The following is a 109,424-nucleotide window of genomic DNA, read 5'->3' as shown; positions in this document are numbered from 1 at the left end:
GGATCGGCATGGCGGGCGTCAGCTACGGCGCGGGCATCAGCCTGCTCGCGGCCGCGCACGACAAGCGGATCAAGGCCGTGGTGGCCATGAGCGGCTGGGCCGACCTCATCGACTCCATCTACAGCGGCCGTACGCAGCACCTCCAGGCCGCCGCGATGCTCGGCGGCACCGGCTACCTCACCGGGCGCCCCAGCCCCGAACTCCAGCAGATCCTCAAGGACTTCCTCGCCTCCAACCTCGACAAGGAGCAGGAGATGATCGCGTGGGGCGCCAAGCGCTCCCCCGCCTTCGCGCTGGAGAAGATCAACGCCAACGGCGCCGCCATCATGCTCGGCAACGCCTGGGGCGACACCATCTTCCCGCCCAACCAGTACGCCTCCTTCTACGAGAAGCTCACCGGCCCCAAGCGCCTGGAGTTCCGGCCCGGCGACCACGCCACCGCGGAGGCGACCGGCCTGCTCGGCCTGCCCAACGACACCTGGACCAACGCCCACCGCTGGTTCGACCACCACCTCAAGGGCGTCGACAACGGCATCGACCGCGAGCAGCCGGTCCAGCTGAAGTCCCGCTCGACCGGCGGCTACGAGGGCTACCCCGACTGGAAGTCGGTCGGCGCGAACGAGCGCAAGATCGCCCTCGCCGACGCGCAGAAGGTGTACGCGAACGTCGACTCGGGCGCCAACGGCGGCATCATCATGCTGTCCAACGCCCTTGACCAGTTCCTGAAGCTGCCCCCGATGGCCTCCATCCCCCTCCTCCCCCGCTCCTTCGCCGCCGTCTGGCAGTCCGAGCGGTACGACACCGTCCAGCGCGTCCGGGGGACGGCGAAGCTGCACACCACGGTCACCAGCACGGAGTCGAGCGGCACCCTCGTCGCGTACCTCTACGACGTGGGCCCGCTCGGCGTCGGCAAGCTGGTCAGCAACGCCCCGTACACCTTCCACGGCAAGACGCCGGGCCGGCCGTTCGCCGTGGACCTGGAGCTGTTCTCCACCGCCTACGACGTTCCGGCCGGCCACCGGCTCGCCCTGGTCGTCGACACCGTCGACCCGCTGTACATCGAGCACAACCCGTCCGGCGCGCGGCTGACCTTCTCCTCGCCGTCGTCCGACCCGTCGTACGTGTCGGTCCCGCTGCGCGAGAAGTGATCTCCGGCCGCTGCCGGGCGGGGCTGGCCCATCGGGTCCGTCGGCACCCCGACTCGCCGCCGCGTTCCCTCCGCGTCTATCTCGGCGCGGAGGGACCCCCCGGCAGCAGCGTCCCTTGTTCGGCCGGTGCGACATCCACGGCCTCGGTCTTGGGACTGCGCCGCTGCCTCCTGGCCACCCAGGTGGCGAACCAGGAGAGCAGCATGCACATCCCGATGTAGATCGGTGAGATCACCATCACCACGGGGATGAACGGCAGATCGTAGTCGAGGTTCGACGCGATCAGCTTGCCCGCGTGGAGGAACTCCTCGTAGGTGATGAGGAAGCCCAGCGACGTGTCCTTCAGGGCGACCACCAGCTGGCTGATGATCGCCGGGAGCATGGCCCGCACCCCCTGGGGCACCAGGACGTACGTCATGACCTGCGTCTTGCGCATGCCCAGCGAGTACGCCGCCTCCCGCTGCCCGCGCTCGACCGAGTTGACGCCCGCCCGGAACACCTCGGCGAGCACCGAGCCGTTGTAGAGCGTCAGCCCGGCGACCAGAGCGGGCAGCGGGTGCACCTTCAGCGCCACGAAGATGAAGAAGATCATCACCAGGACGGGCATGGCGCGGAAGAACTCGACGACCAGGGTCGCCGCCCACCGGAAGACCCGGTGCTCGGACAGGCGTCCGGTGGCGAGGACGGCGCCGAGCGCGAGCGAGAGGACCGCGGCGTAGGCGAACGCCTTGAGCGTGTTGCCGAGGCCGCGCAGCAGCAGTTCCTGGATGCCCTCGTAGGCGAAGGGGTTCCACTTGGCGTAGGTGAACTGGTCGGTGTCGAACAGGAGGTGGGGGACCCAGCCGATCAGCGCCACGATGAGGACGGTCGACAGGATGCCGTACGCGAAGTGCCGTTGCCGGGTCCGGCGGCCCGGGATGTCGTACAGAGCGGTTGCGCTTGTCATCGGGCGACTCCCCAGCGCTTCTCCATGACGTTGAAGACCGCGCTGATGGTGAGGGTGATGATCAGGTAGCCCAGGGCGATCCAGATGAAGGTCCAGATGATGCTGTAGCCGAGCTCGTTGAGGGTCTTGTAGGTGCCCAGCAGCTCGGTGACGCTGAACGCCCCGGCGATGGCCGAGTTCTTGGCGAGGGCGATCAGCGTGGAGCCGACCGGAGGGATGACGCTGCGGAACGCCTGGGGCAGGACGACGGCACCCAGGGTCTGGCTGAAGGTCATGCCGAGGCTGCGGGCCGCCTCGCCCTGCCCCTTGGGCACGGTGTTGATGCCGGAGCGCAGTGCCTCGCAGACGAACGCGGAGGTGTAGCAGCCGAGCGCGAGCACCGCGAAGAGCGTGAAGGGCAGGACGAGGCCGAAGCGCGGCAGGCCGAGCAGGACGGCGAAGAAGAGCAGGGTGAGCGGGGTGTTGCGCAGCACGGTCACCCATACGGTGCCGAAGGAGCGCAGCGAGCCGACGGGGGCGACGCGGAACGACGCCATGAGGAAGCCGAGGGCGAGGGCGAGGAGGGAGGAGTAGACGGTGAGTTCGACGGTGCCGAGGAAGCCCTTGCCGTAGAGCGACCAGTTGTCTGTCAGTACGTTCATGGGTGCCTCGCTCTTCAGCTCGCCGGGTAGCGGTCGATGGCGGGCGGCTTCGGGGCGGGTGCGCCGGACAGGCCGAGGGTCGCGTCGTACGCCTTCTTCCAGTTGCCGTTCTTCTCGTTGGCCTCGATGGCGTCGTCGATGGCGAAGCGCAGCGCGTTGTCGGGGTGGGGGACGCCGATTCCGTACGGCTCCTTGGAGAAGGGTTTGCCGACGACCTTCAGCTCGTCGGGGACCTTGGCCGCGTACCCGAGGAGGATCGTGTCGTCGGTGGTGACGGCGTCGACCTGGTAGGTGAGCAGGTTGTCCACGCAGATGGAGTAGGTGTCGTACGCGACGAGGTCGGCCCGCGGGTACTCGGCCTCGATCCGCTGGAAGGGTGTGGAGCCGGCGGCCGAGCAGACCCGCTTGCCGGCCAGGTCCTGGGGGCCCTTGATGTCCTCCTCGTCGGCGCGGACGAGGAGGGACTGGCCGGCGAGGTAGTAGGGGCCGGCGAAGCCGACGAGTTTCTTGCGGTTGTCGTTGATGGTGTAGGTGCCGACGTAGTAGTCGATCTGGCCGTTCTGCAGGGCGGTCTCGCGGTTGGCGGAGGCGATGGTGCGGAAGGCGATGGTCGCCGGGTCGAAGCCGAGGTGGGCGGCGGTCATCTTGGCGATCTCGATGTCGAAGCCGGAGTAGCGGCCGCCGGCGGGGTCCTTCTCGCCGAGGTACGGCTGGTCCTCCTTGGCGCCGACGATCAGATGGCCGCGCCGCTTGGCGCGGTTCCAGGTCGGTGAGTCCGGCAGCCGGAAGCCGGTCGCCACCCGGTACCCGGGGAGTTTCTCGGGCTGTGGGCCCTTGACGGGCGGGCTGCCGTCCTTGCCGCAGGAGCCGGCGGTGAGGGTGATGGCCAGGGCCAGGGCGAAGGCGGCCAGAGCGCGTTTCGTCCGCGTACCGTCTGTACGGTTCATCGTTCCGGGCACCCCCTGTCAGTGCTTGAGGATCTTGGAGAGGAAGTCCTTGGCGCGCTCGCTGCGCGGGTTGGTGAAGAAGTCCTCGGGGATGCGGTCCTCGATGACGCGGCCGTCGGACATGAAGACCACGCGGTTGGCGGCCGAGCGGGCGAAGCCCATCTCGTGGGTGACGACGACCATGGTCATGCCGTCCCGGGCGAGCTGCTGCATGACCTCCAGCACCTCGTTGATCATTTCGGGGTCCAGGGCCGAGGTGGGCTCGTCGAAGAGGAGGGCCTTGGGGTCCATGGCGAGGGCGCGGGCGATGGCCACGCGCTGCTGCTGGCCGCCGGAGAGCTGGGCGGGGTACTTCTCCGCCTGGTTGGCGAGGCCGACGCGGTCCAGGAGCTCACGGGAGCGCCGGTCGGCGTCCTCCTTCTTGCGCCCCCGGACCTTGACGGGGGCCAGGGAGACGTTCTCCAGCACGGTCTTGTGGGCGAAGAGGTTGAACGACTGGAAGACCATGCCGACATCGGTGCGCAGCTTGGCCAGGGCCTTCCCCTCCTCGGGGAGGTCCTGCCCGTCGATGATGATGCGCCCGGACTCGATGGTCTCCAGCCGGTTGACCGCCCGGCAGAGCGTCGATTTGCCCGATCCGGAGGGGCCGATGACGACCACGACCTCTCCGCGGCCGACGGTGAGGGTGATGTCCTGAAGGACGTGCACGTTCCCGTAGTACTTGTTGACGTCACGCAGCTCGATCAACGGATCGACGGCCATACGCTGCCCTGCCCCATTCTCAGCTGTGTCGAGGTCAGCGCAAACTATCCAGCCCGAAAAGGGACTTCACACCCTCGACACGCATAAAGGCGGCATAAGCCGTATAACCACCCCAACCGGTACGCCCCGTGCCGCTATCCCTCGGCGGCCTCCGCGTACACCTGGGAAAGCTCCGGAGAACCGCTGATCGCCCAGTCCAGACCGGCCTCGACGACATGGATCTCCCGGCCGGAGACCAGCCGCACGACGGGGTGGCCGCCCGGCGTCAGGTGCCAGTGCGCGCCAGGCACCGTCCGTACGATGACCGTACCGAGGTACAGGCCGGCGTCGTTGCCCAGCCAGGGCAGTTCCTCGGGGTCGTCGCGCCAGCGCGGCAAAAGCTGGTCGATGGCCTCCAAGGACCGGGGGGTGTCGTCCAGTTGGATCCCGAACTCCTGCACCCGGGAGCGCAGGAGATCGCACTCCGCGAGCATGTCGGCAACGCCCTCCGGGTCGCGCTCCACCGCGGAGGCGGCGTGCCCCCCGCCGTGCCGTCTACGCCAGGCGTCCAGGAAAGGGATGTTCATACCGCCCAGCGTCGCACTGAACCCGCCGGGCGCACTACAGGGCGCGCGCTACAGCGCTACACCTCGAGGTCGACGACGACCGGCGCGTGGTCGGAGGCGCCCTTGCCCTTGCGCTCCTCGCGGTCGACATAAGCGTCCTTGACCGCGTCGGCGAACGCCTTGTTGCCGTACACCAGGTCGATGCGCATGCCCCGGTTCTTGGGGAAGCACAGCTGGCGGTAGTCCCAGTACGTGAACGGGTGGTCGTACTTCAGCGGGCGCGGCACCACGTCGGTGAGCCCGGTGTCGCGCAGCCCCGCGAGCGCGGCGCGCTCGGGCTCCGTGACGTGCGTGGAGCCCTCGAAGAAGGCCCGGTCGAAGACGTCGTCGTCGGTCGGCGCGATATTGAAGTCGCCGAGCACCGCGAAGGGGCGGGGACCCGCCGCGTCCTCGGCCACCGCGCTCTTGAGCGCCTCCAGCCAGCGCAGCTTGTAGGCGTAGTGCTCGTGGGCCACCTCACGGCCGTTCGGCACGTACACCGACCAGACGCGGGCCGGGCCACAGGTCGCGGACATGGCCCGCGGCTCGGCCACGCCCTCGTACTCCGGCCCGCCCGGCAGACCGTGGACGACGTCCTCCAGGCCGACGCGGGAGACCAGGGCCACGCCGTTCCACCGGCCGGTGGCGTGCACCGACGACTCGTAGCCGAGCTCGCGCAGCTCATCGGTGGGGAACTGGTCGGCGGTGCACTTGGTCTCCTGGACGCACAGCACGTCCGTGCCGCTGCTCTCCAGCCAGGCCAGCAGCCGGGGCAGACGGGCGGTGATCGAATTGACGTTCCAGGTGGCGATGCGCATGGCCCACAGCCTAACGGGGGCCTCTGACAGCCGGCCCCGCTCGGAGGGCCGGCCGTCAGAGCTCCGTGGCGTCCCCGGGTGCCAGCCGGCCGTGGTCCGTGCCGCCCAGGCCGCCGATCTGGCGGTCGTAGATCGGCCGGGCGAGGTCGGTGAGCAGCGCGTCGTGGATGTCGATGGCGCGCCGCGGCTTCACCTCGCGTACGTAGTCGATGACCTCGGAGATCTTGTTCCAGGGGGCCATCACCGGGAGCATCAGCGTCTCGACGGGGTGGTCGGGGACGGTGAGCGCGTCGCCGGGGTGGAAGACGGACCCGTCGACCAGGAAGCCGATGTTGGTGATCCGGGGGATGTCCGGGTGGATCACGGCGTGCAGCTCGCCGTGCACCTGGACGTCGAACCCGGCCGCGGTGAAGGTGTCGCCGTGGCCCACCGTGTGGACCCGGCCGGGGAAGGCCGCCGAGATCTGCTCCGCGACGCTGCGCAGCGTCCAGATCTCGGCGGCCGGGTTGGCCTCCAGGGCTGCCCTGAGCCGGCCCTCGTCGAAGTGGTCGGGGTGCTCGTGGGTGACCAGGACGGCCTCGGCGCCGAGCGCCGCGTCCTGCTCGCTGAACCCCCCGGGATCGACGACGAGCGTCCGCCCGTCCTTCTCCAGCCGCACGCACGCGTGGGACTTCTTGGTCAGCTTCATCAGGGCATCCTCTCCCTACACCTCGGGGGTGGTCTCCTCCAGGATCACCTGCTGGGCGACCTTGAACGCCGAGTTCGCCGCAGGGACGCCGCAATAGATCGCCGTCTGGAGCAGCACCTCCTTGATCTCGGCGGGCGACAGGCCGTTGCGGAGGGCGGCGCGGGTGTGGAAGGCCAGCTCGTCCAGGTGACCGCCGGCGACCAGCGCGGTCAGGGTGACGGCGCTGCGCATCCGGCGGTCCAGGCCGTCGCGGGTCCACACCTCGCCCCAGGCGTAGCGGGTGATCAGCTCCTGGAAGTCGCCAGTGAAGTCGTCCGCGCCGTCCATGGCCCGGTCGACATGGGCGTCGCCCAGGACTTCCCGCCGTACCTTCATCCCCGCGTCGTACGGGTCGGGCCGCCCGGCCGGAACGGGTGCGGGCGCGGCGGAGGGGACCACGCCGGGCGGGACGGCACCGGGCGGTACGGGTGCGGCGGCGGCGTCGGCGGGCGGGACGGCGACCGGCGGTGCGGGGCGCGCGGCGGCGGGCGCGGCCGGGGCGGCGAGGGCCGGGATCACGGGCGGCGCCGCGAGGGCCGTCATGCCGGTCGTCGAATCGGCCACAGCCTGCCATGACGTGGAGAAGTGCCGTACCAGCAGGTCGGTGACCGCCGCCGGCTGCTCCACGGGCGCGAGGTGCGACGCGCCGGGCACCACGGCGAGACGGGCGTCGGGGATGCCGGCCACCAGGTGGCGGGCCTCGGCGGGACCGGTGACGCGGTCCTCGGAGCCGACCAGGACGAGGGTGGGGACGCCCACGCGGCCGAGGTCGGCGCGTACGTCGAAGGCGGCGAGCGCCTCGCACGCGCCGACGTAGCAGCCGGCGTCGGTCGTGCGGACCATCTGCACGGCCCACTCGACGATGGCGGGCTGGGCGGCGGCGAAGCCGGGCGTGAACCAGCGCTCCGGCGCGGTGCGGGCCATGGGGTCGAGGCCGTTGGTGCGGACGATCACGCCACGCTGGCGGAACTCGTCGGCGGTGCCGAAGCGGGGCGACGAGGCGATCAGGGCGAGCGAGGCGAGCCGGTGCGGGGCGCGCAGCGCCAGGTCGGTGCCGATGGCGCCGCCGATGGAGCAGCCGACGTAACCGAAGCGCTGGACGCCGAGTTCGTCGAGGGTGGCCAGGAGCCGGTCGGTGAGCTCGGCGACGGAGGTCGCGGGGTGGGCGGGGGCGCCGCCGTGGCCGGGCAGGTCGAAGCGGATGACCCGCCACTGCCGGACGAGCTCGGGTATCTGCCGGTCCCACATGTGCCATGTCGTACCCAGTGAGGGAGCCAAGATCAGGACTGGGGCGTCTTCTGGCCCGTCAGAGCGGTATTGCAGGATGTTCGTCGGTGTCTCACTCACGCCCTGCACGTTCTCACATCTCACAACTTCTCACGTGCTGGGGTCGGCCCCCGCGCAAGCCGTCCCAGGTTGTGGCGGTTCCGCGAAGATCCTCCACGTACGGCTTGACGTACTACCGCTTGGTGGTCTCCACGCGTCGGCGAAGCTGCTTGATCGTGAACGGCGCCCGGCGTCGCCGGCGCCCCGTGAAGCATCCGGACGTGCTGGTGGTCGGCCGTCCGTTCCGGACGGTCGCCGATGCGCTGCCGGGCCGGGCCACCCGTGCGACGCCGCGTCGAATCGTCAGCCAATGCGCTGAGCCTCGGATTCACCCGAAGGGCGGGCGGCTGGACCGGCGGATCGGGGGCAGGCGGAGGGAATGGCCGAACTTTCACAGCTGTTGCAAGAGACCATGCGACGCAGGCACCTGAACGCGCAGGCTCTCGCCGACCGTACGGGCATTCGCACCCCGCGGATCCGGGTCTTCGCCGAGGACGGCGCCCACGGTCCCGTACAGCCCACCCCATCGGAGCTCGCCGAACTCGCGGACGCTCTGGCGCTCCCCCTGTCCGCCGTCCTGGAAGCCGCCCGCACACCGGCCGCGGTACCGGCTTGACCCCGTCAAGTGCGAGCCGCACGCTTCGGCGTCGCGACCTCCGGGTGCACCACGGACGACGGTTGGAACCGTAGCCGGGAGCGGTCCGACCCTGGCAGTCAGGGGGTTCCACCAGTTCCCCCTCTGGCAGGATGATCGGCATGACGGAGCCCGGCATGCGCTCTGGCGCGTGACAGCTGACCGTCGGTGCCGTGGACGGCGGTGCCCCGAACGGCGCCGATCACCTGCGTTCCCTGCACGACTGGGCCGGTCCGTCCGCCCTGCTCGCCACCATCATCACACCGCTCATGGCGGGCTTCTGCGTCGGCGTCGCCACGACCAGCCGCCCACGCCTGACGGTGAACGCCGCGGGGCTGTCCTTCGCCATCGATCCGGTCTCCAGGAACCGGACCGACGTCCCCGCCGCTGGGTCGCGGAGAACTCGAAAAGCCGGGTTACCGGACGCTTGGCACACTCAAGGAGTTCGGCGCCGACCCGGTCCTCCTGCGTGAGGCCGCATTCCACTTCGCGCCCGGCCTCTACCGCACCAACAGCGAACTCCTCGACCTCGACCCGCGCCTTGTCCCGCCGGCCCGACCTGACCGCTGAACCGCCGAGCTCGTTGGCCACGGCAGCCACTGGCCGGGGGCACATCACAGCCATTCGGGCCGGGAGATGAAGGAGAGGAAGCGCGAGCGCACGAGCCGAGTGCGCCCCGGCGGCTCCGTCCGATTGTCGTCTCGGTCTCCCAACGAAACCGGCAGACGGTGACGACACACAGGGTGGAAACGTTTTTGCGGCTTGCCTGCACGCCGGTCGCGAGTTGTTCAATTTTCTCCGAAACTCGCCAACGATCGCACGGTGACCTGATCGTTTGCCTTCTTCATATTGTCTGATTTTTTATGGCGGCCTTGTCATACCGTCCGGTTATGCACGTAGCTAGGTGCTGCGCTCACTTCCCGCTCCGGGCTCCCCATGAGCCTTGGGCAGGCCGGCGGTGGTTCGGCACCCCGTGCGCCGGCGGCCAGGGGAGAGGTCGTGAAACCTGAACCTGAGGAGAGGTCATGAAGAAGGCTTACGAAGCGCCGACGCTGGTCCGGCTCGGTACGTTCCGCAAGAAGACCGGGCTCCTGCAGAGCTCCGGCAACGACCGGCTCGTCCTGAGCAAGAACTGACGACCGACGGTTCCTGACCTGACGTCATGACTGAACTGCACGAGAGTGCGGGGACGGGCCCCGGCGACGCGCACTTCGCGGTCTTCACCGACCGCGAGGACGCGGCCGCCGTGGCCCGCTCCTTCGCCCTCCCCGGAACGCGAACCCTTCAGCACACCTCCGGCCGGCCGTGGTTGGTCGGGCAGTGGGACGACCAGGAGCTCGTCTCCGCGCACACCGGTCGTGCGGCCCTGGCCGTCATCGGCTGCTGCCCGGTCGATGCCGCCGAGCTGGAGCGCCACGCGGGACGGCTGCGCGATCTGGCCGAACTGGACGCGCTGGCCCGGTCCCTGCCCGGGAGCTTCCACCTCGTCGCCGCCCTCGACGGCCGGCTCCGGGTGCAGGGCACCGCGTCGGGGCTCCGGCTGGTCTTCCACGCCGCCGTGGACGGCGTACAGGTGGCCGCCACCCGCGCCGACGTACTCGCCGAGGCGCTCGGCACCGCTCCCGACGAGCAGCAGCTGGCGGTACGGCTGCTGTGGCCGGTGCCCTATCCGCTGTTCGAGGCGTCCCTGTGGCGTGACGTCACGGCTGTCCCCCCGCATGACGCGCTGATCGTCGGGGCGGACGGACGCAGCGCACGTCACTCGCGGTGGTGGACGCCGCCGGAGCCGGTCCGCACGCTCGCCGACGGCGCCCCGTTGGTCCGCGAAGCCCTCTCCGAGGCCGTCGGTGCCCGCACCCGCCACGGCGGTGTGGTCAGTTGTGACCTGTCCGGAGGACTGGACTCCACCTCCATCTGCTTCCTGGCGGACCGCTCGCCCGCCCGCGTGGTGGCCAGTACGTGGCCGGGGCGCGATCCGGCCGACACCGATCTGTACTGGGCCGAGCAGGCGGCGAAGCACCTGCCGGACGTCCAGCACGTCGTGTGGGACGCCGATGCCTCGCCGCTGGTCTACGACGATCTGCTCTCCATCGACGACCTGCTGGACGAGCCCACCATCGGCGTCATGGACCGTTCGCGGGTGCTGCACCACCTGCCCGGCATGGCGGAGCGGGGCAGCCGGCTGCACCTGACGGGCATCGGGGGCGACCACGTGGCGTGGTGCTCAGAGGCGTACTACCACAGGCTGGTGCGCACGCGTCCGCTGTTCGCGCTGCGGCAGTTGCGCGGCTTCCGGGCGCTGTGGCAGTGGCCGCTCGGCGGCACCGTCCGCGCACTGGCCGACTCACGGCCGTACGGGAAGTGGCTCGCCGATCACAGCGGCCGACTGCGCGACCCCGTCCCCGCCACGGTGACCACCAGCCTCGGATGGGGCATGCCTCCCCGCCTCTTCGACTGGGTGACGCCCGACGCGGAACGGCTGGCGCAGCGAGCCCTGCGCGAGGCGGCCGCGACGGCCACGCCGCTGCACCCGGACCGTGGCCTGCACACCGACCTGGAGCAGATCCGCTCCTGCACCCGCATCATCCGCCAGTGGGACCGGATGGCGGCCCGCGCCGGCGTACCGATGGCCTCGCCGTTCCTCGACGACCGCGTCATCGAGGCGTCCCTCGCCGTACGGCCGAGCGAGCGCGTGTCGCCCTGGCAGTACAAGCCCCTCCTGACCGCCGCCATGCGCGGAGTCGTGCCCGAGGTCTGCCTGCGGCGCACCAACAAGGCCGCGGCCTCCATGGACGCCGCCGACGGACTGCGTCGGCACCGCGCCGACCTGCTGGCCATGTGGGAGGACTCACGGCTGGAGCAGCTCGGCCTGGTCGACGGGAAGGCCCTGCGCGGCCTCGCCCAGCGGCCCGCCACCCCCGCTCTGCGCGACGCCATCCTCTACTCCACGATCGCCACCGAAGTATGGCTGCGTGGTCTGTCCCGCACCCGCACCCGCTAGGCCCGCCTCCGGAGAAAGGCAGCACACACCATGGCATTGCGGTTCCGCCCCGATGTCTCCACCGCGGAGACCCAGTACGGCACGGTCCTCCTGGACGAGCGCAGCGGGAACTACTGGGAGCTCAATCCCACCGGCACCCTGGTGGTGAAGACCCTCCTCCGAGGCGGCGACGAAGCGTCGGCCGTCGAGGCGCTGCTCGCGGAGTTCGACATCGACCAGGACCGCGCGGAGCAGGACGTCACGGCTCTCGTACAGGAGCTGCGGACGTCGGGGCTGGCCTCATGACGACGCCCAGCGCGCTGGAACGGCCCACCGGCGTCCCGTTCACCCGGCGTCTGGCCGCCCGCCTCGTGCTGCTTCCCGCCGTCGCGCTGTCGCTGCTGTCCCCGCGCCGGATCCGCGCCGCGCTCGGTGTCGTACGCCGCGGCGCCGCGCCCGCCACCGCCGCACAGGCGAAGAACGCCCGGGACGCGATGTGCGCGGTCAGCCTGCTCTGCGCCGGGCCGAAAGGCTGTCTGCCCCGTTCGCTGGGCGCGGCCCTGCTGTGCCGGCTGACGGGCAGCTGGCCCACGTGGTGCACAGGGGCGAGCGTGGTGCCCCCCTTCAACGCCCACGCCTGGATCGAGGCGGAGGGCCGGCCCATCGGCGAAGGTGTGCCCGACGACTACTTCACGCGGCTGCTGGCGGTGGGGCCCGTGACGGCGAACCGGCCGCCCGGCCCATGACGGCCGCCCGGACTTCCCGGGCGGAGGTGCCGGACCGCTCGACACGGGCCGCGGTGGCCACCATGTACCGGCTGACCACCGGGCACCGGACCTCCATCGTCGTGGCCACCGTGCTCACCCTCGTGGGCTCCGTACTGGGGCTGGCCCAGCCGCTCGTCGCCAAGCAGATCGTGGACGTGAGCGGCCACGGGCGGGCGTTCTGGCCCCTGCTGCTCCTCCTGGCCGTGCTGTTCGTCACCGAAGCGGCCACCGGCGCCATCGGCCGCTTCGTCCTGGAACGCATGGGTGAAGGAGTCGTACGACAACTCCGCCACGGGCTGGTGGGACGGCTGCTCAGGCTGGAGATGAGGGAGTACGACCGGCACCGCAGCGGCGATCTGATCTCCCGCGTGACCGCCGACACCACCCTGCTCAGGGAGGTGGTGTCCCAGGCCCTCGTCGATCTGGTGACCGGGGCGCTCGTCGCGGCCGGTGCGGTCGCCCTGATGCTGTGGATCGACCCGCTGCTGCTTCTCCTGGTCGCCCTGACCGTGGCGACCGCGGCGGCGGTGGTGGCTTCGTTGCTGAAGGGCATCCGGGCCGCCTCCGAACACATGCAGAACTCCGTCGGCGCGATCGCCGCCGACCTCGAGCGCGCGCTGGGCGCACTGCCGATGGTGCGGGTGCACCGCGCCGAGGACCGTGAGGCGCGGCGCATCGGCGAACGCATCGAGTCCGCTCACGACGCGGGCGTACGGACCGCGAGACTGGCCTCCGTGATGAGCCCGGCGGTCGAGCTCGCCGTCCAGGGCTCCTTCCTGCTCGTCCTGGTCATCGGCGGCCTGCGTGTCACCGGCCACGCCAACTCCCTCGGCGACCTCGTGGCCTTCCTGCTCTATGCCTCCTACCTCGTTCTGCCCCTGTCGTCGGTCTTCCGCGCGGTCGGCCTGATCCAGCGCGGCATGGGTGCCTACCAGCGCATCGAGCACGCGCTGTCACTGCCCGTGGAGCCCTCGCTGCCCGCGGAGCCCGCACGGCCCCGGACGCCGACCGTACGCGTGCGTACGTGCGAACCGGCTCGGCAGGCCGCCGCGTACGAGGAGCCCGCCCTCGCCCTGCGGGACCTCACCTTCGGCTACGACCCGGACCGGCCGGTCCTGCGCGGCGTCACCCTCACCGTCCCGCACCGGCGCCAGACGGCCCTGGTGGGCCGGTCGGGAGCCGGAAAGAGCACGATCTTCGCCCTGGTGGCCAGGTTCCACGAACCGGACTCGGGAGCCCTCCTCTTCGACGGACGGCCCGCCGGCGAACTGACCCGTGCCGAGTGCCGCGAACGCATCGCCGTCGTCGACCAGAACACCCATGTCGTCCACGGCACCCTGCGCGACAACATCACCTACGCCGTGCCGGACGCCCCGGAGGCCGACGTACGGCGCGTCGTCGAACTCGCCCAGCTCGACGATGTCGTACGCCGGCTGCGCGGCGGCCTGTCCGGTCTGCTCGGCGAGCGCGGCAGCACCCTCTCGGGAGGTGAGCGCCAGCGCGTCGCCCTGGCCCGCGCGCTGCTCGGCCGTCCCGAACTCCTCCTGCTCGACGAGCCCACGTCCCACCTCGACGCCATCAACGAAACCGCGCTCACCAAGGTGATGAAGGACATCGCGCGGGAATGCGCCCTGCTGGTGATCGCGCACCGCCTCTCCACCGTCCAGCACGCCGACCAGATCGTCGTACTGGACAACGGCCGAACCACCGCCTGCGGACGTCACGAGGAGCTGCTCACCTGCAGCCCCACCTACCGCGAACTGGCCGCCGGACAGATGCTGCGCCCCGCCGCGGCCCCAGCGTCCCCAGTGGCGACCGCTCGGAGCCACCCGCGCGGAAAGCGGTGAACGGGGCGCGCCGGGCCGGGGATGAGCCCTCCGGTCAGGGGGTCGCGGTCGAGACGACGTAGACGCGCGGGGCCGCCGGGTCGGTGAGGTCGACGGTGATGTCCTGGGTGGGACGCGGGTCCTTCTGGCGGTGCGTGGTGGCGGACCAGTCGCGGCCGGCGGGGAACGTCCAGCCGACGGTGCGGGCGTCGCGGTCGCTGATGGTGATGTCCTTGGCGTCGAGCGCGGCGCGGCTCGTCCCGACGTCGTTCAGGAAGTCGTCCAGTCCGGTGCCGTCGGTGGTGAACTCGACGTACAGCCTGCTCGACTTCCAGTTGCTCGTCTCGAAGTAGGCGACCTCGGTGGAGCCGGCCGGGATCGGCACCTCGAAGACGCGGCGCTTCATCTTGGACGGCCAGCTGTCCCGGAGGCCGGTGACGGAGGACTCGGCCTCCTTGTCGCGGCCGCTGGCCCGGCTCTGCTGGGCGGAGATCACCAGATAGCCGGCCGGGATGCCGATGAGCAGCACGATGACGACGGCGGTCAGGATCCGGCGGCGGATCATGCGCCGCCGCTCCTCGGGGGACGCGGGCCGGCTCAGCACGGACGTCACTGACATGACTACGGTTCCTGGGTGGTGGTGGTCGTACGGCCGTTGCGGATGGCCTGGGCGTACCGCTCGTACTTCTCGTAGCGCTCCAGGCGGCGGCGGTTGGCGCGGCGGAAGCGGCGCGCGACGAGCCGGGCGAGGTCGGCGGCTCCGACCATACCGGCCTCGGGGCCGAGCTGGGCCTTGGCGATCCGGGCCTCGGGGCGGTAGCCGCGGCCGGTGAGGTGGCGGCGGAAGGCGTCCCGGGCGGGGCCGATCAGCAGGTCGTCGGCGGCGCTGACGCCACCGCCGATGACGAAGCAGGACGGGTCGAGGGCGGCGGCCAGGTTGGCGATGCCGACGCCGAGCCACTGGCCGATGTCCTGGAACAGCTCGATGCACATCGGGTCGCCCTCGCGGGCGAGCTCGGTGATCAGCGGGCCGGTGATGTCGGGGACGGAGCCCTTGACGCGCTCGATGATGTTGTACGCGACCGGCGAGTCGGCCGCCGCGAGCTCGCGGGCCTCCCGGACGAGGGCGTTGCCGGAGCTGTACTGCTCCCAGCAGCCGCGGTTGCCGCACGGGCAGCGGTGGCCGCCGGGCACCACCTGCATATGGCCGAACTCGCCGGCGACACCGTACTTGCCGCGCTTGACCTGGCCGCCCTCCAGGATCGCGCCGCCGATACCGGTACCGAGCGTGATCATGACGAGGTGGTCCTCGCCACGGCCGGCGCCGAAGCGCCACTCCGCCCAGGCCGCGGTGTTGGCGTCGTTGTCGACCATGACGGGGACGGCGAGCCGGGCCTGGAGGGAGTCGCGCAGCGGCTCGTTGCGCCAGGCCAGGTGGGGGGCGAACAGGACGCGGCTGCGGTCGGCGTCGACCCAGCCGGCGGCGCCGATGCCCACCGCGTGCACGTCGTGCCGGTCGGACAGGTCCAGGACCAGCTCGGTGATGGTGTCCTCGACGACCTTGGCGCTCTTGGACTTGTCGGGCGTCTCGGTCTTGATCTGCTCCAGGATCCGGCCGTCGGCGTCGACGACGCCCGCCATCACCTTCGTACCGCCGATGTCGATGCCGACGGTCGGCACCCGGGGCGCGGTCAGGTGCGAGCGGCGCTCACGGGCGGAGACGGTCCGCAGGACGGTGGCGCGGGCGGAGCCCCGGTGGGCGAGATCGTGGTACGTGCTCACGAGTCCTGTCGTCCTGGTGGTGGGGGGCCGGACGGTGGGGGGTCCGGCGGCGGACGGCGCCCGCCGCCCTCGATTCTGCCAGGTACGCGGCCGGGGGCGGCGGTACGCCGTGGTCAGGGCGCCGGGGCCGGGGGGACCGCGTGGCCGCCGACGTGGGCGGGTGACGGGGCGCGTTCGAGCTCGTGGCGGAGGTCTTCGAGCTCGCTGCCGCCCGCCATCTGGCGGGTGAGTTCGTCGAGGGTGACGGAGTCCTTGGTGTGGCTCGCCGACATCACGCCCCGCTTCAGCAGCACGAACCGGTCACCGACCAGATACGCGTGGTGCGGGTTGTGCGTGATCAACACCACGCCGAGTCCGGCGTCGCGGGCGGCCGCCACGTACTTGAGGACCACCCCGGACTGCTTGACGCCGAGCGCCGCCGTCGGCTCGTCGAGGACGAGGACCTTGGCGCCGAAGTACACCGCGCGGGCGATGGCCACGCACTGGCGCTCACCGCCCGACAGGGTGCCGATCGGCTGGTCGACGTCCCGCAGGTCGATACCCATGCGCAGCAGCTCGGCGCGGGTCGTCTCGCGCATCAGGTCGGCGTCGAGGCGCCTGAAGGGGCCGGCGCCCTTGGTGGGCTCGGAGCCGAGGAAGAAGTTCCGCCAGACCGGCATGAGGGGGACGACGGCCAGGTCCTGGTAGACGGTGGCGATGCCCCGGTCCAGGGCCTCGCGCGGGGAGGAGAGGGAGGTCTCCTCGCCCTCGATGCGGAAGGTGCCCCCGTCGTGGGCGTGCAGCCCCGCGATGATCTTGATGAGGGTGGACTTGCCGGCGCCGTTGTCGCCCAGGACGCAGGTGATCTCGCCCGCGTGCACTTCGAGGGAGACCCCTTCGAGGGCGCGGATGTTGCCGTAGTACTTGCTGACGTCGGCCAGCTCGACGAGTGCGGTCACTTGGTTGCCTCCGCGCGCTTGCGGACCCAGGCGTTGAGCAGGGTCGCGAGAAGGAGCATCGCTCCGAGGAAGAACTTGAACCAGTCCGGGTTCCACTCGGCGTACACGATGCCCTTGCTGGTCATGCCGAAGATGAACGCGCCGACCGCCGAGCCGATGGCGGAGCCGTATCCGCCGGTGATCAGGCAGCCGCCGATCACGGCCGCGATGATGTAGATCAGCTCGTTGCCGACGCCCTCGCCGGACTGGACGACGTCGAACGAGAACAGCAGGTGCTGTCCGGACACCCAGGCGCAGAAGGCCACGCCCATGTAGAGGCCGATCTTCGTCGTACGGACCGGAACGCCGACGGCGCGGGCGGCGTCGGCGCCGCCGCCGACCGCGAAGATCCAGTTGCCGAAGCGGGTGCGTAGCAGGATCCAGGTGGCCAGCGCCACCAGGCCGAACCACCACAGGATGGTGACCTTGATGTCGATGCCGCCGAGGGAGAACTGGAAGGCGAACAGCGCCCGGGCGGAGCTGAAGCCCTCCATGTCGGCGATGGTCCTGGTCGACACGGTGCCGCTGATCAGCTTGGTCAGGCCGAGGTTCAGGCCGGTCAGCATCAGGAACGTACCGAGCGTGATGATGAAGCTCGGCAGTTTGGTCCGGGTGAGCATGACGCCGTTGAAGACGCCGATGGCGAGGGTGACCAGGAGGGAGACGAGGACGCCGACCCAGATGTTCGCGGTCATCTGGTAGCTGAACATCGAGGAGACCAGCGCGGAGCTGGTCACCAGCACACCGGCCGACAGGTCGAACTCGCCGCCGATCATCAGCAGCGCGACGGGGACGGCCATGATGCCGATCGTCGAGGCGGCGTAGAGGACCGTGCCGAAGCTGGACGCCCTCAGGAAGCTGTCGGCGACGATCGAGAAGAAGAGGAAGACGGCGACGGCTCCGACGACGGAGCCGAGCTCGGGGCGGCCGAGGAGCCTTCGCAGCGGTGAGGTGCGCAGCAGGCGCTCGTCGACGGGAGAACGGTCTTTCACGGGTGGTGCGGTCGCGGTCATCGGGTTCCTCGCTCCGTGAATTCCGCCAGCTTGGCGGCGTCCTTCTCGGTGATGATCTGCGGGCCGGTGAGGACGGGCCTGCCGCCGCCGAGCACGTCGGCGTTGTAGCGGTAGAGCCACAGCAGGTCGACGGCCTCGTACCCCTGGAGGTAGGGCTGCTGGTCGACGGCGAAGCCGAGCTGCTTGCTCTTCAGGCCGGCGGCCACCTTGGCGTTGAGGTCGAAGGTGTCGATCTCGGCGCCGGACCCGGCGGTCCTCTTCGCCTGGACGGCGGCGTCGGCGAACGGCGCGCCGAGGGTGACGACGGCGTCGATGGACCGGTCGGTCTGGAGTTTCGCCTCGATCGAGGCCTGTACGTCGGGCATGTTGGTGCCGTCGACGTACAGGTTCTGGACGTCGCCGTCGAAGGTCTTCTTCACCCCGGCGCAGCGCTGCTCGTGGCCGACGTTGCCCTGCTCGTGCAGGACGCACAGGGCCTTCTTGCGGCCGCGCTCGTCGAGCTCGTCGCCGACCGCCTCGCCGGCGATGTTCTCGTCCTGCCCGATGTGGGTGAGGGCGCCGAACGCCTTTGACTGTTCGGAGCCGGAGTTGACGGTGATCACCGGGATGCCGGCCTTGACGGCCTTGGCGACGGACGCCTTCATGGCGTCGGGCTTGGCGAGGGTGACGATCAGGCCGTCGACCTTCTTGTCGATGTAGGAGTCGACGAGCTGGGCCTGCTGCTGGCCCTCGTCGCTGTGGGCGTAGAGGAAGTTGATGTTGTCCTTGACGGCGGCCTGCTTGGCGCCGTTCTGGACGATGTCCCAGAAGGTGTCGCCGTCGCCGGAGTGGGTGACCATGGCGATGGTCCACTTCGGGGTGTCGACGGCCGCCCGGCCTTCGGCGGCGGCGGCCTTGCGGGCGTCCTCGGCGCGCTTGCCGCCCGTGGCGCTGCATCCCGCGGCGGCTCCCGCGAGGGACACTCCGAGCACCGTCGCCAGTACCGCGCGGAGCGCGCGTACCCCTGTCCGAACCCTTGCCACGACGCCGTGCCCTTCTTGCCGCTGTGCTCGCTGTGCTTGCTCTGCCTGCTCTGCTCGCTGTACCGGCCAAGTATCGGTCATGGTGATGTGCCCGGATTTCATCGGGTACCGCGGGCGGTCAGTTCCTCCAGCACCGGTACGTCCTTCCCGGTGACGAGGGCCGGGCCGGTGAGGACGGGCTTGCCGCCGCCGATGACGTTGAGGTTGTCCTTGTGGAGCCAGAGCGCGTCGACGGCGAGGTAGCCCTGGAGGTAGGGCTGCTGGTCGACGGCGAAGCCGATCTGCTGGGCCTTGAGCTGGGCGACGACGGCCGCGTTGAGGTCGAAGGTGTCGATCTCGGCGCCGGAGCCGGCGCTCTGCTTGGCCTTGACGGAGGCGGCGGCGAACGGGGCACCGAGGGTGACGACGGCGTCGATGTCCTTGGCGCTCTGGAGCTTGGCCTCGATGGAGGAGGTCGCGGCGGGCATGTTGGTGCCCTCGACGTTGAGGTTCTCCACGGTGCCCTTGAAGGTCTTCCTGACGCCGGCGCAGCGCTCTTCGAGGGAAACGTTTCCCTGCTCGTGGATGACGCAGAGCGCCTTCTTCTTGCCGCGTGCGGTGAGCTCCTCGCCGACGGCTTCGCCCGCCACGGCCTCGTCCTGGCCGATGTGGCCGAGCGCGCCGAAGGCCTTGGAGTGCTGCCCGCCGGAGTTGATGGTGACGACCGGGATGCCGGCGGCGACGGCCTTGGCGACGGACGCCTTGACCGCTTCGGGCTTGGCGAGGGTGACGATCAGGCCGTCGACCTTCTTCGTGACGTAGGAGTCGATGAGGGCGGCCTGTTCCTTGCCCTCCTTGTTGGCGGCGTAGAGGAACTCGACGTTGTCCTTGGCGGCGGCGACCTTGGCGCCGCTCTGGACGATGTCCCAGAAGGTGTCGCCCTCGCCGGAGTGGGTGACCATCGCGACGGTCATGCGTGGGGTGGCGGCGGGTTTGCCGCCGCCGGAGGTGTGGGTGGCCTTGTTCTCGGAGTCCTTGCCGCCCGAGCTGCTGCATCCGGCGGCGGTGACGGTGAGTGCGACTGCGGTCAGCAGGGCTGCTGCTGCCGTGCGGGTGGTACGCATCGTGGGTCCGCCTTGTCTTCCCCGGCGCCGCCCGATTGCGGCTGGGTGAGTTTCTACGGGCGTGGGGCGGACCCGTCAATAGTTTGTCCGAACATTCTTACGCGATGACGTACGGACGGGCTTACGGCCGCACCAGGAGCTGGAACTCGAAGGCGTACCGCGACGCCCGGTAGATGTGCGAGCCGAACTCCACCGCCCGGCCGGTGTCGTCGAAGGTGGTCCGCTCCATCGTCAGCAGCGGCGCGCCCTTCTCCTCGGTGAGCAGCTCCGCCTCCAGGCTCGTCGCGGCCCGCGCCCCGACCTTCTGGCGGGCGCTGTGCAGCGTGATGCCCGCGCCGCGCATCATCCGGTACAGGCCGGTCCCCTCCAGCAGCTCGGTGTCGAGCTCGAGCAGGCCGAGCGGCAGGTGGTTGCGCAGCCGCGCCATCGGCTCGTTGTGCGCGAAGCGCAGCCGCTCCACGTACCGGACGTCGGTGCCCTCGGGTACGCCGAGGGCGGCGGCGATCTCGGCGGTGGCGGGCTCGATCCGGTTGGTCAGGACGATGGTGGCGGGGCGCTGGCCGGCCGCCTCGAGGTCGTCGTAGAGGCTGCTGAGCTCCAGCGGGCGCTTGACCTGGCTGTGCACCACCTGGGTGCCGACGCCCCGGCGGCGCACCAGCAGGCCCTTCTCGACGAGGGCCTGGATGGCCTGGCGGACGGTCGGCCGGGACAGGCCGAGCCGGTTGGCCAGTTCGATCTCGTTGCCGAGGAGGCTGCCGGGGGTGAGTGTCCCGCGCTCGATGGCCGCCTCCAGCTGCTGGGAGAGCTGGAAGTAGAGCGGGACCGGGCTGGTGCGGTCCACGCTCAGCGGCAGTCGCACGACGGGACCGGTCTCTTCTCTGGCTGCTCGGGTCTGCTTGGGCACGGGCCGAGCCTATCCACAGGAAATGATGACGGGAAGTTGTGAAGTCATGTTGTCAGGACAAAAGCTTGACACGATGACTACGACGGCACCACCTTGGGGGCCATGCGCATCGGACTCATCGGAACGGGACGTATCGGGGCCTTCCACGCGGGCGTGCTCAGCCGCCACCCGGAGGTGGGAGCCCTCGTGGTCGCCGACGCCGACCCCGGCCGGGCGGCCCAGGTCGCCGACCTCACCGGCGCCACGGCCGCGCCGACCGTCGGCGACGTGTTCGCCTGGGGCGTGGACGCGGTGGTCATCGCCTCGGCGACCGCCGCCCACGCCGAACTCATCGGCCGCGCCGCCCGCGCCGGCCTGCCCACCTTCTGCGAGAAACCCATCGCCCTCGACCTGCCCGGCACGCTCGGCGCGCTCCGCGAGGTCGAGGCGGCCGGCACCCAGCTCCAGCTCGGCTTCATGCGCCGCTTCGACGCCGGTTACCGGGCCGCCCGCGAGGCCGTCCACTCCGGGCGTATCGGCCGGCTGCACACCGTACGGGCCATCACCTCCGACCCGGCGCCGCCGCCCGCCGCGTACCTCCCGCTCTCCGGCGGCCTCTACCGCGACTGCCTGGTCCACGACTTCGACATCCTCCGCTGGGTCACCGGCCGCGAGATCACCGAGGTGTACGCGACCGGCTCGGACGGCGGCCCCGCCATGTTCCGCGAGGCCGGCGACGTCGACACGGCGGCCGCGCTCCTCACCCTCGACGACGGCACCCTCGCCACCGCGACGGCCACCCGCTGCAACGGCGCCGGTTACGACGTACGGATGGAACTGGCGGGCGAGCGCGACCAGATCGCGGTGGGCCTCGACGACCGCACGCCCCTGACCTCCACCGAACCGCTCGGTCCTCCCGCCGCCGACAAGCCCTGGCCCGGCTTCCTGGAGCGGTTCGCCCCGGCCTACGAAGCCGAGCTGGACGCCTTCGTCCACCTCGCACGCGGCGAACTGGCCAACCCGTGCGACGGCCATGAGGCCCTCCAGGCGCTGCGCGTCGCCGAGGCGTGCGAGCTCTCGCGCCGCGAGCGGCGCCCGGTGCGGCTGGAGGAGGTGCCGTCAGGGCTCTGACGGGGCGGACGACGACGGGGACGACAGGGCCGACGACAGGACCGTGCCCTGGGCCACCGCGCACAGGGTCTCGGTCCCGTCCTGATCCCGCGTGAGCAGGTCGCAGCGCACCACCGCCTGCCGCCGACCCGCGTGGACCACGGAGGCACGGGCCAGCAGCGTACGGCCGGTGGCGGGGCGGATGTACTGGATGGAGAACCCGGCCGTCAGCACGGCGGGCCCCAGGGCGCTGCCCGCCGCGAAGGTGATGGCGTTGTCGGCGGCGTACGAGAGGACGCCGCCGTGCAGGAAGCCGTTCTGCTGGCGCAGGTCCTCCCGTACGTCCACCTCCAGTACGGCGGCCCCGTCACCGAAGGCGGTGATGCGGGCGCCGAGGAGCCGGCTGAAGGGCTGGCTGTCGAGGATCTTCTGAGCGAAGGACGGGTCGGGTTCTGTCATCGCGTCACCACCTGACGGGAAGGCGGCGCACGCCGCGCATGAGGAGGCCGGGCAGCCAGTCGAGAGGGCCGGCCGAGGGGTCGAGGGAGAGGGAGGGGAAGCGCTCCAGCAGGGCGCGGATCGCGATGCGGACCTCCAGGCGGGCCAGCGGGGCGCCCAGGCAGTAGTGGATGCCGTGGCCGAAGGCCAGGTGGCCGCCGGTGTCGCGGCGGATGTCGAAGCGGTCCGGGTCCGGGAACCTGGCCGGGTCCCGGTCGCCCGCGCCGATGCCGACGAGGACGGTGGCCCCCGGGGGGATCACGGTGTCCCCGACCGGTACCGGCTCGCGGGCGAACCGTACCGTGGCGGTCTCGACGGGGCCGTCGTAGCGCAGCATCTCCTCCACCGCGACGTCGAGGAGCCCGAAGTCAGCGCGGATAGCGGCCAGTTGGTCCGGGTGGGTGAGGAGGGCGCGGACGCCGTTGGAGATGAGGTTGACCGTCGTCTCGTGCCCGGCGATCAGCAACAGGTAGGCCATGGCGCGCAGTTCGGCGGCCGACAGCCGGTCGCCGTCGTCCGCGCGGGTGCGCAGCAGCGCGGAGAGCAGGTCGTCGGCGGGGCCGGCGCACCGCTTGTCCTCGATGAGCTCGTCCAGGTAGGCGCGCAGCCCGTGCACGGCGGCGCTCTCGGCCTCCGCCCCCGTCGGCGCGACGATCTCGGTGGACCAGGCACGGAACGCGTCCCGGTCGGCGGCGGGCACGCCGAGCAGTTCGCAGATCACCGTGATGGGCAGCGGGAAGGCCAGCGCGCCGACGAGGTCGGCGTGGCCGTGCGGCGCCATGGCGTCGATCAGCTCGTCCGTGATGCGCTGGACGCGCGGCCGCAGGGCCTCCACGCGCCGCCCGGTGAACTCGCGGGCGACCAGTTTGCGCAGCCGGGTGTGGTCGGGCGGGTCGAAGACCAGCAGGTTCGGGCCGATGACCTCTTCGTCGAGCATCCGGAACCCGGCCGTGGAGGGCGACTTGGACAGCCGGGGGTCGGCGAGCGCGGCCCGCGCCTCGGAGTGGCCCACGATCAGCCAGGCCTCGTTGCCGGGCGCCGTGCGCACGTGATGGACGGGCCCGCTCTCGCGGAGTTTCGCGTAGTACGGGTAGGGGTCGGCGGTGAAGTCCGCGCCGTACTCGCTCAGATCGACCGTGGTCATCGCCCCACCTTAAGCGCCGTCCTCCCCGTCCAGGAGTCCCGCGTCGTGCACCAACAGGGCGATCTGGACACGGTTGTTGAGGCCGAGTTTCGCGAGGATCCGCGACACATGGGTCTTGACCGTCGGCACGCTCATGTAGAGGGTGGCGGCGATCTCGGCGTTGGAGTGGCCCCGGCCGACGGCGAGGGCCACGTCCCGCTCGCGCTCGGCCAGCTCCGCGAGCCGGGCGGCGGCGGCCGTCCGCCGGGTGTTCTCCACGGCGTGCCCCGCCACATGGGTCATCAGTTGGCGCGTGACGGCCGGGGAGAGGACCGGGTCGCCGGCCGCCACCCTCCGTACGGAGTCCACGATCTCGGCGGGCGGGGTGTCCTTCAGTACGAACCCGGCGGCGCCGGCCCTGAGCGCGCGCAGCACCTGCTCGTCGGCGTGGAACGTGGTGAGGACGACGACTTCGGGGGCGCCGGGGCGGGCGCGGAGCTGTTCGGTGGCGGTGAGGCCGTCCACGTACGGCATGCGGATGTCCATGAGGACGACGTCGGGCGAGACCCGGCCCACGAGCGCGGGGACGTCGGCGCCGTCGGCGGCCTCCCCGACGATCTCGATGTCGTCGGCACCGCCGAGCATGAAGGTGAGTCCCGCGCGGACGAGGGGGTCGTCGTCGACGATGAGCAGCCGGATGGTCATGAGGGCCACGGTAGCCAGGCGTGGAGGGTGAACCCGCCGTCGGGCGCGGGTCCGTGGGTGAGGCGGCCGCCGGCGAGGGTGGCGCGTTCGGTCAGCCCGATGAGCCCCTGGCCGGATCCGGGTACGTGCGGGACGGGGCCGGTGGGGGCGGGGTTGCGGACGTCGACGGTGAGTCCGTCGCCGGGGTGGCCGCGGACGGTGACGGTGACCTCCGTGCCGGGTGCGTGTTTGCGGGCGTTGGTCAGGCCCTCCTGGGCGATGCGGTAGACGGTGCGGCCGGTGGCGGCGGGGACGCCTGCCGGGTCGTCGATGCCGTTGTCGAGGGTGACCTTCATGCCGGCCTGGCGGGACTCGGCGATCAGCGCGTCGAGGGTGGCGAGGGTGGGCTGCGGGCGGTCGCCGTCCTCGCGGTCGCCGGGGGCGCGGAGGACGCCGATGATCTCGCGCAGGTCCTGGAGCGCCTCGTGGGCGCTGTCGCGGATGACCCCGGCGGCGCGGGCGACCTCGGGCGGGGGCGCGTCGGGCCGGAATTCGAGGGCGCCGGCGTGGACGCTGAGCAGGGTGAGCCGGTGGGCGAGGACGTCGTGCATCTCGCGGGCGATGGCCTCGCGGGCGGCGCGCTGGGCCTGTTGGGCACGGAGTTCCGCCTCGGCCTCGGCGCGCCTGGCCCGTTCGCGCAGGGCGACGACGAGCTGGCGGCGGGAGCGGACGAGCATGCCCCAGCCGGTGACCAGGAGGACCAGGACGACGCCGACGGCGACCGCCACGAGGGGGTGCAGGGTCGGGTCGGGGCGTACGAACACCTGGGCGACGCCGCACACGAGCGCCAGGCCGCCGACGTAGGCGAGTCGCCGGAACGGCACCCGTACGGCGACGCCGAAGAGGGCGACCAGGAGGGCGCCGCCCGCGGTGGGTGCCACCGTGCTGAGTACGGACAGGGCGATGGCCAGGCCCACGGGCCACCGGCGGCGCAGCCAGAGCGCGCAGCAGGCGGCGGCGCCGAGCAGCTGGTCGGCGAAGACGGCGACCTCGGAGTTGTCGAGCTGGCTGCTGGCCTCGGCGGCGAGGAGGCCGACGAACGCGGCGAAGACGAAGGCGGTCGTGTCGACGATCCAGTCACGTACGGTACGCCGGTGTCGGCGCACGTCTCGGCCTTCGGGGCCGCCCGGATCGGCCGGATCGGCCGGATCGGCCAGGTCCGAGGGCAGCAGCCAGGGGTACTCCGCACGCGTCATGTCGACAAAGCTATGTGGGTGGGCGGCGTGGCGGGGCCCATGGACACCGGTCCGCTACCGAAGTCGCGCAGGCTCATACTTCCGGCGCCGGCTCCCATCCCGCGGTCCGACGCGATGGCCCGGCGCCCGGGCCGACGATTCCGGGTATGAAGAAGATCCTCGAAGTCATCGGCACACTGGTACTGGTCGTCGGCGTGTGCGGGGTGCTGCGCGAACTGACGGGGTGGTTCCGTTTCATGGGCTTCACCCGGTACCTGACGGAGAACGTGGGCTTCCTGCACGGGCGGGAGCTGTTCGCCAACATCGTGATCGCGGTGGTCGGCTTCGCGGTCCTGATGATCGCGGACCAACTGCGGAAGGCGTAGGGCCATTTCGGTTTTCTCTCGGGGGCTCTCGGGTAGAGCCCCACTGGGAGCGCTCCCATCAACCGGCAGATCCCCACATCCCCGGAAGACGGAGCCGCACAATGAATACTCAGGTTGGCGCCATACCATCGCGTCCCCGTTGGGTGCCGCACCTCCTCACCCTCCTCTTCGCGACGCTGCTCGGCCTGCTGCCCTGGACCGGGACCGCGTCCGCCCACGGTTCGGTCGTCGACCCGGCGTCCCGCAACTACGGCTGCTGGTTACGCTGGGGCAGCGACCACCTCAACCCCGCCATGCAGCAGCAGGACCCGATGTGCTGGCAGGCCTGGCGGGCCGACCCCAACGCCATGTGGAACTGGAACGGCCTCTACCGCAACGGCGTCGGCGGCAACCACCAGGCCGCCATCCCCAACGGCCAGCTGTGCAGCGGCGGCCGCACCGAGGGCGGCCGCTACAACGCCCTGGACGCCGTGGGCCCCTGGAAGACGACGAACGTCACCGGCAACTTCACCGTCAAGCTGTTCGACCAGGCCAGCCACGGCGCCGACTACTTCCTCGTCTACGTCACCCGCCAGGGCTTCAACCCGGCCACCCAGGCGCTGAGCTGGAGCGACCTGCAACTGGTCAAGCAGACCGGCCGCTACGCCCCGAGCCAGAACTACACGATCGACAACATCAGCGCCCCGGGCCGCACCGGCCACCACGTCGTCTACACGATCTGGAAGGCCTCGCACATGGACCAGACGTACTACCTGTGCAGTGACGTGAACTTCGGCTAGGACGTGTCCGGTCGGTCAGGTGACTGCCGCTCGTCCGAGTTTTTGATGTGGACATGGAGCGGGTGATCTGACAGATGCCGAGGCCGGCGAGCCGCACGATCATGTCCTCGGACGGTCACGCGGCGGACTGACCATGAAGGTCCGTCTCGTGGCCGTCGGACGGTGCCGCCCGCTGGGTTTTCTCATCACGCCGGGCCAGGCCGGTGACGCCGCCCACGTGCGCCCGGGCCATGACCCGCTTGCGGGTGGCCCGGCCGATCGGGCGGCCCAGATCGACGCCGGACGTGGTCCTGGCCCGGCCCGCCGGGGCTGGTCCTCGGCTATGCGGCGGGCACTCCCACCGGCATCGCCGAGGGCGTCGCGCTGCTCGGCGACGCCCTGCGAGAGCCGCCCGCTCGCCGTGGCCGCCGGGGCGGGCCGGGTACAGCGACGATCGCCGATCGTCCCGCGACGCTTGACCCGCCGCCGTACGGCCCCGGACTCGGCCGGTGACGGCGGCATGACAGGAGAAGGCAGGGCCGGGTGGGCCATCCCAACGGGCTGACCCGCCCGGCCACCACCGCCGGGCTCACTCGCCGGGTGCGAAGGTGCCGAACTGGGCGGGGCCGGTGGGTCGGTAGGTCTGGATGGTGATGCCGGTGGACGAGGTGCGGTGGCCGGTGAGTTCGAAGGCGGTGGGGGCGCTTCCGTCGGGGAAGAGGCGGCGGCCCTTGCCGAGGAAGACCGGGAACACCAGGAGGTTCAGCTCGTCGAGCAGGCCGAGCGCGATGAGGCTCTGGGCGAGCCGGGCGCTGCCGTGGACCTGGATCTCACGGCCGGGCCGCTGCTTGAGGCGCTCGACCTCCTCGGTGAGGTCGCCGCTGATGACGGTGGAGTTGTTCCATTCGGCGTTGTGGAGGGTCCGGGAGACCACGTACTTGGGCAGGCTGTTGAGGCGGCTCGCGATCGGGTCGTTCTCGTCGGTGACCTTCGGCCAGTACGAGGCGAAGATCTCGTACGTCCGCCGGCCGAGCAGGAAGGCGTCCACCCGCCCGAAGACCTCGTCCATGAACCGGCCGAAGTCCTCGTCCGCGAACGGGACGCTCCAGCCGCCGTACTCGAAGCCGTCGGTGCGGTCCTCGTCGGGGCCACCGGGGGCCTGCATCACTCCGTCGAGCGTCATGAAGGTGGTGAGGGTGAGCTTGGCCATGGCCGGTGCCTTTCGTTTCCGTTCCGTCAGTTCCTCATCGTGCGTCACAGGGGCAGACCCCGCCTGCGCGCGGAACTCATCGGTCACAACGGCACGGAAAAGCGCGGGGGGCGCACCGGTGCTGTCCTTCCGGTGCGCCCCTCGCATACGGGCAGGTGTCGTGCTGCCCGAGTCGGTCAGCTCAGCTCGTCGTGGCGGGCCGCCAGGCGCTTGGCGCCCTCGTCCGTCAGCGAGCCGAACAGGCGGAGGCGGGAGATGCCGCCGTCCGGGTAGATGTCGATGCGGACGTGGGTGCCCACGACCGGGTCCGGCAGGACGAACCGGTGGTTGGTGTCCGGCTGGAGGCGGGTGCGCGGCAGGAACTCCGTCCAGTCGCCGCCCTCTCCGTCGCGTACTGACAGGGCGGCCCAGCCGGCGCTGTTGCCCTTCAGGTACGCGGTGTCGATCTCGACCGCGCGGATCGCGGACTGTTCGACGAGCTGGTAGCGGATCCAGTCGTTGCCCTTGTCGCGGCGGCGGCGGGTCTCCCAGCCGTCGTCCATCTTGCGGGAGCGGCCGGGCTGGATGGTGTTGGTGGCCGGCGAGTAGAACCGGTCGGAGGCGTCCTCGACGCGGCCGCCGTTCTCCAGCGCGACCACGTCGAAGGTGCCGAGCACGCCGAGCCACGCCGGGTCGGGGGCGACCTCGCCGTACACGCGCAGGCGGGCGATGCCGCCGTCGGGGTGCTGCTTGACGCGCAGGTGCGTGAAGCGCCGCTCCACGTCGACGGCGAAACCGTTCGCCGCGTGGCCGCCTATGGCGGTGCGCGGGACGAGCGTCGTCCACTCGACGTCGTCGGCCAGCAGCTGCTCGGACGACGGGGAGCCGGCCACGGAGGTCGCCTCGATGGAGACGGCCTGCGGGTAGTTGCCACGGAAGTGGGCGGTGTCGACGACGATGCCGCGTACGACGCCGGGCGCGCCGAGGCGTACCAGCGCCCAGTCGTGGTCGGCGTCCGTCGGGTGGGGCTCGGTGGCGGAGACACCGCGGCGGCGGCGCGTCTCCCAGCCGTCCATGATCTTGCCCTTGTGACCGAAGTGCTCGGGGTCGAACTCGGCGGGCTCCGGCTTGAGCATGTTCTCGCGCTCGGCGAAGAACTCGTCGTTGGCGGCGATCACGCCCGCGCCGAGGCGGCGGTCGGCCAGGTCGACGAGGCCGGTGAAGGCGAAGTCGGCGGTGCGGTAGTCGGCGTACGGGTCACCGCCGCCGTAGGGGCTGGCGTCGCCGGTGAAGCTGGGTATGCCGGTCACGGATGTCACTTGTTCCTTTCGAGCAGCCGGCCGGTCGGCTCGGCCACGGTGCCGTTGTCGGCGATGCGTACACCGCGCAGCCAGGTGGACTTGACGACGCCGTGCAGGGTCTTGCCCGCGTACGCCGTGACCTGGTTGCGGTGGTGGAGCTCGGCCGGGTCGACGGTGAAGGTCTCGTCGGGCGCCAGGACCGCGAAGTCGGCGTCCCGGCCGGGCTCGATGGCGCCCTTGCGGTCCAGCCCCGCGAGGTCGGCCGGGGCGGTGGACATCCAGCGGACGACGTCCTCCAGGGTGCGGCCGCGGCGGCGGGCCTCGGTCCAGATGGCGGGCAGGCCCAGCTGGAGGGAGGAGATGCCGCCCCAGGCGGTGGAGAAGTCGGGGGTCTTGAGGTCGGCGGTGGAGGGCGAGTGGTCGGAGACGATGCAGTCGATCGTCCCGTCGGCGAGGCCCTCCCACAGCGCGTCCTGGTTGGACGCCTCACGGATGGGCGGGCAGCACTTGAACTCCGTCGCGCCGTCCGGGACCTCCTCGGCCGTGAGGGTGAGGAAGTGCGGGCAGGTCTCGACGGTGACCCGCACGCCCTCGCGGCGGGCGGCGGCGATCATCGGCAGCGCGTCGCTGGAGGAGAGGTGGAGCACGTGCACGCGCGCGTTGAGCCGCCTCGCCTGGTTGATGAGGTTCTCGATGGCGGTGTTCTCGGCGTCGCGCGGCCGGGAGGCGAGGAAGTCGGCGTACCTCGGGGAGCTCTTCTGCGGAGCCGCCTCGAGGTGGTGCGGGTCCTCGGCGTGCACGATCATCAGGCCGCCGAAGCCGGCGATCTCGGCGAGCGAGGCGGCCAGCTGCTCCTGGTCCAGCTGCGGGAACTCCTCCACACCGGAGGGCGACAGGAAGCACTTGAAGCCGTAGACGCCCGCGTCGTGCAGCGGACGGAGGTCCTTGACGTTGTCCGGCAGGGCGCCGCCCCAGAAGCCGACGTCGATGTGGGCCTTGGGCCGCGCCACCTCCTGCTTGGTCCGCAGGTTGTCGACCGTCGTGGTCGGGGGCAGGGAGTTGAGCGGCATGTCGATGAGGGTGGTGATGCCACCGGCGGCGGCCGCGCGGGTGGCGGTCCAGAAACCCTCCCACTCGGTGCGGCCGGGGTCGTTCACATGCACATGGGTGTCGACCAGGCCGGGGAGGACGACGTGGTCGCCGACGTCCTCCAGCCGGGCGCCCGCGGGCACCTCGGCGTCGTGGGGCAGCACCGCCGCGATCCGGCCGCCGGCGACGGCGACGGAGGCGGGGCGGGTGCCCTCAGGGGTGATGACGCGCGTCGAGCGCAGCACCAGAGTCACGTCCGCGCCTTGTTCCACGTTGCCGTTCAGGTCCACGTTCCCGTCCTCATCGCCTTCCACATCAGCATTCTTCAACGAACTGTTGAAGGAGTCTTCACTCCGGACCCCACCTCGTCAAGGGTCACTCGGTTCGCCGCCCGGTGGCGGACAGGTCACTTGGATGTTTCCATGAAGTGGAAAGATAATTTCACGCAGGAGAACGTAGCTCCCCACATGAGGAGCACGGGCAGACCTCCGCGGAACCCCGCGGACACCCGGACAAACAGCGCCTGACCGGCGAAGACGCCCCACTGCGGGCGATGTGCCCGGCGGGAGCGCCCGGTAGGCTGCTGACTTGCCCATCCGCCTCGAAAGGACCGTTGACGTGCCGACGTCCAGCGCCAGCACCACCGACGCCGCCAAGCCTGCCGCCGCGACCGGCGGTGTCCAGTCCCTGGAGCGTGCCTTCGACCTTCTGGAGCGGATGGCCGACGCCGGGGGCGAGGTCGGGCTGAGCGAGCTCTCCTCCAGCAGCGGACTGCCGCTGCCCACCATCCACCGCCTGATGCGCACGCTGGTCGCCTGCGGGTACGTACGCCAGCAGCCCAACCGCCGGTACGCGCTCGGCCCCCGCCTCATCCGCCTCGGCGAGTCCGCCGCCCGCCTCCTCGGCACCTGGGCACGCCCCTACCTCGCCCGGCTGGTCGAGGAGACCGGCGAGACCGCGAACATGGCGCTGCTCGACGGCGACGAGATCGTGTACGTCGCGCAGGTGCCGTCCAAGCACTCGATGCGGATGTTCACCGAGGTCGGCCGGCGCGTGCTGCCGCACTCCACCGGCGTGGGCAAGGCCCTCCTCGCGAACACCCCGCCGGAGGAGGTACGGGCGCTGCTGGCCCGCACCGGTATGCCCGCGGCGACCGAGAAGACGATCACCACGCCCGAGGGCTTCCTGGACGCCCTGTCGCTGGTGCGCACGGCCGGGTACGCCGTCGACGACAGCGAGCAGGAGATCGGCGTCCGCTGCATCGCGGTCTCGGTGCCCGACTCCCCCACCGCCGCCGCCATCTCCATCTCGGGCCCGGCCGGCCGGGTCACCGAGGCGGCGACGGAACGGATCGTCCCGATCCTCCAGGGCATCGCCAAGGAACTCTCCACGGCCCTGGCGAACCCCGCCAACAACGGCCACGTCTGACCGGAGCGGCGCCCGGCGCCCCGGGCGGCGCCCGCCGGCGGCCAGGCCCCGCTTCCCCACGGCCGGGATCGGGCCGCGATCGGCCACGGGCTCCCGGGCCATGCGGGGGTTGTCGGCCGGGCTGGTCCGGTCGCTTGCCGCCGGTGCGGGGCCCGGTCCGCTCCGGACCGAGGTCAGCCGTACGCGCCATTGACCGGCGTAGTCCCGGTCCAAAGATTCCCCGACCCGGACGGGAAGCCGTCGGCCCCGGCGGGACGCTCCGGCCCAGGGCGGGGCGCCCCGGTTCGGATGGGTAAGCCGCGCGCTTCATGACCCCGGGCGGCGTGCCGCCGGTCGAGCGGGGCACCGCCTCCCGCGTCGGAGCGGCGCGCAGCCGGGTCCGACCGGGCTGAGCCGGGTCCCTTTCATGGCCGGCCGGCCGACAGCCTGCCGTCCTGGACCGTGACCGTCCTGTCCATCCGGTCCACATGGGCCCGGTCATGGGTGACCAGCACCGTGGCCGTCCCGCGCTCGCGGGTCAGGGCGACCAGCAGGTCGAGGACCGCCGCCCCGCGCTCGTGGTCCAGCGCGCTGGTCGGCTCGTCGACCAGCAGCACGGCCGGGTCGTTCATCAGCGCCCGCGCGATGGTCACGCGCTGGCGCTGACCGCCCGAGAGCTGGTGCGGCCGCCGCCCGGCGAGGTCCGCGAGGCCGACCGCGTCGAGGAGTTCCAGGGCCCGCCGCTCCCGGCGCCCGGCGCCCGACAGGTGCGCCATGACCTGGAGCTGCTCGGCAGCGGTCAGGGACGGCAACAGGTTCGGCTGCTGGAAGACGATCCCGACGTGGGCGCGCCGCAGCGCCGCCCTCCCGGCCCGGTCGAGCGTGCCGGTGTCCGTACCGGCCACCACCACCCGCCCCCGGTCGGGCGTCACGAGCGTCGCCGCGACCGCGAGCAGGCTGGACTTGCCGGAGCCGGACGGGCCGACGACCGCCGTGAGGGTGCCCGCCGGCACGTCCAGGGACACCGCGTCCAGCGCGGTCAGCCGACCGTCCCCGTCGGGGTAGGTCAGGGTCACTTCATCGAGGTGCAGGGTCATCGGGCGCTCCCGAGCGCGGTGAGAGGGTCGACGGCGGTGATCCGCCGGATGGACAGGGCCGCGCCGAGCATCCCGAGCGCGACCATCACGGCGGCCGGGCCGAGGACGGTGAGCGGCTCCAGTACGAAGGGCACGTCGCCCCCGCCGACCACCGCGCCGATGCCCGCCGCGAGCCCCGTCCCCAGCAGCGTCCCGGCGACCAGCACGACCACCGCCTGCCCGAGCGCGTCCTTCAGCAGGTACGGGGTCGAGGCGCCGAGCGCCTTCAGCACCGCCACGTCGCCGCTGCGCTGGATCGTCCACACCGTGAAGAACGCCCCGATGACGAGCGCCGAGATGACGAAGAGGAACCCGCGCATCAGCTGCAGCGAACCGTTCTCGGCCCGGTAGGACCCGATGGCGGTGAGCGCCTCGTCGACGGTCGCACTCCGCGTACCGGCCGCCTCGTCGCCCGCCGCGAGCCCCGCGTTCTCGCCCCTCAGCGCGACGACGGTGGCCCCGTCGCGGCCGCCGAGCACCTGCCAGTCGGCCAGCGACGTCCACACCACCGGCGTATGGCTATACGAGGCGTCCCCGGCGACCGCCGCGACCGTGACCTCGCGCGACCCGATCCGCAGCCGGTCACCCGCCCGGACCGCCAGTTCCTCGGCCGCCGGCTCCGACAGCACGACCCGCCCCGGGCCCAGCTCGTCGCTCTCGGGCGCGACCCCGGCGCCCGGCCGCGTACCGAAGGCGGAGACGGCCGCCGTACGGTCCCCGGCCGCCGCGTCGAGCGTACGGATGCCGACCGGCTCCGCGGCGGTGACGCCCGGCTGCCGCTGCCACGTCCGCCACGCGCGCTCGGTCACGGCCGAGTCGGTGAACGACACCGGCCGGCCGGGGGGCGGGGCGGCGAAGGCGAGCCGGTCGGCGGGCAGCCCGGTGATCGCCGAGACGTTCTCCCGCGCGAGCCCGGCCGTCAGCCCGGACAGCAGCCCGACGAGCAGGGTGATCAGCACGATCACCGTACCCATCAGCGTGAATCGCCCCTTGGCGAAGCGTAGGTCTCTCCATGCCACGAACATGCCGGCCAGCCTGCCGACGGTCCGCCCGCGCGGGCATCGAGCGCCGGATGGGCCGGTCATCAACCTTTTGGTTGAGGGCTGCCGCGCCGGGCCCGCCTACGCTGGACGGGTCATGGATCCCCGTTCGCTCACCCCCGCCCTGCGCGTCCTGCGCGTCTGTCTGCATCTGCTGGTGGCCGCGCTGCTGGCGCTCGCCGCGCTCCGCGCCGCGACCCCGGCCGCCGTCACCGCGGCGGCCGTGACGGGCGCGGTGTACGCGGTGGGGTCGGCCCTCCGCGCCGTACGCGAGTCGCGGTCGGCGGCCGCCGGGTGGCTGGGTGCCCTGTCCGCGGCCTGGCTCGTGCTGCTGGCCCTGACGCCCGACGGGCTGTGGGTCGCCTTCCCGCTGTACTTCCTGCATCTGCACCTGCTGCCCGTGCGCTGGTCGCTGCCGGCCGTGGCCGCCACGGCGGGCGCGGCGATCATGTCGTACGTACGCCATGGCGCCCCGCTCAACCCCGGCGCGGTCATCGGGCCGCTGCTGGGCGCGGCCGTCGCGGTGGCGACCGTCCTCGGCTACCAGGCGCTGTACCGGGAGAGCGAGCGGCACCGGAAGCTGGTCGAGGAGCTGACCTCGACGCGGGCGGAGCTGGCCGCCGCCGAGCGGCACGCGGGCACCCTGGCCGAACGGGAGCGCCTCGCCCGCGAGATCCACGACACCCTCGCGCAGGGCCTGTCGTCCATCCAGCTGCTGCTGCGGGCCGCCGAGCGTGCCCTGCCGGACGGCTCACCGGTCGCGGCCGGGCACATCGAGCGGGCGCGGCGGACGGCCCAGGACAACCTCGCGGAGGCACGGCGTTTCGTCCGGGCGCTGGCGCCGGCCGATCTGGAGCGCGGCTCGCTGGCGGCGGCGCTGGAGCGGCTGTGCGAGGCGGGCGGGCCCGGCCCGCGCGTGCGGTTCTCGGTGAGTGGTACGCCGGTCCCGCTCCCGACGCCGTACGAGGTGGCGCTGCTGCGGATCGCCCAGTCCGCGCTGGCCAACACGGTGCGGCACGCGGGCGCCGGGCGCGCCGAGATCACGCTCACCTTCATGGACGCCTCGGTCACGCTGGACGTGGTGGACGACGGCAAGGGCTTCGCCCCGCGCTCCTGGACGCCTTCTCCGGGCGGCGGTTTCGGGCTGCCGGCGATGCGCTCGCGGGCCGAGTCGCTGGGCGGGACGTTCACCGTCGAGTCCTCGCCCGGCCAGGGCACCGCTGTCGCCGTCGCCCTTCCGCTGCGTTCCGGAGCGTGCCCATGACCGTTCGTCTGCTGCTCGCCGACGACCACCCGGTGGTCCGCGCGGGGCTGCGTGCCGTCCTGGACACCGAACCGGACTTCGAGGTGGTCGCCGAGGCCGCCACGGCGGAACGGTCGGTGGAGCTCGCGCACGGCGTGGACGTCGTCCTGATGGACCTGCAGTTCGGCGCCGGGATGCACGGCTCGGAGGCGACGGCGGCGATCACCGCCCGCCCCGGGGGCCCGCGGGTGCTGGTGCTGACCACGTACGACACGGACGCCGACATCCTGGCGGCCGTCGAGGCGGGCGCGAGCGGCTACCTGCTCAAGGACGCGCCGCCGGAGGAGCTGGCGGCGGCGGTCCGCACGGCCGCGGCCGGCCGGTCCGCGCTCGCCCCGGCCGTGGCGCACCGTCTGATGGACCGGATGCGGACCCCGGCGGAGGCGCTGACCAAGCGGGAGCTGGAGGTGCTGCAACTGGTCGGCGAGGGCCTGTCCAACCAGCAGATCAGCAAGCGGCTGTTCCTCAGCCAGGCGACGGTGAAGTCCCATCTGGTGCACGTCTTCGCCAAGCTGGGCGTCGACTCGCGGACGGCGGCGGTGGCGGCGGCCACCGCACGCCGCCTGATCCGCCGCTAGGACCTGCGCTGCGGTTCGCCGAACAGCTCCACCGCGTGGCGTACGTCGGTGAGCGCGGCGCCGAGGGCGCTCACCGAACCGATCGCGCCCGCGATGAGCAGCAACGACCGGCGCAGCCGCCGCACCTCGGGGACCCCGGTGAGGGTCATCGCGGCGAGCACGGCCAGCTCGTCCTCGGCGATGCCCCGGTCGACGAAGTCGGCCGGGTGGCCGGCGAGTTCACGGCGGAGGCGGGAGACGGCGGCGCGCAGCTCCGTCACCCTGGGGTCCTCGCCGCTGCCGGTCACACGCCTCTGCCCCATGCTTCGCAACAAGAGCTCTCCCGCCCCTTGCACGCACTACGTTGTGCGCCCGTCCCTGTACTTAACGCCATCCCGGGCCCGGCGCGCCACTCCCCTGACGAAACTCAGGAGGTCCCTTCCGGGGCGATCGCGCCGCGCCACACGGTCACGTCGAGGGTGACGTAGTGACTGGGGTCGGATTCGGGCGACTTCCCCTGGTACGTCACGAGGCCGACGTGCCCCCCGTTGGTCAGGACGCAGAACTGGGACCCCTTGGACAGGGAGTCGAGGTCGACGCTGTCGGCGTAGCGGGTCTCCGTCCGGCAGGTCTCCAGGCCGCCCTTCTGGCCCGCGCGCAGCAGGATGAGCCGCCCGTCCTCGACGTAGAGCTTCTCCAGGTTCCAGTAGTAGCCGACGTCCACGTTGGCGTCGTCGCCGAGAGGTTTGACGGGGTCGTCGCCGAGGGTCAGGTGGTAGCCGTCCGTGAGGTCGATGCCCTGGTAGGTGGCGGGCGGCGGGTCCGCGACCGGCTGCGGGGGCTGCTGGGAGGAGGACGACGCGCCGGGTGAGGGGGCGGTCCCGTCCGTGGCGTCGTCCACCGGGTCCTGGCCCTGGGACGTGGGGTCGCTCTTGGCCTGGCCACCGCCCTTGTCGTCGCCCGACATCAGGACGTACACCCCGCCGCCGGCGAGCCCGGCGACGAGGAGCGTGGCGACGAGGGCGAGCACGAGGTTGCGCTTCGTCTTCTTGCGGGGCGCGGCGGTGACCGGGGCGGGCCCGGCGTACGGGGGCGGGGTCTGGTGCGGCGTCTGGTGGGCGGGCGGGTAGCCGTACGCGGGCGGCTGGGCGTGGGGGTTCGTCTGGGCGGGCGGCGGACCGAAGCCGGGCGGCGGGGTCGCCGGGGCCGCGTGGGCGGTCGGGGTCTGCGCGGCCGGGGACTGGGCCTGTGGCTGGAAGGGCGGTGGCGTCGCGGGGGCGGCGGGGGCGGCCGGGGGCTGCGCGGGCGGCGGGGGCGTGGTGGCCGCCGCCGGGGCGGGCGCGGCCGCGCGGGTGGTGATGTCCGCGGCCACCGCGCCGGGCAGCCACTCCTCCGGGCGGCGCAGCGCGGTCTGGTCGCTCGCGGCCTGGCACAGGGTCAGGATCTCGGTGACGGACGGGCGGGCGGCCGGGTCCTTCGCCAGGCAGCGGGTCACCAACTCGCGCAGCCGGTCCGGGAGTCCGTCCAGCCGCGGCTCCTCGTGGACGATCCGGTACAGCACGCCGTGGGAGGTGCCCTCGCCGAAGGCGGGGCTGCCGATGGCGGCGTACGCCGTGACCTGGCCGAGCGCGAAGATGTCGGTGGCCGCGGTGACCGTGCGGCCCGCCGCCTGCTCGGGCGACATGAAGGACGGGGTGCCGATGGTGACGCCGCTGCCGGTGAGCGAGGTGGCGTCGGCGGCGCGGGCGATGCCGAAGTCGATGACGCGCGGCCCGTCCGCCGCGAGCAGGACGTTCGCGGGCTTGAGGTCGCGGTGCACGATGCCCGCGCCGTGGATGACCTGGAGGGCTTCGGCGATGCCGGCCACCAGCAGCAGGACCGTGTCGACGGGCAGCCTGCCGTGGGCCTGGACAGCGTCGGCGAGTGAGGGGCCGGGTACGTACGCGGTGGCCAGCCAGGGCTGACGGGCGTCGGTGTCGGCGTCGATGACGGGCGCGGTGTAGAGGCCCTGAACGCGCTGGGCGGACTGCACCTCCTGCGCGAACCGGCGCCGGAACTCGGCGTCTTCGGCGAAGTCGGGCCGGATCACCTTGATGGCGACGGGCCGTCCGCCCGGGGTGTACGACAGGTACACCTTGCCCATGCCGCCGGCGCCGAGCCGGGCGGCGAGCCGGTACCCGGCCACCGATCGCGGATCGTCGTCCTCAAGCGGCTGGAAGACCGTTCCCTGACGCGCCGGACCACCACTCATCAACCCATGTCCCCCGTAACGGACTTCGCACTGTCCTGCTGATCACTGCTGATCGCTTCGATGCTGATCGCTTCGATCCCGGACCGCACCCTATCCAAGGCGGAGCCTCCTCTTCACCCGTTGTGACCCGTGCGCGCGGGGGCGCGCGCATGCGGTATGCACTCCACATGGGACATACGACGACAGACGGACCACGGATCGCCGGGCTTCTTCTCGCGGCGGGCGGCGGGCGGCGCCTCGGCGGCCGCCCGAAGGCCCTCCTTCAGCACCGTGGCCGTCCCCTGGTCGAGCACGCGGTGGGCGTGCTGCGCGCGGGCGGCTGCGAGGTGGTGCACGTGGTGCTGGGCGCCTCCGCCGGCTCCGTACGGGAACGGGCTTCGCTGCCCGGCTGCGCGCTGGTCGACAACCCGGACTGGGAGGAGGGCATGGGCTCGTCGCTGCGCGCGGGGCTGGCGTCGCTTTCGGGTTCGGGCGCCGACGCGGCCGTGGTGTCGCTGGTGGACCAGCCGGGGATCGGGCCGGAGGCGGTACGCCGGGTGGCCGCCGCGTACCGCTCGCGTGACGCGCTGGCGTCCGCCGCGTACGACGGGAAGCGCGGCCACCCGGTGCTCATCGGGGCGGAGCGGTGGGCGGACGTGGGGGTGAGTGCGGAGGGGGACCGGGGGGCACGCGCCTACCTGAAGGAGCACGAGGCGTCGATCGTCCTCGTCGAGTGCGGGGACGTGGCGGAGCCGTACGACATCGACACGGTGGCGGACCTGGCGCACCTTGAGTGAACGAGATGGCACTCAGAGCCATGTTCTGTCGACCAAGAGAATCTCGACATCAACAAACCATTGAACTTCCACTATGAGGAAACTAGTATCCACTGCTCAGAAGCACCCGATCGTCAGAAGGCGCCTGTGACCGTATCTCGGCTCCCACGGCACTCAGTGCCGCGCGCGTATGCCCGGCGGCCGCTGCACGGCGCCGTGCCCCAGTCCCCGCTGAAGGAAGTGACAGCTCATGTCCGCACCAGCGCCGTCCCCGCTGGCCATCGTCGAAGCCGAGCCCCTGCCCCGGCAGGACGAGGTCCTCACCGATGCGGCCCTGGCCTTCGTGGCCGAGCTGCACCGGCGCTTCACGCCCCGGCGTGACGAGCTCCTCACCCGCCGCGCGGAGCGCCGCGCCGAGATCGCCCGCACCAGCACCCTCGACTTCCTCCCGGAGACCGCACAGCTCCGGGAGGACGACAGCTGGAAGGTCGCGCCGGCCCCGGCCGCGCTGAACGACCGACGCGTCGAGATCACCGGTCCGACCGACCGCAAGATGACCATCAACGCCCTCAACTCGGGTGCCAAGGTCTGGCTCGCAGACTTCGAAGACGCGTCCGCCCCCACCTGGGAGAACGTCGTCCTCGGCCAGCTCAACCTGATCGACGCGTACGAGCGGAAGATCGACTTCACCGACCCGCGCACGGGCAAGTCGTACGCCCTCAAGCCCGCCTCCGAGCTGGCGACGGTCGTCATGCGCCCGCGCGGCTGGCACCTGGAGGAGCGCCACCTGCGCTTCGACGGCCGCCCGGTCCCGGGCGCGCTGGTCGACTTCGGGCTGTACTTCTTCCACAACGCGCAGCGGCTCATCGACCTCGGCAAGGGCCCGTACTTCTACCTCCCGAAGACGGAGTCGCACCTGGAGGCCCGCCTCTGGAACGACATCTTCGTCTTCGCCCAGGACTACGTCGGCATCCCGCAGGGCACCGTCCGCGCGACCGTCCTGATCGAGACGATCACGGCCGCGTACGAGATGGAGGAGATCCTCTACGAGCTGCGCGACCACGCGGCGGGCCTGAACGCCGGCCGCTGGGACTACCTCTTCTCGATCGTCAAGAACTTCCGTGACGGCGGCGAGGAGTTCGTCCTGCCGGACCGCAACGCGGTGACCATGACGGCCCCGTTCATGCGCGCGTACACCGAACTCCTCGTGCGCACCTGCCACAAGCGCGGCGCGCACGCGATCGGCGGCATGGCGGCCTTCATCCCGTCCCGCAAGGACCCCGAGGTCAACAAGGTCGCCTTCGAGAAGGTCAAGGCCGACAAGGACCGCGAGGCGAACGACGGCTTCGACGGCTCCTGGGTCGCCCACCCCGACCTGGTCCCGATCGCGATGGCCTCCTTCGACGCGGTGCTGGGCGACAGGCCCAACCAGAAGGACCGCCTCCGCGAGGACGTCTCGGTGGCCCCCGGCGACCTGATCGCCATCGACTCGCTCGACGCGAAGCCGACGTACGAGGGCCTCCGCAACGCCGTCCAGGTCGGCATCCGCTACATCGAGGCCTGGCTGCGCGGCCTCGGCGCCGTCGCCATCTTCAACCTGATGGAGGACGCCGCCACCGCCGAGATCTCGCGCTCGCAGATCTGGCAGTGGATCAACGCGGGTGTCGTCTTCGAGAACGGCGAGCAGGCCACGCCCGAGCTGGCCCGGAAGGTCGCGGCCGAGGAACTGGCCGCCATCCGCGCCGAGATCGGCGAGGAGGCGTTCGCCGCGGGCAGCTGGCAGCAGGCCCACGACCTGCTCCTGAAGGTCTCGCTCGACGAGGACTACGCGGACTTCCTCACCCTCCCCGCGTACGAGCAGCTCGTCGGCTGACCCCGCCGTAGAGAACCACTCCGCCCCCTGGCGACGCACAGCGTCAGGGGGCGGAGTCCTGCCCGCCCCCGCTCCCGGCCGCCGGAAGGGCGATCAGGGCACCACCACCGTTCGCTGGGCCGAGAAGTCGCCCCAGGTGCCGTCCGGGAGCTTGGCGCGGAGCTTGACGGTGTAGCGGGTGCCGGGGCCGTCGGTGACGGTGAAGGTGTACCGCACCTGGCCGGGCGGGGGCTGGGTGCCCCAGACGATGGTGGTGGCGAACGTCCCGTTGAGGAACAGCTGGTGCTCCTTGACCGGGGCGCCGGTGTCCGGTGGGGTCCAGGACAGGACGACACTGCCCCTGCGGGCCGTCGCCGTGAGGCCGGTGGGGGCGGTACTGGGGCCGGAGCCGGGGGCCGGGTCGGTCGTGAGGTCGACCGGGGGGCTGTCGGGCGAGGAGTTGTCCGCGGCGTCGCGGGCGCGGACGGTGAAGGTGTAGACGGTGCCCGGGCGCAGGTGGGTGATACGGGCGGTGGTGGCGGTGCCGGGGACGCTGTGGACCCGTGAGTCGGCCTGGTAGACGTCGTACGCGGTGACACCGACGGAGTCGGTGGCGCGCTCCCAGGTGAGGGTGACCTCCCGACTGCCCCCGACCGTGCCCCGAAGGGCCGCCGGGCGGGTGGGGGGCGTGCCGTCGTCCGGTGTGGACGGGGGCGTCGTGACGGGTGTGGCGGCGCCGGGCCCGGACAGATTGCCGGCCGCGTCCCGTGCGCGGACGGTGAAGCTGTACGCGGTCGAGGGAGTCAGGCGCTCGATGTCGACCATGTTCCTGGACGCGGGCACCACCGCGACCTTCCGGCCCTTGTGGTGCACCTCGTACCCGGTGACCGCCTTGTTGTCCGACGAGCGTTCCCACATGACGTGCACGGACGTGGCGCTGCCGGCCTGGGCGGTCACTCCGGTGGGGGCGGAAGGGCGTTCGGTGTCCTTGGCCTTGTCCGTGTCCGTGCCCGTGCCGCCCACGCATGCGGCGAGCAGGAGGGCGGCGGAGACGGTCAACGCGGCGACGGTGAGGGGGCGTTGCACGGTCGGCCTCCACGTACGACAGGGGATTGGTCCAGACCTGTATGGCATACGGGGAGGAAGGCTTCAAGGGCGGGGGCGCGGTCAACGACCGTGTTTGTTGCGGCCCTTGGATCCGGGCGGTTGTCGGCGCAATGGCTTGGCGGTGCGCACCGCCAGGGCCGCCACCTTGGGGTCCGGGTGGTGGTCGGCGAGTGCCTCAAGGACCCTGGCCGCGGTGGGCTGATCGGCCTGGGACAGGGCCTGGATGAAGGCGGGGGCGCCGCCGGGCCAGGTGGAGGCGGCTGTGTCGAAGGCGTCGGGCAGCGTCCACGTGAGGGCGGTGGTGTCCAGCGCCTCTTGACCCTGCTCGAACGCGGCCTCCACGTACATGCGCAGGTCCTGGTGCCGGCGGTCCTCCAGCGTTTCCAGGGCCAGCGCCGCCCTGGCGCTCGGCGGAACACGGTCGGCGTCCGCGGGGGTGGCCTCGCCCCGGCCCTCCAGGAGCCGGTGGGCGTGGGCGCCGGTGGCCGGGTGGGTGAGGGCGGCGCGGAGGGCCTCGGCGGGGACGGCGGCGAGGTTGAGGCGGGCGAACAGGGTGGCGGTCGTGACCTCGTCGAAGTCCGCGCTCTTGGCCGCTTCCACGGCGTCGAGCAGCTCGCTCCAGGCGGTGACGCCGCGTCCGGCCGTCCACCTGGTCAGGGTGTCGACGGCCGTCTGCGTCGGCCAGTCCTGGACGGCGAGGACGAGTTCGGCGGCCTCCCACTCGGAGACGGCCTCGTCGTCGGGTGTCGCGACATGACCGGCGGCCAGGACGTGGCGCAGCACGGCGCACCCGAGCGGGGTGAGGCCGTAGGCGTCGCCGGCGCGGAAGACGCAGCCCGTCTCGGCCAGCCGGTCGACGACGTCCGCCAGGGCACGGGCGTGGGCGTCGAGTTCGGCGCGGTCCTCCTCGCTCAGGTCGCTCAGGTCGCTCAGGTCGCTCAGGGAGGGGATGCCCAGGAGGGCGGGGAGCCGGTCCGGGGGCGGCGTCTCGTACGGGCGGTACGACCTGTCCTCCGGGACCGGTACCGGGGCGTCTTCCAGTTCCGGATCGACCGGCAGACCGCCGTGCTCGGCCGCCTTGCGTACGACGGAGTCGGCGGTGCCGCCGCGCTCGTACAGCGCGTAGAGAAGGTGCGCGGCGTCCTGGGCGTACTCGGAGTCGGTGCTGGAGCCGATGTCGTCGACGACCGCGGCCAGGACGTCCGCGGCGAGCTCGGTCAGCTCCTCCGGGGTTCCGTCGGTCCAGACGGTGGCGGCCGGGCCGGTGAAGCAGCGCTCTGCGATCTCGCTCGGGGCGTCGGCGGAGCCCGCCGCGAGGGCGGAGGGCAGCGGGGCGGCGTGCAGCAGTGCCTTGATCTCGTCGGGGGCCGGCAGTGCGGGCGGCGGCGGGAGGGGGCGGCCCGAGTCGCCGTAGTAGTCGAGGTGTTCGCCCAGCAGCCGGTCCGCGAGGGCGAAGTGGGGGATCGACTCGGGGCTGGGCGCCAGGGCGGCGTGCGGGCCGTCCGGTTCGGCGAGCGCGTCGCTGAGGCCGGCGGCCGTCCAGCGGTCGCTGAGCGCGGCGCCGATCCGCTCCAGCTCGGCGGGGAGCGCCTCGTCGGGGCGGTCGGCGTCCAGCGGCGGGCCGGCCAGCAGCGGGCCGGCCGGGGAGGGCTCCTCGACGTCGCGGGCGAACGCGGCCAGCAGCACCTCGCCCAGCTGGACACGGACCGCGAAGGTGCGGGCGGCGACGTCGGAGCGGTGCAGGGGTGCGGGCAGCGCGGGCCGCTCGGCGCGCGGGGTGTCCTCGTGGGCGGCGAGCCATGCCCGTACCGCGTCGGGGTCGTCGGCGTCGACGCCGTCGGCGCGCAGCAGGGAGGCGTACCAGCGCGGCCAGGTCAGGTTCCACGGATCGGCCATGGCCCGGCGGAACTCCGGCACCGCCTCGTCGATCGCGGCGAGCAGCCGGGCGTGGCGCTTGGCGTTCAGGCGGCCGGACGCCCGGGCGCGGTCGGCGAGCGCGGTGAGGACCTCGGGGACGGCGTCGACCTCCGGCCGGGTGCCCCACAGGAGGACGGGCAGGTCCTCGTGCAGCACGGGGCTCAGCAGCCGCGCGGTCGGCTCGGGCACACCGGTCCTGCGGTCGGCCCCGCGCAGGGCGAGCAGCGTCAGCACGGCGTCCGCGGTACGCGCGGGAAGGGGAGCTTCGCCGCGGGCCTCGCGTTCCTCGTCCGCCCAACCCAGGAAGTCGTCGAGTCCGGTGTTCAGAGCAGGTGTACGGATCACGGTCACTCGGGGAGCGTATGGGCCGCGCGCGGGTCGGCGCCGCTCGCGCACGGGGCGGATAGCCCAATCAGGCGATGCCGGTTCGGACGCCGTTGTCAGTGGCGTGCGCTTCACTGGATCCATCACTCTCCGTGACGGGGGCTGGGGTATTCATGACGGAGCGTTTGACGTTTCTGACGCTGGGCGGGCTGCGGCGGCGCGGGTGGACGGACGCGATGGTGCGGGAGCTGCTCGGTGAACCGGACGTGCAGGGGCGGGACCCGAGGCGGTGGTCGGTCGCGCCTGTGCGGCTGTACCTGCTGGCGCGGGTGGAGGCGGTGGAGCGGACGCCGGAGTTCGCGGCGTGCGCGGCCGCGGCGGGGCGGAGCTCGGCGGCTGCGCGGGCGGGCGCGGAGCGGCGCCGGCAGGCGGTGCTCGCCACCATCCGGGCGGAGCCGATCCGGGTGCCGGTGCTGCCGCAGGCGGAGCTCGAGCGGCGGGCGGTGCGGCACCGGCGGCTGCTGGGTGGGGGACCGGAAGGGGCGGGAGGGAGAGCGGGTGGAGCGGCAGATGCGGGCGGGAGAGCGGGTGCCGGTGGAGGGTCGGGGTCGGGGTCGGCGTCGGGATCGGGATCGGCGTCAGGGTCGGGGTCGGGATCGGGATCGGCGTCAGGGTCGGGGTCGGGGTCGGCCGCGGGTTCGGGGCCGGGGGGTGGCTCGGGGGCGGCCGGGGGGCGGCCAGGGCCGGCTCCAGGGTCGGGCTCGGCGCAATGGCATGGGCCCGGGGCGGGACCTGTGCCGGCCCCGGGGCCGGGAGCTCCAGGGTCGCGGGGCAGCGCGGCGGGGGCCGGGCCCGCCGGGGCGTTGGTGCGGTGGCAGGTGGACTATCTGTGCCATGTGCTGCGCCGGTACGACGCGCTGCTGGACGGGCTGTTCGCGGCGACCGGGCGGGCGGAGGCCGAGCGGCTGCTGCGGAAGCGGGTGTACGAGGCGATCGCGCGGGCGTATCCGCGGCTGGCGGCCGAGTGCGGGCGGAGGATGCGGTGAGGGGGACGATGAGTTTCCGGGCCGGTGGCGGTCTGCCCACACATGGACGCACACACGGAGACAGTCATGCTCGATCTGGGACCCGCGACCCGCCGGGTGGCGAAGCTGCTGGACGGGGTCGCCGACGACCGGCTCGATGCCCCGACGCCATGCCCCGAGTACGCCGTACGGGAACTGCTGGCCCATCTGGTGGGACTCGCGGTCGCCTTCCGGGACGCCGGGAGGAAGGACCTCGGGCCCACCACGGACACGGATCCGCAGGCGGGCCTGCCGGTGCTCGGTCACGACTGGCGCACCGCGCTCCCCCGCCGGCTCGACGAGCTGGCCGCCGCGTGGCGGGCCCCGGAGGCGTGGGAGGGCGCCACCAGGGCGGGTGGTGTCACCCTGCCGGGCGAGGTGGCGGGGATGGTCGCGCTGAACGAGGTGCTGATCCACGGCTGGGACCTGGCACGGGCGACCGGCCAGGAGTACGCGCCGGACCAGGCGTCCCTGGAGGCCTCGTACGCCCTGCTGGCCCCCACCGCCGACGACCCGGACCAGCGGGGCCCGTTCGGCCCGCCGGTCCCGGTGCCGGACGACGCGCCCCTGCTCGACCGGGTGATCGGCCTCAGCGGCCGCCGCCCCGACTGGCGCCCGGGGAGGTGAGGGCGGGCACCCGGGAGCGGCATGCCCGCGACCCACGACGCGCCGTGCTCGCCCCCGCTCGTACCTCTCCGCCATCGAGGCCTACGGCCCCGCCCCCGGCCGTACTCGATGCCCAACATCGGCGTGGCCGGCCGGCAGGACACCGACGGGTGCGTGTCGACCGACCCGGAGGCCGGGAGGGCGGCGAGCCTGCCGCGGTGATCGGCGAGGTGGGCGCGTCGGCCCGTGAGGTGGCGCGGGCGCGCAGCCGGTGACGCCGGGCGCGGTTCCGGTGCGTCCGGGTCACCGGACGCGATGCGCGTGATGCCCCACGGCAGGGGGGCGTGTACGGCACCCGCCGGTGCCGTACACGCCCCCCTGTCGGACTGGGTCGGACCCGGTTCGTCAGTGCACCGGCGCCGTCTTGGTGGCGCGGGTTTCGGAGATCTCCTCGCCCGGTTCCATCGGGGCGGTGACATCGTCGGCGTCGCGGCCGCCGTTGCCCAGGTGGTTGAAGACCAGGTTCAGCAGGACGGCGGCGACACAGCCGGTGGAGATGCCGGAGTCCAGGATGATCTTCGCCGTCTCCGGGAAGGCGTGGTAGAACTCCGGCGCCGTGATCGGGATGATGCCGACGGCCAGCGAGACGGCCACGATCAGGACGTTGTTGTCCTTCTCCAGGCCGGCCTTGACCAGGGTCTGGATGCCGCTGGCCGCGACCGAGCCGAAGAGCACGACGCCCGCGCCGCCCAGTACCGGGCGCGGTACGACGGAGATCAGCGAGGCGGCCACCGGGGAGAGGCCCATCAGGACCAGGAAGCCGCCGCCGCAGGCGACCACGAACCGGCTGCGGATCTTGGTCATGGCGACGAGCCCGATGTTCTGCGCGAAGGCGCTGCACATGAAGCCGTTGAACAGCGGGCTGATCGCCGAGCCGAGGGTGTCGGCGCGCAGGCCCGCCGCGATGGTCTTCTCGTCGGCCGGCCGCTCGACGATTTCACCGAGCGCCAGCATGTCGGCGGTCGACTCGGTCATCGACACGAGCATCACCACGCACATGGAGATGATCGCGGCGAGGGCGAACTGCGGGGCGCCGAAATGGAAGGGCGTCGGGAAGCCGACGATGTCCGCCTCGGTGACCGGGCTGAAGTCGGTGACGCCGAAGGGTATGGCGATCAGCGTGCCCAGCACGAGGCCGATCAGTACGGCGATCTGCTTGACGAACCCCCGGGTGAACCGCCGTAGCACCAGGACCAGGACGAGCGTGATCCCGGCCAGGGTGAGATAGGTGGTCGAACCGTAGTCCTTGGCCGCCGGGTTGGGGCCTTGCGCCCAGCCGAAGGCGACCGGCAGCAGGGAGACACCGATCAGGGTGATGACGGTGCCGGTGACGACCGGCGGGAAGAACCGGACGAGCTTGCTGAAGTAGGGGGCGGCGATGAAACCCAGCAGTCCGGCGACGATGATCGCGCCGAAGATGACCGGCAGGGCGTCCGCCTTGTCGTCCGTGGTGTCGATGATGGCGAGCATCGGGGCGACACCGGCGAAGGTGACGCCGTTGACGAACGGCAGCCTGGCGCCGATCTTCCAGATGCCGAGGGTCTGCAGGAAAGTGGCGAGGCCCGCGGTGAACAGGCTCGCGCCGGTGAGGAAGGTGAGTTCGGTCCCGGAGAGCCCTACGGCGGCTCCGACGATCAGGGGCGGGGCCACCACGCCCGCGTACATCGCGGCCACGTGCTGGAGGCCGCTGGTGAACATCTTGAAGGGCGGGAGCCTCTCGTCGACCGGATGTTTCCGGTCCGCCGGGGCGGCTCCTGCGTCGGTGGCGTCTTCGTCGTTGCGAAACCTGGGCTTGGCGGCCACGTGGGTTCCTCCGGTCGGTTACACGTGCACGGGGACGTGGGTTTCAGGGAGGTGTTGCAGGTACTGCGCCCGATGCGTGTCGCTGTGGGGGACCGGACACGCTTCACCGTTCCGGGGGGCGCTGTACCTCATTGCGGTACGGCACCCCCCGGTCCGGCTGCCATGGACCCCGCTCGGGTCCACGGCGACCGGTCGAGGGCCGTCCCCCTCGACCGGACTTCGTGGATCGCCCACCCGCGTCAGGCGCGGGCGGCGATGTGCGCCCCAGGGGGTCAGCCCTGGGCGGCGATACGGGCGAGGCGCTGGGCCTCGTCCCGGGTGGAGCGTGCGATGGCGTCCTCGTCGACGGTCAGCAGGCGGTTGTTCTCGACGATCTGCTTGCCGTTGACGAACGAGGCCGTGACCGGCGCGGCCGCGCCGAAGACGAGGGCGGTCACCGGGTCGGCGATGGAGGCGTGGGCGAGCGTGTCCAGCTTCCACAGCACCAGGTCGGCGAGCTTGCCGACCTCCAGGGAGCCGATCTGCGAGGCCCGGCCGAGGACCTGGGCGCCACCGTACGTGCCGAGGCGCAGCGCCTGGCGGGCGTTGAGGGCGGCCTCGCGGTGCACCGGGTTGAGGCGGTTGATGAGCAGCGCGTTGCGCAGCTCGGTGTGGAGCTCGCCGGACTCGTTGGAGGCGGTGCCGTCGACGCCGAGGCCGACCGGCACGCCGGCCTTGAGCATGTCGGGTACGCGGGCGATGCCGGCGGCGAGGCGGGCGTTGGAGGAGGGGCAGTGGGCGACACCGGTCTTCGTACGGGCGAAGGCGGCGATGTCGGAGTCGTTCATGTGGACGCAGTGCGCCATCCACACGTCCTCGCCGAGCCAGCCGGTCGACTCGAAGTAGTCGGTCGGGCCCATGCCGAACAGTTCCTTGCAGAACTGCTCCTCCTCCACGGTCTCCGAGCCGTGGGTGTGCAGCCGCACGCCGAGGCGGCGGGCCAGCTCGGCGCCCTGCCGGAGCAGTTCGGTGGAGACGGAGAACGGCGAGCAGGGCGCGACGGCAACCTGCGTCATGGCGTCGAAGGAGGCGTCGTGGTGCTTCTTGACGGTCTCCTCGGTGGCGACGAGGGCGCCGTCCAGCGTCTCGACGGCGAAGTCCGGCGGCAGGCCGCCGTCCTTCTCGCTGCGGTCCATGGAACCACGGGCCAGGGTGAAGCGGACGCCCATCTCGGAGGCGGCCTTGATGATGGCGCCGGACAGGTCGCCGGAGTCCTTCGGGTACACGTAGTGGTGGTCCATGGCGGTGGTGACGCCGCCGCGGGCCATCATTCCGAGGGAGCCCTGGGCCGCCGCGTACCCCATCTGCTCGTCGATGCGCGCCCACGTCGGGTAGAGGGCGACGAGCCAGTTGAAGAGGTTGTGGTCGGTGGCCAGACCACGGGTGATCCACTGGTAGAAGTGGTGGTGCGTGTTGATCAGGCCGGGGGTGACCAGGTGGCCGGTGGCGTCGATGCGCCGTACGACGCTCGTAAGGCCCTCGGGGGCCTTGCCTGCTCCGATGGACTCAATCCTGTTGTCCGCGATGACGACGTGACCCGAGGCGTACTCGGTGTCGTTGGCGTCGACGGTCGCGATCGCGCAGTTCTCGATCACGATGCGCTGGGGAGCGCTCTGGGCTGCCGAAGGTGCCATGGTGCTTCCTTCTTCTTTCAGTGGCAGTGGCGGTGGGGGGTCCCCCCTGGAGGGAGCTTGTCGGACTCCTTGGGGGAGGGCACGGCAGGACCCTAGGAGGATTTGAGTGCCGGGACCGGGTGACGGCTCCGGGTGCCGAGATGGTGGAAAAACAGGTTGAGCAGGACCGCGACGAGCGCTCCGGCGCTGATCCCGGAGCCGAGCACGGTCTGTGCCCAGGCCGGGAAGTGTGCGTAGAAGGTGGGCGCGGCGAGCGGGATGATGCCCGCTCCGAGTGCGACGGCCACCAGGATGATGTTGGAACTGTCGTCGAGTCCGGCCTCGGAGAGCGTACGGATGCCGCTGACCGCGATCGAGCCGAACAGGACGATACCGGCGCCGCCCAGGACGGGCATCGGGACGAGCGAGACGACCGCGCCGAGCACCGGGAAGATCCCGAGGACCAGGAGCGCGCCGCCGGCGACCGCGACGACGTAGCGGCTGCGCACCCGGGTGAGGGAGACGACGCCGACGTTCTGGGCGAAGGCCGAGGTGGGGAACCCGCCGAAGACGGGGCCGATCAGGGTGGCGATGCCGTCCGTACGCAGACCACGGGTGATGGTCTTGCCGTCGGTGCGGCGCTCGCAGATCTCGCCGAGGGCGAGCATTCCGGCGCTGGACTCGGTCATCAGCACCAGCATCACGATGCACAGGGAGAGGATCGCGGCGGGCTGGAACTCGGGGGCGCCGAAGGCGAAGGGCGAGGGCAGGGCGGCGACGGGGGCCTCGCGGAGGGTGGCGAAGTCGGCCATCCCGAAGGGGATCGCGGCGAGGGTGCCGATGAACAGGCCCAGCAGCAGCGCGATCTGCTTGACGAAGCCCTTGCCGAAGCGCTGGAAGAGCAGGATCACGACGAGCGTGAAGGCGGCGAGCGTTAGGTACTTCATGGCGCCGAAGTCGGCGGCGTGCTTGTCCCCGCCCTGGGCCCAGCTCACCGGTACGGGCATCAGGGTCACCCCGATGAGCGTGATGACGACGCCGGTGACCAGGGGCGGGAAGAAGCGGAGGAGGCGGCCGAAGAAGGGACCGACGGCGAGGCAGAACACTCCGGCGACCATGACGGCACCGTAGATGGCGGGCAGTTGGTGGCCGGGGGCGCTGGTCTCGGCGATGGCGAGCATCGGCGCGATTCCGGCGGAGGAGGCGGCGTTGACGAACGGCAGCCGGTTTCCGGCGATGCTCGTGACGCCGATGGTCTGGAGGATGGTGGCGAGGCCGGCGATGAGCAGGCTCGCCGCGATGAGCCGGGTCATTCCGGCGGCGTCCAGGCCGACGGCCTGGCCGATGATGAGCGGAGGGGTGACGACGCCCGCGTACATGGCGGCGATGTGCTGGAGTGCGGCGGGGACGAGCCGCGAGAAGGGGAGCTTTTCGTCCACCGGGTGGCACACCGCGATGCGCTCCGCCGCGGGGCGGTCCGCCGCCGTACGCTCCGCCGCGGTGCGGGGCTGCGCGGGGCGCTTCGCCGCGGGGCGGTCCGCCGTCGGGGCGGAGGCGGGTGCGGTCGTGGTCTCCGGTGGGGTGGAACACGGGCCTTCCGGTGCCGGCCCTGTTGCAGGCTGTGCCATTGCTGGTCCCTCCGGTCCGGTGCCGCCCCGCCCGACTGCGGGCGGGCGGGGCGGCACCGGGCTGGCGTCAGAGGTTGGTCATGTCGACCGGGATCTTCGGCTCCACACCGTCACGCAGGATGGTGGCCTCGATGAGGCCGTACGGACGGTCCGCCGCGAAGTAGACCTCGTTGTCGTTCTTCAGCCCGAACGGCTCGAGGTCGACCAGGAAGTGGTGCTTGTTCGGGAGCGAGAAGCGGACCTCGTCGATCTCCGAACGGCTGTTGATGATCCGCGAACCCATCTGGTACAGGGTCTGCTGGAGCGACAGCGAGTAGGTCTCCGCGAAGGCCTCGAGCATGTGCCTCTTGGTCTGCTCGTAGGACTTCTCCCAGTTGGGCATGCGCTGCTCGTCGTCGGTCCAGTTGAACCGCCAGCGGCCGGAGACCTGGGTCGCCAGGATGCGGTCGTACGCCTCCTGGAGCGTCGTGTACTTGTCCTTGATGTAGCCCCAGAACTCCGAGTTGGTGGAGTTCATGACGACCAGGTCCTTCAGACCGGAGATGACCTGCCAGTTCTCACCGTCGTAGGTGATCTCGGTGAGGCGGGTCTCCTGGCCCTTGCGGATGAAGGAGTGCTTGACCTCGTCCGCGCCGATGAACTTCGAGTTGGCCTCGGAGGTCTCGATGCGCTCCCAGGCGTACTCCTCGATGCGGATGCGCGCCCGGTGGATCGGCTCCTGGCTGGTCACGAAGTGACGCGCCAGGTGGATGCCGAACTGCTCGGCGGACTCGATGCCGTACTCCTTGGCGAACGCGTACACCGTGTTCTTGGTGGTGTCGGTCGGAAGGCAGTTGGCGTTGGAGCCGGTGAGGTGGACGTCCGACATGTCGCCGGAGAGGGCGACCGAGACGTTCAGGTCCTTGATGTGGTGGGTGTCGCCGTCCCGCGTGATCTTGACGACGCGGTTCTCTGCTTTGCCGTACTGGTTCTGGCCGAGAATCGTGGGCATGTGTCTGCTAGCTCCCTCGGTAAACGGAGTAGCCGAACGGGTTGAGCAGCAGCGGTACGTGGTAGTGCTCGCCCGGTACGACGGCGAACGTGATCGCCACCTCCGGGAAGAACGCGCCGCTGTCCCTTACGCGGGGGGCGTCCTGCTGCGCCTCGGCTTGCTTCTTGTCGAAGTACGCCTCGGTCTCGAAGTCGAGACGTACGTGGGTGGTGCCTTCCGGCAGGGCCGGCAGGTCCTTGCAACGCCCATCCGCGTCGGTCGCCGAGCCGCCGAGCGCCACCCACTCCGCGCCGGACCCACTGCGGGCCGACAGGGAGATGGCGACGCCCTCGGCGGGGCGGCCGATGCTGGTGTCCAGGATGTGCGTGGACACCGATGCGGTGGTTTCCGTGCTCATGCGGCGTTCTCTTCCTCTACGAGGCGGGTCAGGCGAATGCGGTTGATCTTGCCCAGTTCGGTGCGGACGATCTCCCGCTCCTGCTCGGGCGAGTTCCCGATCCGCTCGCGGACCGCGTCGCGCATCTGCTCGCCGGTCCTGCCGGTGGCGCAGATGAGGAAGACGTGGCCGAACTTCTCCTGGTACGCCAGGTTCAGTTCGAGCAGTTCCGCCTTGAGGTCCTCGGAGGCGCCGGCCATCCCGCTCTGTTCGCGGGAGGAGGTCGGGTCACCGGGCTTCGGGCGGCCGATCGGCGGGTGCCCCGCCATCGCCTCGGCCAGGTCTTCCGCCGTCAGTTCGGCCATGGCGGCGTCACTGGCGAGAAGGAGGGCCTCGGTGGTGGCGTACGGGCGCTGGGCGAGCAGCTTGCTCCCCCACGCCGAACTGGCACACACCTCGTGCAGGGCGGCGAGCGCGTCGCTGTCCGCGGAGGTGTTGAACCGGGCGAGGCCCGGTGTCGTACTCGAAGTCACGGGAGCCTCCGTGGCTGTTTTTCCTGTGCTTGGACGGGCTGCGGATAGCTAACGCCCTAGGCCAACGCTCCGTCAACACTTTGTTGAAACTTCGGTGACACAAAAGCCGCCGTCCCGACATCTGGACGGCGGCCGATTGCGCACTGTGCTCATCTACTCACTCTTCGCGGCATTTTCCCTGTTCAGGTAGTTGTAGACGGTGAACCGGCTGACGCCGAGCGCGCCCGCCACCGTCTCCACGCCATGGCGGACCGAGAAGGCGCCGCGCGCCTCCAGAGTCCGTACGACGGCCTGCTTGGTCTTGCGGTCCAGCTCGGCGAGCGGCTTGCCGTGCCGTCGCTCCATCGCCGCCAGGATGTGATCCAGCGAGTCGGCGAGCTGCGGCAGCCGTACGGCGAGGACGTCCTCGCCCTCCCAGGCCAGGACCACGTCGTCGATCGTCGCCTGCTCCGGTCCCAGTATCTGGGCGCCCATCGCGTCCACCAGCGGCTTCACCGCGGTGACCAGGGGGTGATCTCCCGGCTCGGTCACTTCTCGTCCTCCCCTGCCGCCGGGCTGCCCCCGGTCTCGCCGATCACGTTGACCTGCAGCGAGACCCGGGTGGCGCCCGCGCCCAGGGCCTGGCGGAGGAGGGCGTCGACCGCGGTGAGCACCGCGTCCGCGCCACCCTCGGCCGTGTTGCCGAACGGGCCCACGTCCACGGCGTCCAGGTCGGCCGCCTGGATGACCTCACGGGCCACCACGGCGTGGGCCGGTGCCTCGTCGAGGTCGAAGGGCTCTGTCGTGAACTCCACTCTCAGTCGCTGCATGCCCCCACGGTATGCAATCGCGGCACCCGCGTGCGACGGACGGGGGCTACTGGCCCGTAGAGGAGGTGACAGGACGGTCGCACAGGTCGACATGGAGGGGCGTACGCCATGAGAGCAGCGCACAGGGGCAGGGCGGTCCGGGGAACGGTGGCCGCCGCGGCGGCGATGGCGGCGCTGACCGCGTCGCAGGCACCGGGGGCCTCGGCGTCGGCCTCCGCCTCGGCGGCCCGGGAGGAGGCCGCGGCCGCGCCGGGGGCGAGCGTCTCCGGCGACTCGCCGTACCGTACGGAGCTGCCGCCGCTGCGGACGCCGGGCGCGGCGGAGAAGGGCCGCCGCGCGTCGTCGCGGGGCCACGCCGTGGGGGGCGGTGGCACACTGCCGGCCACCGTGTTCGCGGCGTACCGGCAGGCGGAGGAGCGGCTGGCGGACAGCGCGCCCGGCTGCCGCCTGCGGTGGCAACTGCTGGCCGCGATCGGCCAGGTGGAGTCGGGGCACGCGCGCGGCGGCCGGGTGGGCACCGACGGCACGACCCTGGCGCCGATCCTGGGACCGCGCCTGGACGGCAACGGGTTCGCGCTGATCAGGGACACGGACGGGGGCGCGTACGACGGGGACACGGTGTACGACCGGGCCGTCGGGCCCATGCAGTTCATCCCCTCGACCTGGGCGGTGTGGGGCGCCGACGCCAACGGGGACGGCGTCGCGGACCCCGGCAACGTCCACGACGCGGCGCTCGCGGCGGGGCGTTACCTGTGCGCGGGCGGGCGGGACCTCTCCGACCCGTACGACCTGGACCGGGCGATCCTCGGCTACAACCACTCGTCCGCCTACCTGCGCACGGTCAGGGCCTGGTTCGCGTACTTCCTGGAGGGCCACCGGGTCGTTCCGGACCCGGCGGCGGAGGGGCGGCCAGGAGCCTCGCCGTCGAAGGCACCCGCCGAGCCGGCCGGTTCGGGTGACGACGGCCGCGGTGCGGCGCCCTCCCCGGCGCCGTCGCGGAAGCCGGTGCCCACGCCCGCGCCTTCCCAGGCGTCGCCCTCGTCGCCCCCGTCGCCCTCACCGTCGGCGTCGGGCTCGCCGACGCGGCCACCGTCGGGCGGGCCGGCCGTGCCGTCGGAACCTGTGGTTCCGGTTCCGGATGCCGTGGACGTCCTCCCTGGTGGGCCCGTGGGCAACGGTAAGGACTCGATGGTGGCCGCCCCCTCCACAACTCCGGATACCGGGCGGTAATGTCGCGTCCCGCCGGGCGGCAGGGACCGGCGGGTGAGCGCGAAGGGGCCCTCATGGCTACGGACATGCATGCACCGTCGGACGACGACCGGTGGCAGCGGGCGTGGAGCCACCGCGAGCAGCTGCTCAAGGTGGCCCGCCGCAGGTCCATGACCCCGGAGGACGCCGAGGACGCCGTGCACGAGGCGATGCTGCGGGCCGCCGAACAGCCCCACCTCGACGACGAGCGCCTCGGCGCCTGGCTGACGACGGTGACCATGCGGTTGTGCGTCGACCGCCACCGGCAGGTCCGCCGCGAGGCCGACCCCGGCCGGGCCGCCGCGCTGGTCCCGCCCGGCCCGGCGCCGGTCGACGAGGTGGTCTGCGACCGGGCCGAGGCGACCTGGCTGGCCCGGCGGAGCGGGGAGCTGCCCGCACGGCAGGCGGAGGCGCTGTGGCTCAAGTCCGAGGACCTGGACGTCGGGCAGGTCGCCCGGAAGATGGGCCTCAGCTACCGCACGGTCGAGTCACTGCTGGCCCGCGCCCGCCGTACGCTGCGCAACTCCCTGGCGGCCACGCTCGGCCTGGTCCTGTGGCTGTGCGGGCGCGGCCGGCCGCGCGGGGTCGGCAACGCGCACGTGGTGGCCGCGGCCTCGACGGCGGCGACCCTTGCCGTCGCGGGGTTCGTGGCGCCGTACGCCCACGACTGGCCCCAGGACCGGCCCGCGTCCGCGCCGGCCACCTCCGGGACGGCGGACGTACGCCCCGGTGACGGCGCGCACCCGCGGGTGTCGCCCCCGGCCGCCTCGGCGACCTGGGAACAGCCCGCCCCGGGCCTGCGGGGCGGCGCCCCGTCCACGGGCCCGAGCCCGCTCCTCACGAAGCCCGCGCTTCCGGTGTTGCCGCCGCTGCCGCCGCTGCCCGGCGCGGAGGTTCCGGAGGTTCCGCCGGTTCCGGAGGTCGCGGACGTCCCGGAGGTCCCGGAGGTCCCGGCACTTCCGGGGGTCTCGGATGTACCCGAGGTCGCGGGCGTCCCGGAGGCCCCGGACGTTCCGGAGGCCCCGAACGTTCCGGAGGTCCCCCAGGTGCCCGATACGCCCGAGGCGCCGCAGGTGCCGGGTGCGCCGCAGCTGCCGGATACGCCCGAGGTGCCGGCCCCCTGACCGCCCGGCGGCCACGCCCGGTTCGGGGGGCGTGGCCCCTCCGGGCTCACCTCCTCGAGGCCGGCGGCCTTGGGTGCGTCGGGCGGGAGCCGTTACGAAGCCGCCGGCCTCTGCGGGGGCGACCCTGCACGGCCCCACCCCGGCCGGATGCCGGGTGCGGGTCGGTGTCGCTGCTGTTTCGCCCCCGTAAAAAATTTCGGTATTCCGTGCGACGGACCGCCCGCCCCTCCCCGTAGAGCAGATGTCGGAGCTGCTCCACGGCTGAAGGGTGAACCGGATGGGTGTCGAGATCTGTGTGGAAGGACTGACCAAGTCCTTCGGCCACCAGGTCATCTGGCAGGACGTCTCACTGACACTGCCCGCCGGGGAGATCTCGGTCATGCTCGGCCCCTCGGGCACGGGCAAGTCGGTGTTCCTCAAGACGCTCGTCGGGCTGCTGAAGCCGGAGCGGGGCTCGATCCGGATCGCCGGGCAGGACATCACCCGGTTGCGGGAGCACGACCTCTACGAGGTGCGCAAGCTCTTCGGTGTGCTGTTTCAGGACGGCGCGCTGTTCGGGTCCATGAACCTGTACGACAACATCGCCTTCCCGCTGCGTGAGCACACGCGCAAACCGGAGAGCGAGGTCCGCCGGATCGTCCTCGAGAAGATGGACATGGTCGGGCTGATCGGCGCCGAGGAGAAGCTGCCCGGCGAGATATCCGGCGGCATGCGCAAACGGGCCGGGCTGGCCCGGGCGCTGGTCCTCGATCCGGAGATCATCCTGTTCGACGAGCCGGACTCGGGCCTGGACCCGGTGCGCGTGGCCTATCTGAACCAGCTCATCGTGGATCTGAACGCGCAGATCGACGCCACGTTTTTGATCGTCACGCACGACATCGCCTCCGCCCGTCAGGTGCCGGACAACATCGGGCTGCTGTTCCGGCGTGAGCTGGTGATGTTCGGGCCTCGGGAGAAGCTGCTGACCAGCGACGAGCCGGTCGTACGGCAGTTTCTGAACGGGCGCATGCAGGGGCCGATCGGCATGGCGGAGGAGAAGGACGCCGGCCAGGTCGCGCAGGAGCTGGCCGGGATCGACGACTCCCAGGGAGGCGTGCCCATGACGCCCCGGCTGCTGCCGAGCGCCGGGATCACTCGGCCGGCCCGCTGGGAAGCGATCGCCGAACGCGAGGGGGCGACCGCCAAGTGAGCCTCTCCCCCATCGGCGCCCTCCGGCAGTCCGGCAGCCTGTTCGCGATGGCCCTGGACGTGCTGCGCACGCTCCCGAGGCGGCCGTTCCAGGTGCGCGAGTTCATCCAGCAGGCATGGTTCATCGCGAGTGTGACGATCCTGCCGACCGCTCTGGTGTCGATTCCCTTCGGCGCCGTCATCGCGTTGCAGATCGGCAGCCTCACCAGGCAGTTGGGTGCCCAGTCCTTCTCGGGTGCGGCGTCGGTGCTGGCGGTGCTGCGCGAGGCGTCGCCGATCGTGACGGCGCTGCTGATCGCGGGCGCGGGCGGCACGGCGATCTGCGCGGACCTCGGGGCGCGCAAGATCCGCGAGGAGATCGACGCCATGCAGGTGCTGGGCATCGATCCCATTCACCGACTGGTGGTGCCCAGGGTCCTCGCCTCGATGCTGGTGGCCGTGCTGCTCAACGGGCTGGTGTCGGTGGTGGGCGTCGCGGGGGGCTATTTCTTCAACGTCGTCCTCCAGAACGGCACGCCCGGGGCCTATCTCGCCTCCTTCACGTCCTTGGCTCAGATCTCCGATCTGTGGGCGGCGGAGCTGAAGGCGCTGGTGTTCGGCGCGATCTCGGCGATCGTCGCCTCGTACAAGGGACTGACCGCGAAGGGCGGGCCCAAGGGCGTGGGCGACGCCGTGAACCAGTCCGTGGTGATCACCTTCATGTTGCTGTTCGTGACGAACTTCGTGATGACCGCCGTGTACTTCCAAGTCGTTCCGCAGAGGGGTTGACGACGCATGGCTCTGTTGCACCGCCTGGAGGAGCTGGGCGCCCAACTCGTCTTCTACGGCCGCTCCTTGGCCTGGACCGGGCGCACCCTGCGCCGTTACAAGAAGGAAGTCCTGCGGCTGCTGGCCGAGGTGAGCTTCGGCCGCGGCGCGCTCGCGGTGGTTGGTGGCACGGTGGGCGTGATCGCATTTCTTTCTTTTTTCACCGGGACCGAGGTGGGTCTTCAGGGGTACGCGGCGCTCAATCAGCTCGGTACGTCGAATTTCGTGGCGTTCCTGTCGGCGTACTTCAACACCCGTGAGATCGCCCCGCTGGTGGCGGGGCTGGCGCTGTCCGCGACCGTCGGGGCCGGGTTCACGGCCCAGCTCGGCGCGATGCGGATCAGCGAGGAGACGGACGCGCTGGAAGTGATGGGTGTGCCGTCGCTGCCGTTCCTGGTCACCACGCGGATGATCGCCGGTTTCGTGGCGGTGATCCCGCTGTACGTGGTGGGGCTGCTGTCCTCGTACTTCGCCGCCCGGACCATCACGACCGGCTACTACGGCCAGTCGGCGGGCACGTACGACCACTACTTCCAGCAGTACCTGCCGCCGGTGGACGTGCTGTGGTCCTTCGGCAAGGTGATCGTCTTCGCCGTCGTGATCATCCTGGTGCACTGCTACTACGGCTACTACGCGAGCGGCGGCCCGGCCGGTGTCGGTGTCGCGGTGGGCCGGGGCGTGCGGACGTCCATCGTCGCCATCAACGTCCTGGACTTCTTCCTCAGCCTGGCGATCTGGGGCGCCAGCACGACCGTACGGATTGCGGGGTAGGGGCCGATGCGCACGCCTGTGAAACTGCGGCTGTACGGGATTGTTTTCGTAGCTGCCCTCGCCCTGCTGCTGTCGCTGTCCGTCGCCGTCTACCAGCAGGTGTTCACCTCCGTCGTACGGATCACGCTGGAGGCCGGCACGCTCGGCAACCAGCTGGAGCCGCGGGCCGACGTGAAGCTACGCGGGCTGCTGGTCGGCGAGGTGCGCGAGGTGCGGGCCGACGGCGAGAAGGCCACCCTCGACATCGCGCTCAAGCCGGAGCACGTCTCCCGCATCCCGGCCGATGTGCGGGCGCGGCTGCTGCCCAAGACGCTGTTCGGCGAGAAGTACGTCGACCTGGTGGCCCCGGCCGGTTCGACGACGCGGCACATCCGGGAGGGGGACGTCATCACGCAGGACCGCACCCGGGTCGGCATGGAGGTGCAGCAGCTGATGAACGACCTGCTGCCGCTGCTGCGGACGGTGAAGCCCGCCGAACTCAACGCCACGCTCTCGGCGTTCGCCGCCGCCCTGGAGGGCCGGGGCGACCGGATCGGCGACAACCTCGTACGCGTCGAGGACTACCTGAGCCGGCTGAACCCGCACATGCCGTCCATCAAGGAGAACATCTCGCGGTTCGCCGATGTGGCCGAGGTGTACGGGGACGCCGCGCCCGATCTGATGAAGATCCTGCGCAACACCATCACCACCAGCCGCACCCTCGTCGAGAAGCAGGACCAGCTGGCCGCCCTGTTCACCTCCACGGCCACCATGGCCGGCACTGCGGAAACCTTCCTGGACGACAACGGCGAGCGGCTCATCACCCTGGGCCGTGTCTCCCGCCCGACGCTGGCGCTGTTCGCCCGGTACGCGCCGGAGTACCCGTGCCTTCTCAAGGGCCTGGTGAGGCAGGAGGCCGCGGCGGAAGAGACCTTCAGAGGCGGAGAGATGCGCATCACCCTGGAAATCGTCCACCCCCGCCCCGGCTATGAGCCCGGCGAGGAGCCGCGCTACCGCGAGCGGTCGGGACCGAACTGCCGGGGGCTCCCCGGCCCCGGCGTCCCGGCCGGCCACACCAAGCTGGACGACGGTGCGCGTGACGTGCAGGCCGGCGGCGGCCCCGTCGCACACCAGTCGTCCGCCACGGCGGCCGAGCAGCGGGCCGTGGGCTCGCTGGTCGCGCCCGTCATGGGCGTACCGGCGGACGAGGTGCCGGCGGTGGCGACGCTGCTGTTCGGGCCGATGGCCCGGGGGACGGCGGTGAGCGTCGCATGAGCCGTACGAAGAGCGCACGGAGCACAGCGGCACCGCTGGTCAAGTTCGGTGTCTTCGCGGTGGTGACGGTCCTGGCGACCACGCTGCTCGCGGCCACCATCGTGAGCATTTCGTTCACGCCCGAGCACACGTACAAGGCCGTGTTCAGCGATGTGACGAGCCTGGAGGAGGGCGACGACATCCGGGTGGCGGGCGTGCGGGTCGGCGAGGTGGAGGAGATCGCCATCAAGGACCGGACGCTGGCGGAGGTCACGTTCACCGTCACCGAGGACCGTCCGCTGCTGGCCGGCACCGGCGCCGTCATCCGCTACCGCAGCCTGGTGGGGCAGCGGTACATCGCGCTGACGGAAGGGGCGGGGGACGGCACGCGGCTGCCGCCCGGCGGGACGATCCCGCTGTCCCGTACGCAGCCGGCGCTGGACCTGAACGCCCTGCTGAACGGGTTCAAGCCGCTGTTCGCGGCGCTCAGCCCCAAGGACGTCAACCAGCTCGCCACCGAGATCATCAAGACGCTCCAGGGCGAGGGCGGCACGGTCAACAGCCTCCTCGCGCACACCGCCTCCCTCACCACCACGCTCGCCGACCGGGACCAGCTGATCGGCTCGGTGATCGACAACCTCAACACCACCCTGGCGACGCTCGACGAGCGCGGTGCCCGTTTCTCGGGGCTGATCCAGCAGCTCCAGCGGGTGATCTCGGGGCTGTCGGCGGACCGCAAGCCCATCGGGGAGTCGCTGGTGAACATCAACAACCTGACGGAGGCCACGTCGGGGCTGCTGGAGGACGCCCGTCCGCCGCTGAAGGCCGACATCGCGGAGCTGACGGAGCTCACCGGAACGCTGAACAAGAACGAGAAGACCGTGGAGGGTGTGCTGAAGCGGCTGCCGAACAAGCTCAACAAGCTGACGAGGACCGCCTCGTACGGCTCGTGGTTCAACTTCTACCTCTGCGACTTCGACGGCCGGATCGTGCTGCCGAAGACCAAGGAAGTCATCACCCCCGAGCTCCACGTCGCCCGGGCGAGGTGCGCATGATCCCCTTCCGGGACCGGAACCCGGTCACCATCGGTGCCGCCGGCCTCACGGTGCTCGCGCTGCTTACCGCCGCCGCGTTCAACGCCGACAGTCTGCCGCTGATCGGCGACGGTGAGACGTACAGCGCGGCCTTCTCGGAGGCGGGCGGGCTGAAGCCCGGCGACGAGGTGCGGATCGCCGGGGTGAAGGTCGGCAAGGTAGACGAGGTGGACCTGGACGGCGACCACGTCAAGGTGGTCTTCCGGGTCAAGGGCGACCCAGCGTTCGGTACGAGGACGGGCGCGGCGATCCGCATCAAGACGATCCTGGGCGCCAAGTACCTGGCGCTGGAGCCCAAGGGCCCGGGGCAGCTGGAGCCGGGCAGTGAGATACCGCTGAACCGGACGACCCCCGCGTACGACGTCGTGGCGGCCTTCAGCGACCTGACGACCACGACCGAGCAGGTCGACACCGAGCGGCTGGCGACGGCCCTGGACACCATCTCGACGACCTTCGAGGACTCCCCCGCCGAGGTGCGGGCCTCCATCCAGGGCCTGTCGCGGATCTCCCGCACGGTCGCCTCCCGGGACCAGGCGCTGCGGGAACTCCTCGGCCACGCCAAGGGCGTCAGCGGGGTGCTCGCCGAGCGGTCGGGTGAGTTCTCCAAGCTGGTCAAGGACGGCGACAAGCTGTTCACGGAAATCGCGGCGCGGCGGGCGGCGATTCACGCACTGCTCAAGAGCTCGGCCGCCCTGGGTATCCAGCTGTCCGGCCTCGTCAAGGACAACAGCAAGGAGATCGGTCCGGCGCTCAAGGGCCTGAACCAGGTGGTGGCGATGCTGGAGCGCAACCAGGCGAGCCTCGACCGCTCGATCAAGCTGATGGCCCCGTACGTCCGGGTCTTCAGCAACACCCTCGGCAACGGCCGCTGGTTCGACAGCTACATCCAGAACATGGTCGCCGCCCCGGTGGTCCCGCGCACGGGAGGTACGTCGTGAAAGCACCAGGAGTGAAGGTGCGCCGGGCGGTCGCCACCGCCGTCGCCCTCGCGGTCGTCGCCACGGGAGCCGTGGTGCTGTGGCCCGAGTCGGAGCCGGTCCGGGTGACCGCGTACTTCCCGCGCACGGTCGGCATCTACCCCGGCTCCGACGTGCGGGTGCTGGGCGTGCGGATCGGGGAGGTCAAGGAGATCGCCCCGCAGGGCGAGCGGGTGCGGGTGACGCTGGAGTACGACGCCGGGCGCAAGGTCCCGGCGGACGCCAAGGCGGCCATCATCAACTCGTCGGTCGTCAGTGACCGTTACGTCCAGCTGCTGCCGGTGTACCGCAAGGGCCCGGCGCTGCGGGACGGGGACGTCATCCCCGAGCACCGGACGGCCGTGCCGGTCGAGCTGGACCGGGTCTTCGACAGCCTGCACACCACGTCGGAGGCGCTCGGCCCGCGCGGCGCGAACAAGGAGGGGTCGCTGGCCAGGCTGCTGGGCGTGAGCGCGGACAACCTCGAAGGGCAGGGCGAGAACCTGCACCGGACGGTGGAGGACCTGTCCCTGGCCGTGACGACGCTGTCCGACGGGCGGCAGGACCTGTTCGGCACCGTGCGCAACCTCCAGGTGTTCACGGCGGCGCTGGCCGCCGACGACAAGAGCGTCCGGTCGTTCAACGACAGCCTGGCGAAAGTGGCCGACCAGCTCGCCGCCGAGCGCAAGGACCTGGCGGCCGCGCTGCGGCACCTGGGCGTGGCGCTGGCGGACGTGTCCGCGTTCGTACGGAACAACAAGAAGGCCCTGTCGACGAACGTGGAGGGGCTCTCCAAGGTCACCAAGGTGCTGGTGACGCAGCGTGCCGCGCTGGCGGAGGTGCTGGAGGTGGCGCCGACCGGGCTGTCGAACCTCCAGAACGCCTACAACCCGTCCTCCGGGACCCTCGACACCCGTAACAACCCAGATCAGCCGCAGGACCCGGCCTCCTTGCTGTGCTCGCTGCTCAGCACGACGGGCGAGGCGAAGGCGGCGGACTGCAAGGAGCTGAAGGAGTTGTTCGACTCCCTTCCCGAGCTCGGGTCGCCACCGGGGGCACCGGCCGCCGGGACCGGCCCGGTCGACCGGACGCTGGGCGGAATCCTGGAGGAGGACGTATGAGGGCCCTCCGTGTGACCGCGGTGGTGTGGTCGGCGGCCGGTTCGCTGCTGCTGACGGGCTGCGACTTCGACGGCCTGTACGACGTCGGTCTGCCGGGCGGGGCGGCGGCCGACGGCAACGCGTACCGGGTGACGGTCGAGTTCCGGGACGTCCTGGACCTGGTGCCGCAGTCCGCGGTGAAGGTGAACAACGTGACCGTGGGCGCGGTGGAGAAGGTGGAGCTGGACGGCTGGCACGCGCGCGTGCGGCTGCGGATCGCCGACGACGTGAAGCTGCCGGGCAACGCGGTCGCCGAGCTGCGGCAGACCAGCATGCTCGGGGAGAAGTACGTGGCGCTGTCGGCGCCCGTGGACGCGGCGCCGGCCGGGCGGCTGAAGGACGGGGCGCGGATCCCGCTGTCGCGCAGCGGCCGCAACCCGGAGATCGAGGAGGTGTTGTCCGCGCTGTCCGCCCTGCTCAACGGCGGTGGCGTCGCCCAGCTGAAGACGATCACCACGGAGCTCAACAAGGCCCTGGAGGGGCGGGAGAACCGGGTGAAGTCGCTGCTGGGCGAGCTGGACACCTTCATCGGCGGGCTCGACTCGCAGCGTACGGAGATCGTCCGTGCCCTGAACGGCATCGACCGGCTCTCCAAGCGGCTGGCGGCGGAGAAGAAGACCATCGCGGCCGCCGTCGACACCGTACCGCCGGCGCTGAAGGTGCTGGCCGACCAGCGGCGCAAGCTGACGGCGATGCTCACCTCCCTGTCGGCGCTGAGCACGACCGGTACGAAGGTGATCAACGCGTCGCGGGACGACGTGGTCGCCAATCTGCGCGCCCTGCGGCCGGTCCTGGCGCAGCTGAACAAGGCGGGCGACGACCTGCCGAACGCGCTGGAGCTGCTGACGACGTATCCGTTCCCGCGCAACGTGGTGGGCGCCATCAAGGGCGATTACGTCAACCTCAAGGTCACCGCCGATCTGGACCTGGCGAGCATCTACGGCAACCTCCGCGACGAGCCGCCGGCCGGTCCCGGGGCCCCGGCGCTGCCCGGTGTGCCGGAGGCGCCCGGGCTGCCTGAGGTGCCGGAGGTCCCCGGGGTGCCGGAGGTCCCGGGAGTCCCGGAGGCCCCGGACGTCCCGGGCGCACCGGATCCGGCTCCGCTGCCGACGGCTCCCTCGCGGCCTTCGGACGACGGCGATCCGCTCTGCCCGCCGGTATGCACCGTCGGCCATGCCTCGTACGGGGACGGCGACGGTTTCCCGCCCGGCACCGATCCCTCCCTCGCGGAGCTGATGCTGAAGGGGATGCTGCTGTGATCACCCGTACGGTCAAGGCGCAGCTCCTCGCCTTCGCCACCGTGACCGCGGTGGGCGTGTCGTACGTCGGCGCCGAGTACACCGGGCTGGCCGACGCCCTGTTCGACCGCGGCTACACCGTGAACGCGGACTTCGCCGACTCCGGAGGTGTCTTCCAGGGCGCCGAGGTCACCTATCGCGGGGTGCCGGTGGGCCGGGTCGGCGAGCTGCGGCTGACGGACCGCGACGGGGTGACGGTCGTCCTGGACATCGAGGACGGGGCGCGCATCCCGGCGGACACGCTGGCGGTGGTGGCGAACCGGTCGGCGGTGGGTGAGCAGTACGTCGACCTGCAGCCGCGCGGGTCGGGCGGCCCCTACCTGCGCGACGGCTCCACCATCGCCCGCCGGGACACGCGGGTGCCGCTGCCCGCGACGGATCTGATCGTGAGCCTGGACCGGCTGGTGAACTCGGTCGGCAAGGACGATCTGCGGGTCACGGTGGACGAGCTGGGCAAGGCCTTCGCCGGCACCGGTCCGGAGCTGAGCCGGCTGGTGGACTCGGGGAACCTGCTCGTGGAGTCGGCGTCCGACTCGCTGCCGCAGACGATCTCGCTGATCGAGGACTCGCGGACGGTCCTGAAGACCCAGGCCGACAAGGGTTCGGCGATCAGGTCCTTCTCGAGCGACCTGGCCGCGCTCACGGCCGAGCTGAAGTCGAGCGACGGCGACATCCGGCGGCTGATCGACGCCGGGGCGCCCGCCGCCCAGGAGGTGAACTCGCTGCTCACGTCCGTCCGGCCGCACATGCCGGTGCTGCTCGGCAACCTGATCAGCGGCGGCCAGATCACGGTGGCCCGGCTGCCGGGGGTGGAGCAGGCCCTGGTCACCTTCCCGGTGGTGGTGGCGGGCAGCTACACCGTGATCCCCGGCGACGGCACCACCCACTTCGGGCTGGTCGCGGGCCAGGACCATCCGCCGGCGTGCCGGCAGGGGTACGGGACGCAGCGCCGCGACCCGGCCGACACCGCCGAGCGGCCGGCCAACACCGACGCGCGCTGCTCGGCCCCGCGCGGCGCCGCCACCTCCGTACGCGGCGCGCAGAACGCCCCCGGCCCGTCGGGGGGCTCCCGCGGCGGCGGTGGGGCCGGCCCGGCCGCGTACGTCACCCCGTACGACCCGGAGACCGGCACGGCGGCCGGGCCGGGCGGAAGGCTCGTCGAGATCGGCTCGACGGGCGGCGAACAGAGTGTGTTCGGAAAGGATTCGTGGCAATGGCTGCTCGTCGGACCGATGGCATGACAGGGGCCGTGAGCGGGCGCTTCGCGTACGCGGCACGGCGACTGCGGGAGGCCGCCCGGCGGGGCCGGGCGATGCCCGCGACGCTGGCGGTGGCGACCGTCGCCGTCACGGGGCTGTCCGGGTGGCTGACCCTGCAGGTGTACGAGCAGCGCGCCGAGGAGCAGCGGCGGCAGGAGATCCTGGCGGCGGCCCGGCAGTCGGCGCTCAACTTCACCTCGCTCGACTACCGGCATTACGACCGGGACAGCGCGAACGTGCTGAAGGGCGCCACCGGTGACTTCAAGGACCAGTTCGCGGCGCAGACCGCGCAGCTGACCAAGCTGGTCGCGGCGAACAAGTCGGTGTCGCAGGGCCAGGTGCTGGAGGCGGGCCTCGTCCGCTCGGACGAGCGCAGCGCCCGCGTCCTGGTGGTCGCCGACAGCAAGGTCACCAACACCGCCGCCCCGCAGGGGCAGGCCCGTACCTACCGGCTCCAGCTGGACCTCGTGCACGAGGGCGGGCGCTGGCTGACGTCCGGCGTCGAGTTCGTGGGCTGAGTTGCCTGAGTTGCCTGAAAGGACACACCCCATGGCGAACACGAGCACCCGGGGCCGCGGCGCCGGTTCCCCCGCCCGCCGCTCCCTGTCCGCGGCTGCCCGCGCGGCGGCCAAGCGCGCCGATCGGGCCGCCCCCGACACGACCGTCGTCTCCGGGCGCACCCTGCGCGCTCAGGAGGAGGAGAAGGCGCAGGCGCAGGGGCAGGGGCAGGAACCGGACTGGGAGGCCCCGGACTGGGAAGGCCGGGAGGCGGCTTCCGAGGCCGCTTCCGAGGCCTCCCCCGACGATCGGGACGAGCCGGACGCCCCGGACCGGCCCACCGGCCGCCGGCGGGCCGTGCTGTGTGCCGTACTCGCCTTGGTGGCCGTGCTGGGGCTGGTGGCGTCGGTCCTCCTGGCGCGGGAGTACCGGGACGGGCGGGGCGCCGAACGGGCGCGGGCGCAGGCGGCGGAGGCGGCGCGGAAGGCGGCGCCGGTCGTGCTGTCGTACGACCACCGGCGGCTGGAGAAGGACTTCGCGGCGGCCCGGGCGCATCTGACCGGCTCGTTCCGCGACGAGTACCGCAGGACGACCACGAGCGTGGTGGCGCCGACCGCCAGGAAGTACCGGGGTGTGGTGAAGGCGTCGGTGGTGGAGCCGCCGGACGGCAGCGCGCCGGCGGTCTCGGTGGTGTCGGCGTCGCCGGACCGGGCCGTGGTCCTGCTCTTTGTGAACCAGATCACAACAAGCACCCAGGTGTCGGGACCCCGTGTGGACCTGAACCGGGTGCGCATGACCCTCGCGCTCACCTCCGACGGCTGGAAAGTGAGCGCCGTCGACGCGTTGTAGCAGCTTGTGGCGCCGTACAAGCCACCAAGGCGCCTTTCGGGCCATCGCCCGGAAGGCGCCTTTTTTGTGGGCCGTTTTGCGGACCACTCTTGACAGCCCTCCCCCACTCCAGGCAATCTTCCGTTAAGCAGAAACGAACTTCCGCAATACGGAAGGAGCGCCGAACCCCTCATGGGATACACGGACCAGCGCTTCAATGTGAACCTGTCGATCCTCTTCACGGAACTCCCGCTCCTGGAGCGTCCCGCGGCTGCCGCCGCGGCGGGCTTCACGGCGGTCGAGCTGTGGTGGCCCTGGATCGAGACGCCGACGCCCGACCAGAGCGAGCTCGACGCCCTCAAGAAGGCTCTGGAGGACGCCGGCACCCAGCTGGTCGGCCTGAACTTCTACGCCGGGCAGCTGCCCGGTCCGGACCGCGGCGCCCTCTCCGTCCCCGGTGAGGAGTCGGACCGCTTCCGCGCCAACATCGACGTGGCCGCCGACTTCGCCGCCTCCGTCGGCTGCAAGGCGCTCAACGCCCTGTACGGCAACCGCGTCGACGGCGTCGACCCGGCCGCCCAGGACGAGCTCGCCCTGGAGAACCTGGTCGTGGCGGCCCGCGCGGCCGACCGGATCGGCGCGATCCTGCTGATCGAGGCGCTGAACAAGCCGGAGTCGCCGCGCTACCCGCTGGTGAGCGCCCCGGCAGCGATCGAGGTCGTGGACAAGGTGAACGCGGCGACCGGCCTCGGCAACGCCAAGTTCCTCCTCGACATCTACCACCTGTCGATGAACGGCGAGGACGTCAGCCAGGTCATCGAGGCGTACGCCGCCAAGACCGGCCACGTCCAGATCGCCGACAACCCGGGCCGTGGCGCGCCGGGCACCGGCTCGCTGCCGCTGGAGGAGCTGCTCGACCAGCTCAAGAAGGCGGGCTACGGCGGCTGGGTCGGCCTGGAGTACAAGGCCGGCGACCGCCCGAGCGCCGAGTCCTTCGACTGGCTCCCGGCCGAGGCCCGCGCGGCCCGCTGACTTCTTTCCGCACCACCAGTTTTGAGAGGCACCCTCATGAGCAATCTCCCCAAGATCGCGTGGATCGGCCTCGGCATCATGGGCTCCCCCATGTCCGAGAACCTGATCAAGGCCGGCTACCAGGTCACCGGTTACACCCTGGAGCAGGACAAGCTGGACCGCCTGGCCAAGGCCGGCGGCACCGCGGCCGGCTCCATCGCCGAGGCCGTCAAGGACGCCGACGTCGTCATCACGATGGTGCCCGCCTCCCCGCAGGTCGAGGCCATCGCGTACGGCTCCGAGGGCATCGTCGAGAACGCCAAGGCCGGCGCCCTGCTGATCGACATGTCCTCGATCACCCCGCAGACCTCGGTCGACCTGGCCAAGAACGCCAAGGAGAAGGGCATCCGCGTCCTGGACGCCCCCGTCTCCGGTGGTGAGGCCGGCGCCATCGAGGCGGTACTGTCGATCATGGTCGGTGGCGAGCAGGCCGACTTCGACGAGGCCAAGCCGATCCTCGAGGCCCTCGGCAAGACCATCGTGCTGTGCGGCCCGCACGGCTCCGGCCAGACGGTGAAGGCCGCCAACCAGCTCATCGTCGCGGTCAACATCCAGGCGTGCGCCGAGGCCGTGGTCTTCCTGGAGAAGTCCGGTGTGGACCTCACCGCGGCCCTGGACGTCCTCAACGGCGGTCTGGCCGGCTCCACGGTCCTGACCCGCAAGAAGGACAACTTCCTCAACCGCGACTTCAAGCCCGGCTTCCGGATCGACCTGCACCACAAGGACATGGGCATCGTGACCGACGCCGCCCGCAACGTCGGCGCGGCCCTCCCGGTCGGTGCCGTGGTCGCCCAGCTGGTCGCCTCCCTGCGCGCGCAGGGTGACGGCGGCCTGGACCACTCGGCGCTGCTGCGCGCCGTCGAGCGCCTGTCGGGCTCGCAGGTCTGAGCCTTTCCGGCTCCCTCAGATTTCCGGGCGGCGTCGTCGCTGACACCTGTCCTGTCGCGCCCAGGCGGCGGCGCCGTCCGGAACACCACAGCTTCACTTTCAACAAACTGTTGACGTGAGCTCGAGGGCGTACTTACGCTCCTCGCACCGCCAGCAGCTCCCGTACGTATCGGAAGGTCACGATGTCGAAGCGCGTGCTTACGACCGAGTCCGGCGCCCCTGTCGCCGACAACCAGAACTCCGCCACCGCCGGCGTCGGTGGCCCGCTTCTCCTCCAGGACCAGCACCTGCTGGAGAAGCTCGCCCGCTTCAACCGTGAGCGCATCCCGGAGCGTGTCGTGCACGCCCGTGGTTCCGGCGCGTACGGCTACTTCGAGGTCACCGACGACGTCACCGCCTACACCAAGGCGGACTTCCTGGGCGAGGTCGGCAAGCGGACCGACCTGTTCATCCGCTTCTCGACCGTCGCCGACTCGCTGGGCGGCGCGGACGCGGTCCGCGACCCGCGCGGCTTCGCGGTGAAGTTCTACACCGAAGAGGGCAACTACGACCTCGTCGGCAACAACACCCCGGTGTTCTTCATCAAGGACCCGATCAAGTTCCCCGACTTCATCCACTCGCAGAAGCGCGACCCGTTCACGGGCAAGCAGGAGCCGGACAACGTCTGGGACTTCTGGGCGCACGCCCCCGAGGCGACGCACCAGATCACCTGGCTCATGGGTGACCGCGGCATCCCGGCCTCGTACCGCCACATGAACGGCTACGGCTCGCACACCTACCAGTGGACGAACGCCCAGGGTGAGGCCTTCTTCGTCAAGTACCACTTCAAGACGAACCAGGGCATCCGCTGCCTCTCGTCCGACCAGGCCGCCGAGGTCGTCGGCAAGGACGCCAACTCGCACCAGACCGACCTGCTCCAGGCCATCGAGCGCGGTGTGAACCCCTCCTGGACCCTGTACGTGCAGATCATGCCGGCGCACGAGGCGGCGGACTACCGCTTCAACCCGTTCGACCTCACCAAGGTGTGGCCGCACGCCGACTACCCGCTGCAGCGCGTGGGCCGCATGGTCCTCGACCGCAACCCGGACAACGTCTTCGCCGAGGTCGAGCAGGCCGCGTTCTCGCCGAACAACTTCGTTCCCGGCATCGGCCCGTCCCCGGACAAGATGCTCCAGGGCCGCCTCTTCGCCTACGCGGACGCCCACCGCTACCGCCTCGGTGTCAACCACACCCAGCTGCCGGTGAACGCCCCCAAGGCGACCGTCGCCGACAACTACGGCCGCGACGGCTTCATGGCCACCCGCAACGGCTCGCGCCACGACAAGAACTACGAGCCCAACTCGTACTCCGGCCCGGCCCAGACCGACGCCGCCCTGTCCGCCCCGCTGGCCGTCGCCGGCTACACGGGCACCCACGCGGCCCCGGTCCACGTCAAGGACGACGACTTCTTCCAGGCGGGCGAGCTGTACCGCCTGATGTCGGAGGAGGAGAAGTCCCGCCTCGTGGCCAACATCGCCGGCGGCCTGTCCCAGGTCTCCCGCGAGGACGTCATCGAGAAGAACCTCGCCCACTTCCACGCCGCCGACGCCGACTACGGCAAGCGCGTCGAGGAAGCGGTCCGCGCCCTGCGCGAGGACTGACCCCTTCCGGCGACACCAGACCGCGTACGGCTCCCGACGGGAGGTCGGCAGCCGTACGCAGTCCGCACCGCGGGCCCGGATGAGGGGTGGCCAACGGTACGGACAGCGTGAGGACCGCGGCGGCGAGCGTGCCAGTGCGGTGGTAAGGAATCCCGGCCCCCTTCTTGACCTGAAGGAAGGCCCGGCCGGAACTCCGTCGCCGCCGCCGCGGTCCCAGCGCCACCACCTCCCCCACCAGACCCCCGTCCGGCGGCGCGAACGTCCTGTCGCGCCAGCCTCGCACCGTCGGACGGTTACAACTTCACATCAACAGAAGAAGCCAGAGCGCGGAGTTGGGGTTTACGGTCCCCCAACTCCGCGCTCTTCCTTGTGTCCGGTCAGCCGGGGAGCCGGTCCATGATCCAGGTGCACAGCTCCTCGGTGATGGCCGTGTGCGCCGTGGTCGTGGACGAACAGAGGAAGTCGTCCAGCTCGCTCTCCTGTGGGTCCAGTTCATCGATCTTCGCGTAGAGGTCGTCCTGCCTCTCGATGTCGCGGATCGCGACCGCGCTGACCGAGGGGACGAAGCACACGTCCTCGTGCCGCAGGTCCGCCGTGCCGCCGAACTTCTCCAAGGTGTCGGCGAGGATCTTGTATGTGCGCAGGGTTCCGCCCGGCGCGCCGTGCAGTTCCGGGAAGCCGCTGGTCGTGATGGTCTTCTCGGCCTTCGGGAACCTGCGGTTCAGGTAGGCGGCCGTCACGTCGTCGCCCTGGGCCTGTGTGTAGAAGGTGGTGCCCGGGTAGATCCGGTCGATCCGCAGCGCGACCTCGCCGGGCTTCACATCCGGCAGGCCGACCGCGTCAGCGCGACCGTTGGCGACAGCGATCTTGCGTGGGATCATCGGCCAGCCGCCGAGCCGGTCCAGGGCGGCCACGAACTTCGTGCGCTCCGGGGCGATGCCGATCTTGCCGGTGTCCTTGTCGTAGTGCTGCCACAGCATCTGGCGTGCGGCCGGGCTGTTCATCTGCTTCGCAAAGTTGTTCGGGAGAGGGATGAAGTGCGAAAACGCCTGCACGCCCACCGGGATGGAAGCGCCGCGGTACGGGCTGTCGTAGGAGAAGTACAGCGCGGTCTGGTGATCCATGCGCTGCCTCTCCATCGGGGCGAGCGCGTAGCGGGTGACGATGCCGCCCATGCTGAAGCCGCCGACGACCAGGCGAGCGTCGCCCTGCCGCTCGCCGATGGCCTGCAGGATGGCGGCCTCGGCCGCCCGAGCGTTGTCCAGGATCGACGCGCTGCGCTCCTCGAAGCCGAGCAGGATCACGTCCCTGCCGCGTCGGCGCAGCTCGGAGATGAACGAGTAGCCGCTCTCCAGCCCGCGGTTGAGCACGTCGAGCTTGCTCCGGCCGAGGTTGAAGCCGTCGGCCGTGATCACGGGCCGGACGAGACCGCCGCCATTGCCCTCGCCGGGAAAGACCCAGGCGAAGCCGTTCGGCAGGGGCCATTCCGCGTGCTCCGGTACGTCGATCGTCCCGGCGGGTTTGGCGGTCGGCGGACCGCCGATGGTGAACGATCCGACGTTGGGCTCGGTCGTCTCGAACATGGTCCGTACTCCTCGAGGGAGGGGGGCAATCTGGGAGCGTCTCCTTCTGAGCTGCGGAGTTCACCACATCTGATGGAGCACGGACGGGAAGTGTTTGATGTGCCCGGCATGTGCCGTTGGCCTGTTCTCATCGCTCGTCCGTTCCGAGAAGGGCACGGCACCGCCGAGGAGAACCCCTCGTGACGACCGCCTCACCCGGACACGCGGCGCCGTACGACCTGAGTGGCACTCAGCAGGATCGAACAGTCCCTTGGGCAGCAGGGACGTACGGGTCCAACTCCACCTATCCGAGCAGCAATCCCGCGAACCCCCTCCATGCCGAGTGTTCGCGGCGGTACGTTCACCATCCCCCCACACCACCGCATGCTGCCGTACCAAGGGGACAACGTGAACCATCAGCCGCCTTCCGGCCACCAGCTCTACCCGCCTCAGCCCGGACAGTACGCCCCGTACCCGCCGCCGCCTCCGAAGAAGGGCCTCGGTACCGGCGCGATCGTCGCCATCACCCTGGGAAGCGTGTTCGCCGCGCTCATCGTCCTCGGCGCGCTCGTCGGCGATGGCGAGGACACCGAGAGGAAGGACGTCACCTCCGTGCGCCCGGCCGAGTCGGAGGCCAAGCCCGCCGAGAAGCCGGCAGCCCCGGAGAAGGCCGAGGAGGAGCCGGTGAAGGTCACCGCGCAGAGGACGGAATTCACGCCGAGCGTCCTCCACGACGGTGGCAAGTACACCAGCGTCTCGGTGACTGTCACCAACCACAGCGGCAAGAACATCGACATCAACCCGCTGTACTTCAGCATCACGGACACCACGGGCAGCAAGCACACGGCCGAGTTGGGCGTGGACGAGCGGCAGATGGACACTGCCGGCCTTGCGCCCGGGGAGAAAATCACCGGCGTGATCACCGGTGAGGGAACATTCACCCCGAAGTACGTGACGTACGTCAATGGCCTCATCGGTGACGGTACGCGCGGCGACGTGTCCTAAATCGGAAGCGTGGCGGACCGGCGAGACACGCGGGTGGCAGCCGGCCGACTGTCAGTGCCCCGCCGTACCGTGAAACGTCTCCCAACAGCACGCTGATGGCTGCTGCGTGCTGGTGCTACCGAAACCCGCCCCACCGGAACAGCGCCCGGTGGGGCGGGACGCCCACCACGCCGACTCGGCGCACCCGGACACCGCGAGCACACCCGAAGAGGTGCCCCTCTCGTTTCGCCCGCCGCCAGCCCTGGGGACCACGCGCTACGGCCACCCACCGCCACCGGCTGAACCACCGCGGCCTCCACTGCCGCCGAGCGCGCCGCCGCCACGCGTGGAGCCGGCTGCGGCCGGTCTGGGCAGGCCCTTGCCGTCCGCGAGTTCGCCGTGATCGTCGAGAACGTCCCCAGGGGGAGACCTTCTGTCAGGCGGAGGTCACGCACCGGGGCAAGGTGAAGCTGCACGGCGAGGAGGCCGAGTCGGGCCGGTTCGGCCCGTCCCCCGGCCGACCCGCCGCTGGCCGCCAGGGCCAGGCGGGCCTCCGGAGGCCCGGCGCACGACGGCCGCGCCCTCGCTAGCCGGAGGACGGGTCGATCAGTTTGTCCAGGGCCCTCCTCACCGCCTCGTACGCCGCTGCCGACATCTCGTCCGGCGCCTGCTGCTCCTGTCGGCGTGCCCAGTCCCGGGTGACCCGGATGCGGCGGAGCAGTTCGTCCGCGTCCACAACGTCTGCCATGGGGGCCGGGTACCCCGATTCCGGGATACCGCGCATGGGTGCCGGTTACAGACGGTGGGTAATACCACGACGGGACGTACATCAACCGTGTACCTGTCAAGATCCGGAAAGGGGGGCCATGGCGTGGTATCCCGCCGCGACCCGCCTCGAACGGCTACCGGGCGGCGTGCCATTCCAGGTACGCCGCTGCGGCGCGGAGGAGTTCCGGGCTGTCACGGAACTTCCCGAGTCCGTGGTTGCACGCGCTGCACACCAGGCCGCGGATGCATTGCCCGCAGGTCCCCGCACCATCCGGGCAGCAGCCGTGATTGTGGTCAACAGACAGAGCGAGCCCATTCCCGTCGGCCTGCCTGCAGATGGCGCAAGCACCTCCCTGGCTCGCCAGCATCTCCGCGTAGCGGCCAGGAGGCAGCCTGTACAGCGCCTTACGCTGTGTGTCCCGTGCGCAGCTCCGGCAACTCCCCTGCAACCCGTCCTTGGCCCTGGCATTTCGGTTGAACATGTCCGGGCGGAGCCAAAGGAGGCAGGTGCGACACTGCTTCTCGCCTTGTGGGTTTCGGTCATGAGGCTTGGCGTGCCGCCGGTCCGGCAACGCAGTCAGTTCGCGTCCTGCGTTGCGCTGCCAATTGTGGCTCGCGCACAGCCCCTTGCTGATGTACTTCCGCGTGCAGCCGGGGAACTCGCACCGTCGGGCCTCCGTTGCCGTGCTGTCGTGCACACGATGCGCGGTCCCGGGGCCCGTATCTCCGTGGCGCTGCCACCGCTGGTAATGCATGGCGCACATCCCCGGGAGAGCACGCGGGTCGGGCGACTACAGCCCTCGATACTGCACGTGAGTTCGTTCATGCCACTGTCCCCCGAAAGGACGTTCCCGAGTCAAAGGAGGCACCCCTGATGGCTTGGTGCCCGTTCGCGAAAAAACTGGAGCTACAACCTGAAAGCGATCAGCAACCCGCTATCAGGCCTACGCAGTTCATCTTGCACAGCCTTGCCGCGCCATGGAATGCGCAGAGGATCTACGAGTACTGGAAGACTAGCTCACTCGAGTCCCACTTCGGACTCGGGTACGAGGGCGACCTCGCGCAGTACATCGGGACCGAGACCCGCGCGGACGCCAACTACCAGGCCAACCGCCGCCCCGACGGCACCGGGGCGGTGTCCATCGAGACGGCGTCCAATCTGAAGCACACCGACCCCTGGACCGAGAAGCAGGTCGAGCAGCTGATCCGGCTCGGGGTGTGGCTGCACCGGCGGCACGGCATCCCGCTGCGGATCTGCCGCAGCGCGTCCGACCCCGGCTACGGCTACCACCGGCTGCACGCCGCGTGGTCGAGCGGCGGTACGGCCTGTCCCGGCGACGCCCGGGTGCGCCAGTTCAAGAACGTCGTCTTCCCGGGGATCGTGGCCCGGGCGAGCGGCCAGTCACAGGAGGACCCCATGCCGACCGTCATCAACGAGAGCCAGTCGGGCGGCCCGGCCCTGGTGGCCGGCACGTACAAGCAGCTGGCCATGGCCAACGACGCCGCGCTGCTCCAGGGCCCGTGCGCCTACTCGGCGACCGCGTACGCCACGGTGAAGGGCCAGGCCGGTACGCGCGTCGTCATGCGCTTCCAGGACTACCACCTCACCACCAAGCACCGGTCCCTCGACCTGCCCGTCGACTGCGGCACCATCGGCCCGGACGGGGTGCTGAACGTGGCGGTCACGCGCAACGGCGTCCTGGACACCAACGAGGTGTTACGGGTCGAGATCAAGGCCGACCGCGCCGCCACGGTCACCTGGCGGGTGCTGCGCGCCCTGCGCTGGTCTTCCTGAAGGACTGAAGGACACACAACGCGAAGGGCCCCCGTCCCGGGTTCCGGGGCGGGGGCCGTTCACGGTGTGGGTCAGACCAGCGGGCGGATCGCCGTCGGGGCGTGGCCCGGCTCGGTGGCGATCTCCTCGAACTCGGTCACGTTGCTCATGTCGACCGTCTTGCTCATCGCGATGTTGGTGATGCGCTCCAGGATGGCCTCGACGACGACCGGGACCTGGTGCTCGGCGGCGAGCTTCTTGGCCTCCTCCAGAGCGGCACCCAGTTCGTTCGGGTCGGTGACCCGGATGGCCTTGACGCCCAGGCCCTCGGCGACCTTGACGTGGTCGACGCCGTAGACGCCGATCTCCGGGGTGTTGATGTTCTCGAACTCCAGGTTGACCTGGAAGTTGATGTCCAGGTTGACCTGCGCCTGACGGATCAGACCGAGGTAGGCGTTGTTCACGAGGACGTGGACGTAGGGGACCTTGTGCTGGGCGGCGACCGCCAGCTCCTCGATCATGAACTGGAAGTCGTAGTCGCCCGAGAGCGCGACGATCGGGGTCTCCGGGTCGGCGACGGCGGCACCGATCGCGGCCGGGATGGTCCAGCCGAGCGGGCCGGCCTGGCCGCAGTTGATCCAGTGACGCGGCCGGTAGACGTGCAGGAACTGCGCGGCGGCGATCTGGGAGAGGCCGATGGTGGTGACGTAACGCGTCTCCGGGCCGAAGGCCTTGTTCATCTCCTCGTACACGCGCTGCGGCTTCATCGGGATGTTGTCGAAGTGCGTGCGGCGCTGGAGGGTGCCCTTGCGCTCCTGCGCGGAGGCGGCCCAGGCGGAGAAGTCCGGCAGCTTGCCCTCGGACTTGAGCTCCTTGGCGACCTCGATGAAGAGCTCCAGCGCGGCCTTGGCGTCGGAGGCGATGCCGTAGTCCGGGGCGAAGATCTTGCCGATCTGGGTGGGCTCGATGTCGACGTGGACGAACTTCCGGCCCTTGGTGTACGCCTCCATGTTGTAACCGGTGTGGCGGTTGGCCCAGCGGTTACCGATGCCGAGGACGAAGTCCGACTCCAGGAAGGTCGCGTTGCCGTAGCGGTGCGCGGTCTGGACGCCGACCATGCCGGCGCTCAGCTCGTGGTCGTCGGGGATGGTGCCCCAGCCCATCAGGGTGGAGATGACCGGGACACCGGTCAGCTCCGCGAACTCGACCAGCAGGTCGGAGGCGTCGGCGTTGATGATGCCGCCACCGGCGACGATCAGCGGACGCTCGGACTCCAGCAGGAACCGGATGGCCTTCTCGACCTGGGCGCGCGTGGCCTGCGGCTTGTAGACCGGCAGGGGCTCGTACGTCTCGGGGTCGAAGTCGATCTCGGCCAGCTGGACGTCGATCGGGAGGTCGATGAGGACCGGGCCGGGACGGCCGGAGCGCATCAGGTGGAAGGCCTGCTGGAAGACGCCCGGGACCTGCGCGGGCTCCAGGACGGTCGTCGCGGCCTTGGTGACCGGCTTGGCGATCGACGCGATGTCGACGGCCTGGAAGTCCTCCTTGTGGAGCTTCGAGACCGGGGCCTGGCCGGTGATGCACAGGATCGGGATCGAGTCCGCGATCGCGGAGTACAGGCCGGTGATCATGTCGGTGCCGGCCGGGCCGGAGGTGCCGATGCAGACACCGATGTTGCCGGCTTTGGCGCGGGTGTAACCCTCGGCCATGTGGGAGGCGCCCTCGACGTGGCGGGCGAGCGTGTGGTTGATCCCGCCGCCCTCCTTGAGGGCCTTGTAGAAGGGGTTGATCGCCGCGCCCGGCACACCGAACGCGTTGGTGACGCCTTCGCGCTTGAGGATCTCAACTGCCGCTCGGGCGGCGGTCATACGAGGCATTGGGTGCTCCTGCTTCGGCCAGCGGATTCGTGCTCTGTCGCGCCACCTGAGAGCCGCGATTCCGTAATGCGGAAGTGTAGTTCTGCTATATGGAAGTAATCTAGGGGGCGGAAGAGATGCAGTCAAGGGATGGCCGAAGTCCCTCCCCAAGTGCTCGCTCCTGGTGGACGATGGGTGACGGACCGAAAGGGGTCATACGTGGGAGAGAACGTCCCGGTACGCTGCCCGGCCTGCCGCCGGGCCCACGCCTACGCGCCGCCGGTCTACCCGTGCCCGTGCGGCGCCCCCGTCGTCCCTCCCCTGCTCAAGGGCGCCGCCGCCGAGCCGATCACCCACCGGACCTGGACCGACGAGTGGGTCACCGTCCGCTGCACGGCGTGCGGGCGCCAGGACCAGTGGCCGCAGCCCGAGCTGGGCTGCCCGTGCGGCACGGTGCTGCGCGTCCCGGTACGGCCGGTGACCGCCGTACCGCCGCAGCCACCGACACCGCCCGGATCCGGCCCGGCGGGTCCACCGCCCGGGTCGACCGCCGCCACGACGGGGGTCTCCACGGTTCCCGCCCACATCCCGCTGCCGCGCACCGCCGCCGTACCGCGCCCCTCCTTCCGGCCGGTGACCATCCGCACCGCCCGCGACGCGGTCACCGCCGCCGCGCTCTACCTCCGCTGGCTCGGCTTCCGCGACGTCGTCCAGCCGGAGGAGCGGTCCGGGGGCGGGAACGGGCCGGGGTCCGGGCCGGGGTCCTGGGGCGGGTACGGGGCAGGGTCCGGGTTCGGCATCGACCTGCGCGGCCCCGGGCTGGTCGCCCAGGTCGACCCCACCACCCGGCCCACGTCCCTGCGGGCCGTCGAGTGCCTGTGGCTGAGCGGCCTCGCGGCGTCGGCGACGAGCGTGTCGTTCTCGCTCGCGGGATACGAGGAGAGGGCACGCGTCCGCGCCGACCGGCTGCGGCTGCCGCTGTTCGTCATGGACCTCACCGGCACCCCGCAGCCCCTCAACGGCGCCGCCGACGAGCTCCTCGCCAGGGGCGCGTGACGCCCCCGGCGGCCGAACCTCACATCAGGCTCTGAACACGCCGGTGCGCGCTTCGGGCCCGCCATGCGCCGGGCACACCCCCTGTGGGGGTGGACGAACATGTGGGGGTTCATCGGAGCGGCCTGCGCGCTGCTGGTCATGGCCGTCGCGCTGTTACGGGGGATACGGACACGGGGCGGTACGCGGCCGGCGGCCGGCCTCCCGCCGCAGGAGGTCGCGCTGCTGCGGGGCGGAAGGCGCGCCGCCGTCACGGTGGCGCTGGTCGCGCTGCACCGGGGCGGTGCCGTGGCGGCGGGGCGCCGGGGCACGGTACGGCGGGACGGGTGGGCGCTCGGGGCCCGGGACCCGCTGCGGTACGCCCTGCACGGCGTGCTGCACCGGGCGGTGGGCGTCCGCGTCCTGGCGGGGCACCCACGCGTGCGGGGCGCCGTCGACTCCGTACGCGACGAGCTGGTCGACGAGGGCCTGCTGCGGCCGGCCGGGCGGTGGCGGGCCGCGCGTACCCTGCTCGCCGCCGTACCCGTGACGGTGGTGACCGGGCTGCTGGTCACCCCGCCCGGCACGGCACCCTGCACGCCGCTCGCGACCGGCGCCTCGGCCGCCGCGGTGGTGGCCGCGGCGGGCCTGTGGTGCGTGCCGCGTCGCACCCGCGCCGCGCGGCGGCCGCTGGCCCGGCTGCGGGCGTGTCACCCGCTGCCGCCCGACCGGCACGGGCGCCCCGGCAAGGAGGTGCTGATGTGCGTGGCGCTGTACGGCGACCCGGCGCTGCTGCTGTTCCACCCGCACTTCGCCCGCGACGGCGGGCTGCTCGGGCGGGGCGGCAACGACCCGGGCTTCACCGACTTCCACGGCGGCGGAGGCGGCCTGTACACCAGCACGGTCGCCTGACGCTCACGCGAGGTCCCCCTCGGTGTACTCGTCCGTCGCCCCCGCCGCGGTACGCTCGCGCAGCTCGATCCGGCGGATCTTGCCCGACACGGTCTTGGGCAGCTCGGCGAACTCGATACGGCGGATGCGCTTGTACGGGGCGAGGACCGCGCGCGAGTGCGCGAACAGGGCCTTCGCCGTCTCCGGGCCGGGCGTCCAGCCGTCGGCGAGGACGATGTACGCCTTGGGCACCGCGAGCCGGACCGGGTCGGGCGCCGGGACGACCGCCGCCTCCGCCACCGCCTCGTGCTCCAGCAGCGCGCTCTCCAGCTCGAACGGCGAGATCTTGTAGTCGGAAGCTTTGAACGCGTCGTCTTGATCAGTAGCAATATCTTGCGCAATGAGAAGGCGGGGGTCGACCCGTCCCTCGATCCTCAGCGGCGGCAGGACGATGTCGTCCCTCGGCGGCGTACCAGGGCAGTCTGTGAGGGCCTCCATGATGGCGTCCCACCTTCCCGACTGGTGCATCTGCTTCCAGGTACCGGCCACCTTGCCATAGGACAGTTCGCTCCAAGGGCAACCCGTACGCGCCTTTGTGAGGATGGAGTCGAGCATGTCGCGAGGATTACTAGCGGTACGCCCCGGACGGCCCACGAAGAAGTGCTCGACACGGGCCCACGCCTCGTCGGTGAGGTCAGGTACAACCCGTTCGCGGTCGCGAAACCACTGGCTCAGCCTGTCGTCACTGCGGGTCTTACGGGGCGTCGGACCGAGGATGGTGACCTTCAGATCCAGGAGGTCGACGACGTGCTCCTTCTGGCGAGCGTCCATGCTGTGTAGCTGGACTCGCGCCATGCCGGCAAGCGCCTCAAGGTCCCTGGCTGTGTCGATGTTCCGATCCATCTCCTCCTGCCACGAGATAGCCTCGTTGCGGAGCTTCTCCAGACGCGCCAGTTCCTCTTCCTGGTCGTGAGTGGCGCGGTCGATGGCGTCTTGGGTGGCCTGCTTGTCGAGTCCTCGCCGGCGGGCACGTCGGGCAGTGGCCGCTGTCGTGTCGTCGATCAGCGCTTCCTGGTCCTCAATCTTTTCGTCGAGTTCGAGGATCCGCTTCTTGTAGTCGACGCCGCTGTTCTTGGCCATGTCGACCCAGTCCTGCGCCATGCGCTTGAGTCGGTCTGGGTCCTCCAGGAGCTGGCAAATCTCCGTCCAGACGCGGTTCTCCAGGGTCTGGGCGTCGATCTGTCCGCAGTCGCACCGCTTCTGCTTGACGCCGTCTATGATCTTCTCGATCTTGCCCGTGCAGCGGTAAACGGGCACCTGGCGGCGGCCAGTCTTACTGGCTCCGGTCCAGTGCCTCCCGCACACCCCATAGATGTGCTTGCTGAGCGGGTGGATCTCTTCCTCGGATTCGCGCGGCCCTCGGGAGGTTCGGGCCAGGGCAATGTTGAGGAGCTTGAGCTCTTCCGGGGTGAAGACGGGGTCGAGGTCGATAACGACTGTGTCGCCGTATATGGGCTGGCCGTCGGGCCCCACCTTGGTCTTCGGCCCATTCGGGTCGCGGAAGACACGCTTGGACTCTTGGATGGCTCGGCTGGTCAGGACGTGCCGGAGAGAGCCCCGCGGCCAGTAATCCATCGTGGGGCCGCGCACGCCTTCAGCGTTGAAAAGGTCTTCGGTCTCCGCAGGGTTCATACCCTCCTGGACGATGTGCTTCCAGGCTCGGTGGAGGGTGGGGTAGGCCTCGTCACCATCTCCGGTGTCGAGGACGAGGCGGCTCTCTCCGCGCTTCCCCTTGTTCTCGATGCGGTAGCCGTAGGGGGCAACTCCGCCGTCATGCCCCCCGAATTCTGCCTTCTCCTGCCGGCCGCCCTGGGTGCGGTCGCGGATGGTGATTCGCTCGTCCTCAGCGCGGTCGGCTTCCTTGCGCATGCGGGAGCGGCCGGCCTCAGTGGTGTTGTCGTAGTCACCGCGGACGATGGCGACGAAGATGCCAAGGTCTTCGAGTTTCCACACCCAGGGCCAGAAGGCGCGGTCGCGTCGGCCGATGGCCCGCTCTTCGGGAACGACGACGACATCGAAGGGGCGCGGGATCTGTTGGGCGTCCTCCATGAGGCGCTTGAGGTCGGGGCGCTCGGTGTGGTCGAGGCTGCCGCTGTAGCCCTCGTCGGCGTAGGTTCCGACGTGGTCCCAGCCCTTGTTGGTGATGTGTCTGGCGGTGCGCTTGCTGGTGTAACTGATGCCGTAGCCCTTGGCCTGCTCCTCGGTGGAGACGCGAAGGTAGTCGACGGCACGCAAGGTATCGACGCCGATGCCTGCTCTGGCTACGACGTCGATGCTGGATATGAGAGTCTGTGGCACGTCAGTTCTCCCTGAGACTGGCAGGGTGACCCCGGTCCGCGTCGCAAGCTGCCGGGGTCACTCGTGTTTCAGGGGATCTTACCGACGTATGGCGGTTTTTGACTCTGTGTTAGGCAGCTTTTGCCTGGTCATCCGAGGTGCGCGGAAGGAAGAGAAGTTCGAGGAGCTTCCGGTAAGCGCCGGGGTCGCTGTGTTCTGCCGGGGTCCATTGCACCTCGACCTTCGGGGCCCGATCCTTCTGGTGCAGCGGGATGACCTTGGCCGGTGCGTCCATGCTCAGCTCCTTGAGGGCATGCTCAGTGGCGTGAGCCGCCGGCTGGGCATGCCGGCCACGGGCTGGGACGGGCTCTCCCAACTTGTTGCTCAACTTGTTCCACAAGTTATGCCACAAGTTCTGGACGGTCAAGTGCACAAACGAAGGCCCCGACCGGTTAGTCGGAGCCTTCGGCGTGCCTGTGCAGTAGGTCACTCGATGACGACGGTGCCGTCCCCTTGGCAGACGATGCAGGCGTCCATCTCGGGCCAGCGCCCCTTGCAGTGCGGGCAGGGGCGCTCGGTCACATGACCGTTGTTGCTGGTGTCGTCCATGTCGGTCCAGTTACTCGTGTTGGTCATGCGGCCTTGTCCTCGATCACCTCGGCGTCTACAAACCCGGTCTCGATCGCGGCGCGTTCGACGGTGACCGGCTCGGGAAGGGAACGGGCTTGCTCGCCTTCGTCGCGGCCGAACAGCCGGCTGATGAGGCCGGACTCGGCGGCGCCCTTCTGGGTGGCGGTGATCTTCACCGAAAAGGAGTTCTCCTCCATGTCCCCGACGGCCTTGAGCATCTTTTGGAAGCGATCGAGTTCTCCCGAGAGCACTGGATTGGTGATCCCGCCCTCCAGTTCCTCGGCGAATCGCAGGTTGAAGACGCGTCCTGCCTGCATTTCCAGCAGTGCGGCGGCGACGTCGGCGCGCTGGTCCTTGGTGCGGATCTCGACGGGCAGGCTGAACGCGCAGGCCGACTTGGGCTGGGAGGCGGGGCAACTGCTGGAGAGGTAGCAGCGGTCGCAGGTGCGGACGCCAGGGTCGACGGTCTTGAGGACGGGTCGGCCGAGAGTGCCGTCCTCTGCGGTGTCCTGAACGACGGCAAGGCCGGGGAAGGGGCGCTTCTCGCGTTGTTCCACGACAGCCGGAGTTACTCCAGCGTGCCGCACCTGTTCGGGCAGTCGATCAACTGCTTCCGGAGCCTGATCCGCGTTTTCGGCTGTACGCGGTTTGGCAGGGGCAGTTACTCCTCTGCCGTTGACGTGCTCGGTGAACTGGTTCCAGGACCAGATCGAGACGCGCAGGACCTCGGTGGGGTCGTCGGAAAGGACGGCGTCGGCGTCGAAGCCGGCGTCGGTGATGGCGTGCTTGTGTCTGTTGCGGGCCATGTCCTTGTACCGGCGGGGGTAGCGGTGCAGCTCCTTGCCGGCCCAGACGATGGTGTCGCCGAACTGGCTCGGGGAGAGCCATGAGGTGGAGGCGGCGCCGTACCAGAGGCCGTGCTCCAGGGCCGCCGTCTTGGTCATGCCGAGGCCGAAGAGGCGGGTGTCGGTGGTCTTGGACAGGTGGGCGAGGAGGTGGGAGACGTCGAGGCGGTCGACACCGGCCTGGGTGATGCCGACGTTGGGCCAGTCCCGGCAGAGTTGCTCCAGCCCTTCACGGCCAGTCTCGGGTCGCCAGACGACGATCGCCTTGTCCCGGTGGAGTCGCTCGCGCTGCTGGGTGATCCACTCGTCGCCGAGCTGGTGGGCGTCGAACTCGACGTAGTAGGCGAGCCGCTCCCGGTTGGGGGCGATGAAGGAGGCGTAGTAGTGCTCGGCGATGTCCTTCAGCTCGGCGTCGGACAGGTCGCCCGCGGGCTTGGTGTTGATGGAGTGGCAGCCGGAGTCGACGAGGATCTCCATTTCGTCCCCGAACTTCTCGGCCAGGTCGTAGGGCTTGGTGAACTTGGTGCGCCTGCGCAGGCCCCAGTAGGAGAGGGCCACGGTGGTGTGGCCCTCCTGGGCGAGCAGGCTGCGGTAGGCCGGGATCTCGGTGCCGGCCAGGTACAGCTTCACAGGGGTGTCTCCTACAGGGGGCCGGCGGTGCGCCTGGCGTCCTGGGCGTAGTGCTGGTCCTGCTGCTCGATCTCGGCGACGAGGTCGTCCCACGCTCGGGGCTCACCGCGGTAGTCGGGCTTCCACTGCGGGCGGCTGTAGCGAGGGTGGGTGAACAGGACGGTGGTGTAGCCGGCTGCGAGGAGGTCGGCGGCGGCGGTGGGGTCGGCCACGACGACCAGGTCGACGTGGAGGTCAGCTCGGAGGGCCTGAAGGCCGCCGAGCAGGCCGTAGCGCTGGCTGACTCTGGGCTTGATCACGCGGATGTGCTTGGTGAATCCGTTGCGCTTGAGCCAGTTCTGCGCGAGCGCCTTCGAGGAGTTGAAGGTGTCGGGGTCGTCGGCCAGGTGCACGACGTGGGTTTCGGCGAGTCCGTGGTAGAGGAGCTGCCCGGCGGGGACGACGGCGTCGCTGTCGGGGCGCTTGAGGACGCCGTCGATGGCTATGACGACGTTCACCTGGACCGCCACAGTGCGGCGTTGCGCAGGGCGAACTGGGCGTCGCTGATCGGCTGGCCCCAGGCGTCGGTCTCTGCCTGGTTGCGGGTGGCGACCTGGATGTCCTTGATGGAGCGGAGCATCTCGACGGCCCCGGACTCTTTGCCGGCCTGCCAGCGGTAGTTGGCGAAGTCGGCGTAGCCGCTGCCGCCGGGTGCGAAGGCTGTGCGCCGGCCGAGGTGGATGTCGTCGAAGAGCTGGGCCGCCTGGGCGACGATCGTCTTGAGCTGGGCGCCGAGGGTGACCCAGTGGCCTTCGCCCTGCGGGGAGGCATGCATCTCCTGGGCCAGGGCGTTGTAGGCGGTGACGAGGCGCTCAGCCTCGGCGGTGTCGCGGGCGGCGGCGTCCTTGAACTCCTGCGAATAGGTGTCGCGGGGGTTTGCCGGCAGCTCGGGCGGGTGGACGGTCCATTCGTCCTTGGTGAGGGAGTAAGCCGCGTAGGGGTTGATGTTGCGGATATCGCGGCTGTTGGGGTTGACGTAGTAGGTGACCTCATACACCCGGTCCCCAATTCGGGTGGTGGCGGTTTCGGGCCAGAGTTCCGCCTTGAGCTCCTCGTCGAAGAGGTCGGCGATTTCCTGGCTGGTCATTCCGGAGTAGTCGGGGTTGTACCAGCCGAAGGAAGAGAAGTCGACGCCGATCAGAACGTCGAGGTCTCCATTTCCGCGGTCGGCGGCCCACTGGTAGCTGACGCCGGAGCCGGCGAGCCAGACTTCGCTCCACTGACCTGGTGCGTTGTAGCGGGTGTCCCAGAACGTGTAGAGCGTGCCAAGGAGCCAACTGCGAACTTGGGGGATGATGAGGTCGCCGTTGAAAAGGTTCGGGTCAAGGTGGTCAGCCGGGCTGGAGAAATAGCCGGAGGCGCCGATCGCGCCTTCCCTGATGGGCTGAGCGTTGTTCCCGAGACGACGGTAGAAAGAGTTCGTCTCCATATCCCGCACTCTACCGGCGATATAGAGAATTCAAAGGGGCTGCATTTCTGGGCCCAGAAAAAGGCGAAGGCCCCCCTTTTTTATGGAGATTGGTGGTCTCCGGGGGGCCTTCCCTTGAGAGGAGAGAGCATCCCTCCGAGGAAGAAAGCTCGCTCGCGTTACAGCTTACCGCAAGATCACAGCTTGAGGCTGTTGACGAGGGCGTTGGTGCGCTGCTGCTCGACCAGGGCCGCGGTCATCTGCATCATCTGCTGGCCGGTGATCGAGGCGGTCTTGATCGCGATGGCGTCGTCGACCAGGACGTGGCCGGCGCGCTGGAAGTCGTCGAGGCTGGCCGGGCGCTTGGTGCGGACCTTGGTATTGATGTTGGGTTCGGCGAGGACCTGGCCGTCGGGGGTGATGACGACGAGGAACGCGGTCTCGGCGACGGTGCCGGTCTCCTTGGTGATGCCGGCCTCCTCCCCCATCTTCTTGAGCTGCTCGCGCTGGTCGTCGGTCAGTTCCTCGACGGTGTCGGCGGCGGTCTCGGCGAGGGTGGACAGGTCGATGGTCACTGTGGTGCTCCTGGTGTTGGTGTGGTTGGTGGTTCAGGTGCGGGGGCCGTGGCCGTCGTAGGGCTTGGCGAGGCCTGCCGCGATGAGCGCGTCGTTGAGGGAGTCGCCGGCTGAGGCGGCGGTGAGGGTGCCGAGATAGCGGCCGTACTTCTCGCGGGCGTCGCTGCCCTTGGCGGTCTGCACGGTGTGCAGGGTGATCGCCGGAGTGTGCTGCCTCACCCAATCGACGACGAACTGGCGGGCGTCACGGCCGGCCTGGGTGTTCTTCTCGGGCGCGTTGATGCCGTACAGGCGGATGCGCTGGCGGGTGACGACGTCGAAGCCGAGGTCGAGTTCGGTGTCGACGGTGTCGCCGTCCACGATCTCCACGATCTTGGCGGGGTACTGGTACATCAGCCGGCCTTGTCGTGCGCGGCCCGGCGCACGGCGTTGGCTACCGGGCAGAAGTGGCACAGGTAGATGTCCTTGGTGGAGCGGTACTTCGGCAGGCCGGCTGCCTTGCGCTCGGCGGCGGTGTCGGGGGTGAGCCGCTTCTTGTCGGTGCACCAGTCGGAGCAGGTGATGGACCGGTTGTGGGCCTGCCAGCAGGAGAGGGCGTCTTCCTGAAGGGTGTTCTTGGCCTCGTAGCAGGCTGGGTCGAGGCCGGTGTGTCCGGTCTGCTCGCGGATGCGCTTGATGATCTCCGCGCGAGTGGAGGGGCTGTCCCAGTGGCGCTTCTCCACCTTCATCAGCGGGTGCGCGATGTGGGGGGTGCCATCAGGGTTGCGGTGCCTCTTGACCAGGGTGTCGAGGAGGAAGTCCTGGCGGGGGTCGCCCTCGTAGTTGGGCAGCTCCTCCATGGACCCGCAGGTCTTGCAGAGCAGCAGGCGTATGTACTCGGCCATGTGTGGTGGTGATCCTTGCTCAGTACCAGTGGTGGGATTGCCAGAACGCCCAGGCGCCGCAGGGGCTGCCGTACCGGGACTTCATGTAGGTGAGGCCCCACCGGACCTGGGTGATGGGGTTGGTGCGCCAGTCGGAGCCGGCGGAGGCGTACTTCGTGGGGGGAAGCGCCTGGGCGATGCCGTACGCGCCGGAGGTGGGGTTGGTGGCGTACGGGTTCCAGTTGCTCTCGCGGGTGAAGACGGCGTCGGCGCAGGCGTATTGCGTGGCGCTGAGGACGGACTTCGCGTATGCCCTGGGTGAGGCGTAGATCGGCGTGCGGGGGGTCGTCGCGGAGCGCGAGACGCGTGGCGCTGCGGACCGTGTGGCGGTGGGGCGCGGGGTCTTGCTGGGCTTCGGCGTCTTGGTCGGCGTCAGGGTGCTGGCCTCGGGCGTAGGTGTCGGGGAGGCCAGCGGGCTGTACGACGGGGAGGGTGAGGCGGTCGGTGTCGGCGCTGGTGCGGCTTTCACAGTCTCGTGTTGCTCGACGGTGGTGAGCGGCAGAAAGGTCAGCAGCAGAGTCGCCGATAGGTACGACAGTGGCCTGCGAGTCACACGGGAGTCCTCACCTTGGGGGCGTTCCCGTCCGACGTTCCTCGCAGGCCATTCAGACGCTTGACGCATAGTAGCACAAAGGCCCCAAGGGGGTTGTCTTGGGGCCTTTGTGCTGTCAGCCGTAGGCGAGGGTGAACAGTAGTGCCCAGCCCCTGGGCCCGATGGCCGGGTCGTATGTCTTGCCCTTGTCGTTCAGGCCGTGCTTGGCGTTGAAGCCGGCGACGCCCTTCTGGGTGCGGGGTCCGTAGTTGTCGGAGAGCTCGACGTCCTTGCCCATCCAGCCGGTGGCCTTGAGCGCCTTCTGGAGCGTCTTCGCCGACGGGGTCGACTTGTTGGGCGCCAGTCCCTTGGGGAAGGTCGGCGGCTTGTAGGTCTCCGGGGTGGTGGGCTTTGAGCCGCCGGTCGAGGATGCCTTGTAGGCGGGCCGGCCGAAGCCGAGGATGTCGGAGCGGTAGCGGGTTCGCTCGTAGACGCCGTCACCGTTGGACTGTGAACCGGCGGTGCCGGCGGAGGTGTTGCCGCCGATGGTGGCGATGGTCGCGCCGGGGGCGGATGCGGCCGTGGCGATCTCGACGTGGTCGGCGATGCCGTCGTCGTTCCAGTCGAAGAACAGGATGTCGCCGGGCTCGATGGTCTCGGTCGCCTTGTGCCACTGGCCTCGCTTCTTGAACCAGTTGACGTGGCTGGGGCAGTAGGCGAACTGGCCGACTACGTCCGCGTTACCGGAGGCGTAGCCGCAGTAGGAGACGTATTCGTCGCACCAGGCGGCGTAGGCGAAGGACTTGTCCTTGACGAGGGTGGCGTACCACTCGCCGAAGCGGGTGTGGTTGCTGGCGCCTTCCTTGTAGCCCTTCCACTTCCGGGCTTCGGCCAGCATGGCGGCAGCGGTGCTTGCCATCGGAGTGCTCTCCCGAGGGTGAGTGCTCCGAGTGGTGTCGCCGTGTCTGTGGTCTGTGTGGTGTTACGCGAGTGGGTGTGTGGTCAGTTGCGGTGGCTCGAACCCTGGCGGCCCTGGACGGGTTCACATCCGTGCAGTGCGCGCCAGTTGTGGTCCAGGCTTTCCCAGTCCGCGGGCGCGTGCCCTCCCCAGTTGGGCGTGGACTGGCGGGAGCGGCCATCGTCGAGGCCGTTGTCGAGGTCGCCGTTGAGGCTTCGCTGGGTGGGCAGGCCCATCAGATCGCCGCCTTTCCGCCGAGCTTGAGGTCCTTGCCACCGAGCTTCGAGCTGCGGTCGTTGAAGAGGGACGAGAAGCGGTCGGCTGCGGTGGGTCCGGTGAGGTTGCCGGCGTCCCCCACGGTGAACTTCACGTTGTCGCCGCGTCCGGCGCGGCGCCGGTCGAACATGCTCATGGGCTTCTTGTCAGCCACGCGGGTCTCCCTTGGTCATGCCGAGCACGTCGTGGATGGTCGGCTCGTGCTTGCTGGTCTTCGGGGCCGGCTTGGGAGGGGTCCAGCAGGCTGGTGCCTGGCTGGCCAGGTAGGCGAGGACGTCGCTGACCTGGCGCTCGGGAAGGCTGGCCCATGGCTTGGTGTGGTCGTAGACGCCGTCCTGGTTCTGCATGTCATCTCCACTGAGGGCGGAGGCTGCGCAGGGCGGCCAGTCGATCGGGGTCGCTCATTTGCATGGCCCCGGTTCCCACGAGGCGGGTGTCCGCCGGCTGCTCGCCGTGCTGGGTCCACTTCTTTCCGCGTGCCTGGTACTCCAGGGCGGTCATGGGGTTGAAGTCGGACGGCCACAGGTAGGCGCCGGGGTCAGCGCGTTCGCCCCGGTGGACTCCGCGGGTGTAGTTCTTCTGCGCGGCGCGCATCGGCCGGCTGTTGAGTGCTTGGTCGCCCAGGCGGTCGCTGCGGCGCGTGTTGATGGTGCCGAGGTAGCCGTCGGGGTATTCGGCGGAGGGGACTCGGCCGGACGCCATCAAGCGCTTGGCGTCGAGGATGCTGCGGGCGCCGACGATGTCGGTACGTCCGCCTCCACCGTAGGTGGGCGTACCCGGTTGGGGAACGCCCAGGGGCGCTATGTACTGGGTGTTGCTCACTGGGCGTCCCTCTGCTCACTTCTGGTTGTAGACCGGATTGGTCTCCCTGACGAGCGTGGGCTCCTGCTGCTGTTGCGGGCGGGACTCTCCATCGCCCTCGGTGAAGGCGTCAGTCAGGCCGCGGGCAACCCCGCTGGCGGCTCCTGCCAGGAGCGGCACGAGGATGGGGAGCATCGGTCACCGCCCGTCCGTGGTGAACTTCGACGGCAGGAGCTTGACGTTGCGGCCTGTGGCTGCTGACTCGGCGGCGTTGCTGTACTCGCGCCAGACCTTGACGCCTCGGCCGCCGAGCGGGTCGCGGTTGAGGACGCCGTTGCGGTGGTTGGCGGTGGTCGGCTCGCCCGTTCCGCCCTTGGAGTTGCCGGACTTGCTGATGAGGGTGCCGGCCTCAGGCTTGCGGACGCGGAAGGTGGTCGCGGCAGACGTTCCCATGGTCGGGAACTCTCCGCTGGAGAGGACGTTCTCGGACACTGTTCTCCTCGCGTGATGCCGTGTGATGCAGTCCGGGCAGAGTGCGAGTGAGCTACGAGTGGTGGAACTGCCTCATCAGTTTATGGGCGATCCCGTGCCGGGTGTTATGCGGCCTCGTCGAAGACGACGAAGGAAAGTCCGGAGACTTCACCCTCGGGGACCGTGGCGGTGAAAAAGGCTGGCCGCATGGCGAGTCGGTGCCCTCTGGATCCGGCGTAGCCCTGGGCGATGGGGACACTCTTGACGGCCTGGTTGATGGCGCCGGCACCGATGGCTCGCAGGGTGATGTTCTTGCGGGCGTATATGGCGTGAGCGACGGCGGCACCCAGGTCGGTGGCGCTGGTCGAGCTCTTGACGAAAAAGACGGCGTCGTCGGCGCCGTTTTCCTTCTTGGGGTCCATATTCGTTTCTCCTCGAATTGATCTCCTTCGTCAGGCTAAGCGGATATATCCGCATTGTGTTAATGCGTGAAGAGCCCCGCCGGTTATGACGGGGCTCTTGCTCAGACGAGGCGGGTTTCGCCTTTGAACCTTTTGAGGTCCTTCAGTGTGTCCAGCTCGGCCTTGGTGCCGGTGCGGGTGAACCAGGAGTTGGCGGCGCGGGCGAGGCTGTAGGCGTCGGCCAGGTTGTCGTCGTCGTAGGTGACGCCCCACTTCTTGTAGACCGCCAGCAGCATCTCCGCCTTGGCTGCGGTGCCCTTGCCGGTGGTGTACTTCTTGAGCTTGGTCGGGGCAACGATGATCGGGTAGCAGGCGGGCTTGTCGAGTACGTCGAGGAGCGCGAGCTTCACCGCTCCCCCGAGTTCGCCGGCGAGTTCCCTGCCGAACTTCGCGCCGGCCGCGTAGCCCTCCATGGCGACCACGTCGATGCGGCCGAACATGGTCTTGATGTCGCTCACGTTGAGGCCGACCTGGACCTGGACGGCGTCGAGGCGGTCGGACTGGGTGACGTACCTGTCGGCTGCGAAGGCGTGCAGGTAGCTGTAGCGGCGCTGAGTGTCGCTGTCGTAGGCGACCATCGCCATGCCCGAGTAGGACTGGTCGATGCCCAGGCAGACGGTCACGGCTCCACCCCGAAGATGTTGCTCATGAAGAGCCCCACGTTGTCCGGCAGGTCCGCCAGGTCATCCTCGTTGAAGAACCCGAAGTCGAAGTCGAGTCGGCCCAGGCTGTTCTCGGAGACGTCTTGGTTGAGGGGGCCGATGCCGGGGCGGGAGATCCAGATGCTGTAGTGGTCCAGGTCGGCCAGGGCCTCCAGCTCGTTGCGGTGCCGTACGTCGGTGTAGACGACCCGCGGGTGGCCCTCGGCCTTGCGCAGCGCGGCCTGTATCCAGGCGTCCTCGCCGATGTTCTCGCGGACCGAGCCTCCGAGGCGCTGCATCAGCCGGCGCACCTCGGGATACTCGCGCTTGGCGACGTCCCAGCCGACGTCCTTGATGACCCAGGCGAGGTTGACCGAGCCGTAGGGGGTGGGCACGAGCGGGTTCATCGCTTCGAGGATGTCGCGTACGGCGTCGGCGAAGGCGATGCGGGTGTAGCCGTAGCGCTCGACGAGGACCTGGGCGACGGAGTCCTTGCCGGCGTACGCATACCCACCGAGGGCGAGGACTTCGGGGAGTGGGTTCATGCGGCGATGTCTCCGGGGGTGGTCGGGGCGGGGATGCGCTTGGAGGGGAACTCCGTGTGAGACCAGCACTTGGGGCAGACAGCGACGACGACGTAGCCGTCCGGCTCGGAGGGGCGGAAGAACATCGGGCGGGCGGTCGAGCTGTAGGTGACGGTGACCGGGACCCACCTGTGCTGGGTGAGGTCGGTGCAGGCGCTCGGCAGCCGCACGACATTGCCGTAGTGGGCGGCACTCATGGCCTGGAGTTCGTCCGGGGTGCACAGGCGGTATTTCTCGTCGTAGAACCGGGCCAGCCCGATGCGCGTGGTTGAGCCGCGGCGGTCGACGGCGGCGCCAAAGCCGAAGGTGTCGATCTTCGACTGCACCTCGTGCGTGTTCTGCATGACGGTGCAGAACGCAAAGTTGGCCTTCACCTCGTCGATACGGATCTTGCGGCCGGCGCGGCGAGGGTCGTTGTCCGCCCATATCTGTCCGGGCTCAATTCGCTGGGTCATGGCAGTTCTTTCTGCGTCGCCGGACGTCGTCCAGCAGGGATCAGCTTCGGTGGGTGCATGTGCGGGGGCGGGGTTCTGGCTCACCCCTCTTCGATCGCCCCGAGATCGGGGCCGTCCGCTACTCGCAGGCGGGGTCGAGGATCGTGGAGACGCTGCCGTAGGCGCCGTCCTGGTGGTACAGCGTGGTGACGCGGACCCCGGTGCCCTCCAGGCACTTGGTGGCGCCGTTGCCGAAGCCGTCGGGCATGGTGAAGACCAGGGCGGAGCCGTTGTCGGTGCCGGAGCGCGGGGCGTCGCGGAAGGGCTCGCTGTACTTCTCCATCCCGCAGGCGGTCAGGGAGGCGCCAGCCAGGGCGGCGACGAGTGCGACGGCGGCGGTCTTGCGGCGGGTCATGCTGCTTGCTCCAGGTGATAGGGGTTATTGGCGCGGGCTTCCTCGATCGCCGCCAGCGGCTTCTCCCGCCAGCGCAGTGCGTAGCGGCGGCAGTTCGAGCAGCTCTTGTGGGTGCAGCCGAGGAGTGGCGGGCGGCGTCGGGCGTGGAGGCTCCAGGACATGGAGTCCGAGGAGGTGAGCAGATGGCCCACCCGCCTGAGCCCTGTGATCTTGAAGCCGAAGCCGTGGACGCGGAAGCCTCGGTCGGTGGCGTCGGTGATGATGTCGACGGCCTCGTCCATGTGCTGACGCCGGCAGACGGAGCCGATGCCGACCACGGGTTCGGCGGCCAGGTCGACGCCGGCCTTCTCGTACATGGCGGCGCAGCGCTGGTAGTCGGCTCGCTCCCAACCCTGGAGTACGGGGATAAAGGGGAGGTCGGGAGCTGCTGCCTTGAGTTCGAGGTAGTTGTCGACGGTGCGATGCTGGTGCTCGGTGACGGTCAGGCCGGACTTCTGGGTGATCCACGGCTCGCACATCCAGTCCTGAGGGCTGGCCCAGGCGAGGTTGCCGATTTCGTCGCTGTAGCGGCGTACGGCTTCGATGTACGCGGTGGGGGTGATGGTCCACCGGCCGTGCATGGAGATCTCGGTGAAGCCGCCGCTGTCCAGAGCCCAGGTGGTGAGGGCTCTGGGGAAGGTCTTGCGGCCGATCAGGCGGCGGTGCGAGACGAACAGCGGGACGCCGGCGTTTCCGAGCCAACTGGGGATATGTGTGCCGAGGTAGAAGGTCACCTGGCGGCGCGGCGCCGCAGCGCCACGACGAGGGAGCCGAGCAGGACTCCGTAGAGCTTGCCGATGATCTGTCCGCCGAGGAAGTCGAGGGACCCGAAGGCGATGGACAGGAACAGCAGGGAGTCGATGAGGATGCCGACGACTCCTCCGACGAGGACGGCGCGGACCCAGCGGGGCGACAGCCGGCTGAAGACGGCCATGTCGGCGGCTTCACTGATGCCGAACGCTACAGCGCTGGCCAGGGCGACGGCGGGGTCGGCGGCGACGAAGGAGAGCACGACGCCGAAGACGAGGGCGATGATGGCGGCCCGGCGGCCGAGGGCCCACTGCACCAGGTCGCGCAGGACCAGGGCAGGACCGACCAGGAAGACGGCGGCCGGCGCGGTGTAGCCGAAGCCAACGGAGACGGTGCCGTAGTGCTGGAGAGCCAGGTTGGCCGCCGGAATGGTGGCTATGTAGGCGGCGGCGCCGAAGTAGCCGAGGGCTCTCTTGGAGTCCTCAGTCATGCGAGTACTCCTCGACCTCGATCTTGTCCTTGTAGACCACGACCTGGCAGTGGTCGCCGAACAGGTCGATGAGCACGTGGTCGCTCTTACCGGACTGAACGGCCGCGTCCAGCGCGTTGGCGGCGTCGTAGAGCGCCCGGTGCTCGCCCTGGTAGTCCTCGTACACCATCCGGCGGTTGTCGTCGTCCCAGTGGTGGGGCCGACCGCCCAAGGTGGGGTGGCGCTCGCTTCCGACGGCCAGGTCTTCCTCGACCATGTACGGGTCGTTCTCGACGAGGTACTCGTACTGTTCCAGGTCGTGCGTGGTCACCAGCCACACCTCGTGGGCGGAGAACTCACACGTGTCGCCGTCGTTGAAGTACGGGGTGTACTGGCGCCAGCCGATGCAGTGGACGTCGGGGTGGTCCAGGACGGGCTTGAGGAGCGCTGCGAACTCCTCCTTGGTGATCTGAGGGACGCGGGTCGAGCCGTGGGCGATGTCGCCGGTGATCGGGATGCCCAGGAAGTTGCGGGCTTCGTCGGTCTTGGTGAGGGTGTCGGTCACTGTGCGGCTGCTCCGAGGAGATGGGAGAGAGGGAGTTTCTTACGCTTGGCCCCGGACATCCACGGCGCGATGGGCATGCCGTCGATGTAGTCCTTGGGACTGGGGAGCCAGCCGAGGTCCTCGATGATGTGGCGCTCGGCGATCTGGCGGACGGGGATCTCCTTGCGGCCGACCTTCAGCGTCTTGCCGAAGATCCGCTCGCAGAGGTAGACCCCGAGGGTGTGGTGGTAGAGGGCCCTGTGGCGGACGTCACCGATGGCCTGCTTGCTGCTGTCGATGAACTCGCTGATGGGCAGGTAGTCGGTGGGGTCTCCGCCCCATTTCCGGGCAGCCGACTGGGCGTGGTACCAGGAGTTCACGCAGCCATCCCCTTGGGGATGTCGTCGTTCTCCAGCAGGACCTTGTAGCACTGGTTGGCCTCGACGCTGTAGACGACGATGCCCTCAGCCTTGGCTCCCGGTTCGGCGACGGAGCCGAGGGTGCGCAGGAGGCGCATGGAGTCGCGGATGGCCTCGTTGAGGAGGTGGCCCCGTACACGGGCGAGTTCGGGGACGACGGTCAGCTCAGCCGGCGACTCCTCGGGCAGGCCCTGGCCGCGGGTGCCCCAGCGTGTGGTGTTGAACAGGGCGAACTTGCGGCCGTCCATACCGTAGCCGTGCTGGATGCCGCGGCCGTACCACTCGCCGAAGTGCGTGCCCTCGCCGAGGTTGGCCAGGGCGGTGGCGTTGTCTGCGACCCATGCGGCGAACCCGAAGTTGTCGAGGGCCTGGGTGCCGTCGAGCTTCTGCCGGTTGGGGGCGATCCATCGCTTGCGGCTGCCGGCGCGCAGGACGTACAGGCCGTCCTCCTTGGACACGACGCTGTAGCCGTGCTCGTTGAGGTAGCGGGTGGCATCCTCGTCGTCGGCCAGGTGCTTGATGGTGACCTGGGCGTTGGTGCCGTCGATCTTCTCCGTCAGGACGAACTCGCGGTTGAAGCGCGGGATCTTCGGCCAGGGGCGGAAGTCGGTGACGTTGCTCAAGTTGGTGCTCCGGATATGAGGGTCAGAGGTAGTCGAAAGTGGTGGCGTAGTCGTCGTCCCAGTCGGGGGCGGCGCAGACTTCGCAGACGGTGTGGCCGTCGACCTGGCCCGCGTATTCGTCGGCTTCGATCAGCCGGCCGCAGGCGCATCGGGTGGCGTGCGGGGCGGGGCTGAGGGTCACTTGCTCAGCCGGTCCAGCAGGCTGTTGTAGAGGTCGGTCATCAGGGTGAGGCGGGCCTGTGCTTCACGCAGTTCGTTCTTGTGCCGGCCGGCCTCGTTGACGAGGACACGGTTGCGGCCGCGGGCGTCGTCGCGCTCCTGCTGGGCCTCGGCCAAGGCCTTCTTGCCAGCGGCGATCTCGTCCTTGAGGGCTTGGTCGGGCGTCTTGCTGAGCGCCTTGGCCAGGGCCTCGTAGAGGGTGTCGCACTCGGCTCGCGTGAGGTGGAGGACGGCTGGTTCGGTGGCGTAGGGCGGGGCGGTGAATTCGAGTTGCCCGCGGACGCTGTTGTAGCGGCCCTGGTGGATGGCGGCGCCGCTGCCGGGTTCGACCCTGGCGAAGTGCAGGCCGTAGCGGGTGCTGAGGGGGTCCTTGATGACGCGGGCTCTGACGGGCAGCATGTCGATGATCGGGTCGAAGAGGCCAGGCATGGGGTTGCCTTTCGTATTGGTCAGACCTTGCGGTTGGTGGTGAGCCAGGCACCCGTGTCGTCGATGACGTAGTCGGCGAAGAGGGCAGGGACTTCGGTCGCCATCAGCTCGCCGATCTGGTTGGCGACCAGGCGCACCTCTTCCTCTGCGCCTTCGTCGGTGCGGGACTCGACGACGTGGCGGAGTGTGCGGATGTTGGCCGACCAGACCAGGACCGTGGCGAGACCCTCCGGGGCGAAGCGCCGCATGAAGCTGGTCTTGGCCTTCTTCTCGTGGAAGAGCACACCCGGTGCGTCGAGCTGAAAGTGGTCTGCCATCCATGCCTGGAAGTCCTCCAGCGCGGTGAGGACCTGCTGTCCGCGGCTGACCAGATCTGCATCGTTCTGCGCCCACTCGGGGTACCAGAACGGCAGGTCGGTCAGGCGTACGTAGCGCAGTGACTCCTGCGAGATCGCGACGCCCTGGCGGTGGCGCACCCACTCGTGGGTGAAGACGCGTGAGACGTTCTGGAGGACGAAGGTGTACTGGGCGTGTTCGAGGACGCTCCCATGACGGTGGGCCACGATGTTGCCGAGGTAGGCGTCAGGGTCGGTCCGGACGCGGGTGACGTTGGGGTTCAGCCCAGGTGCCCAGGAGCGGTAGCAGGTCCGGCCGGCAACCTCGACGAGGTCCTGGGTGTCGTTGTACTCGGTGCGCTGTGCGGTCCAGTCCTGGCCGCCGATCTCCGCGAGGTACCGGTCGAGTTCGTCGCGGTCCAGGTTCGGTCGGCTGATGATGCGGACGGTCGGGGTGACGGGTGTGGGCACGAGCTTTGCTCCGTGGTTCAGGCGGCCTTGCGGGTGATGGACGGGTTTGCTGCCCACTCCTCGATCGAGAGGCCGGGGTCGGTGCCTTCCTCCGCCCATTCGCAGGTGGTGCAGAGGCGGCCGGTGGTGGAGGCTCGTTGCTTGGGCGGGCGCTCGCCCCACTTGCAGGCGGCGATGCCTCGGGCTTTGACCTGCTCTTCTAGGTCGCGGATCCGCTGGGCGGTCTCCGGGAACCAGAAGGCGATCTCGTCGAGTTCGCCGGGCTTGGCGAAGGCTCCGCACAGGCACTCGCCGCTCATGTGGATGAGGTCGGAGACTTCGTTGCGAGGGACCTGGTGCAGTGCGCGGTATTCGCACATGTGGTCGTTGGTCCAGTGCACGATGGGCGAGGCCCAGACGATGCTGCCTTCGCGGTCGATCTCGTTGGCGTTGCGCCAGCGCCGGGAGGATTCGAAGACGCGCATGCCGGCGAGGAAGATCACGCGCTGCCGGAACGGGTTGGAGACGAACTGGTTGCGTACAGTGCGCAGGGCCCGTTCCTTGAGGCGGGTGTACATCATCTGGTGTCCGGCGGGGCCGGGGAAGCCCTTCCAGACGGGCTCGCCTTCGTGCTTGCCCTTGCTGGCGATGACCTCGCCGCGGACCAGTTCGTCGTAGCTGTGCGGCGGGTAGGCCTCGATCAGCGGGAGGTCCATGTCGGCGGCGGTGGTGCGGACGAATTCGCGGGTCTGCTCGATGCCGATGGTCGTGTTGACGTGGACGGCGTGAGTGATGCGGTCGCGGACCAGGTGAAGCATGGTGGTGGAGTCGTTGCCGCCCGAGAAGAGGGCGCAGACGGCGGTGACTTCCTTGCAGTCGGCCTCGGTCATCGCGATGGCCTGGTCGATGATTCGGTGCGAGCGCTCGATGGCCTCGTCGAGGGTAAGGGCGGCCAGCGCCTCGCCGTCGTCGTCCATCTTGGCTGGCGTTATTGCCATCTGAAGTTGTCTCCGGGAGGGGTTATGTGGCGAGGCAGCGGAACTGGTTGTGGAAGCCGGCGAGCTTGATCTGCACGTAGCGGCGGGTGTTCTTCGCGAAGTTGTAGGAGATGCAGTTCGCGTAGCCCCCGAAGTTGGGGGTGACGGACTGGATGTAGACGACGCGCTCGCCCTTGGAGTGCTTGTCCAGCCAGAGTTGGCCCTGGTCAACGGGCTGCATGCTTGGGGCCCTTCTTGGGGTTCTGGAGGATTTCGGCGGCGATGCTGAAGTTGAGGGCGGTGCCGGCGAGGAGGAGGAAGAGGGTGAGAGACCACTGGACGGCGCCGATGGTGACGAGCGCGAGGAGGGCTCCGGCACCGGCCGCGCATCCGTATCCGATGCAGGTCATGACGGCGGCGAGGATGCGTCGGAAGGTCAGGCTGCCCATCGTGTTGCCCTGCTTTCTCGGTCGTTCCGGCCGATGCGCCGGGTGAGTTCTCGGGAGACGACGGCTGCCTTTCGGTCGGCGCCGCTGTAGATGGCCTCGGTGAGCTTTCGGACGGCGTATGCCTTGCGGTATTCGGCGTCGGCTTCGAGGACGTCTTCGTCGGAGGCTGCTGCGGCTTTCTGGGCGGTGACGGACTTCTCGTTCTTCGCCTTGACCGAGGCCATCGCCTTGCAGCGTTCGAGGTGTGCCTCAGAGTCCTTCTCGTCGACTGCTGCTGCCGCTAGCTGTGTTCCGGCGTACTCGGCCCACCTGGTCAGCCCGACGAAGAGCTCCATCAGCTTGTCGTCGGTGAGTTCGGTCAGGTTGGCCGGCAGGTCCGGCATGTCGTCCTCGGGACGGCTTCTCAGCTTCAGTCCCCGCCGGCCGAGCTTCTGCGTCGTTCTCGCCGAGAGCTTGTCGTCGTCCTCGTCGAGGGGCTTCCTCGCCATCCGTCTCGGTCTCCTGCTGGTATGGCTTGCACTGCTTGCAGACGTCGCCAGAAACGCAGTCAGGGGCGGGGTCGCCGGCTGCGACACGCTCCTTGATGTCCCTGGCCGTCTCCAGCAGCGGAGCGATGATGTCGGGGTTGAACCGGACGACGAACTGCTTGACGTCCTGGTTGAATTTCGACTCGTAGACGTAGGTCATCCGGTCGACGTCGAGTCCGCGGGCCTGGGCCAGCCACAGGTAGATCTGGCCCTGGCGGATGTGGCTCGGGAAGGGGACCTTGATCGAGCCCCACATGGCTGGCAGGTCGACCATCTTGCTGCCGTCGGGGAGGGCGACCAGGTACTTCGAGAGCCGTTCGGGCTCCTCGAACCGGACTGTTCCCTCGCCGACCGTCTTGATCTCCAGCAGGCTCCGGGCCGGGGTGAGCATCCCGTCGCTATGGCCGACGATCAGGTGAGTGCCCTCAGCGGAGAGCGGGACTTCTGCGTATTCGAGGGCCGTGCTCTTGCAGTAGGTGCACTGCTTGGGGCTGATGTCCCACCACTTGTCGTAGCAGTGCAGGCACTCGAACATGCCCTCCAGCCAGCCGACGTCCCAGGCCCGGCGCTGCCACTTGCGGTGGCTCTCGTGTCCGGTGTCGAAGATGTTGAGGCTCTGGAAGCCGAAGGACTGCTTGTGGTGGACGCCCGTCGTGATGCGCAGGAAGGTGGCCTTGGGGCACCAGTCCGTCTTGACCATCTCGGACGGGTGGATGATGTCCTGCCGGCGGGAGTTGTCGGCCTTGTTCTTCTCGACGATGTGAGTGCGGACGGTGCCGAGGAAGTTCTCCTCGCCGGCCCCGCGCTTCTCGCTGAGGAAGTCGGAAAGGGAGCTGGGTATCGGTGCCCGGCGCTTTACGACTCGGGGAGCCTTTCGCTTGGGGGCTGCCATGGCCACATCTCCGGTTTCTTCGCGTTCCTGTACTGCTTGCGGAGCTTGGCTCGGTCGTTGGGGAGCATTCCGCCCCAGACGCCGTAGCGCTCGCAGTTCTTCATGGCCCAGTTCAGGCAGCGCTGGCGCATCGGGCAGATAATTCCGTCGGTGTCGCCGTTGCAGATGGCTGCCGCTTCCCGCATTTCGTCGAACCAGGGGTCGGCGTCACGGGAGGGCGTCTGGAATTTGCGGCACTTGGCTTCGTATTCGGAGTCGTCTCCGCCGGTCCAGTCTGGTGCCGAGCATCGGGAGTAGAGGGCCACTAGGTCTCCAGGATGGTGTCGAAAGTTTCCTGGGAGAGCACCATCCAGTTCCTCCCTCCCATCTCGATGACGAAGACCATTTCTCTCCCGGATAGAAGCGCGTTGCGCTCAGCGAGCTTCAGGTCGTCGAGCTTGAGCGTGTACTGGCTCTTCTCGGTGGTCTTGGCTTCGAAGCTGAATTCGTCGTTGCGGACGTCGTTCTTGTGGATCCAGCCGTTGCCCGAGCCGGGACTTACTTTGCCGTCGTATTTCGTGGCGAGTCCCTTTTCCTGCTTCTGGGATCGCCTAAGGCCTCGGTTCGTCACCTGAGACCCTCGCTCGGATCACGCTCAGGAGCTGGTCGATCTCGTCGGACTTCCGCTTGAGAAAGCGGCTAGCCCGCCAGGAGACGAACACGATGTAGACGGCTTCGGCGAACGCGATGCCGGCCAGTGCGCCCGTCACGCGGCCACCGCCTCTTCGTTGGAGGTGAAGGCGGCGCGCAGGACTGCTGCGGCGACGTCGTCCTGGAGGTCGAGTTCACCGCGCAGGGCGTCGATGATCGCGTCCTTGGTGTCCCAGGTGCGGTCGGCGAAGTCGAAGTAGCGCCCTCGCCGGCGGATGACGTCGTAGTAGACGCCCCACGTCATCAGGTCACGGACAGCGTCCCAGGAGCCAGCAGTGATGCCGCGGGAGGGAGCGTCGCTCCAGTAGAAGTGGGTCTCGGCGGTCTTCTGGGGGCCGGCGCTCTTGTGCTTGATCGTCTTGAACTTCATGGCCTGGCCGACGCGGGCCTTGCCCTTGCCGGGGGTCGCCTCGTCGAGGTACTCGGCGCGGGAGACTTCCAGGCGGGTCCAGTAGGCGAAGTTCTTGCCCAATCCACCAGGCGTTGTCTTGGGGGTGCCTTGCGGGCTGAAGGCGCCGACCTTCTCGCGCCATTGGTTGATGACGATGCCCATGACCGCGCGCTCCTCGGTGAGGTGGCTGCGCTTCGTGGCTTTGCCGGCCTTGCGGTAGAACTTGTTGGTGACCTTCGCGCCGACCGAGACGGTCAGCTCGTCCATGGCCTTGGCGTCCTCTTCCGCGGGGATGAGGGCCGGGTAGGAGTCGAGGACGATGGCGTCGACTGCGCGGGAGGCGGCGAATTCGAGCATGACCTCGTACGCCTCTTCCATCGCCCGGATCTCGGCGACGACGACTTGGTCGGTGTCGACGCCGAGCTGCTGGGCCCACTCCTTGTCGTAGTCCTGGGCCGCGATCCACAGCGTGGAGAACTCGGGGTTCTTGGCCTGCTGGTGGGCGATGGCCTTGTGGACGACGGTGGTCTTGCCGCTGCTCTCGTAGCCGATGATCTCGGTCCACTTGTTCGCCGGGAAGCCCCCGCCCAGGATGATGTCGAGCGGCAGATTGCCGCTGGCGATCGGCGGTACGTGCCGCATCTGGGAGGCCATGATCATGGCCTCGGGCCCGAAGCGTTTGTTGAGCTGGGCCATGAGTGCGAGTGCCTCCGCTGTCGGCGCCACACCTACCCCCTTACTTGTTGTACAAGTTGTTCCTCAACTTGTCGTTCAAGAGGAGATTAGGTGTCGGTGCACGCCGGAGCCAGGGAGTCGAGTTGCTCATGACGATCACGGATTGGTCACGAGTTCAGCCCACGAAAAAGGCCCCCGACCGTGTGGTCGGGGGCCTCTGCGTCATCCGGTCATGCTGCTGCCGTGATATGGGTGGCAAGCCTGTAGACGACCGCACCCGTACCGAGGTGAACCAGGCACTTCACCCAGCCATCCTCGACAGCCTGGGCCAGCACGGAGCCGGCCAGCATTTCATCAACGATCTCCTCGCCCGACGCAGGAATCCGGACTCCCCAGCCCTCTGCCATCACGATGACGCTCCACGCTCCCCCGGACGCCGCAAGGCGCACCTCTCGCACATAGAGGGACTAACCGGGGCACACCCGGCAGTCAACGTCCGCTCACTGAGCATGCGTTCCCAGACGCATAGCTGTCAACTAAAGTAGGCAGTAGATCAACTCACAGGATCTGCCACCCCCCAGAAAAGGTCCTCCTCATGGCGACGAATCGGACAATAAGTGACACGACATCAGGGAGAGCGAGTCTCGGCCGGTGAGACCCGGCATGTCCGTAGCCGCGAAGCTCAAGGGGCTGATGGACCGCCGCCGACTCACGCCTCGCCCCTTGTCTGCGGCCATCGACCAGGTTCCGGAAGTCAAGTCTGTCTCCCACGCGTTGATCTCCGGCATGCTCAACGGCTCCAAGCCGAACCCCACGACGGAGACGATCCTGTCGCTGGGCGCGGTACTGGAGGCCCCTCCGGCGTACCTGCTGCCTCACGAGAGCTACGACGACCTAGACGCGCTGATCGCTTTCGAGGACCCGGCCACCCGCCGCGTCGCTCGCCTCCTCGCGGGTCTGCCCGCAGCCGAGGTGGAAAACGTGATTGCGGACCTTCAGCGCCGACGTGACGATCTTGGCCTGAGTCCGATCACGTTCGCGGAGGACACCAGCATGCAGTCCAAGCCGGCGAAACGTCGTAGCGTAGACGAGGCTGCGCAATATGCGGCCGATGCACTGGAAGGGTAACCGTTGTATAGCGCCATATGGTGGGCTTGCACCGTTGTAGGTCTATTTGTCACCACGCTGTGCGTTCGGAGGGCGCGCAGGCAGCCGAGAGTCTTCACCTGGTCGATCGCGGCGGCCTTCGGCATCTGCACGCTCGGCGTGTTCTTCGCGGTGCCGGCCGTGGAATCACTCGCCACGGACATCACGGGTGTGCCCAACGTCGCGAAGCTCGTCGCCCACTTCTGTGCGATCCTCTGGTGCGCGAGCCTTCAGATCACGATGGTGGACTTGGCCTATCGCCAGGACTATCTCCGCACCGCGCTGATTCAGCGCAGCTTCGCCGCCCTCGTCTGGCTCTGCATCATGGTCCCGCTCTTCCTTGCGACCAACGGCCGCGACGTCGAGTTCACGACCGAACACGTCGACAATCCTCGAATCGCTTCCTACCTCCTGATCTACCTCGCGTACGTCCTCATCACATGCGCCGAGCTCGCGTTCATGTGTGGGCGTACCGCGCAACGCAACTGGGGAACGCGGCCCTGGACGGGCTGGGGCTTCGCCATGTCGTCCGTCGCCGCCGCCCTCGGGGTTGCGTACACGATCAGCAAGGGCTCGTACGTCCTGCTCTACACGCTCGGCCACCCCTGGTCGCTGGCCGTCGAGCAGAAGATGAGTCCGGCCTTCTCCGGCCTGGCTACGATCTTCCTCTTCGCCGGCCTGACGTTGCCCATGCTCGGCGGCGCCCTGCGACGCTGGCGCGGGCACGAGGGTGCAAGGCAGGAAGAGGAGTCCGTCTCTGCATGACAAGGGGGGCCACCCATCGGGTGGCCCCCCTTGTTCGTTCTCGTCAACCGGCGACCAGGTCGACGATCTCGCACGCACCTGCTGTGCAGGCCAGTTCCTGGCTGCCGGTCGTACTGTCCTCGGTCTCCCAGAACGGCAGGTCTTCCCAGTGGATTTCTGCTGGCATGCGGGCCAGCAGCTCCTCGTACGCCTGCCGCGAACAATCCTCGTAGGGAGCCTGCTGGTAGGTGTGATCACTGTGGGGCAGGAAGCTCACGCCGCTGATCTCGTCGAGGTGGTCCCACACCCACTCACCGACCTCGTCCCACTCCTCGTCGCGCACCGAGATGGTCACCGAGGGCTTGTGGTCGCACCAATGCCGCTGAACGTCCAGCCAGAGCTTGAGGTGGTCGACGGCGGTGATCTGGTCACGGGTGATCGCGCCGGCCGGCGCCTTGATCGGGAAGGAGAAGACGTTGTTCGTCGGGGCCATGACGTCGTCCTCACACGGCACACCGTACGTCTGCATGAGCTGGCTGAGCGGGTCCTTCTTGTCAGCCCGGACGCGCCGTATGTAGTGCTCACTGTGCCAGGTGTGCAGGCCCGAGGAGACTCCGACGAGCTGGCTGACGGTGCCGCTGGGCTTGACGCACGTGATCGCGTGCGAGTGGCCGATACCCAGCTCGTCGGCATAGTCGACGTTGACCGCGGCTGCCAGTTCGCGCAGGTCGTCGAGGAGCGCGTTGCGCTTGTCAGCCGGCTGGGTGACCAGGAGGTCGGAGCCGAAGAAGCCGGTGAGCGAGACGCCCAGAAGGCGCTCTTCCTCGGCGTTGCGGCGCCACTCCTCCCGCAGGAAGGGGTAGTCCGTCAGCGTGCTCTGCCAGGTCCCCAGGATCGTCGCCAATTCCACCTTGCGGGCGAGTGTGTCCTCGGTGTCGTCCTCGCGGACCACGACCTCGGAGAGGTTGCAGAAGCTGAACGGACGCAAAATGATCTCGCTGCACGGGTTTGTCCCGTACACGACACTTGCGTCACGTCGTCCGTACTTGGCTGCCTGGCGCTGCGCCGCCCCGCGGTGGAAGATGCCGCGCTCACCGGAGCCAGAGGCGACAAGGTTGGCCCACTCAAGGTCGAACGCTTCGCGGGTCATGTCGTCGTGGTAAACGGCGCTGTTGTTCGCGAGAGCCCGGTACGGGTGGTCCTTCCACCACTCCCCCGACTTCGCGCCGGCCATCTCCTGGTCGTCGAGGTCGGACAGCGAGATCATCGCGCTACGCCGTACGCCGCCGACCACGATCACGGATGCGATCTTGCAGGCGAGGTCGTGGGCCTCGATCGGCTTCAGCCGGCGACCCGAGGCGCCCTTGAGCAGGTCGATGGTGAAGGTGAACAGGTCCATCAGCGGTTCGGGACCGCTGGCCCGCCCGCCGAAGGTGCGCAGCCGCGCGCCGGCCGGCCGTACCCGCGTGACGTCGATCGACGGGACGACGCCGTCCATCCAGACCAGTTCGAGCAGGCTGAGGAAGGCCTCCGCCCAGCCGAGCTTGCTGTCCTCCACGTCGAGGTAGAGGGTCGGGTGCTCGTTGATTTCGCTGTGCACGGGCGGCAACTGGTCGACGTACTGGCCTTCGACTGAGAAGCCCACTCCGGTGCCGTTCATGAGGATGTAGAGCAGCTCGGCGAAGGCCCGGAGGTCCTGGAGAGGAAGGTACGAGCAGTTGAACCCCGCGATGTTCGAGAGTTCCAGGGCCTTGCCGGCCGTCATGACCGCGCGCATGCTCGGCATGACGTCGTGCTGGAGCACGGCGTGCCGCATGGCGTAGAGCAGGTCCTTGTCCGGGCGGTAGTCGAACTTCTCGGCCAGGTGCTCGGTCATGAACGTGAAGTACCGGTCGACGGTCTCCGCCCAGGTTTCCCGGCGCTCGTGTTCCTCCAGGTAGCGCGCGTATCGGGACAGGGCGATGTAGTTCCGGTACGGGTCCTGGATGGTTCCGTCCGGATTCAGGATGGTGCTCACATACTCTCCGGTTATCCGATGCGGCCGACGACTTGCATTGAGAAGCCGCCGCTTTTGTTTGCCGCCGTCTGTCGCGCGGGGGTCGCCTTGCCCTCCGACTTGACCGAGATCCCGGAGGTGCTGTGGAGCTTGGGGAATCCGCACTCGTAGCAGCGTTTTCCGGCACGGGGTTCCGTCGGGGCAGCGAAGTAGTTGCTGCCGCCGCACTCCGGGCACATTTCTGCGTCCCTGGCGTGTGCGGCCTGACGGGGTGGCGGGGCGGGCTGCTGGTGCTGCTGCGGGTACTGGTAGGCCGACTGTTGGTATGGGGGTGCCGGCGGCTGATACATCGGCGCAGGAGGCTGGTAAGCCGGGGCCGCAGGGGTGCCGAGGTGCTTGCTCCAGAAGTTGCTCACTACACCACTCCGCTTTGGATGAGTCCCTTGTCCATGAGGTTGGCCATCACGGCGATGACGGAGGCGGTCAGAATTGCCTGATAGTCCGTGCGGAACGCCGAATGCTCAGCCGGGTCGTCTTCCAAATCAGAGGTGTCCAGAATACCCCCGAAAAGGACGTCGGTGGTGAGCGCTCCGTAGACCGCCAAGAGCGGCATCAAGGGCTCAACTGCCGCAAGTCGCTCGGCGGATTCGAGTTGCTCCATTTCGAGAACGTCGCTGCTGCGTCCCACCTGGCCGACCTTGACGAACAGGTCATTGTCGGCGCGGCCGGCATTGAGGTCCTGAGCCAATTCGGCCTTGAGGACCTCGAAGGGTATTACTCTCATTGCTCAATCCTTGGCGTCAGACCAGCGGTCGCAGACGACCACGTCGGCGGTGAGGGGGACGTTGATGAGGTGCTGGATTCCCTCGCCGATCATCGACTCCTGGAGGATTTTGGAGCCGACGTCAACAAGGCCGTCCGGGCAGATGACGACCAGTTCGTCGTGGACGGTGAGGGAGAGCTTGATGCCGTCGTGGCCGCTCTCCTTGATGGCCTTGTGCAGGCGGATCATGGCGAGCTTGATCAGGTCGGCCGAGGAGCCCTGAATGAGGCTGTTGACTGCCCGACGCTCGCCCTTGGAGCGGAGCCAGCCCAGCTTGGAGACGATCTCCGGCAGCCGGCGCTTGCGGCCGAGCAGCGTGGTGAGGTCGTGCGTGTCGCGCTTGCGAACTGTGTTGACGACCGACCGCTTGAACTCGTAGATCTCCGGGAACTGCTCCTCGTGAACGCCCATGATGCGCTCGGCTTCGCGCACCGTGATGCCAGCCATGGCGGCGACGGTCTCGGGTCCCGCCCCGTACACGATTGCGAAGTTGAGGCCCTTGGCGACCTGGCGCATCTCCTTGGTGACGTCGTCCCAGGAGACGCCGAACACGAGGGCGGCGGTGGCTGTGTGGGCGTCCACGCCGGCCAGGAAGCCTTCGTAGAGGGCGCCGCGGCCGAGGTAGTGGGCGAGGACGCGCAGCTCGATCTGGCCCCAGTCGGCGACCAGGAGCTTGTGCCCCTTGGGTGCGATGAACAAGGACCGGATCTTGGTGCCCAGTTCGGTGCCCGGCCGGGGAACGTTCTGGAGATTGGGCGCGGAGCAGGAGAAGCGGCCGGTGCGGGCGCCGTACTGCTTGAAGATGGGGTGGATGCGCCCGTTGAAGATGCGCCGGGGCTGGTCTGCCTTGCCGAGGTAGCCGTAGACGTACGTGGAGAGGAGCTTGTCGACCTCGGCGTGCTCCAGGAGGATCCGGCAGACCTCGTTCTCCGGGTAAGCCTCCAGGGTCTCCGCGTCGGTGCTCCAGTCCCGGAAGTCGACCTTCTCGCCGTTGCGCTTTTTGTTCTTGCCGCCGTCGGTGAGCTTGATGGGCTTGAGGCCCTGGCCGCCCTTGGACTTGGGCAGGAAGAGGACGTCTTGGCGCTGTTGCGGGGAGCCGACGTTGAAAACCTTGCCGGCGGCCCGGAAGAGCCGGGTCTTGATCTCCTCCAGCGCGATGACGAGTTCGTGTTCCAGCTCCAGGAGCCGGTCCTCGTCGATGCAGGCCCCGGTGGGGTGCATGTCGAGCAGTACTTCGGTGACGCCGAGTTCGAGCGCCATGATGCGGGAGAGGTCCTGCTCGACCAGGTCGCCGCACATCGCCCGCCACAGCAGCCAGGTGTACTTGGCGTCCAGGTAGGCGTAGCGGGCCACCGTGCTGAAGCCGTGCTTCTCGACGGCCTTGCCGACGTTCTCGGTGTCGTACTTGTGCTTGTAGCGCTTCTCGACGAGGGTTTTCAGGCCGTTGAGGCGGTTCTCGTCGAGCAGCCAACTGCCGACCAGAGTGCAGCCGTAGGGCTTGGGCGGGATACGGCCGCCGTAGTACTTGGCGAGGCTGCCGAGGTCGAACGTCGCGCTGTGGGCGACCTTTCGCCGGCTGGAGAAGATCAGCGGTTCGAGGGCCTTGAAGACCTGGCTGGGGCGGAGCTGCTTGGGCGGTGCGCTCCACACGGCGGGGACGGTCTCCCGTTCCCCGGTCTGCTTGTTCTTGCGCCAGGTGCCCTTGGATATCAGGTGGTCGCCGTTGGGGTGGCCCATGGGGATGACCACCGCGCGGCCGTAGGTGGCGAGGGCGATCCACAGGATCTCGTTGGCGACGGGCACGCCGCGGTGGTCGCCGACGGTCTCGATGTCGATGACGAACTCGTCGTACCGCGAGAAGTACGCGACAGCCTCTTCCAGGTCTGCCATCGTCAGGATGACGTCGCGCACGTCTCGTGGTCCTTCCGTATCAGGCTGCGATCTGGAGTCGTTCGGTGAGCAGGAGCTCGATGAGGATCAGGCGGTAGGCGGAGTAGGCCTGGAGAGGTACGACGCCGTTGCCGATCTTGTGGAGTTGCTGGGAGCGGCTGAGCTTCGGGACGGTCGTCACGCGGCCGGGGATGCCCATCAGCCACTCGGCGAAGGCCGAGGTCAGGCGGCGTCCGCCTCTGGGCCCAATCTCGGTCGGGTACGGGGCCGGGACGCCGATGATGCATTCCCATCGGTGGATGGCCGGCCAGTACTCTCCCCACCACTCGGGAGGAGAGTGACGACGGTGCGCAGGTTCATCCCCCCAGTCGAGCTGGGGGCGCGTCCCGCTCCGCCCATGCCGTCGCGAGCCGTGGGCGTCGGCAGTAGGTGCCTCACCGCGTCCGTCAGTGTCGGGTTCGCTCGCGTTCCCGTGTACGGACTCCCGTCCGCGCTCCAGCTCGCCGACGATCGGCAATCCGCCGCCAAGGGTGTCGGCAGGAGGTGCGTCACCGCCCCCGGCAACGAGGTGTAGTTTCCGCTGCTGTCGCGCTGGTTCGGTCCGCCCTTGGGCCCGTCGCTGGCTCTCGGTGTCGGCAGGAGCTTCACTGCCATCCCCAGGGGCATTCCCTGACCGTTCCCGTTGATCTTCTTGGCCAGGTTCCGCTGCCGGCGTGCCTCCCACGAGGCGTAGGACTCCCCATCGTTGGGGTTCGAGGCGGTCGGGGTCGGCAGCATCTTCGCCGGCAGAGGCTCGGCCGGCAGAAGCAGCGCTACCTCGCTCAGCGGCCGGCTCATCTTCCCGTGCTGGCTGCCTGTGCCCGCCTTCCAGTCCCGCGCCAGGGGCGTCGGCAGTAGGGAAGGCGACGCAGAACCACCTGTCTCGGTGGTGGGCTGCTCCAACTTCGGAAGCTCGAAAGCACATCCACCGCGCGTCGTACCCGATCGCGGCCAGGTCCCCGAGTACTCGGTCGAGTCCTCGTCGAGCGATGGCGCTGACGTTCTCCAGGAAGACGAGGCGGGGTCGAAGTACGCGAATGGCGTCTGCGACGTTGCGCCAGATGCCCGACTTCTCGCCATCGATTCCCTTCCTGTGGCCGGCGTTGGAGATGTCCTGGCACGGGAATCCCGCGCAGACGATGTCGACCTGGCCGAGCAGTTCGGTCCAGTCGATGCAGGTGATGTCCCCGAGGTTGGGGATCTCTGGGTGGTGGTGCGCGAGGATCTGGGCGGCGTAGGGGTCGACTTCTGCCACGTAGGCGACGGGCTCGCCCGTGAGTTCCTCTACTGCGATTTCCAGGCCGCCGAATCCCGCGCACAGGCCGAGGATCGGCATGCGTTTCCTTCGCGAGGGGTGGCCGCTCCCCACCCGGAGGAGAGGGGGTACGGGTGGGGAGCGGCCGGTCGGGTGGTCTAGTCGTCGTCCTCGTCGTCGTCCACGCCGTTGAGGACCTTCTGTACGGCGGCCTCCAGCTCGGCGCGGGTGCAGTGGCGCTCCCAGGCGTCGGAATAGAGGGACTTGGACAGTCGCTCGTAGTCCTCGTCGGTGAGCTCGTCGGCGTCCCAGTCGGACTCGACGTCGCGGGCC

Annotated in this window: 123 protein-coding genes and 3 pseudogenes (2 of these 126 only partly in view); 41 read left to right on the top strand and 85 right to left on the bottom strand. The window is 69.9% G+C overall.

All coding sequences use genetic code 11. From position 1 onward, the window contains the following. Window positions 1-1,148, top strand: partial view of a CocE/NonD family hydrolase gene (locus tag BKD26_RS20625; RefSeq protein ID WP_084900166.1) — the 3' portion only. The gene continues 442 nt to the left of window position 1, outside the view; the window shows 1,148 of its 1,590 coding nt (coding positions 443-1,590); the start codon falls outside the window, past its left edge; its stop codon occupies window positions 1,146-1,148. A gap of 76 nt (window positions 1,149-1,224) precedes the next feature. Here the strand turns inward: BKD26_RS20625 and BKD26_RS20620 are convergent, their stop codons facing one another. From BKD26_RS20620 to pcaC, 8 genes are all read right to left on the bottom strand, one after another. Beyond that, window positions 1,225-2,094 (bottom strand): amino acid ABC transporter permease, encoded by an 870-nt coding sequence (locus tag BKD26_RS20620; RefSeq protein ID WP_084900163.1) that lies wholly within the window; start codon window positions 2,092-2,094, stop codon window positions 1,225-1,227. Beyond that, on the bottom strand, window positions 2,091-2,735 hold the full coding sequence (locus BKD26_RS20615; RefSeq protein ID WP_084900161.1) for an amino acid ABC transporter permease: 645 nt from the start codon (window positions 2,733-2,735) through the stop codon (window positions 2,091-2,093). Before BKD26_RS20615 ends, BKD26_RS20620 begins: the two co-directional genes overlap by 4 nt. 14 nt (window positions 2,736-2,749) lie before the next feature. Further along, a complete protein-coding gene (locus tag BKD26_RS20610) occupies window positions 2,750-3,682 on the bottom strand; it encodes a glutamate ABC transporter substrate-binding protein (protein ID WP_084900455.1) in 933 nt (310 codons plus the stop codon). A gap of 18 nt (window positions 3,683-3,700) precedes the next feature. Then, window positions 3,701-4,444 carry an amino acid ABC transporter ATP-binding protein gene (locus BKD26_RS20605; RefSeq protein ID WP_084900158.1) on the bottom strand — a complete coding sequence of 248 codons (744 nt, stop codon included), beginning with the start codon at window positions 4,442-4,444 and terminating at the stop codon, window positions 3,701-3,703. A 134-nt stretch (window positions 4,445-4,578) separates the two neighbouring features. Next, window positions 4,579-5,010 (bottom strand): DUF6278 family protein, encoded by a 432-nt coding sequence (locus tag BKD26_RS20600; RefSeq protein WP_084900155.1) that lies wholly within the window; start codon window positions 5,008-5,010, stop codon window positions 4,579-4,581. A 56-nt stretch (window positions 5,011-5,066) separates the two neighbouring features. Further along, window positions 5,067-5,846 carry an exodeoxyribonuclease III gene (locus tag BKD26_RS20595; RefSeq protein WP_084900153.1) on the bottom strand — a complete coding sequence of 260 codons (780 nt, stop codon included), beginning with the start codon at window positions 5,844-5,846 and terminating at the stop codon, window positions 5,067-5,069. Window positions 5,847-5,901: 55 nt separating this feature from the next. Beyond that, window positions 5,902-6,534, bottom strand: a complete 633-nt coding sequence (locus BKD26_RS20590; RefSeq protein WP_084900151.1) for an MBL fold metallo-hydrolase — start codon at window positions 6,532-6,534, stop codon at window positions 5,902-5,904. 15 nt (window positions 6,535-6,549) lie between these two features. After that, window positions 6,550-7,920 carry a 4-carboxymuconolactone decarboxylase gene (gene pcaC, locus BKD26_RS20585; protein WP_084900148.1) on the bottom strand — a complete coding sequence of 457 codons (1,371 nt, stop codon included), beginning with the start codon at window positions 7,918-7,920 and terminating at the stop codon, window positions 6,550-6,552. Window positions 7,921-8,311: 391 nt separating this feature from the next. Here pcaC and BKD26_RS20580 point away from each other — a divergent pair, with 391 nt between their 5' ends. Next, window positions 8,312-8,515, top strand: a complete 204-nt coding sequence (locus tag BKD26_RS20580) for an XRE family transcriptional regulator (protein ID WP_241518753.1) — start codon at window positions 8,312-8,314, stop codon at window positions 8,513-8,515. Window positions 8,516-8,735: 220 nt separating this feature from the next. On the opposite strand, the gene BKD26_RS40390 is transcribed toward BKD26_RS20580, so the two are convergent. Next, entirely contained in the window at window positions 8,736-8,882 is a 147-nt protein-coding gene (locus BKD26_RS40390) for a hypothetical protein (RefSeq protein ID WP_179166625.1), read from the bottom strand. 676 nt (window positions 8,883-9,558) lie between these two features. Between BKD26_RS40390 and BKD26_RS39215 the strand changes: the two genes are divergently transcribed. Genes BKD26_RS39215 through BKD26_RS20560 form a run of 5 tightly spaced genes read left to right on the top strand, consistent with a single transcriptional unit; the run spans window position 9,559 to window position 14,127 of the window. Further along, complete coding sequence (locus BKD26_RS39215) at window positions 9,559-9,669, top strand: keywimysin-related RiPP (RefSeq protein WP_107417920.1); 111 nt, start codon at window positions 9,559-9,561, stop codon at window positions 9,667-9,669. A 26-nt stretch (window positions 9,670-9,695) separates the two neighbouring features. Then, window positions 9,696-11,534 carry a lasso peptide isopeptide bond-forming cyclase gene (locus BKD26_RS20575; protein WP_084900143.1) on the top strand — a complete coding sequence of 613 codons (1,839 nt, stop codon included), beginning with the start codon at window positions 9,696-9,698 and terminating at the stop codon, window positions 11,532-11,534. Between the two features lie 30 nt (window positions 11,535-11,564). After that, entirely contained in the window at window positions 11,565-11,819 is a 255-nt protein-coding gene (locus BKD26_RS20570; RefSeq protein WP_084900142.1) for a lasso peptide biosynthesis PqqD family chaperone, read from the top strand. Beyond that, window positions 11,816-12,259, top strand: a complete 444-nt coding sequence (locus tag BKD26_RS20565; RefSeq protein ID WP_084900139.1) for a lasso peptide biosynthesis B2 protein — start codon at window positions 11,816-11,818, stop codon at window positions 12,257-12,259. Before BKD26_RS20570 ends, BKD26_RS20565 begins: the two co-directional genes overlap by 4 nt. Further along, window positions 12,256-14,127, top strand: coding sequence for an ABC transporter ATP-binding protein (locus BKD26_RS20560; RefSeq protein WP_084900137.1), 1,872 nt, complete (start codon window positions 12,256-12,258; stop codon window positions 14,125-14,127). Before BKD26_RS20565 ends, BKD26_RS20560 begins: the two co-directional genes overlap by 4 nt. 34 nt (window positions 14,128-14,161) lie before the next feature. Here BKD26_RS20560 and BKD26_RS20555 read toward each other — a convergent pair whose 3' ends face one another. From BKD26_RS20555 to BKD26_RS20525, 7 genes are all read right to left on the bottom strand, one after another. Further along, entirely contained in the window at window positions 14,162-14,725 is a 564-nt protein-coding gene (locus BKD26_RS20555) for a hypothetical protein (RefSeq protein ID WP_179166624.1), read from the bottom strand. A 2-nt stretch (window positions 14,726-14,727) separates the two neighbouring features. Continuing rightward, window positions 14,728-15,888, bottom strand: coding sequence for an ROK family glucokinase (locus BKD26_RS20550; protein ID WP_084900134.1), 1,161 nt, complete (start codon window positions 15,886-15,888; stop codon window positions 14,728-14,730). 113 nt (window positions 15,889-16,001) lie between these two features. Continuing rightward, entirely contained in the window at window positions 16,002-16,826 is an 825-nt protein-coding gene (locus BKD26_RS20545) for an ATP-binding cassette domain-containing protein (protein WP_084900131.1), read from the bottom strand. Next, complete coding sequence (locus tag BKD26_RS20540) at window positions 16,823-17,878, bottom strand: ABC transporter permease (protein WP_084900128.1); 1,056 nt, start codon at window positions 17,876-17,878, stop codon at window positions 16,823-16,825. Before BKD26_RS20540 ends, BKD26_RS20545 begins: the two co-directional genes overlap by 4 nt. Then, window positions 17,875-18,900, bottom strand: a complete 1,026-nt coding sequence (locus BKD26_RS20535; protein ID WP_084900126.1) for a sugar ABC transporter substrate-binding protein — start codon at window positions 18,898-18,900, stop codon at window positions 17,875-17,877. The genes BKD26_RS20540 and BKD26_RS20535 overlap by 4 nt, the downstream gene beginning before the upstream one ends. A gap of 98 nt (window positions 18,901-18,998) precedes the next feature. Then, complete coding sequence (locus BKD26_RS20530) at window positions 18,999-20,003, bottom strand: substrate-binding domain-containing protein (RefSeq protein WP_084900124.1); 1,005 nt, start codon at window positions 20,001-20,003, stop codon at window positions 18,999-19,001. Window positions 20,004-20,124: 121 nt separating this feature from the next. Then, window positions 20,125-20,844, bottom strand: a complete 720-nt coding sequence (locus tag BKD26_RS20525; RefSeq protein ID WP_084900452.1) for a GntR family transcriptional regulator — start codon at window positions 20,842-20,844, stop codon at window positions 20,125-20,127. Window positions 20,845-21,009: 165 nt separating this feature from the next. Between BKD26_RS20525 and BKD26_RS20520 the strand changes: the two genes are divergently transcribed. After that, window positions 21,010-22,017 carry a Gfo/Idh/MocA family oxidoreductase gene (locus tag BKD26_RS20520; protein ID WP_084900122.1) on the top strand — a complete coding sequence of 336 codons (1,008 nt, stop codon included), beginning with the start codon at window positions 21,010-21,012 and terminating at the stop codon, window positions 22,015-22,017. Here BKD26_RS20520 and BKD26_RS20515 read toward each other — a convergent pair. Genes BKD26_RS20515 through BKD26_RS20500 form a run of 4 tightly spaced genes read right to left on the bottom strand, consistent with a single transcriptional unit; the run spans window position 22,006 to window position 25,557 of the window. Then, a complete protein-coding gene (locus BKD26_RS20515; protein WP_084900120.1) occupies window positions 22,006-22,455 on the bottom strand; it encodes a PaaI family thioesterase in 450 nt (149 codons plus the stop codon). The genes BKD26_RS20520 and BKD26_RS20515 overlap by 12 nt on opposite strands. A 4-nt stretch (window positions 22,456-22,459) precedes the next feature. Then, window positions 22,460-23,638 (bottom strand): cytochrome P450, encoded by a 1,179-nt coding sequence (locus BKD26_RS20510; RefSeq protein ID WP_084900117.1) that lies wholly within the window; start codon window positions 23,636-23,638, stop codon window positions 22,460-22,462. Between the two features lie 9 nt (window positions 23,639-23,647). After that, complete coding sequence (locus BKD26_RS20505; protein WP_084900114.1) at window positions 23,648-24,322, bottom strand: response regulator transcription factor; 675 nt, start codon at window positions 24,320-24,322, stop codon at window positions 23,648-23,650. Beyond that, a complete protein-coding gene (locus tag BKD26_RS20500) occupies window positions 24,319-25,557 on the bottom strand; it encodes a histidine kinase (RefSeq protein ID WP_084900111.1) in 1,239 nt (412 codons plus the stop codon). Before BKD26_RS20500 ends, BKD26_RS20505 begins: the two co-directional genes overlap by 4 nt. Before the next feature lie 146 nt (window positions 25,558-25,703). On the opposite strand from BKD26_RS20500, the gene BKD26_RS20495 reads away from it, so the two are divergent. The 4 genes and pseudogenes from BKD26_RS20495 to BKD26_RS41405 form a co-directional block, all read left to right on the top strand. Then, window positions 25,704-25,922, top strand: a complete 219-nt coding sequence (locus tag BKD26_RS20495) for a hypothetical protein (RefSeq protein ID WP_084900109.1) — start codon at window positions 25,704-25,706, stop codon at window positions 25,920-25,922. Between the two features lie 143 nt (window positions 25,923-26,065). Next, window positions 26,066-26,701, top strand: coding sequence for a lytic polysaccharide monooxygenase auxiliary activity family 9 protein (locus BKD26_RS20490; protein ID WP_241518752.1), 636 nt, complete (start codon window positions 26,066-26,068; stop codon window positions 26,699-26,701). Between the two features lie 88 nt (window positions 26,702-26,789). Beyond that, window positions 26,790-26,997: pseudogene (locus tag BKD26_RS41410) on the top strand (IS5/IS1182 family transposase); the annotation flags it as partial. Continuing rightward, a pseudogene (locus BKD26_RS41405) lies at window positions 26,996-27,193 on the top strand (hypothetical protein); the annotation flags it as partial. The pseudogenes BKD26_RS41410 and BKD26_RS41405, both read left to right, overlap by 2 nt. Before the next feature lie 76 nt (window positions 27,194-27,269). Here BKD26_RS41405 and BKD26_RS20485 read toward each other — a convergent pair. The 3 genes from BKD26_RS20485 to allB all read right to left on the bottom strand — a co-directional run bounded on the left by BKD26_RS20485 (window position 27,270) and on the right by allB (window position 30,573). Continuing rightward, complete coding sequence (locus tag BKD26_RS20485) at window positions 27,270-27,890, bottom strand: dihydrofolate reductase family protein (RefSeq protein WP_084900103.1); 621 nt, start codon at window positions 27,888-27,890, stop codon at window positions 27,270-27,272. A 176-nt stretch (window positions 27,891-28,066) separates the two neighbouring features. Continuing rightward, complete coding sequence (alc, locus tag BKD26_RS20480) at window positions 28,067-29,179, bottom strand: allantoicase (protein WP_084900450.1); 1,113 nt, start codon at window positions 29,177-29,179, stop codon at window positions 28,067-28,069. Window positions 29,180-29,184: 5 nt separating this feature from the next. Then, window positions 29,185-30,573, bottom strand: a complete 1,389-nt coding sequence (gene allB, locus BKD26_RS20475) for an allantoinase AllB (RefSeq protein ID WP_241518751.1) — start codon at window positions 30,571-30,573, stop codon at window positions 29,185-29,187. Window positions 30,574-30,877: 304 nt separating this feature from the next. Between allB and BKD26_RS20470 the strand changes: the two genes are divergently transcribed. Next, on the top strand, window positions 30,878-31,687 hold the full coding sequence (locus BKD26_RS20470; protein ID WP_084900102.1) for an IclR family transcriptional regulator: 810 nt from the start codon (window positions 30,878-30,880) through the stop codon (window positions 31,685-31,687). A gap of 404 nt (window positions 31,688-32,091) precedes the next feature. Here BKD26_RS20470 and BKD26_RS20465 read toward each other — a convergent pair whose 3' ends face one another. Beyond that, complete coding sequence (locus BKD26_RS20465; protein ID WP_084900099.1) at window positions 32,092-32,763, bottom strand: ABC transporter ATP-binding protein; 672 nt, start codon at window positions 32,761-32,763, stop codon at window positions 32,092-32,094. After that, window positions 32,760-33,827: an ABC transporter permease gene (locus BKD26_RS20460; RefSeq protein WP_084900097.1), complete on the bottom strand. Its 1,068-nt coding sequence runs from the start codon at window positions 33,825-33,827 to the stop codon at window positions 32,760-32,762. The genes BKD26_RS20465 and BKD26_RS20460 overlap by 4 nt, the downstream gene beginning before the upstream one ends. Window positions 33,828-33,939: 112 nt before the next feature. Here BKD26_RS20460 and BKD26_RS20455 point away from each other — a divergent pair, with 112 nt between their 5' ends. Together BKD26_RS20455 and BKD26_RS20450 are read left to right on the top strand one after the other, a co-directional pair. Beyond that, window positions 33,940-35,106 carry a sensor histidine kinase gene (locus BKD26_RS20455; protein WP_084900094.1) on the top strand — a complete coding sequence of 389 codons (1,167 nt, stop codon included), beginning with the start codon at window positions 33,940-33,942 and terminating at the stop codon, window positions 35,104-35,106. Further along, the gene (locus BKD26_RS20450) at window positions 35,103-35,723 is read left to right on the top strand and encodes a response regulator transcription factor (protein WP_084900091.1); all 621 of its coding nucleotides are present in this window, start codon (window positions 35,103-35,105) and stop codon (window positions 35,721-35,723) included. The genes BKD26_RS20455 and BKD26_RS20450 overlap by 4 nt, the downstream gene beginning before the upstream one ends. On the opposite strand, the gene BKD26_RS20445 is transcribed toward BKD26_RS20450, so the two are convergent. Further along, window positions 35,720-36,037 (bottom strand): DUF5955 family protein, encoded by a 318-nt coding sequence (locus BKD26_RS20445; RefSeq protein ID WP_084900088.1) that lies wholly within the window; start codon window positions 36,035-36,037, stop codon window positions 35,720-35,722. The two genes, BKD26_RS20450 and BKD26_RS20445, sit on opposite strands and share 4 nt — an antisense overlap. A 92-nt stretch (window positions 36,038-36,129) precedes the next feature. Continuing rightward, window positions 36,130-37,953, bottom strand: a complete 1,824-nt coding sequence (locus BKD26_RS20440) for a serine/threonine-protein kinase (protein WP_084900085.1) — start codon at window positions 37,951-37,953, stop codon at window positions 36,130-36,132. A 167-nt stretch (window positions 37,954-38,120) separates the two neighbouring features. On the opposite strand from BKD26_RS20440, the gene BKD26_RS20435 reads away from it, so the two are divergent. Continuing rightward, the gene (locus tag BKD26_RS20435) at window positions 38,121-38,729 is read left to right on the top strand and encodes a nucleotidyltransferase family protein (RefSeq protein ID WP_107417919.1); all 609 of its coding nucleotides are present in this window, start codon (window positions 38,121-38,123) and stop codon (window positions 38,727-38,729) included. A gap of 229 nt (window positions 38,730-38,958) precedes the next feature. Continuing rightward, on the top strand, window positions 38,959-40,581 hold the full coding sequence (gene aceB, locus BKD26_RS20430; RefSeq protein ID WP_084900082.1) for a malate synthase A: 1,623 nt from the start codon (window positions 38,959-38,961) through the stop codon (window positions 40,579-40,581). A 93-nt stretch (window positions 40,582-40,674) separates the two neighbouring features. On the opposite strand, the gene BKD26_RS20425 is transcribed toward aceB, so the two are convergent. After that, the gene (locus BKD26_RS20425; protein ID WP_241518750.1) at window positions 40,675-41,646 is read right to left on the bottom strand and encodes a fibronectin type III domain-containing protein; all 972 of its coding nucleotides are present in this window, start codon (window positions 41,644-41,646) and stop codon (window positions 40,675-40,677) included. A gap of 81 nt (window positions 41,647-41,727) precedes the next feature. After that, window positions 41,728-43,935, bottom strand: a complete 2,208-nt coding sequence (locus tag BKD26_RS42050; RefSeq protein ID WP_107417918.1) for a hypothetical protein — start codon at window positions 43,933-43,935, stop codon at window positions 41,728-41,730. Window positions 43,936-44,774: 839 nt separating this feature from the next. Between BKD26_RS42050 and BKD26_RS20410 the strand changes: the two genes are divergently transcribed. Both BKD26_RS20410 and BKD26_RS20405 read left to right on the top strand, forming a co-directional pair. After that, window positions 44,775-44,954, top strand: coding sequence for a hypothetical protein (locus tag BKD26_RS20410; RefSeq protein WP_241518749.1), 180 nt, complete (start codon window positions 44,775-44,777; stop codon window positions 44,952-44,954). A 66-nt stretch (window positions 44,955-45,020) separates the two neighbouring features. After that, window positions 45,021-45,599: a TIGR03086 family metal-binding protein gene (locus BKD26_RS20405; protein WP_084900440.1), complete on the top strand. Its 579-nt coding sequence runs from the start codon at window positions 45,021-45,023 to the stop codon at window positions 45,597-45,599. A 384-nt stretch (window positions 45,600-45,983) separates the two neighbouring features. On the opposite strand, the gene BKD26_RS20400 is transcribed toward BKD26_RS20405, so the two are convergent. From BKD26_RS20400 to BKD26_RS20365, 8 genes are all read right to left on the bottom strand, one after another. Continuing rightward, a complete protein-coding gene (locus BKD26_RS20400) occupies window positions 45,984-47,336 on the bottom strand; it encodes a nucleobase:cation symporter-2 family protein (protein WP_241518760.1) in 1,353 nt (450 codons plus the stop codon). Window positions 47,337-47,713: 377 nt separating this feature from the next. Then, window positions 47,714-49,114 (bottom strand): 8-oxoguanine deaminase, encoded by a 1,401-nt coding sequence (locus BKD26_RS20395; protein WP_084900074.1) that lies wholly within the window; start codon window positions 49,112-49,114, stop codon window positions 47,714-47,716. 92 nt (window positions 49,115-49,206) lie between these two features. After that, on the bottom strand, window positions 49,207-50,721 hold the full coding sequence (locus tag BKD26_RS20390; RefSeq protein ID WP_107417917.1) for a nucleobase:cation symporter-2 family protein: 1,515 nt from the start codon (window positions 50,719-50,721) through the stop codon (window positions 49,207-49,209). A 67-nt stretch (window positions 50,722-50,788) separates the two neighbouring features. Beyond that, window positions 50,789-51,712 carry a factor-independent urate hydroxylase gene (gene pucL, locus BKD26_RS20385; RefSeq protein WP_073755029.1) on the bottom strand — a complete coding sequence of 308 codons (924 nt, stop codon included), beginning with the start codon at window positions 51,710-51,712 and terminating at the stop codon, window positions 50,789-50,791. Window positions 51,713-51,719: 7 nt separating this feature from the next. Continuing rightward, window positions 51,720-52,109: a hydroxyisourate hydrolase gene (gene uraH, locus BKD26_RS20380; protein ID WP_084900072.1), complete on the bottom strand. Its 390-nt coding sequence runs from the start codon at window positions 52,107-52,109 to the stop codon at window positions 51,720-51,722. Further along, entirely contained in the window at window positions 52,106-52,621 is a 516-nt protein-coding gene (gene uraD, locus BKD26_RS20375; protein ID WP_084900069.1) for a 2-oxo-4-hydroxy-4-carboxy-5-ureidoimidazoline decarboxylase, read from the bottom strand. Before uraD ends, uraH begins: the two co-directional genes overlap by 4 nt. 153 nt (window positions 52,622-52,774) lie before the next feature. Beyond that, window positions 52,775-53,152 (bottom strand): helix-turn-helix domain-containing protein, encoded by a 378-nt coding sequence (locus BKD26_RS20370; RefSeq protein ID WP_084900065.1) that lies wholly within the window; start codon window positions 53,150-53,152, stop codon window positions 52,775-52,777. Further along, on the bottom strand, window positions 53,149-53,430 hold the full coding sequence (locus BKD26_RS20365; RefSeq protein WP_073755033.1) for a hypothetical protein: 282 nt from the start codon (window positions 53,428-53,430) through the stop codon (window positions 53,149-53,151). Before BKD26_RS20365 ends, BKD26_RS20370 begins: the two co-directional genes overlap by 4 nt. A gap of 108 nt (window positions 53,431-53,538) precedes the next feature. On the opposite strand from BKD26_RS20365, the gene BKD26_RS20360 reads away from it, so the two are divergent. The 16 genes from BKD26_RS20360 to BKD26_RS20285 all read left to right on the top strand — a co-directional run bounded on the left by BKD26_RS20360 (window position 53,539) and on the right by BKD26_RS20285 (window position 70,493). After that, entirely contained in the window at window positions 53,539-54,660 is a 1,122-nt protein-coding gene (locus tag BKD26_RS20360) for a lytic transglycosylase domain-containing protein (RefSeq protein ID WP_241518748.1), read from the top strand. A 53-nt stretch (window positions 54,661-54,713) separates the two neighbouring features. Continuing rightward, window positions 54,714-55,802 carry a sigma-70 family RNA polymerase sigma factor gene (locus BKD26_RS20355; protein WP_084900432.1) on the top strand — a complete coding sequence of 363 codons (1,089 nt, stop codon included), beginning with the start codon at window positions 54,714-54,716 and terminating at the stop codon, window positions 55,800-55,802. Window positions 55,803-56,079: 277 nt separating this feature from the next. Next, window positions 56,080-56,991: an ABC transporter ATP-binding protein gene (locus BKD26_RS20350; RefSeq protein WP_084900062.1), complete on the top strand. Its 912-nt coding sequence runs from the start codon at window positions 56,080-56,082 to the stop codon at window positions 56,989-56,991. Further along, window positions 56,988-57,758, top strand: a complete 771-nt coding sequence (locus BKD26_RS20345; protein ID WP_084900059.1) for an ABC transporter permease — start codon at window positions 56,988-56,990, stop codon at window positions 57,756-57,758. Before BKD26_RS20350 ends, BKD26_RS20345 begins: the two co-directional genes overlap by 4 nt. A 6-nt stretch (window positions 57,759-57,764) precedes the next feature. Next, window positions 57,765-58,568 (top strand): ABC transporter permease, encoded by an 804-nt coding sequence (locus BKD26_RS20340; RefSeq protein WP_019890370.1) that lies wholly within the window; start codon window positions 57,765-57,767, stop codon window positions 58,566-58,568. Window positions 58,569-58,574: 6 nt separating this feature from the next. Then, window positions 58,575-59,822, top strand: coding sequence for an MCE family protein (locus BKD26_RS20335; protein WP_084900056.1), 1,248 nt, complete (start codon window positions 58,575-58,577; stop codon window positions 59,820-59,822). Continuing rightward, a complete protein-coding gene (locus BKD26_RS20330; protein ID WP_084900053.1) occupies window positions 59,819-60,856 on the top strand; it encodes an MCE family protein in 1,038 nt (345 codons plus the stop codon). Before BKD26_RS20335 ends, BKD26_RS20330 begins: the two co-directional genes overlap by 4 nt. Then, window positions 60,853-61,833, top strand: a complete 981-nt coding sequence (locus BKD26_RS20325) for an MCE family protein (RefSeq protein ID WP_084900051.1) — start codon at window positions 60,853-60,855, stop codon at window positions 61,831-61,833. Before BKD26_RS20330 ends, BKD26_RS20325 begins: the two co-directional genes overlap by 4 nt. Further along, complete coding sequence (locus BKD26_RS20320; protein ID WP_241518747.1) at window positions 61,830-62,972, top strand: MCE family protein; 1,143 nt, start codon at window positions 61,830-61,832, stop codon at window positions 62,970-62,972. The genes BKD26_RS20325 and BKD26_RS20320 overlap by 4 nt, the downstream gene beginning before the upstream one ends. Beyond that, the gene (locus BKD26_RS20315; RefSeq protein WP_084900046.1) at window positions 62,969-64,270 is read left to right on the top strand and encodes an MCE family protein; all 1,302 of its coding nucleotides are present in this window, start codon (window positions 62,969-62,971) and stop codon (window positions 64,268-64,270) included. Before BKD26_RS20320 ends, BKD26_RS20315 begins: the two co-directional genes overlap by 4 nt. Then, a complete protein-coding gene (locus BKD26_RS20310) occupies window positions 64,267-65,550 on the top strand; it encodes an MlaD family protein (RefSeq protein ID WP_084900045.1) in 1,284 nt (427 codons plus the stop codon). Before BKD26_RS20315 ends, BKD26_RS20310 begins: the two co-directional genes overlap by 4 nt. Window positions 65,551-65,621: 71 nt before the next feature. Continuing rightward, window positions 65,622-66,086 carry a hypothetical protein gene (locus BKD26_RS20305; protein WP_241518759.1) on the top strand — a complete coding sequence of 155 codons (465 nt, stop codon included), beginning with the start codon at window positions 65,622-65,624 and terminating at the stop codon, window positions 66,084-66,086. A 31-nt stretch (window positions 66,087-66,117) separates the two neighbouring features. After that, window positions 66,118-66,915, top strand: coding sequence for a hypothetical protein (locus tag BKD26_RS20300; RefSeq protein WP_084900041.1), 798 nt, complete (start codon window positions 66,118-66,120; stop codon window positions 66,913-66,915). Between the two features lie 171 nt (window positions 66,916-67,086). Then, window positions 67,087-67,926 carry a TIM barrel protein gene (locus tag BKD26_RS20295; protein WP_084900038.1) on the top strand — a complete coding sequence of 280 codons (840 nt, stop codon included), beginning with the start codon at window positions 67,087-67,089 and terminating at the stop codon, window positions 67,924-67,926. Between the two features lie 36 nt (window positions 67,927-67,962). Next, on the top strand, window positions 67,963-68,853 hold the full coding sequence (locus BKD26_RS20290; protein ID WP_084900036.1) for a 2-hydroxy-3-oxopropionate reductase: 891 nt from the start codon (window positions 67,963-67,965) through the stop codon (window positions 68,851-68,853). Between the two features lie 182 nt (window positions 68,854-69,035). Continuing rightward, a complete protein-coding gene (locus BKD26_RS20285; protein ID WP_084900033.1) occupies window positions 69,036-70,493 on the top strand; it encodes a catalase in 1,458 nt (485 codons plus the stop codon). Between the two features lie 377 nt (window positions 70,494-70,870). Here BKD26_RS20285 and BKD26_RS20280 read toward each other — a convergent pair whose 3' ends face one another. Next, window positions 70,871-72,076, bottom strand: coding sequence for a hypothetical protein (locus tag BKD26_RS20280; protein ID WP_084900030.1), 1,206 nt, complete (start codon window positions 72,074-72,076; stop codon window positions 70,871-70,873). A 387-nt stretch (window positions 72,077-72,463) separates the two neighbouring features. On the opposite strand from BKD26_RS20280, the gene BKD26_RS20275 reads away from it, so the two are divergent. Next, a complete protein-coding gene (locus BKD26_RS20275; RefSeq protein WP_241518746.1) occupies window positions 72,464-73,060 on the top strand; it encodes a DUF4352 domain-containing protein in 597 nt (198 codons plus the stop codon). A 565-nt stretch (window positions 73,061-73,625) separates the two neighbouring features. Here BKD26_RS20275 and BKD26_RS40385 read toward each other — a convergent pair. Further along, complete coding sequence (locus tag BKD26_RS40385) at window positions 73,626-73,787, bottom strand: hypothetical protein (RefSeq protein WP_179166623.1); 162 nt, start codon at window positions 73,785-73,787, stop codon at window positions 73,626-73,628. A gap of 894 nt (window positions 73,788-74,681) precedes the next feature. On the opposite strand from BKD26_RS40385, the gene BKD26_RS20265 reads away from it, so the two are divergent. Beyond that, the gene (locus BKD26_RS20265) at window positions 74,682-75,602 is read left to right on the top strand and encodes an N-acetylmuramoyl-L-alanine amidase (RefSeq protein ID WP_084900022.1); all 921 of its coding nucleotides are present in this window, start codon (window positions 74,682-74,684) and stop codon (window positions 75,600-75,602) included. Window positions 75,603-75,673: 71 nt separating this feature from the next. Here the strand turns inward: BKD26_RS20265 and gcl are convergent, their stop codons facing one another. Continuing rightward, window positions 75,674-77,449 (bottom strand): glyoxylate carboligase, encoded by a 1,776-nt coding sequence (gene gcl, locus BKD26_RS20260; RefSeq protein WP_084900019.1) that lies wholly within the window; start codon window positions 77,447-77,449, stop codon window positions 75,674-75,676. A 207-nt stretch (window positions 77,450-77,656) separates the two neighbouring features. On the opposite strand from gcl, the gene BKD26_RS20255 reads away from it, so the two are divergent. Together BKD26_RS20255 and BKD26_RS20250 are read left to right on the top strand one after the other, a co-directional pair. After that, the gene (locus BKD26_RS20255; RefSeq protein ID WP_084900017.1) at window positions 77,657-78,493 is read left to right on the top strand and encodes a hypothetical protein; all 837 of its coding nucleotides are present in this window, start codon (window positions 77,657-77,659) and stop codon (window positions 78,491-78,493) included. Window positions 78,494-78,592: 99 nt separating this feature from the next. Beyond that, window positions 78,593-79,381 carry a TIGR04222 domain-containing membrane protein gene (locus BKD26_RS20250; protein WP_084900014.1) on the top strand — a complete coding sequence of 263 codons (789 nt, stop codon included), beginning with the start codon at window positions 78,593-78,595 and terminating at the stop codon, window positions 79,379-79,381. Window positions 79,382-79,384: 3 nt separating this feature from the next. Here BKD26_RS20250 and BKD26_RS20245 read toward each other — a convergent pair whose 3' ends face one another. From BKD26_RS20245 to BKD26_RS39820, 39 genes are all read right to left on the bottom strand, one after another. Continuing rightward, the gene (locus BKD26_RS20245) at window positions 79,385-81,718 is read right to left on the bottom strand and encodes a recombinase family protein (RefSeq protein WP_084900011.1); all 2,334 of its coding nucleotides are present in this window, start codon (window positions 81,716-81,718) and stop codon (window positions 79,385-79,387) included. Between the two features lie 109 nt (window positions 81,719-81,827). Beyond that, window positions 81,828-81,992, bottom strand: coding sequence for a hypothetical protein (locus tag BKD26_RS40380; RefSeq protein WP_179166622.1), 165 nt, complete (start codon window positions 81,990-81,992; stop codon window positions 81,828-81,830). Between the two features lie 191 nt (window positions 81,993-82,183). Continuing rightward, the gene (locus BKD26_RS40375) at window positions 82,184-82,333 is read right to left on the bottom strand and encodes a hypothetical protein (RefSeq protein WP_179166621.1); all 150 of its coding nucleotides are present in this window, start codon (window positions 82,331-82,333) and stop codon (window positions 82,184-82,186) included. After that, window positions 82,330-83,802 (bottom strand): hypothetical protein, encoded by a 1,473-nt coding sequence (locus tag BKD26_RS20240; RefSeq protein WP_084900009.1) that lies wholly within the window; start codon window positions 83,800-83,802, stop codon window positions 82,330-82,332. Before BKD26_RS20240 ends, BKD26_RS40375 begins: the two co-directional genes overlap by 4 nt. 11 nt (window positions 83,803-83,813) lie before the next feature. Beyond that, window positions 83,814-84,299: a hypothetical protein gene (locus BKD26_RS20235; protein WP_143662690.1), complete on the bottom strand. Its 486-nt coding sequence runs from the start codon at window positions 84,297-84,299 to the stop codon at window positions 83,814-83,816. Next, window positions 84,296-85,270: a hypothetical protein gene (locus BKD26_RS20230; protein ID WP_084900003.1), complete on the bottom strand. Its 975-nt coding sequence runs from the start codon at window positions 85,268-85,270 to the stop codon at window positions 84,296-84,298. The genes BKD26_RS20235 and BKD26_RS20230 overlap by 4 nt, the downstream gene beginning before the upstream one ends. A 176-nt stretch (window positions 85,271-85,446) precedes the next feature. Beyond that, window positions 85,447-85,824, bottom strand: coding sequence for a hypothetical protein (locus tag BKD26_RS20225; RefSeq protein ID WP_084900001.1), 378 nt, complete (start codon window positions 85,822-85,824; stop codon window positions 85,447-85,449). Between the two features lie 33 nt (window positions 85,825-85,857). Further along, on the bottom strand, window positions 85,858-86,217 hold the full coding sequence (locus tag BKD26_RS20220) for a thermonuclease family protein (protein ID WP_084899998.1): 360 nt from the start codon (window positions 86,215-86,217) through the stop codon (window positions 85,858-85,860). Further along, on the bottom strand, window positions 86,217-86,708 hold the full coding sequence (locus BKD26_RS20215) for a hypothetical protein (protein WP_084899994.1): 492 nt from the start codon (window positions 86,706-86,708) through the stop codon (window positions 86,217-86,219). Before BKD26_RS20215 ends, BKD26_RS20220 begins: the two co-directional genes overlap by 1 nt. Before the next feature lie 19 nt (window positions 86,709-86,727). Continuing rightward, window positions 86,728-87,300, bottom strand: coding sequence for a transglycosylase SLT domain-containing protein (locus BKD26_RS39210; RefSeq protein WP_241518744.1), 573 nt, complete (start codon window positions 87,298-87,300; stop codon window positions 86,728-86,730). A gap of 115 nt (window positions 87,301-87,415) precedes the next feature. Next, window positions 87,416-88,198 carry a CHAP domain-containing protein gene (locus BKD26_RS20205; RefSeq protein WP_107417916.1) on the bottom strand — a complete coding sequence of 261 codons (783 nt, stop codon included), beginning with the start codon at window positions 88,196-88,198 and terminating at the stop codon, window positions 87,416-87,418. 83 nt (window positions 88,199-88,281) lie between these two features. Beyond that, the gene (locus tag BKD26_RS20200; RefSeq protein ID WP_084899987.1) at window positions 88,282-88,473 is read right to left on the bottom strand and encodes a hypothetical protein; all 192 of its coding nucleotides are present in this window, start codon (window positions 88,471-88,473) and stop codon (window positions 88,282-88,284) included. Further along, on the bottom strand, window positions 88,473-88,667 hold the full coding sequence (locus BKD26_RS20195; RefSeq protein ID WP_084899984.1) for a hypothetical protein: 195 nt from the start codon (window positions 88,665-88,667) through the stop codon (window positions 88,473-88,475). The genes BKD26_RS20200 and BKD26_RS20195 overlap by 1 nt, the downstream gene beginning before the upstream one ends. Beyond that, a complete protein-coding gene (locus BKD26_RS20190; protein ID WP_084899981.1) occupies window positions 88,660-88,860 on the bottom strand; it encodes a hypothetical protein in 201 nt (66 codons plus the stop codon). The genes BKD26_RS20195 and BKD26_RS20190 overlap by 8 nt, the downstream gene beginning before the upstream one ends. 1 nt (window position 88,861) lies before the next feature. After that, window positions 88,862-89,335: a hypothetical protein gene (locus tag BKD26_RS20185; protein ID WP_084899978.1), complete on the bottom strand. Its 474-nt coding sequence runs from the start codon at window positions 89,333-89,335 to the stop codon at window positions 88,862-88,864. 15 nt (window positions 89,336-89,350) lie between these two features. After that, window positions 89,351-89,509: a hypothetical protein gene (locus BKD26_RS40370; RefSeq protein ID WP_179166620.1), complete on the bottom strand. Its 159-nt coding sequence runs from the start codon at window positions 89,507-89,509 to the stop codon at window positions 89,351-89,353. Window positions 89,510-89,512: 3 nt separating this feature from the next. Next, the gene (locus tag BKD26_RS20180) at window positions 89,513-89,806 is read right to left on the bottom strand and encodes a hypothetical protein (protein ID WP_084899976.1); all 294 of its coding nucleotides are present in this window, start codon (window positions 89,804-89,806) and stop codon (window positions 89,513-89,515) included. A 104-nt stretch (window positions 89,807-89,910) separates the two neighbouring features. Continuing rightward, window positions 89,911-90,207 carry a stage V sporulation protein S gene (locus BKD26_RS20175; protein WP_084899974.1) on the bottom strand — a complete coding sequence of 99 codons (297 nt, stop codon included), beginning with the start codon at window positions 90,205-90,207 and terminating at the stop codon, window positions 89,911-89,913. Window positions 90,208-90,308: 101 nt separating this feature from the next. Next, window positions 90,309-90,869, bottom strand: a complete 561-nt coding sequence (locus BKD26_RS20170) for a hypothetical protein (protein ID WP_084899971.1) — start codon at window positions 90,867-90,869, stop codon at window positions 90,309-90,311. Beyond that, window positions 90,866-91,432, bottom strand: coding sequence for a hypothetical protein (locus tag BKD26_RS20165; RefSeq protein ID WP_084899969.1), 567 nt, complete (start codon window positions 91,430-91,432; stop codon window positions 90,866-90,868). Before BKD26_RS20165 ends, BKD26_RS20170 begins: the two co-directional genes overlap by 4 nt. Then, on the bottom strand, window positions 91,429-91,926 hold the full coding sequence (locus tag BKD26_RS20160; RefSeq protein WP_084899966.1) for a hypothetical protein: 498 nt from the start codon (window positions 91,924-91,926) through the stop codon (window positions 91,429-91,431). Before BKD26_RS20160 ends, BKD26_RS20165 begins: the two co-directional genes overlap by 4 nt. Window positions 91,927-92,044: 118 nt before the next feature. Further along, on the bottom strand, window positions 92,045-92,320 hold the full coding sequence (locus BKD26_RS20155; protein WP_084899962.1) for a hypothetical protein: 276 nt from the start codon (window positions 92,318-92,320) through the stop codon (window positions 92,045-92,047). Then, window positions 92,317-93,093 carry a hypothetical protein gene (locus BKD26_RS20150; protein ID WP_084899959.1) on the bottom strand — a complete coding sequence of 259 codons (777 nt, stop codon included), beginning with the start codon at window positions 93,091-93,093 and terminating at the stop codon, window positions 92,317-92,319. Before BKD26_RS20150 ends, BKD26_RS20155 begins: the two co-directional genes overlap by 4 nt. Then, window positions 93,090-93,599 (bottom strand): VUT family protein, encoded by a 510-nt coding sequence (locus BKD26_RS20145; RefSeq protein WP_084899957.1) that lies wholly within the window; start codon window positions 93,597-93,599, stop codon window positions 93,090-93,092. The genes BKD26_RS20150 and BKD26_RS20145 overlap by 4 nt, the downstream gene beginning before the upstream one ends. Continuing rightward, window positions 93,592-94,143, bottom strand: a complete 552-nt coding sequence (locus BKD26_RS20140; protein ID WP_084899954.1) for a hypothetical protein — start codon at window positions 94,141-94,143, stop codon at window positions 93,592-93,594. The genes BKD26_RS20145 and BKD26_RS20140 overlap by 8 nt, the downstream gene beginning before the upstream one ends. Further along, a complete protein-coding gene (locus BKD26_RS20135) occupies window positions 94,140-94,502 on the bottom strand; it encodes a hypothetical protein (protein WP_084899952.1) in 363 nt (120 codons plus the stop codon). The genes BKD26_RS20140 and BKD26_RS20135 overlap by 4 nt, the downstream gene beginning before the upstream one ends. Next, on the bottom strand, window positions 94,499-95,164 hold the full coding sequence (locus BKD26_RS20130; RefSeq protein WP_179166619.1) for an RNA ligase family protein: 666 nt from the start codon (window positions 95,162-95,164) through the stop codon (window positions 94,499-94,501). The genes BKD26_RS20135 and BKD26_RS20130 overlap by 4 nt, the downstream gene beginning before the upstream one ends. A gap of 22 nt (window positions 95,165-95,186) precedes the next feature. Then, window positions 95,187-95,345, bottom strand: coding sequence for a hypothetical protein (locus BKD26_RS40365; RefSeq protein ID WP_179166618.1), 159 nt, complete (start codon window positions 95,343-95,345; stop codon window positions 95,187-95,189). Next, window positions 95,342-95,812 carry a hypothetical protein gene (locus BKD26_RS20125; protein WP_084899948.1) on the bottom strand — a complete coding sequence of 157 codons (471 nt, stop codon included), beginning with the start codon at window positions 95,810-95,812 and terminating at the stop codon, window positions 95,342-95,344. The genes BKD26_RS40365 and BKD26_RS20125 overlap by 4 nt, the downstream gene beginning before the upstream one ends. A 20-nt stretch (window positions 95,813-95,832) precedes the next feature. Further along, window positions 95,833-96,618: an FAD-dependent thymidylate synthase gene (gene thyX, locus BKD26_RS20120; RefSeq protein ID WP_241518743.1), complete on the bottom strand. Its 786-nt coding sequence runs from the start codon at window positions 96,616-96,618 to the stop codon at window positions 95,833-95,835. Between the two features lie 17 nt (window positions 96,619-96,635). Next, a complete protein-coding gene (locus BKD26_RS20115; protein ID WP_179166617.1) occupies window positions 96,636-97,595 on the bottom strand; it encodes a phosphoadenosine phosphosulfate reductase family protein in 960 nt (319 codons plus the stop codon). Window positions 97,596-97,617: 22 nt separating this feature from the next. Then, entirely contained in the window at window positions 97,618-97,815 is a 198-nt protein-coding gene (locus BKD26_RS40360; protein WP_179166616.1) for a hypothetical protein, read from the bottom strand. Then, complete coding sequence (locus tag BKD26_RS40355; RefSeq protein WP_179166615.1) at window positions 97,802-98,023, bottom strand: hypothetical protein; 222 nt, start codon at window positions 98,021-98,023, stop codon at window positions 97,802-97,804. Before BKD26_RS40355 ends, BKD26_RS40360 begins: the two co-directional genes overlap by 14 nt. Then, window positions 98,011-98,358 (bottom strand): hypothetical protein, encoded by a 348-nt coding sequence (locus tag BKD26_RS20110; protein WP_143662689.1) that lies wholly within the window; start codon window positions 98,356-98,358, stop codon window positions 98,011-98,013. The genes BKD26_RS40355 and BKD26_RS20110 overlap by 13 nt, the downstream gene beginning before the upstream one ends. Continuing rightward, a complete protein-coding gene (locus BKD26_RS39825; protein WP_143662688.1) occupies window positions 98,273-99,442 on the bottom strand; it encodes a hypothetical protein in 1,170 nt (389 codons plus the stop codon). The genes BKD26_RS20110 and BKD26_RS39825 overlap by 86 nt, the downstream gene beginning before the upstream one ends. Then, the gene (locus BKD26_RS20095) at window positions 99,406-99,747 is read right to left on the bottom strand and encodes a WhiB family transcriptional regulator (RefSeq protein ID WP_179166614.1); all 342 of its coding nucleotides are present in this window, start codon (window positions 99,745-99,747) and stop codon (window positions 99,406-99,408) included. The genes BKD26_RS39825 and BKD26_RS20095 overlap by 37 nt, the downstream gene beginning before the upstream one ends. After that, window positions 99,747-100,052 carry a hypothetical protein gene (locus tag BKD26_RS20090; RefSeq protein ID WP_084899930.1) on the bottom strand — a complete coding sequence of 102 codons (306 nt, stop codon included), beginning with the start codon at window positions 100,050-100,052 and terminating at the stop codon, window positions 99,747-99,749. Before BKD26_RS20090 ends, BKD26_RS20095 begins: the two co-directional genes overlap by 1 nt. A gap of 135 nt (window positions 100,053-100,187) precedes the next feature. Next, the gene (locus BKD26_RS20085; protein ID WP_143662687.1) at window positions 100,188-101,249 is read right to left on the bottom strand and encodes a hypothetical protein; all 1,062 of its coding nucleotides are present in this window, start codon (window positions 101,247-101,249) and stop codon (window positions 100,188-100,190) included. A 179-nt stretch (window positions 101,250-101,428) separates the two neighbouring features. Continuing rightward, a complete protein-coding gene (locus BKD26_RS39820) occupies window positions 101,429-101,608 on the bottom strand; it encodes a hypothetical protein (RefSeq protein ID WP_143662686.1) in 180 nt (59 codons plus the stop codon). Window positions 101,609-101,861: 253 nt separating this feature from the next. Between BKD26_RS39820 and BKD26_RS20080 the strand changes: the two genes are divergently transcribed. Together BKD26_RS20080 and BKD26_RS20075 are read left to right on the top strand one after the other, a co-directional pair. Continuing rightward, the gene (locus tag BKD26_RS20080; RefSeq protein WP_241518742.1) at window positions 101,862-102,326 is read left to right on the top strand and encodes a hypothetical protein; all 465 of its coding nucleotides are present in this window, start codon (window positions 101,862-101,864) and stop codon (window positions 102,324-102,326) included. Between the two features lie 138 nt (window positions 102,327-102,464). Further along, complete coding sequence (locus tag BKD26_RS20075) at window positions 102,465-103,109, top strand: hypothetical protein (RefSeq protein ID WP_241518741.1); 645 nt, start codon at window positions 102,465-102,467, stop codon at window positions 103,107-103,109. Between the two features lie 43 nt (window positions 103,110-103,152). Here BKD26_RS20075 and BKD26_RS20070 read toward each other — a convergent pair whose 3' ends face one another. The 6 genes and pseudogenes from BKD26_RS20070 to BKD26_RS20050 all read right to left on the bottom strand — a co-directional run. Continuing rightward, a complete protein-coding gene (locus BKD26_RS20070) occupies window positions 103,153-105,105 on the bottom strand; it encodes a hypothetical protein (RefSeq protein ID WP_084899922.1) in 1,953 nt (650 codons plus the stop codon). 394 nt (window positions 105,106-105,499) lie between these two features. Further along, a complete protein-coding gene (locus BKD26_RS20065) occupies window positions 105,500-105,868 on the bottom strand; it encodes a hypothetical protein (RefSeq protein WP_084899919.1) in 369 nt (122 codons plus the stop codon). A gap of 3 nt (window positions 105,869-105,871) precedes the next feature. Continuing rightward, window positions 105,872-107,818, bottom strand: a complete 1,947-nt coding sequence (locus BKD26_RS20060; RefSeq protein WP_084899917.1) for a DNA polymerase — start codon at window positions 107,816-107,818, stop codon at window positions 105,872-105,874. A gap of 19 nt (window positions 107,819-107,837) precedes the next feature. Beyond that, a complete protein-coding gene (locus BKD26_RS40350) occupies window positions 107,838-107,978 on the bottom strand; it encodes a hypothetical protein (protein WP_179166596.1) in 141 nt (46 codons plus the stop codon). A 777-nt stretch (window positions 107,979-108,755) separates the two neighbouring features. Continuing rightward, window positions 108,756-109,172: pseudogene (locus BKD26_RS39200) on the bottom strand (DNA cytosine methyltransferase); the annotation flags it as partial. Window positions 109,173-109,249: 77 nt separating this feature from the next. Then, window positions 109,250-109,424, bottom strand: the final stretch of a protein-coding gene (locus tag BKD26_RS20050; protein ID WP_084899912.1) for a hypothetical protein. Its footprint extends 683 nt past the window's final position; the window shows 175 of its 858 coding nt (coding positions 684-858); the start codon falls outside the window, past its right edge; its stop codon occupies window positions 109,250-109,252.

The sequence above is a fragment of the Streptomyces sp. CB03238 genome (assembly GCF_002099185.1).
Classification (GTDB): Bacteria; Actinomycetota; Actinomycetes; order Streptomycetales; family Streptomycetaceae; genus Streptomyces.
The sequence above is the reverse complement of the archived record's forward strand: the minus strand, read 5'-3'. Positions and strand labels throughout refer to the sequence as shown.

Excerpts from the sequence above, each read along its gene's own strand:
- BKD26_RS20115 (WP_179166617.1), bottom strand. The coding sequence starts at position 97,595 with ATGGCAATAACGCCAGCCAAGATGGACGACGACGGCGAGGCGCTGGCC.
- BKD26_RS20400 (WP_241518760.1), bottom strand. The coding sequence starts at position 47,336 with ATGTTCACCAGCGGCCTCCAGCACGTGGCCGCGATGTACGCGGGCGTG.
- BKD26_RS20290 (WP_084900036.1), top strand. The coding sequence starts at position 67,963 with ATGAGCAATCTCCCCAAGATCGCGTGGATCGGCCTCGGCATCATGGGC.
- pucL (WP_073755029.1), bottom strand. The coding sequence starts at position 51,712 with ATGCCCACGATTCTCGGCCAGAACCAGTACGGCAAAGCAGAGAACCGC.
- BKD26_RS20610 (WP_084900455.1), bottom strand. The coding sequence starts at position 3,682 with ATGAACCGTACAGACGGTACGCGGACGAAACGCGCTCTGGCCGCCTTC.
- BKD26_RS20390 (WP_107417917.1), bottom strand. The coding sequence starts at position 50,721 with ATGGCACAGCCTGCAACAGGGCCGGCACCGGAAGGCCCGTGTTCCACC.
- BKD26_RS20350 (WP_084900062.1), top strand. The coding sequence starts at position 56,080 with ATGGGTGTCGAGATCTGTGTGGAAGGACTGACCAAGTCCTTCGGCCAC.
- BKD26_RS40355 (WP_179166615.1), bottom strand. The coding sequence starts at position 98,023 with ATGGGCAGCCTGACCTTCCGACGCATCCTCGCCGCCGTCATGACCTGC.
- BKD26_RS20595 (WP_084900153.1), bottom strand. The coding sequence starts at position 5,846 with ATGCGCATCGCCACCTGGAACGTCAATTCGATCACCGCCCGTCTGCCC.
- BKD26_RS40390 (WP_179166625.1), bottom strand. The coding sequence starts at position 8,882 with ATGGCGAAGGACAGCCCCGCGGCGTTCACCGTCAGGCGTGGGCGGCTG.
- BKD26_RS40385 (WP_179166623.1), bottom strand. The coding sequence starts at position 73,787 with ATGGCAGACGTTGTGGACGCGGACGAACTGCTCCGCCGCATCCGGGTC.
- BKD26_RS20360 (WP_241518748.1), top strand. The coding sequence starts at position 53,539 with ATGAGAGCAGCGCACAGGGGCAGGGCGGTCCGGGGAACGGTGGCCGCC.
- BKD26_RS20330 (WP_084900053.1), top strand. The coding sequence starts at position 59,819 with ATGAGCCGTACGAAGAGCGCACGGAGCACAGCGGCACCGCTGGTCAAG.
- gcl (WP_084900019.1), bottom strand. The coding sequence starts at position 77,449 with ATGACCGCCGCCCGAGCGGCAGTTGAGATCCTCAAGCGCGAAGGCGTC.
- BKD26_RS20460 (WP_084900097.1), bottom strand. The coding sequence starts at position 33,827 with ATGTTCGTGGCATGGAGAGACCTACGCTTCGCCAAGGGGCGATTCACG.
- BKD26_RS20300 (WP_084900041.1), top strand. The coding sequence starts at position 66,118 with ATGGCGAACACGAGCACCCGGGGCCGCGGCGCCGGTTCCCCCGCCCGC.
- BKD26_RS20065 (WP_084899919.1), bottom strand. The coding sequence starts at position 105,868 with ATGAGAGTAATACCCTTCGAGGTCCTCAAGGCCGAATTGGCTCAGGAC.
- BKD26_RS20395 (WP_084900074.1), bottom strand. The coding sequence starts at position 49,114 with ATGGCACCTTCGGCAGCCCAGAGCGCTCCCCAGCGCATCGTGATCGAG.
- aceB (WP_084900082.1), top strand. The coding sequence starts at position 38,959 with ATGTCCGCACCAGCGCCGTCCCCGCTGGCCATCGTCGAAGCCGAGCCC.
- BKD26_RS20215 (WP_084899994.1), bottom strand. The coding sequence starts at position 86,708 with ATGGCCGAGTACATACGCCTGCTGCTCTGCAAGACCTGCGGGTCCATG.
- BKD26_RS20265 (WP_084900022.1), top strand. The coding sequence starts at position 74,682 with ATGGCTTGGTGCCCGTTCGCGAAAAAACTGGAGCTACAACCTGAAAGC.
- BKD26_RS20555 (WP_179166624.1), bottom strand. The coding sequence starts at position 14,725 with ATGTCAGTGACGTCCGTGCTGAGCCGGCCCGCGTCCCCCGAGGAGCGG.
- BKD26_RS20500 (WP_084900111.1), bottom strand. The coding sequence starts at position 25,557 with ATGACGCGTGCGGAGTACCCCTGGCTGCTGCCCTCGGACCTGGCCGAT.
- BKD26_RS39215 (WP_107417920.1), top strand. The coding sequence starts at position 9,559 with ATGAAGAAGGCTTACGAAGCGCCGACGCTGGTCCGGCTCGGTACGTTC.
- BKD26_RS20305 (WP_241518759.1), top strand. The coding sequence starts at position 65,622 with ATGCCCGCGACGCTGGCGGTGGCGACCGTCGCCGTCACGGGGCTGTCC.
- BKD26_RS20325 (WP_084900051.1), top strand. The coding sequence starts at position 60,853 with ATGATCCCCTTCCGGGACCGGAACCCGGTCACCATCGGTGCCGCCGGC.
- BKD26_RS20495 (WP_084900109.1), top strand. The coding sequence starts at position 25,704 with ATGAAGAAGATCCTCGAAGTCATCGGCACACTGGTACTGGTCGTCGGC.
- BKD26_RS20205 (WP_107417916.1), bottom strand. The coding sequence starts at position 88,198 with ATGGCAAGCACCGCTGCCGCCATGCTGGCCGAAGCCCGGAAGTGGAAG.
- BKD26_RS20220 (WP_084899998.1), bottom strand. The coding sequence starts at position 86,217 with ATGTACCAGTACCCCGCCAAGATCGTGGAGATCGTGGACGGCGACACC.
- BKD26_RS20615 (WP_084900161.1), bottom strand. The coding sequence starts at position 2,735 with ATGAACGTACTGACAGACAACTGGTCGCTCTACGGCAAGGGCTTCCTC.
- BKD26_RS20510 (WP_084900117.1), bottom strand. The coding sequence starts at position 23,638 with ATGACCACGGTCGATCTGAGCGAGTACGGCGCGGACTTCACCGCCGAC.
- BKD26_RS20295 (WP_084900038.1), top strand. The coding sequence starts at position 67,087 with ATGGGATACACGGACCAGCGCTTCAATGTGAACCTGTCGATCCTCTTC.
- BKD26_RS20340 (WP_019890370.1), top strand. The coding sequence starts at position 57,765 with ATGGCTCTGTTGCACCGCCTGGAGGAGCTGGGCGCCCAACTCGTCTTC.
- BKD26_RS20110 (WP_143662689.1), bottom strand. The coding sequence starts at position 98,358 with ATGGAGCTCTTCGTCGGGCTGACCAGGTGGGCCGAGTACGCCGGAACA.
- BKD26_RS20200 (WP_084899987.1), bottom strand. The coding sequence starts at position 88,473 with ATGGGCCTGCCCACCCAGCGAAGCCTCAACGGCGACCTCGACAACGGC.
- BKD26_RS20250 (WP_084900014.1), top strand. The coding sequence starts at position 78,593 with ATGTGGGGGTTCATCGGAGCGGCCTGCGCGCTGCTGGTCATGGCCGTC.
- BKD26_RS20285 (WP_084900033.1), top strand. The coding sequence starts at position 69,036 with ATGTCGAAGCGCGTGCTTACGACCGAGTCCGGCGCCCCTGTCGCCGAC.
- BKD26_RS20315 (WP_084900046.1), top strand. The coding sequence starts at position 62,969 with ATGAGGGCCCTCCGTGTGACCGCGGTGGTGTGGTCGGCGGCCGGTTCG.
- BKD26_RS20155 (WP_084899962.1), bottom strand. The coding sequence starts at position 92,320 with ATGACCCGCCGCAAGACCGCCGCCGTCGCACTCGTCGCCGCCCTGGCT.
- BKD26_RS20530 (WP_084900124.1), bottom strand. The coding sequence starts at position 20,003 with ATGCGTACCACCCGCACGGCAGCAGCAGCCCTGCTGACCGCAGTCGCA.
- BKD26_RS20280 (WP_084900030.1), bottom strand. The coding sequence starts at position 72,076 with ATGTTCGAGACGACCGAGCCCAACGTCGGATCGTTCACCATCGGCGGT.
- BKD26_RS20335 (WP_084900056.1), top strand. The coding sequence starts at position 58,575 with ATGCGCACGCCTGTGAAACTGCGGCTGTACGGGATTGTTTTCGTAGCT.
- BKD26_RS20515 (WP_084900120.1), bottom strand. The coding sequence starts at position 22,455 with ATGACAGAACCCGACCCGTCCTTCGCTCAGAAGATCCTCGACAGCCAG.
- BKD26_RS20230 (WP_084900003.1), bottom strand. The coding sequence starts at position 85,270 with ATGGAGACGAACTCTTTCTACCGTCGTCTCGGGAACAACGCTCAGCCC.
- BKD26_RS20580 (WP_241518753.1), top strand. The coding sequence starts at position 8,312 with ATGCGACGCAGGCACCTGAACGCGCAGGCTCTCGCCGACCGTACGGGC.
- BKD26_RS20605 (WP_084900158.1), bottom strand. The coding sequence starts at position 4,444 with ATGGCCGTCGATCCGTTGATCGAGCTGCGTGACGTCAACAAGTACTAC.
- BKD26_RS20365 (WP_073755033.1), bottom strand. The coding sequence starts at position 53,430 with ATGCAGCGACTGAGAGTGGAGTTCACGACAGAGCCCTTCGACCTCGAC.
- uraH (WP_084900072.1), bottom strand. The coding sequence starts at position 52,109 with ATGAGCACGGAAACCACCGCATCGGTGTCCACGCACATCCTGGACACC.
- BKD26_RS20145 (WP_084899957.1), bottom strand. The coding sequence starts at position 93,599 with ATGACTGAGGACTCCAAGAGAGCCCTCGGCTACTTCGGCGCCGCCGCC.
- BKD26_RS20405 (WP_084900440.1), top strand. The coding sequence starts at position 45,021 with ATGCTCGATCTGGGACCCGCGACCCGCCGGGTGGCGAAGCTGCTGGAC.
- BKD26_RS20560 (WP_084900137.1), top strand. The coding sequence starts at position 12,256 with ATGACGGCCGCCCGGACTTCCCGGGCGGAGGTGCCGGACCGCTCGACA.
- BKD26_RS20165 (WP_084899969.1), bottom strand. The coding sequence starts at position 91,432 with ATGAACCCACTCCCCGAAGTCCTCGCCCTCGGTGGGTATGCGTACGCC.
- BKD26_RS40380 (WP_179166622.1), bottom strand. The coding sequence starts at position 81,992 with ATGGACGCACCGGCCAAGGTCATCCCGCTGCACCAGAAGGATCGGGCC.
- BKD26_RS20440 (WP_084900085.1), bottom strand. The coding sequence starts at position 37,953 with ATGAGTGGTGGTCCGGCGCGTCAGGGAACGGTCTTCCAGCCGCTTGAG.
- BKD26_RS20570 (WP_084900142.1), top strand. The coding sequence starts at position 11,565 with ATGGCATTGCGGTTCCGCCCCGATGTCTCCACCGCGGAGACCCAGTAC.
- BKD26_RS20565 (WP_084900139.1), top strand. The coding sequence starts at position 11,816 with ATGACGACGCCCAGCGCGCTGGAACGGCCCACCGGCGTCCCGTTCACC.
- BKD26_RS20575 (WP_084900143.1), top strand. The coding sequence starts at position 9,696 with ATGACTGAACTGCACGAGAGTGCGGGGACGGGCCCCGGCGACGCGCAC.
- BKD26_RS20160 (WP_084899966.1), bottom strand. The coding sequence starts at position 91,926 with ATGACCCAGCGAATTGAGCCCGGACAGATATGGGCGGACAACGACCCT.
- BKD26_RS20620 (WP_084900163.1), bottom strand. The coding sequence starts at position 2,094 with ATGACAAGCGCAACCGCTCTGTACGACATCCCGGGCCGCCGGACCCGG.
- BKD26_RS20455 (WP_084900094.1), top strand. The coding sequence starts at position 33,940 with ATGGATCCCCGTTCGCTCACCCCCGCCCTGCGCGTCCTGCGCGTCTGT.
- BKD26_RS20355 (WP_084900432.1), top strand. The coding sequence starts at position 54,714 with ATGGCTACGGACATGCATGCACCGTCGGACGACGACCGGTGGCAGCGG.
- BKD26_RS20080 (WP_241518742.1), top strand. The coding sequence starts at position 101,862 with ATGTCCGTAGCCGCGAAGCTCAAGGGGCTGATGGACCGCCGCCGACTC.
- BKD26_RS20450 (WP_084900091.1), top strand. The coding sequence starts at position 35,103 with ATGACCGTTCGTCTGCTGCTCGCCGACGACCACCCGGTGGTCCGCGCG.
- BKD26_RS20485 (WP_084900103.1), bottom strand. The coding sequence starts at position 27,890 with ATGGCCAAGCTCACCCTCACCACCTTCATGACGCTCGACGGAGTGATG.
- BKD26_RS20435 (WP_107417919.1), top strand. The coding sequence starts at position 38,121 with ATGGGACATACGACGACAGACGGACCACGGATCGCCGGGCTTCTTCTC.
- BKD26_RS40375 (WP_179166621.1), bottom strand. The coding sequence starts at position 82,333 with ATGACCAACACGAGTAACTGGACCGACATGGACGACACCAGCAACAAC.
- BKD26_RS20600 (WP_084900155.1), bottom strand. The coding sequence starts at position 5,010 with ATGAACATCCCTTTCCTGGACGCCTGGCGTAGACGGCACGGCGGGGGG.
- BKD26_RS20465 (WP_084900099.1), bottom strand. The coding sequence starts at position 32,763 with ATGACCCTGCACCTCGATGAAGTGACCCTGACCTACCCCGACGGGGAC.
- BKD26_RS20520 (WP_084900122.1), top strand. The coding sequence starts at position 21,010 with ATGCGCATCGGACTCATCGGAACGGGACGTATCGGGGCCTTCCACGCG.
- BKD26_RS40370 (WP_179166620.1), bottom strand. The coding sequence starts at position 89,509 with ATGCTCCCCATCCTCGTGCCGCTCCTGGCAGGAGCCGCCAGCGGGGTT.
- BKD26_RS20125 (WP_084899948.1), bottom strand. The coding sequence starts at position 95,812 with ATGCCTGGCCTCTTCGACCCGATCATCGACATGCTGCCCGTCAGAGCC.
- BKD26_RS20540 (WP_084900128.1), bottom strand. The coding sequence starts at position 17,878 with ATGACCGCGACCGCACCACCCGTGAAAGACCGTTCTCCCGTCGACGAG.
- BKD26_RS20505 (WP_084900114.1), bottom strand. The coding sequence starts at position 24,322 with ATGACCATCCGGCTGCTCATCGTCGACGACGACCCCCTCGTCCGCGCG.
- BKD26_RS20190 (WP_084899981.1), bottom strand. The coding sequence starts at position 88,860 with ATGCAGAACCAGGACGGCGTCTACGACCACACCAAGCCATGGGCCAGC.
- BKD26_RS20175 (WP_084899974.1), bottom strand. The coding sequence starts at position 90,207 with ATGGACCCCAAGAAGGAAAACGGCGCCGACGACGCCGTCTTTTTCGTC.
- BKD26_RS40360 (WP_179166616.1), bottom strand. The coding sequence starts at position 97,815 with ATGCAGCCCGTTGACCAGGGCCAACTCTGGCTGGACAAGCACTCCAAG.
- BKD26_RS20590 (WP_084900151.1), bottom strand. The coding sequence starts at position 6,534 with ATGAAGCTGACCAAGAAGTCCCACGCGTGCGTGCGGCTGGAGAAGGAC.
- BKD26_RS39825 (WP_143662688.1), bottom strand. The coding sequence starts at position 99,442 with ATGGCAGCCCCCAAGCGAAAGGCTCCCCGAGTCGTAAAGCGCCGGGCA.